Raw genomic sequence first — 86,797 nt, forward strand, 5'->3', positions numbered from 1 at the left:
AAGCCGCCGCAGGCGGAAGGTCGCCGGGCACCGGGCGGCGGCCCGGGGACGCCCCCGGCGCGCAGCAACCGCGCGCGGCGGGGCAAGAGCGGAAGACGGCTGAACAGCGCGTCTTCATCAAGATCACGGCGGCGGCGGAGAACGCCGGCCTGCTCGTGCAGCTGAAGCAGCTGCTTCAGCTGCATCCTGGCCCACTGGCCACGGTGCTGTTCTACGAAAGCACCGGGAAGCTGCTCGCGCTTTCAAATCGCTACAGCATCAAACCAACGCCTGACTTGCTCCATGAGATGGAGCAAATGCGGGGGCAGGATACGGTGAGGATCAGATAAACTCGATTATAAATAAAGAGAAAACGCTTGGTTTTGAATAAAAGGCTTGCTAAAATGCAGGCTTTTTTTCTTTAACACGCCCAATCCCTCATTTTTACTGAAATGCATTAATGCAGGAGCTCCATATTCTTATGCCGTTTTTATCTCGTATCGAACAGCAAAAACTCATAATCTCGTTATAGCGGGCCTATTTTGTTAATAAATAAATCCCAATGAGCCTTCTCCAATCCTTTGTCATTTTAACCTCCTTAATTAATAGAAATAAACGCCCCGATTCCATAGCGATATGGATGGGGCGTTTTTCGTAAGATGATCATCAGTTATCAGTATATTAGTAATTGGATTGTTTATCCAATCCCAGTGAGGCTGCTATAATAATTGGCTGTTTCAAAATCGCCATTTTGCCTGTCGGATTTCAGCTTTTTAGGGTTAGAGAATATATTGGTGCCTGGATGAGATGATAAAATTCCGTATTGCAAAAAAACCAACATTTAGGTTTTGATTATTCATTCTTGAATTGCCTTATTAGAGGTTTTTTTATGAACATTTTATGTGACACCTGCATACACTTAGGAACACGAGAGGACAGGGAGCGGGGGCAAGGGAGGTTATCGTTGAGACGTTTACAAAATACTGACTCGCTGCTGGGCGATAAACACGCGTGTACAGCCTTAAAATTGATATTAAGCGCAGGAAGGCTGGAGGATATAACCGGCCAGGCAGCTTTTAAGAACTTATAAATGTTGAACATGGTGCAAGACGCCAGTAAAATTTTCGGCATAAAAGAGAACGCGCTGCGAACATTTGAAATCCGTAATTTCGCGCAGAAATGCGGAGGATAAATGTGCATTTTACATTTTTTAAATAGGGTCAACACGAAGCTCTTGGGAGGGAAAACAATGTCATTTGAATTAGCGGAAGCGCAGTTGTTGAAACGGGGAGTAAAACTTGAGGAGATTGCCCAAATTGTTTATAAGCTTCAATTGCCGTATCATGATGATTTGACGGTAGAACAATGCTATGATAGCGTGAAGGCGGTATTGCAAAAACGCGAGGTTCAGTATACGCTTTTTACGGGAATTGCACTTGATGAACTGGCGGAGCGAAAGCTGCTCCCTGAGCCTTTGCAATCGATTATGGAAGCGGATGAGCCGCTCTATGGCGTGGATGAGACGATGGCGCTGGGCATCACTAGCGTGTTTGGAATGATTGGGCTGACGAGCTTTGGTTATCTGGACAAGGTTAAGCCGGATTTGATCGGCAGACTGAATAATCAGGGAGATCATATTCATGTTTATTTGGATGATCTGGTCGCGGGGCTTGCTGCCGCTGCTTCGGCACGGATCGCCCATAAAAGTCAAAAGGCAACAAACTACTCCAAGGGCTGATTTATTGGTCTATAATGCGTGTTCAACAACTCTGCCCGACTTGTTGAACTTCCTCTAATTAAGTCATAAAATGCCGGAGTTTATGCGGACTCCGGCTTGTTTTTAACTCCCTTGCTCTGTTGCGGGACTTTTGAACATTATGTTATCATTACTCTATTATACGGGCTTTAGTTGAGAGGTTAGGGGGCTTTGAGTAGGGCATGTGGACCGTAATGTATATTGCTCCTACCGCTAAGATTGCGGAAATGATCAAGTCAAAACTCACAGAGGAAGGCTTTCTAGTCCAAACACGTCCTGTTAATTTATCCAAACAGCAGTTTGAAATATTGGTTCCTTCAGGGGAACTGGAAGAAGTTCAAGAAGTGTTGAATTCAATATTGCATCCATAAATGACAAGGAGACAACATTACATGTTATGTCCTTGTTTTCAGGTGCAATAGAGGATGTTCAGAAAGTCGGCTTTGTATAAAGACACCGATTGAAGTCATTCAAGGAGGAGCGACCGCGACTCAAAGACAAGCTTTCCTGCGGTATAGATTTCATCAGCTTCCGCTGATAAGAAATAGATACTATACCGACACGAAGTAGCACTGAAAGGTGCATTTCGGCATCGAAGCCGAACCTAAGCTGATGCTTACAAAGTCATGATTTGAGAGGGACGTCCCGGATACTCACGTACCCCAGGCGTACGTTGTGCTTCTCATGCAAAGCCTTGTCCAATCTTCTCGGTGCTGAAAATTGGCCTTTTTGAACACATACTAAATAATAAATTAACGGCTGAAGAGGTGTAGCTGTGTTTAAAGACTTATTTCAGAAAAAAAGAAAATACGCGACCATTCCTTCAGAACGTTTGGGGAGCGACGCGAATGCTACGTCGGCGGAACGGCCGAAGCGTGAAATCCCGGAAGGTCTGATGAATAAGTGCAGCCGCTGCGGCAGCATACAATACAGTAAGGAGCTTGAAAAGAACCTTAAGGTATGTCCTTCTTGCGGCTATCATATGCGCCTCAACGCGATGGAACGGATCCGTATGACGATGGATGAAGATAGCTTCCTCGAATATGATCGGGATCTGGTATCCGAAGACCCGCTTGAGTTCCCGGGATATGCGACGAAGCTGGAGCAGCAGGCCCTGAAGTCGGGATTGCGTGAAGCGGTCGTGACCGGTGAAGGAACGATTGGAGGATTTCCGGTCGTGGTTGCTGTAATGAGTTTTGATTTCTTTACGGGGAGCATGGGCTCGGCTGTAGGCGAGAAAATTACGCGCGCCATTGAAGCGGCTACAGAAAAACGCCTCCCTATCATTATTTTCTCAACATCGGGTGGGGCCCGTATGCAGGAGAGTATCCTCAGTCTGATGCAAATGGCGAAGACAAGTGCGGCTCTAGCCCGTCATCATGAGCAGGGTGGATTCTATATCTCGGTCATTACCGATCCGACTACCGGTGGGGTATCGGCCAGCTTTGCTATGCTTGGTGATATTATCATCGCTGAGCCGGGAGCTGTGTTCGGATTTGCCGGCAGAATTGTGATTGAGCAGACGATTCGTCAGAAGCTGCCGGAGGATTTCCAGACCGCGGAATTTAACCTGCAGCACGGTCAGCTGGACCTTGTTGTTCATCGGAAAGAGCTTAAGGCAATGCTGACCAAATTGATCGACTTGCACAGCGTGAAGGGAGGAGCATAAATGGCTGGAGAATTGCCTTTTGAGACACCTCTTGTGAAACTGCGCGAGAAAATTAATGAACTGAAGCAGTTTGGTCAGGAGAAGGGAATCGATTTCAGCGAAGAAGTTGCACGGCTGGAGGAACGTTACAAGCAGCTGGAGGAAGAAATATACAGCTACATATCGCCATCGCAGAAGATGCATCTGGCCAGACATCATCAGCGTCCAACCTCGTTGGACCTGATTAATCTGATCTTTGAAGATTTTATTGAACTGCATGGGGACCGTCTATTTGGGGACGATTTAGCCATAGTGGGCGGTCTGGCTAAACTGGATGGAACCGCTGTTACGGTCGTCGGCCAGCAGCGCGGCAAGGATACGAAGGACAATATCGCCCGATTCTTCGGCAGCCCGCATCCGGAAGGGTTCCGCAAGGCGCTGAGACTGATGCATCAGGCGGAAAAGTTCGGCAGACCTGTGATCACCTTTATCGATACCAAAGGCGCTTATCCGGGCAGTACAGCGGAGGAGAGGGGACAATCCGAGGCGATCGCCCGCAACCTGCTGGAGATGGCCGGGCTTCGCGTACCTGTTATTTGCGTAGTGATTGGCGAAGGCGGCAGCGGAGGTGCTCTGGCACTGGGGGTCGGCAACCGGGTCCTGATGCTGGAGAATGCTATATATTCTGCAATCTCGCCAAACGGAGCGGCCTCGATCCTGTGGAAGGATGCCTCCAAGGCGGATATGGCTGCCGAAGCAATGAGGATTACTGCCCAGGACCTGCTGGAGATGGAAGTCATCGAAGGGATTATTCCTGAACCGCGCGGTGGTGCTCATCGTGATTATGAGACGACTGCAGCAGCGATCAAACAGGAATTGCTTGTTCAATTGCAGGAACTGTCCGTTATGAATTCGGACGAGCTGCTGGAGGATCGCTACAGAAAGTTTCGTAAAATCGGCAAATTTACGGAGCAGGCAAGAATGGAAGTCGAGCTTTCCGACTCCGATGAAGCGGCAACCGCAGAGCCTGTGCCGGAAGTCAAGCCAGAGCCGGATGAGAAACATGCCGAAGATAAGGATAAAGTTGTTATAGAATCTTCCGGTTCAGGAAATGAATAGGACAGTTATATTGTTAATATGACAAATTCCCTATACAAATCGGTTAAACTGTAGTAAATTTAGTTGTTGGAAAAGATGAATCAAAAAAGTATAGAGAGAACATTAAAACGGAGGAAACCCAAAATGCGCAAAACAAAAATCGTATGTACTATCGGTCCTTCCAGTGAATCGTTAGAAAACACCAAGAAATTAATCATGGCCGGAATGAACGTTGCTCGCCTGAACTTCTCGCATGGTGATTTCGAGGAGCATGGCAACAGAATCAAGACGATTCGCCAAGCGAGCCAAGAGTTGGGGAAAACGATCGCCATACTGCTGGACACCAAAGGTCCTGAAATTCGTACCGGTAAATTGAAAGAAGAACCAATTGAACTTGTACAAGACGAGTTCATCACTTTGACCACCGAAGAAATCCTCGGTGACAAGAACCGTATCTCCGTCACTTACAAAGAGCTTCCTGGAGATGTGAAAGTGGGTTCGACTATTCTGATCGACGATGGTCTGATCGGATTGGCCGTTGAAGAAGTTCAAGGTACGGAAATCAAATGCCGCATTGTTAATGGCGGTACGATCAAGAGCAAGAAGGGTGTTAACGTTCCAGGCGTGAACATCTCTTTGCCAGGTATTACAGAGAAAGACGCTAACGATATCAAGTTTGGGATTGAACAAGGCATCGATTTCATTGCGGCTTCCTTCGTTCGTAAAGCAAGCGACGTACTTGAAATTCGTAAACTGCTCGAAAGCTCGAACGCAGCACACATCCAGATTATCTCCAAAATTGAGAACCAGCAAGGTGTGGACAACCTGGATGAAATCCTTGAAGTGTCCGACGGCTTGATGGTAGCACGTGGTGACCTTGGCGTGGAAATTCCTGCTGAAGATGTGCCGCTCGTGCAAAAATTGATGATCGAGAAATGTAACCGCGTTGGCAAGCCAGTTATTACGGCAACGCAAATGCTGGACTCCATGCAACGCAACCCGAGACCTACTCGCGCTGAAGCAAGTGACGTAGCGAATGCAATCCTTGACGGTACAGATGCAATCATGCTTTCCGGTGAGACAGCTGCTGGTAAATATCCGGTTGAGTCTGTTCAGACGATGTCCCGCATCGCTGAGAAGGCTGAATCTGCGCTTGATTATCATGGTATTCTCGTGAAGCAAAGAATCGCTCAAGAGACTACTGTTACCGAAGCAATCAGCCAAGCTGTTACAACTTCTGCGCTTGAACTGAACGCTAAGGCAATCATTACTTCGACAGAAACGGGTTATACAGCTCGCATGGTATCGAAGTATCGTCCGCAAGCACCGATCATTGCTGTAACGACCCAAGAACAAACCTTGCGTCGCCTTGCTTTGAACTGGGGCGTTATTCCGGTTAAAGGCCATACAGCTACATCAACGGATGAAATGTTCGACAATGCTATGAAGGGCGGACTTGAATCCGGTGTCGTTGTTGATGGAGATCTCGTAGTCATTACTGCTGGAATTCCTCTGGGAAGCTCCGGTTCGACGAACCTGATCAAGGTTGGCCAAGTTCATAATTAATGGATAAGATGCACGGATATAGTGCATGGAGATAAGAAGCAATGGGACAACCGGCAACGGTGTGCCATTGCTTTTTTTTCAATAGATATCGATATATTTAAGCACAAGAGGAGGAATTATAGAGCATGTATGTAAGCGAGCTCGGCATCACGCCTAAATATTTTGAATATGATATGATGGGGATTATTTATCACTCGCATTATTTGGAGTGGTTTGAGGTCGGCCGGTTGAAATTAATCCAGGACCTGGGCTTGAGTTATTTCGAGATGGAGCAGTCCGGTTATATCTCCCCGGTTCAGGAGATGAAGGTCGAATATAAGCGGGGAGTCCGTTATGGTGAAGAGGTGCTGCTTCGCACCTGGATCAAGCAGAACGGGGGAGTTAAGACCGAATATGCTTATGAAGTGTTTAACGGTGAGGGGACATTATGCGTTGTAGGTACATCGGTCCATTATGTCGTTAGGTGCGAGGACTTTAAGCCTGTGCAATTCAAAAAAGTGTTTCCTGAATGGTATGCTGCATTTGAGAAAGCAAGCAAGTCCTGAACAATTTTGATTCTGGAGTCTCAAAACGGTAAAATATGATTCATAGGTATTTTTTGCTGAAGAAACTTGCTGGTGAAAAGGAGTTATTTATGCGCAAATGGATTGCCGTTTTGATTGTATTATTTCCAATTGTAGAGTTTTGGGGATATGCTGAGGTTGGTGGAAGGCTGGGCGTAGGCAAGACGATCTTCCTGACCGTTGCGACTTCGATCATCGGCGGCTTGATGATGCAGTTCGAAGGCAGCAAAGTGATGGCAGATGCGAAATCGCAAATGAATGGCGGACAGATTCCCGGACGCACGATGTTGGATGGAATGTGTGTATTCTTTGGGGGGATTCTGCTGCTGATTCCCGGCTTCGTTACGGACATTATCGGGTTTACGATGGTGTTCCCGCTCACCCGTATGATCTACCGGAAGCTGCTCTTGAAATGGATAGAGAAGAAGATGAAGGATGGTTCGATCACCTTTTATCGCCGTTGACTTATCTCGGTTTCATGTATACAATATTTTAAATTGAATGTTCAAAAGTCCGGTTTTCAGCACCAAAGCGGATGAGATTCTATATCGCCAGAAAAGCTGCTGCTGAATTATAGCCGCTTATCCATGAATTTGGATGGATTGGTTTTCTTATCGAAGGCGGACTTTTTAACTATCTATATAAAATTCTACGATCGGGAGAGTAGCTTATACTAACCTGCAATTAGCGAGCCGGGAGGGTGCAAGCCGGTGCAGAACAGGATGAGCGAAGCGCACCCGGGAGATGGTCTTCTGAAGCTAAGGTGAGTAGGGAGATCCGGCAGCTGGACGTTAACCAGCCTTAAGCAGGTTGGATCAGCAGGTCCGGCACGTAGAGTGGTACCGCGGGAATATAAGTCTCTCGTCTCTTCAATAGAGATGAGGGGCTTTTTTATTTGTTATTTTGGATATAGAAATAAGGAGCTGAAGATTATGGATATGGCAAAATCAAAAGTTGCACAATGGATCTCGGAGCTGCTGGCCGATACTCCTGCACAGGAGATACTGGCGTTGCTGGAGTATCCGAAGGAGGGGGCGCTGGGGGATCTGTCCCTGCCCTGCTTCAAACTTAGCAAGAAGCTGCGGAAATCTCCGCTGCAGATTGCTGCTGAGCTGAAAGAAGCGCTGGAGCCGAAGGCAGCGGAAGGTGATTTTATCGACCGGATCGAGTCGGTGTCCGGATACTTGAATTTCTTCCTGAAGCAGAGCTACCTCGCCGGGAGCGTCGTGCATACGATTCTTAACGCAGGAGAGCGTTACGGATCTAAAGATATCGGCGCCGGGAAGACGATCGTGATCGATTTCTCCTCGCCCAATATCGCCAAGCCATTTCACGTTGGCCATCTGCGTTCAACGGTTATCGGCAATGCGCTCTATCGGATTCATTCCTTCTTAGGCTATCAATCCATCGGGATTAACCATCTGGGCGATTGGGGCACTCAGTTCGGGAAATTGATTGTCGCCTATCGGCTATGGGGCGATGAAGCACGGCTGGAGCAAGGCGCGATTGATGAGCTGCTGGGTCTGTATGTAAAGTTCCATGAGGAAGCAGAGCGTGATCCTGGTCTGGAGGATGAAGCGAGAGCCTGCTTCCTGAAGATGGAGCAAGGTAACGAGGAAGTGCTGGCCCTTTGGCAGCGCTTTGTCGATATCAGTCTGGCGGAATTCCAGAAAATATATGACCTGCTCGGTGTGGAATTCGATTATTTTACAGGGGAGAGCTTCTATAACGATAAGATGGAGCCGGTGATCCAGGAGCTGAAGGATAAACAGCTTCTGGAGGAGGATGAAGGGGCCTGGCTTGTTCGTCTCGATCAATACAACATGGCTCCGGCTTTGATGCTAAAGAAGGATGGAAGCACCCTTTACCATACTCGGGATGTGACGGCGGCGCTCTACCGTAAGCAGACCTATTCATTCGACAAGGCGTTGTATGTCACGGACTACGCCCAGAATCTGCATTTTGCCCAGTTGTTCAAGGTTGTAGGGCTGATGGGCTATGACTGGGCAGAGGACGAGATGATCCATGTTCCCTTTGGCCGAGTGACTCTGGAGGGGATGAGCTTATCGACCCGTAAAGGCAATGTCGTGAAGCTGGAGGAAGTGCTGGAGCAGACGATTAAGAAGGTTAAGGAAATTATCGAAGTCAAAAATCCGCAGCTGCAAAATAAAGATGAGGTAGCCCGTCAGGTCGGAGTTGGCGCTGTCATCTTTAATGATTTGAGTGCGAACCGGATTAAGGATATCGTCTTCTCCTGGGATAATGCGCTTAGCTTCGAGGGCGAGACGGGGCCATATGTGCAGTATTGCTATGCGAGAACCTGCAGTGTATTGCGTAAAGCGGCTGCGGATCTCCCTCCCGGCAAGAAGATGGTCGAGGCCTCACTACTGGCCGAGCAATTCGATCCCGGCAAGCTGCAGTATTCTACGGAGATTGCTATATTAAAGGAATTGGCCTTGTTCCCGGAACGGATCGTACAAGCCGCAGTCAAGCTAGAGCCGTCGATCGTTACTCGCTATTTAATTGACCTTGCCCAGGCTTTCAACCGCTTTTATCATGATTGCCCGATTCTTGTGGAAGATGAGAAGCTAAGAGCGGCTCGTCTTGCTTTGGTCAAGTGCGTGCAAATTACACTTCAAAATGGATTCCGTCTGATCGGATTGCAAGCACCGGAGGAAATGTAGCTGTATAAGGGAGACGCGCGGCATTATTGCGTTCTTCCGTTCATGATATAGTCCCTCAGCTCATGGAAGACGCCGGCTTTAATAACGGCATTAATGACGACGAGGGCGACGGGCCCGATAATAAGCCCGAGTACGCCGAACAGCTGCAAGCCGACGAACAAAGAGATCATAGTAGGCAATGGATCGAGCCCGACGCTAGTCGCCAGCACCTTGGGCTCGATCAGTTGTCTGGATACAAGAACAACTCCGTATAAAATAGAAAGCCCGATGCCCAGCGCGATGTTGCCTGTCATGAAGGCATAGACGAGCCACGGGATGAGAATCGTGCCGACGCCTAAGTAAGGCAGCAAATCGACCAGTCCGATCAGAATAGCATAAGTTACCGGTGAATCGACTCGCAGGATGAGAAGTCCGATGCAGACGACGAAGGCGGTAATCGAGATCATAATGAACTGGGCCCGCAGGTACCCGAATAACGCCATTTGCAAATTGTTCCGTATAACCCCTCCCATTTTGAACCATCCCTTAGGCATAATTCCGAGGATCATCCGCTTGTTCTTATCCCAACCGTTGCTAATGAAGAAGGCAGACAGCAGGATAATTAATAAAATCAGGCCCAGGCTGGGCAATGAGGTAATCACGTTAATGACTCCATTAAGGAAGCTGGTAATGATTCGGGAAATGGCGTTGCTAATCGTTAGCGCAGCATTATCAATATTTTTAGTGAAGGTGTCGCCGTAGCCTGGATTCCGTACGATAAAAGAATTTATTTCATTAAACAGTCTTTGCAGCTCCTCGTTCTGGCCCCAAGAGATGAACTGATCGCGCCACTCCCCGATATGCTCATTAGCGGTGTCCGCAAGATGAATCATTTCCTTAACCATACGGGTGACGGCAGCTGTAATGACGATGGCTCCGGCTGAGAAGTAGACAAGTATGGCCAGTATGACGGAAGCCCAGCGCGGCAGCTTTAAGGTCTCTTGCATCCACTGGACAAATGGATTCATGGCATAGGCGATAATCCATGCGATCAGAAAAGGGTATATGAGCGGCAGTACCCAATAAAATGTAAGGCAAACTGCCAGCACCGCAAGACATACCCAGGCACCGCGCAGTACTCGTTTTACAACCATGTAATCCATTCGTATCCCCCCTTTTTTGGATTGGACAGGTTTTACTCTATTTCTATTTCTCTTTCAAAATTAGTATTACAGAAACAAAATTTATTGGATGATGTGACTTTTGTCGTTGCAATTCGGAAGAGATTACAAAAATTTCTTTATATGTGTGAAAAAATAATTTGATGTGTCTATAACGACTCAAGTTGTTCCCTTGCTCCTAGAAATCCAGTATGATTATTTAAAAGAGTTTTAGTGTCAGTTCCTCCCTAATATTTCATCCGCGATGCTATATTACGAAAATTTTAAACTTCAAAATTGAAAATGTTTTCAATGGTTTATTTTCCCAATTTCGTATTTGAAGGAGAGATGTACATGACAGCTACCAAAGGACTTGAGGGCATTGTCGCTGCGACTTCCTCAATCAGCTCCATACATGATGGCGTGCTGGCTTATCGAGGCATTAATATCGATGATCTGGCGGAACGGGCAAGTTTCGAAGAGACTGCTTATTTGCTCTGGTATGGGAAGCTGCCAACTCAGACCCAGCTTGCTTTTCTGCAGCAGCAGTTGAGTGATTTTGCGGCTATTCCGGAGCCATTGCTGGCTCAATTGAAGTTGTTCCCGTCCGATGCCAACACGATGGCTGTTTTGCGTACGGCCGTATCGGCACTAGCTCTATATGATGAAAATGCGAATGACATCTCCAGAGAAAGCAATCAGATTAAGGCAATTAAATTACAAGCGCAGATTCCTACAATTATTGCCGCTTTTGCCCGGATTCGCGAAGGCAAGGAGCCGCTCGCTCCATTGAAGAATGTATCAATCGCGCACAATTTTCTGTATATGATGACGGGTGAAGAACCGGATGTTGTAGCCGTCAAAGCTCTGGACCAGGCGCTTGTGCTGCACGCGGACCATGAGCTGAATGCATCAACCTTCTCGGCTCGCGTGACCATTGCGACACTCTCGGATATTTATTCGGGGATCACGGCTGCGATTGGAACCCTGAAGGGACCGCTGCACGGTGGAGCCAATGAAGCGGTGATGAAGATGCTGTCCGAAATCGGCAGCCTTGATAATGTAGAGCCTTATATTCTAAATAAGATTGCGAACAGAGAGAAGATTATGGGCTTTGGACATCGCGTATACAAGAATGGCGATCCGCGTGCCAAACATCTACAGAAGATGTCTCGACAGCTCGGCTTGCTTAAGGGAGATTCCACCTTATTCGAGATGTCAGCAAGAATTGAAGAATTGGTAACGGGCCAAAAGGGTCTTAGACCCAATGTCGATTTCTATTCTGCTTCGGTATATACCATGCTTGGAATTCCATCCGATTTATTTACTCCGATCTTCGCGATCAGCCGCTTGTCCGGTTGGTCTGCGCATATTCTCGAACAGCTTGACGATAACCGGATTATTCGTCCGCGCGCTGAATACACGGGTCTTATCAATCAGAAATATATTCCAATTGATCTCAGATAATGGTCTGGCGGGAAATCTTCCCGCCAGTAGTTAATACATGCCTAAATTTGGCTTCGGGAAGGTTGGATGAAGCAGGAGCAGGAGAAGTGCAGCGTATATAGTTAGTACGTGAGCACTTAAGATGTTTCCTCAGGAAACATCACTTCGTAAGCATTCGCTTAGGCCTGCGGGTTCAAGCTTCAATGCCGATATGCACCTTTTAGTGCTGCTTCCTGTTAGATATAAAATTTATTCCTTATCAACGGAAGCTGATGAAATTTTATATCGCAAGAAAACCCGCCTTTTTCATCTCGCGATCGCTTAAGCCTTGAATTGGCCAAGTTTTGTTTTTTATCAAAGAGGGACTTTTTAAACAACCTTTGTTAGAATGAGAATCAGGTGAATAGCCTGTTCATTAAATATATACGAGGAGGAACCTATAAACATGCTGCAACTTACTAAGTTTGACCTTCCAACAGAAGGAGAAAAAATCGTAATCGATAACGGCAAATTGCAAGTTCCTAACAACCCAGTTATCCCGTTCATTGAAGGGGATGGAACAGGCCGTGACATTTGGAGAGCGTCCAAGCGCGTATTGGATGCTGCGGTTGAGAAAGCATACAAAGGCGAGAAGAAGATCGCCTGGTATGAAGTTTTTGCAGGGGAAAAAGCTTTTAATACATACGGAGAATGGCTGCCGGCTGATACGCTGACTGCAATCCGTGAGTATATTGTAGCGATCAAAGGGCCGCTTACTACGCCGATCGGTGGGGGGATTCGCTCCTTGAACGTGGCGCTGCGCCAAGAGCTTGACCTGTATGTATGTCTGCGTCCTGTACGTTATTTTGACGGCGTACCTTCTCCGGTGAAGCGTCCGGAGCTGGTAGATATGGTTATTTTCCGCGAGAATACAGAGGATATTTATGCAGGCATCGAATACAAGGAAGGCTCTGAAGAAGTGAAGAAGGTGCTGAGCTTCCTGCAAAATGAGATGGGCGTTAATAAAATTCGCTTCCCTGAGACTTCGGGTATCGGTATTAAGCCGGTGTCAGAGGAAGGCTCGAAGCGATTGGTTCGCGCGGCAGTTGAATATGCGATCAAGCATAGCCGCAAGAGCGTAACGCTCGTTCACAAAGGGAACATTATGAAGTTCACAGAAGGCGCCTTTAAAAATTGGGGCTATGAAGTGGCTGAAGCCGAGTTCGGCGATAAAGTGTTCACATGGGCGGAGTATGACCGCATTAAGGAGCAATCCGGTGCAGATGCTGCCAACAAGGCGCAGGAGGATGCGCTTGCAGCTGGCAAGATCCTCATTAAGGATGCGATTGCTGATATTGCCTTGCAACAGGTATTGACGCGTCCGACTGATTTTGATGTGATCGCTACGCTGAACTTGAACGGCGACTACTTGTCCGACGCTCTGGCAGCGCAAGTAGGCGGGATTGGTATTGCTCCGGGAGCGAATATCAACTATGTAACAGGACACGCCATCTTTGAAGCTACGCACGGTACGGCTCCGAAATATGCGGATCTGGACGTGGTAAATCCGGGTTCGGTTATTTTGTCTGGCGTTATGCTGCTTGAGCATTTGGGCTGGCAGGAAGCGGCTGACCTGATCTATAACGGACTGGAGGCCTCGATCAACAACAAGACGGTAACTTATGACTTTGCCCGTCTGATGGAAGGCGCAACAGAAGTGAAATGCTCGGAATTTGCCGATCACGTCATTAAAAATATGTAATAGAATTAGGTCTGTTCAAAAAGGCCGATTTTCAACACCGTGAAGGTTGGGTAAATCCAGGGACTGGGGAAGCGGAGCGCAGGAAAAGGCTGCGTGAGCAACGGAAGGGCCCGGCTGAATTCAGGATTCGATGCCGAGCCTGCTCCCTGCTTCACTTTGGGTTAGATATAGAATTTATGAGTGAGTGATCAGCTCGGCTGATGAAAATTCTATATGGCAGAAAACCTACCTTTAAGTCGCTTGTTCGCTCAACTTTAAATTAGCCCTGCTGAGGTTTTCTTATCAAAAGCGGACTTTTTGAACAACCTCTAATAAGGAGCCTGGAAGAACGCTCGTTATTCTAGTTGGTAGTCTTCAAGAGGAAGGAGTCTCCTTTGGCAGGAGGCTCCTTTTAATTATTGGCAATGATAGGTATAATAGATTGTAATAAATCTAATTTATTTTGGAAGGATGATCAAGTTGTATAAGTTTATGCTATTTCTGCATATCGTAGGCACCTTGGCGTTAGGGTTCTATCTGGTGCTGCCTTTTGTAATGGCCAAAGTTAATAAATTGTCCTCTGCCGCGCAGGAAGGGACCATGAGCGCTGTGAAATCGCTGAACACCTTCGCACAGATTGGCCTTGTCATTCAATTATTAAGTGGCGGGTATATGATCAGCAAGGGAGAATATTCCGTACCTTGGATGATCATTATTGTTATCTTGTTCCTCGGCATCGGCGCTGTAGGCGGTATTATGGGCAAACCGCTGCGTCTGGCGATCGAAGGGATCCGTGCAAATCGCAGCATTTCCGCTGAGAGCAGCAAGCTGGCTACGTTAAGCTATGTGGTAGCGCTGCTTGTACTCCTGATCAGCTTCTTCATGGTATTTAGCTCTATCATTTAATCTATCGTATTAAAATAAATTCAGTAGCTCCTGATCATCATCTACTCGATGGTGGTCGGGAGTTTTTTGTATTGTCATGCGCATAACCGCATAACCTGCTTTCCTCAGGCCATCTTAATAAAGATGGACCATAACTGAACAGAAAGGAAGCGACATATCAATATGGCTAGTAGTGGGCAGAGTAAACCAACGATGCCGCCGCAGCATCAGAATCAACAGCCTGGGTTGGAGCATAAGATGAAACCCTTGCCGGACTATGAGGGACCCTATAAAGCGGCGGGGAAGCTGATGAATAAAGTCGCCCTGATCACTGGCGCTGATAGCGGCATAGGAAGGGCGGTTGCCGTTGCTTATGCAAAAGAAGGAGCAGATATCGCCGTTGTCTATTTAAGTGAGCATGAGGATGCTGCGAAGACGAAGCGAGAGGTTGAGCAGGAAGGCAGAAAATGTTTGCTGATCCCGGGAGATATCGGCAATGAGAGCTTTGCGAAGCAGGCTGTTCAGCAAACCGTAGAGCAGCTGGGAGGACTGGACATTCTCGTAAACAATGCCGGTGAGCAGCACCCGCAGCAGGATATAGCGGCTATTACCTCCCAGCAGCTTGAGAAGACCTTCCGCACGAATGTTTTTGGCATGTTTTATCTGACACAGGCGGCGTTACCGCATATGAAAAAAGGCAGTGCGATTATTAACACGGCTTCTATAACCGCTTACAGGGGCAACCCCACGTTAATTGACTATTCGGCATCCAAGGGGGCGATCGTCAGTTTCACCCGCGCCCTGTCGATGAACATCGTGGGCAAGACCGGGGTTCGTGTCAATGCTGTGGCCCCAGGCCCGATCTGGACGCCGCTGATCCCTTCGACCTTCGATGAACAGCAAGTATCCAAGTTCGGCGGGGACACGCCGATGCAGCGCCCTGGCCAGCCGGAGGAACTCGCCCCGGCGTACGTCTATCTGGCTTGCGACGACTCCTCCTACATGAGCGGGCAAGTGCTCCACATCAACGGCGGAGAGATCGTCAACGGCTAACCGAGTGTGAAGCGGAGTAGTGAGCGTGGAGAAGAGTAATGAGTGTGGATGAGAGTAATGAGTGTGGATGAGAGTAATGAGTTGTGGAGAAGAGTAATGAGTTGTGGAGAAGGCTAATGAGTGAGAGTAGAATAATGAGTAAGAGTAGAGTAATGAGCGTGAAGTAGAGTAATGAGTGTGAAGCAGAGTAATGTGTATGAAGCAAAGAAATGAGCATGAAGCAGAGTAATTGAGCGTGGAGCAAAGTAAGCGCTAGGAATTCAAAAGCCCTCTTGATAGGCTTCCGTTAAAAGAAGCTGGGTCAAGGGGGCTTAATCTTACTCGGAACAAACTCTAACGAAACAGGGTATCGCTATTTGAGCAAAAACAGGCGATTTGAAATTCTAACGAAACAGAGTATCGTTATTAAGCCAAATATACAAAATAAACCCTCGATTTGGCCTAAATAACGATATGGTGTTTCGTTAGATTAAAATCGTCACGGATTTCGAGGTAATAACGTGTTGTAGTTTCGTTAGAGATACACCTGTCCGAGGCTGAGCTAGCGATAGAGCTTGAGCCAATTTGGGCAGAAGTGGGCCGGAAGCTGGATAGCAGCCGTGGCATCACGGAGTTGCGGCGCCGCCCCCGAGCCCGACTGCGACCCGATGCTAATTATTGTTCCGGTTGCTCGGATAGCTCATCCAGCGTCATTTCGAATCCGGGGGCAAAATGCTCCAGGAAATAGCCGATTTCCGGCAGGTTCAGCACATCCAGCTTGTCATAGAGCTGTTCCTTCGCGACGGCGAACTCCCGGTTGCCGCAGGTGAGCTCCCAGGTGCATTTTAAATAGGCATCAAGGCTGTCGGCCGCTTTGACATATTTTAATAGCTCAGCATCCGCCGGGTTCGTGTCTGTTCCATTGGGGAACAGCATGATCTGGTAGCTGCTGCGAAGCTCCGGCGGCACCATGGACAGCAAGCGCTCGCCGGCAATGCTCTCCATCTCGCGGAAGCTGCCGAGCAGCTTTGGATTATGATGCTTTACCGGGGTTGGAATATCGCCGGTGAATACCTCGGTGGCATCATGGAATAAGGCCAGTGTGGCAGCACGTTCCGCATTCAGCTGACGCTGGAACAGCTTATTGCCGATCTCACAGAGCAGGTGGGCAAGCAGGGCGACATGGAAGGAATGCTCAGCTACATTTTCTTCCGTGGTGCTTCGCATTAGGCTCCATCGTTTGATCGAGCGCAGGCGATACATATAAGCGGAAAAATGATAATTCATCAGTGATAAACCTCTCTTTTTTTAGGGAAAAGTCTGTATAATTTTGTAACCTGAAGCATGGTACTATGTTATTATAAAGCTATTGAAGAGGATAAAGCTATCGGCAGTATGCAATGATTGTAATGCTTTTGTGTCATTTTGGACAATCGAGAGGAGAGCATGGTCTATGCAACAAATTCAAGAGAGTATTTATGAATTGATTGTTGAAACTTCGACGAATTTACCCGGCGATGTACGACGGGCGATTAATCGCGGAAAAGCGCGGGAGAATCAGGCGACACGGGCCGGGCTGGCTCTGTCGACGATCTCGAAGAACATTACGATGGCCGAAGAACAAGTGTCTCCGATCTGTCAGGATACAGGGATGCCTACCTTTATTATTCATACACCGATAGGCGTCAATCAGCTTGAAATTAAAAGAGCGATCCAGGCAGCGCTGCAAAAGGCGACCAAGGAGGGCAAGCTGCGTCCGAATTCTGTGGATTCGCTGACAGGGGAGAATAGCGGCGATAATCTCGGTCCGGGCACGCCGGTGGTTCATTTTGAACAGTGGGAGAATGATTATATAGATATGCGTCTGATCCTCAAAGGCGGCGGCTGTGAGAATAAGAACATCCAATACTCGCTGCCGACAGAGCTTGAAGGACTTGGACGTGCTGGTCGAGACCTGGACGGTATCCGTAAGTGTATTTTGCACGCCGTATATCAGGCACAAGGACAAGGATGCAGCGCCGGATTCATTGGCGTTGGCATCGGTGGGGACAGAACGACGGGCTATGAACTGGCCAAACAGCAATTGTTCCGTCAAGTAGAAGATGTGAATCCGAACTCCGAACTGCAACGGTTGGAGGACTATATTTTGGATAAAGCGAATGAGCTGGGGATTGGGACAATGGGCTTTGGCGGGGAGGTTACCTTATTAGGCTGCAAGATCGGCGCGGCTAATCGCTTGCCGGCGAGCTTCTTCGTCTCGGTAGCCTACAATTGCTGGGCTTTCCGCCGTCAAGGCGTGGAGATCGATCCGGCTACAGGCGGCATCGATAAATGGATCTATGAACGGGGGAATGAGGAACCGTCTGCACCACAGACCACCGCTCAAGCAGCTGATCACGCCACAGAACAGACCGCGGCATCTCAGTCTCGTGAGATCGTGCTGCAGACTCCGATTACTGAGGAGCAAATCCGCAGCTTGCGGGTCGGCGATGTTGTTATTATTCAAGGCGAGATGCATACCGGTCGGGATGCGCTGCATAAATACTTGCTTGATCATGATGCACCGGTGGATCTTAACGGAGCGGTTATATATCACTGCGGACCGGTAATGCTTAAGGATGAAGAAGGCTGGCATGTGAAGGCGGCAGGACCGACGACAAGTATCCGGGAGGAGCCTTACCAAGCGGAGATTATCAAGAAATTTGGCATTCGCGCAGTGATCGGCAAAGGCGGAATGGGGCCGAGAACGCTCGCAGCATTGAAGGAGCATGGGGGCGTTTATTTAAATGCGATCGGCGGAGCGGCGCAATATTATGCGGAATGCTTCAAGAAGGTGAACGGTGTCGACTTCCTTGAATTTGGTATTCCGGAAGCGATGTGGCATTTGGGAGTCGAAGGATTTGCCGCGATCGTGACGATGGACTCGCATGGTGACAGCCTGCATGCAGGTGTAGAACAAGCATCGAAGGAGAAGCTGGCTACTTTTCAAGAAGCCGTATTTAAATAGATGAAGACTTTTCGAACACGATTAACCATCATATTAATGAGTCTGATCGGCATATCGATGCTTGCGGCAGGATTGACGATGGCCCAACTTTTTAGAGACTCACATATCCGGGCGCTAGAGGAGAATATGTCCCGGGAAATTGACCTGCTGCAGAGCACATTCCAATTCAAACCCGTTGACTCGAATGAAACAGAGGAATATTACTCGGAGCAATCGAGAAAGATCGAGAAGCTGATTGATTCCAGGGTAACCTTTATCGCTTTGGATGGAACAGTGATTGGAGATTCGGAAATGCTTCCTTTCGGGATGGACAATCATTTACAGCGTAAGGAAATCATTTCGGCGACCCAGGGAGACATTGGCAGCTCGATCCGTTACAGCGAATCAATCCGTGAGAATATGCTCTATGTTGCCAAGCATGTCACGTCCGAGGACAAAAGCTTTGATGGCTATATTCGCCTGTCGATGAGTTTGCGAACGGTGGAGCGGGATCTGAATAAAGGCTGGCTCATGATGGTGGGCGGTTTGCTGTTGTTATTCTTGGCCGCAGCTCTGGTAAGTTACCGGATATCCAAAGGATTAACGAAGCCGCTGGAGCATATTACTGTAGTGGCGAACCGGATCTCACGGCTTGATTATGATGCGAGGGTCCAATTATCGCGGCGGGATGAGATTGGGCAGCTGGGGCTGGCTATCAATCGAATGGCTGGAAGCCTGCAAGAGCAGATGAAAGTGATCCGCGATAACGAGGACTTGCTGCAGAGCGTTCTCACGAATATGGTCGGCGGTATTCTGATGGTCGAAGCGGATGGACGTGTCGCTCTTATGAACCGGGAAGCAGAGGACTTCCTGCATGTGAAGCAGGAGAAGTTCATTGGCAAGTCGTGTTTGGAGCTGAAGCGGAATCATGATTTTCAGCAGTTTATGGCTGAGGGCATAGACACGAAGGAGTACCTCAAGGAAGAACGAAACGTATATGATCCCGAACAGCGCACGCTCCAGTTCGAGCGGGTGCCGATGTTCGAGGATGATGGCAAATACCGGGGGATGCTCTTCCTGCTGCAGGATGTAACGGAAATTCGCCGACTGGAGACGATGCGAAGCCAATTTGTCGCGAACGTCTCGCATGAATTGAAGACTCCTATCGCCGCGGTGAAGGGCTTTGCTGAGACACTGCTTGCCGGTGGTGTGGAGGATAAGGAGACAGAACGATCCTTCCTGCAGATTATTTATGACGAAGGAGATCGGTTGAATCGGCTGATCGGTGATATTCTTGATCTGTCGAAGATTGAGTCCAAGCTGATTCCGCTTGAATATTCACCGATTCAGCTGAAGGAATTGATTAACCGCATATACGAGGTTTTGCTTCCAACCGCTTCGCGCAAGTCGATTACGATGAGCAACCATGTTCCCGAGCATCTGTTCCTTGAAGGGGACGAGGATCGGCTCCGGCAAATATTTATGAATCTGTTATCAAATGCGATCAGCTACACATTGGAAGGCGGCAGGATTAAGGTTGAAGCCGAAATCGTTAACGCAGCGGATGACCATGAGGAGGAGCGGGTGAGGATCTCCGTGAGCGATACGGGCATCGGGATTCCGAAGAAGGACTTGCCACGTATTTTCGAGCGCTTCTATCGCGTGGATAAGGCGAGATCGCGCAGCTCAGGCGGTACCGGACTCGGGTTATCCATCGTCAAGCATCTGGTTGATCTCCATCATGGGACGATTATGGTGGAGAGCCGGGTTGGCGAGGGAACGACCTTTATCGTCGAGCTGCCGATTACACAAAATTTAGCATAAATCTGGTACGTCGTTAATTTTTATCATTATTTTACACTGCGTTAACATTGCGGTGCTATGCTGGGCTTGTCAGGAGGAATGGAGCGGGTATGGAGCCGTTTCTCCTGGCTTTATCAGTCCGTGTGTGGGCATGTTAAGTTGTATAGTCATTTTACGAATCGATAGTAGACAGGCATTCTTGAAATATGGGGGTTAATATGACTCAACGACTGCTAGTAATTGAAGATGAACCGACGTTATCAAGGCTTCTTTCCTATAATCTGACCAATGAGGGTTATCAGGTGACAGTTGCAGAAAATGGACAACTTGGCTTTGATATTGCGGCACAAGGAGAATTTGATCTGATTCTGCTTGATCTGATGCTGCCGGGGATGAATGGGTTCGAGGTACTGGCCAAGCTGCGGCAGATGGGTGTGAAGACACCGATTATTATCCTGACCGCGAAGAACGCGGAGGAAGAGGTAGTACAAGGCTTGAAGTCCGGCGCTGACGATTATATTACCAAACCCTTTGGCGTGGCTGAGCTGCTAGCCAGGGTAGCGGCGGTGCTGAGAAGATCGACGGGAATTGAGGAGAGGGAACCGCAGCAAGATCAGGACGAAGCGAAGATCTCGCTCGGACCGTTAGCGATCTTCCCGGATAAATACGAAGTCGTATTAAATGGCGAAGCGATTACGCTAAGGCCGAAGGAATTCGAGGTTTTGCTCTACTTGGCTCGTAAGCCGGGGGTTGTGCTTACGCGGGACGATCTGATGAACTCGGTATGGGGCTTTGATTATATCGGTGGACAGCGCACGGTGGACGTTCATGTCAGCTCGTTGCGGAAGAAGCTGGAGCTTGATCCGGAATCGGTGCATATCGACTCGATTCGCGGCGTTGGATATAAGCTGGTTGTCAATAAGAAGAAGGGTGCTCTGCATGGGTAATCATTCCATGGGGCACCTCTTTTTTTGAGTCTTGAATCCTGGTTCGAGTAATTTTACATAGTTCTTAAGGATCAGTAACACTCTGCGAATTAAAGTTTATTAAAATGTAAAAAAACATGTATATACATACCATTGAGGAGTGGTTGAGCATGGGATACGATACGTTGGTAATGGAACCGCAAGTACAGGAGAGCAAGCCTGCCGAATTGCAGGGTACAAAAAATGACCAGCCAGAGGCAGCTGCGGCTGAGAAAAGTCAGATCGAGATCGCTTCGTACACGAGGAATGTTCCAGCTATATCCGATAGTACATCATGCCAGCAAGTTCTGCATATATTTCAAAATAATCCTGCTGTTCCGTGTGTAGTCCCTTGTGACGATAGTAACGTACCCACCGGATTGATCATGCGCGACAAATTCTACAAGCATCTTGCCAGCCGGTTTGCAGCAGATTTGTTCTATGATCGCCCTGCCGTTATGTTCGCGGAGAAGGAGCCGCTTATTCGAGAGAGATCCACACCTGCACGTACGCTGCTGGATGCAGCCCTGGAACGTCAGGATGCCGAATTCTACGATTGTCTGATTGTGACGAAGCAGAGGAAACTGTTCGGGGTGTTGACGACCCAGGATCTGATGCTAATCTCACGAGAATTGGAACGTATGACGGATCAGCTTCGCAGCAGTGTAATTCAGGAAAGCCAAAGTCATGTGTTGGAAATTGCCAGCTCGGTGCAGCAAGTATCTACGATCTCTCACTTAAGCCTGAGCGAATCGCAGAAGATGAGCCATCTGGCCAAGACGGGGCGTTCCGAGCTAGAGGAGTTGAAGTCTTCATTCTCTCATGTGCTGGAGATGATGAAGCAGCAGCAAGGTCTTGTAACCGAGCTGCTTGAGCAGACGGATAAAATCTCATCTTTTACAGCTTCAATCCGGGAACTGTCGGAACGCAGCAAAATACTTGCTATCAATGCATCGATCGAATCTTCACGGGCAGGTGCATATGGCCAAGGTTTTTCCGTCGTGGCAAATGAGATGCGGCAGCTAGCCCAATCGACCAAGCAATTCTCGGAGGATATCGGACATGGTCTGGATATTATTCATACCCTGATCGAGCAGACAGCATCTGCCGTGTCGTCAACTTCCTACGAGATGAGCGTAAGTAACGAGCGTGTGGGCAAGGCGGATGAGACCTTCCGTGAGCTGGCGGACTCAGCCGATGTTGCTAAGGACCGCGGCAGGGAGATGTCCGATTCCTCCACGGAAGCGACAAAAATTACTGGGGATGTACTTCATAATCTGACCTCTCTGATGTAGAGAAAAGCCTAATTTTGATTACGAAGGATGAACAGGAATTTTTTGCGCCCATATGGATCACACTCTTTAATAATCCTGCAAAGCAGTTTTTACATTGCGTTTACATTTCCGATCATTCTCCTTTACATAAGTGAGATACAATGAAGCAATGTGAAGGTTTAACTAAAGAAGGTGGATGAGATGGCAACGATAACAGCACCAAAAGCAGTATCGACAACAACAGCTATTCAAATCGAACAATTAAATTTATTTTATAATCAGTTTCAAGCTCTCAAGAATATGTCACTTGATATTCCGGAGAAGGCGATTACGGCTTTTATCGGACCGTCGGGCTGTGGGAAGTCCACGCTGCTCCGGACGTTGAACCGAATGAATGATATGATTCCCGGAACCCGGGTTGAAGGAATCGTGCGCATTGGTGGCAAAGATATATACGGTGAGGACGTAGAAGTCGAGACGCTCAGGAAGCAGGTTGGGATGGTATTTCAGCAACCGAATCCTTTTCCAAAATCGATATATGATAATGTAGCCTACGGTCCGCGTCTGCACGGAATTACGAATAAAGCCGAGCTGGATGAAATTGTGGAACAGAGCCTGCGCCAGTCCGTTTTGTGGGAAGAGGTTAAGGATTTCTTAAAGAAATCGGCCATGAGCCTGTCCGGCGGACAGCAGCAGCGTTTGTGCATCGCCAGAGCGATTGCCGTGCATCCTGACATTCTTTTGATGGATGAAGCGACTGCTGCGCTCGATCCGATCTCTACACTCAAAATTGAGGAACTGGTGCAACAGTTGAAAGATAAATACACGATAGTGATGGTCACACACAATATGCATCAGGCGGCCAGGGTATCGGATAAGACGGTATTTTTCCTGAATGGTGAGATTATTGAAGCTGATGAGACGAGCAAACTGTTCTCAACGCCGCAGGATTCTCGTACTGAGGATTACATTTCCGGCCGCTTCGGTTGACATAAGGAGGATTATGAATGATACAAAGACGAGAGTTTGATCAGAATTTGAATGAGCTCCGTGAATTGCTGCAGAAGATGGGGGAGCATGTGGAGCATGCGCTGGTTGAAGCCGTTGCTGCCTTAAAAAGTCTGGATTCCAAGCGGGCCAAGGAAATCATTGATCGCGACCGCGAGCTGAACCAGATGGAGGAGCAGGTAATGGAGATCGGCTCGCGTCTTATCGTTACGCAGCAGCCGGTAGCTAAGGATTTGCGCAGAATTTTAGTTGCTTTCCGGATCTCCAGCGATTTGGAGCGGATGGGGGATCTGGCGATTGATATCGCCAAGGTGACGATTCGTCTTGAAGGTCAGACCTTGATCAAGCCGCTTGTGGACATTCCGAAGCTTGCTGAGCTCGTTGTAGCCATGATCCAAGAGTCGCTGCAATCCTATCTGGACGAGAATACAGACCTGGCTTATAAAATGGCCAAAGACGATGATGAAGTCGATCATTTGTACAGCCAGACCATGACAGACCTATACAAGATTATTATCGATCACCCTGACTCATTGCATCAGGCTATGTCCTTGACCCTGGTTGGTCGTTATATCGAACGGATTGCCGACCATGCTACGAATATCGGAGAGAGTGCCGTATTCTTGGTGACAGGGCATCGTCCAGACCTTAATCACTAATTGTATACCATTTTTGTCGAAAAGTGCCGGATATTTCTCCGGTGCTTTCTTTTTTATTATAGGGATGCCATGTGTTAGAATATAAGGAAGGAGTATTTTGAAGGGATTGTTTATGAACACGGACTATAATGACGAGGTGTCAAATGGAAAAATTGATTCTTATTGATGGGAATAGTATTATATATCGTGCTTTCTTTGCGATGCCGCCTCTGACCAGCTCCAGTGGCGTGCATACGAATGCGGTTTATGGCTTCACGAATATGTTATTGCGCCTGCTCCAGGAGGAGCAGCCCAGCCATATTCTGGTCGCTTTTGATGCGGGCAAGGAGACGTTCCGCCACGAAGGCTATCAGGACTATAAGGGCGGTCGCGAGAAAACTCCGCCGGAGTTGTCTGAGCAATTTCCAATTATGCGCGAACTGCTGGAGAGCTTCGGAATTGCTTGGTTCGAGCTGCCGGGTTATGAGGCCGACGATATTATAGGCACGATGAGTAAGCAAGCCGAAGAAGCCGGGCACAATGTGCTGGTTGTTACCGGCGATAAGGACATGCTTCAGCTTGTCTCGGATAAAGTGAAGGTGGCGTTGACTCGTAAAGGTATCACCGAGGTTGAGCCTTACGGTGTTCAGGAGATCGAGGAGAGATATGGTCTGCGTCCGGAGCAGATTATTGATTTGAAAGGCCTCATGGGCGACGCATCGGATAACATCCCCGGGGTACCGGGCATCGGTGAGAAGACTGCTCTGAAGCTGCTTCATCAATTCGGATCCGTAGAGGAAGTCTTGGCCCGTACGGATGAATTGAAGGGGAAGATGAAGGAAAATCTGGTGAGCCATGCGGAAGATGCCCGGATGAGCAAGCAGCTGGCCACGATATTCCGCGAAGTGCCCGTCGAGCTTTCCTGGGAGGATATGGCCTTCAGCAGTGTATTAGGAGAACCGGCAGCGCAAATGCTGCGCAAGCTGGAATTCAAATCACTGCTTGAACGTCTATCTTTTGCGCACAGCAATGAAGAAGAGGCTAAAAACGAAGGCCAGAGCCTGAAGGAAGTGCAGGTTACGATCATCAATGCTGAGACGATACAGCAGCTTGTTGGAGCGTTGCCGCAGGTACAGAATATGATGGTAGAGTCCTATGGGGAGAACCCGCATCATGCGGTATTGATGGGTGTTATTTTATCGACCGAGGATCACCATTTTTACCTGAGCCCGGAAATACTGCAGGCTGACTATGCGTCGCCAGTCATTAAATGGCTTGGAGATGAGAGCATCAAGAAGCATGGCTATGATTTGCATCGGGCAGATCTCACCTTGCATTGGCAGGGGGTTGCCTTCGGTGGAGCCGAGCATGATATTCAGCTCGCTGCCTACCTGCTGGACCCGACAAATAATGACCAGACCGTAAGCGGCCTGGCTGCGAAGTACGGTATTGGTACTGTTGCAGCAGATGAAGAGGTATACGGAAAAGGCGCCAAGTTTAAGGTTCCCGATCAAGACCGGCTTAGTCAGCATTTAGCGCGCAAGAGTGCGGCTCTATTGCAGATTTTGCCGCTGCAGAAGCAAGAACTCGAACAGGTTGAAATGAATCGCTTGTTCTATGAGCTGGAGATGCCGCTATCACGGATCCTGGCCGACATGGAGAAGCAGGGAGTAGCTGTGAACCGCGATACCCTGCTCGACTTAGGGGCCGAGTTCGAGGCACAGATTAGTACACTTATTGCCGAGATTTATGCAAGTGCGGGGTTGGAATTTAATTTGAATTCGCCGAAGCAATTAGGTGAGGTTCTGTTCGATAAGCTTCAGCTTCCAGTGATCAAGAAGACGAAGACCGGATACTCTACAGATGCCGAGGTGTTGGAGAAGCTGGCGCCTTATCATGATATCGTGCAGTATATCCTGGAATATCGTCAGCTTGCCAAGTTGCAGTCTACTTACATCGAAGGATTGCTTAAGGAAATTCATCCGAAGACGGGAAAGGTGCATACTTATTTCCGTCAGACGATCGCGGCAACCGGCCGGTTGAGCAGTCAGTTCCCGAATTTGCAGAACATTCCGATTCGTCTGGAGGAAGGGCGCAAGATCCGCAAAGCATTTGTTCCTTCAGAGGAAGGCTGGTTCATGTTATCTGCTGACTATTCTCAGATCGAGCTGCGCGTTCTTGCCCATATTTCAGGGGATAAGGGCTTGCAGGAGGATTTCCTGCATGATATGGACATCCACACGAAAACTGCGATGGATGTATTCGGGGTATCTGCCGATCAGGTAGATGCGAATATGCGCCGTTCTGCCAAAGCGGTGAATTTCGGGATTGTGTATGGGATTAGCGATTATGGCCTCTCTCAGAATTTGAATATAACACGTAAGGAAGCGGCAAGGTTTATCGATCAATATTTTGACGCTTTCGAGGGTGTTCGTGCTTATATGGATGACATTGTGAAGGAAGCGAAGCATAATGGCTATGTAAAAACCTTGCTGGAACGCCGACGTTATTTGCCGGAGATTAATGCTTCCAACTTCAATCTGCGTTCGTTCGCAGAGCGTACAGCGATGAATACGCCAATCCAGGGAACGGCCGCGGATATTATCAAGCTGGCTATGATTCTGATGGATAATGCGCTGCGGGAACATAACTTAAAGAGCCGCATGCTGCTTCAGGTACACGATGAATTGGTATTTGAGGTTCCGCCAGACGAGGTGGAGCTAATGACAACGCTTGTCCCGGAGACGATGGAACGGGCGCTTGTCTTGTCCGTGCCGCTTAAGGCTGAGGTTAGCAGCGGTGTGAATTGGTATGAAGCAAAATGACCAGGAACCTGTTGAAATAGATGAGGTGAAATAGATTATGCCGGAATTGCCGGAGGTAGAGACGGTTAGAAGAACATTGTCGGATCTTGTTGTGGGCAAGACCATTCAGTCGGTGACGGTATCGTTGCCGCGAATTATTCAAAAGCCCGATGATATTAGACAGTTTGAGCTTGATCTTGAAGGGCATTGTATTTTGGAAATGGGTCGCCGCGGGAAGTTTTTGCGCTTTATTATGGACGGAGTGGTTCTCGTCTCTCATTTGAGAATGGAAGGACGTTACGGCTTGTATCATAGCAGCGATCCGGTTGAGAAGCACACGCATGTTATTTTCCAATTTACAGATGGAACGGAGCTTAGATATAAGGATGTGCGCCAGTTCGGAACGATGCATTTATTCGCGGCCGGAGATGAGTTTAATCACAAGCCTTTGTCTAAGCTGGGACTTGAACCGCTCGATGAGTCGTTTACGTATGAGGCTTTTCACAAGGTGATGGCTAAACGGTCGACCAAAATTAAGGTGGCGCTATTGAATCAGGAATATGTGGTCGGGCTTGGCAATATTTATGTAGATGAGGCGTTGTTCCGCGCCGGAATTCACCCTGAGACTCCCGCTTGCGAACTAAGTGATGATCTGCTTTGCAAGCTTCATACTATGATCTTGGAAACATTAAATGAAGCGGTTGAAGCTGGCGGGTCCTCCATAAAGTCCTATGTGAACGGACAGGGAGAGATGGGAATGTTCCAGCAATCGCTGCGTATTTATGGACGGAAGGATGAGTCATGCGTAGTTTGTGGTCACCCTGTCGAAAAGATGGTCGTTGGAGGCCGCGGAACGCATTATTGCCCGAAGTGTCAGCCTTTGAAGCGGACAAGCGTTAAAAAGACTAAACTCAAACATTCCACAGCTTCTTCGAATTTTAAAGTCGACGGCGAGGTGAGAGGATGAATATTGGACTAACCGGTGGGATAGCAACCGGAAAGAGCACGGTCTCTCGCATGCTTGTGTCGTTAGGAGCAGCGCTGATTGATGCCGATGTCATCGCCAGAGAAATCATGGAGCCGGGGCATCCGGTTCTGGCTAAAGTCGCAGAGCATTTTGGAGAGGATATTTTGAATCTGGACGGAACTTTGAACCGCAAGCGGCTTGGGGCAGTTGTATTCTCGAACCCGGAGCAGCGTAAAGTGCTGAATGAATTAACTCATCCGGCCATCCGCAACGAGATGGCGGCGAGAATGAAAGCGCTGGAAGCGGCTGATCCTCATCGTCTGGTCGTTTGTGATATTCCTCTCCTATATGAGTCCGGACAGGAAGGGCTTTACGAGCAGATTATGGTCGTATATGTTCCAAAGGAAGTCCAGCTGGAACGATTGATGGAACGCGATAATCTGACTATGGAACAGGCGAGTTCAAGGCTGGCAGCACAGATGGATATAGAATGGAAGAAGAGCAAAGCCGATGTCCTGATCAACAATAGTTACGGATTGGATGAGACGAAGCGTCAAATCGAGACATTTTGGCGGGAAAAGGTTTCTATATGAGGCTGCTGCGGAAGAAGAGAGTGCTGCTTTTGCTGTTTCTTGGTTTTGTTGTCATTCTGTTTTTTAATTCTGCATGGTTGTCTATGTTCTATCCGATCTATTATAAAGAAGAAATTAAGCAGCATGCGCGGGAGAATGGTCTGGATCCCTTGATTGTGGCTGCGATTATTCGAGTGGAGACGAATTTTAAAGCGGGTGCTGAATCAAAGAAGGGTGCCCTCGGAATTATGCAAATTATGCCGGATACGGCGGAGTGGGTTATTTTAAAAGCGAAGTATGACAAGGTGCCTCTTGATAAAGTCAAGAACGAGATTGATGCGAATATTCAGATCGGAACGTGGTATTTGAAGTCGTTGTCGGAGCAATTTGATGGAAATCCAATCGCTATGATTGCGGCCTATAACGCGGGACCGACCAATGTAAAAAATTGGATCAAGAGTGGAAGATGGGACGGTCAATTAGAGTCGGTGAAGGATATCCCGTTTGGAGAGACCAGGCATTATGTACAGCGGGTGACTCATTACTACAAACAATATTCCGAGATATATGATGATTTTTAAGGAAAGCCTCGGTTACAATAGATATAAGGAAAGCACTAAAAGGCTTTAGAGCCTTTCAATGCTTTCCTGAGAGCTTACTTATTTGAATTGGCCTGCCAATTGTTGTTCGGCGATAGTTACCAGACGTTTAGTAATGTAACCACCGATCGAACCGTTTTCGTAAGAAGTCAGGTTACCAGCGTATCCATCTTGTGGAAAATTAATGCCAAGCTCTTGAGCAACTTCATATTTCATTTGCTCGAGTGCGCCAGTAGCTTGTTTTACTACCAGGTTGTTAGAAGAATTTTGCGCCATTGTTGTTCACCTCCTTGCGGTTGGTAACAGTATTATGCTCCGGTATTTGAAACTTCATTACAGATTTTTTTAGTTATTTATTGGCAGTCTTTTTTGTCAGTCTTACTTGCAGGAATAACAGTTAACAGAAGCAGAAGGGAGACATTTTTGCGTGAGATGTCCGTATTGTGACTATATGGGGACGAAGGTGCTTGATTCGAGGCCAGCTAACGAGAATCGCTCGATCCGCCGCCGTCGTGAATGTGAGAAATGCAGCCGACGTTTTACTACATTTGAGATGGTGGAGGAGATGCCGCTCATCGTCATTAAGAAAGATGGCAGCCGCGAGGAATTCAATCGCGAGAAGCTGCTAAGAGGACTGATGCGTGCTTGTGAGAAAAGGCCGGTATCTGTCGAGCAATTGGAGTCAGTCGTATCCGCGGTAGAGCGTCAGATGCGCCACTCTGCGAACGCGGAAGTGGAGAGCCGTGAAATCGGCGAACTGGTCATGGAACAGCTATATCCGGTTGATGAGGTGGCTTATGTCCGATTCGCCTCGGTATATCGTCAATTCAAGGACATTAACATGTTCATGAAAGAATTGAACAGCTTGCTCTCCAAGCCTGCGAGCGAGGAGTAAGCGCAACGGGGTGCCCTCTGGCGGGAGTGGCATCGCAGGCTGGTTCGTTTCAGCTCATATTGCCGGTTCGTACATTGCTCGTACATCGGTTCGTGCTGGCGGCCGGCTACATTTTAGATGTAAAAGAGTGCAGCCTTTAAGTTCAGGCAGCACTCTTTCTTTGTGGATTTGAGTCAAGAGGCTAACGGAAATCAGTGCCGCTATTTGGTCTGAAAGGGCCGTTTTTGAATTCTAACGGAAATGGAGTCCCTTATTTGAAGTTTTTCAGCAGAATAAGGGTAGACTATACCCAAATAGGGGATCAGATTTCCGTTACAATTACAGAATCGTTGAATTCGCCAAAATAGCGGAACTAATTTCCGTTAGAGCTGGTGCATCAATGAGATACACACCACCGACGATACCAAGCGACCACACCAAGATATGACGACTCTAATCGCACCAACAATACTAATAACACAACGCTACGCCACAACGATACCAACAGCACTAACGCACTAACGGCCCTAGAGCCCCAAGGGCACAAAAAAACTAACAACCAATAAGCCCCAAGTCACTAACACCAAACAATGCCACTAACGCTACACAATGCCACTAATAGCATAGAAGCACTAAGAACACAGAAGCAGTAAGAACACAGAAGCACTAAGAGCATAGAAGCACTAAGAACACAGATGCACTAAGAACACAGAAGCACTAAGAACACAGAAGCAGTAAGAACACAGATGCACTAAGAACACAGATGCACTAAGAACACAGAAGCACTAAGAACACAGAGGCACTAAGAACACAGAAGCACTAAGAGCATAGAAGCACTAGGAGCACAGAAGCACCAAGAGCATAGAAGCACTAAGGAGCACAGAAGCACTAAGAGCACAGAAGCAGTAAGAACACAGATGCACTAAGAACACAGAAGCACTAAGAACACAGAAGCACTAAGAACACAGAAGCACTAAGAACACAGAAGCACTAAGAACACAGATGCACTAAGAACACAGAAGCACTAAGAACACAGATGCACTAAGAGCACAGAAGCACCAAGGAGCACAGAAGCACTAAGAGCATAGAAGCACTAAGAACACAGATGCACTAAGAACACAGATGCACTAAGAGCATAGAAGCCCTAGGAGCACAGAAGCACCTGGAGCACACAAGCCCCAAGAGCATAACAACATCAACAGCACCAACAGCCAATGGCTCCCAAGTCACTAACGCCACACAATGCCACTAATAGCTCCAAGAAGAACACAGAAGCACTAAATCACAGAAGCACCAATAGCACTAGCAACATGACTAACGACACCGCCAGCAACCAACAAGCGACCGACAAGCAACCAACAGCCCCAATAGCCCCAATAGCCCCAATAGCCCCAATAGCCCCAATAGCCCCAACAATCCGCCGCTACTAACTACACCAGCTAGACTAACCCGTATGTTCGATAACGCTGAGCCGCTGGTGAAGGCGAGCGGGTTTTGGTCCACTAATCGATGCAGAAAGATCTAACGGAAACCAGTGCCGCTATTTGGTCTAAAAGAGCCGTTTTTGAATTCTAACGGAAATGGAGTCCCTTAATTGAAGTTTTTCAGCAGAATAAGGGTAGACGTTCCCCAAATAGAGGATCAGATTTCCGTTACAATTGCAGAATCGTCGAATTTGCCAAAATAGCGGATTCAATTTCCGTTAGAGTCTGGCGCATCAATGACTTCAACGGTCAACTACCCCAACTACCCCAACTACCCCAACTACCCCAACTACCCCAGCTCAACTAACCCGTATGTTTGATACGCTGAGTCGCTGGTGATAACGGGACCGACAGCGCTAATAACACGACACTACCAACGAACCCTAACTAACACACCAACCCCATCTAACCCAACCTGTATGTTCGATAACGCTGAGCTCCGCTGGCGATCGCGAGCCGGTTTTCGTCAACCAATCGATGCAAAATCGATCTCGTATGCCGCTCGGATAGCCGTAAATGAGCTGCAAGTTCTCTAGGAGTGAACGGTCGCGGTGTTCGACGAGCGAATCGTATTATTTCTGCTTCCACCCAGTCAAGCTGTGGTGAGACCTCCAATGAAAGAAATTTGCCTACGAAAGAAAGCACCAGTTGCTTGCAGACGCCGGGATCGTCACGGATAGACAGATAAGCAACCGGAAGGAAGTACCAATCATCAAGGACAAGCAATGCCTGTTTCATGCAGAGATCCTTAAACCGGGCAACCTCCACATCTCTGGCATGGGATCGATAACCATGAATCTCGATGCATCCCTTAACTCCTCCACCGGGCATGTACGCAAGATCCAAATAGCGATACCCGTTATTGAAGTCGCGTAGTTCATATTCAGGGTATAGGTGATCCAGATTGCCGATAGCAGGAAACCAGATCGAGCGTAAAAATTCAACAGTTCCATGTCCTAGCCCATTTTGCAATAGTTCTCTTCTTCTCGCCCCCTTCTCCTCGTGAATCTGCTGTTGTAGCCACGCATCATAAACTGGTTCAAATAAACTCATCTTCTTTCCCCTCACCTCAAAAGTAATAAAAAAACCGCCTTAACACATGGGCTCCTAAGAGCTTTGTGTCAAAGCGGCATGTGCTTCATGTCCGACACGTATAAATTACCCTATTTTTACAGATGAATCAAGAACCTTAAGAAGCGGAAAAAAGCAGTTAGCAGGACCGCTCACGAGACCTGTCAAATCCAGCGCGGTCTCTCCTTAGTCCACAATAGGTCGTGAATTGATACCAAATTATCGGCAGATTATTACGAGGCGATATCTCACTGTGCAATAACATGAATCTATCCTACAGAGAAATGGGAGGGGCTGAGCTAAGAATGCAGGACCGAATTCCGGAAGTATACCGATTAGTGGAGTTCGAGTGGCTATAATCCACCATATTTATTAATGATAAGCGAATAAAGATATCAGTTATGCAAATAATGCAGCCAGAGGGCTGTATTATTTTTTTGCGGCAGGATGACCGCGTCTAAAGATCTAGTATAGATCCATAATTTTTACACTCCGTTTACAAAACGAAAACATGGCTTTGATAATAGGCTTCTATAATCAGAGTATACAAACAAATGAGGGGGAAACCTGAATCATGAAAAAGAGTATGTTACTGGTTTTAACGATGATATTGACTTTAACGCTGGCTGCTTGTGGTCAAGGAAGCAGTTCTAATAATAAGACAGCGAATTCTTCGGACAACTCGTCTACAGGAAATACCACGAACAGCGGCAACAAGACGGAGCTCTCCGGTTCTATCCTGGCAGTAGGCTCATCGGCATTGCAGCCACTTGTTGAACAAGCTAGCCAAAGCTTCATGGATCTGAATCCGAAGGTATCGATTCAAGTGCAAGGCGGGGGTAGTGGAACAGGGTTGACGCAAGTATCCGGAGGACAAGCGGATATCGGGAACTCCGACGTATTTGCTGCTGAGAAGTTGGAAGCAGGTCCTGCAGCAGAACTGGTTGACCATCAAGTCGCTGTAGTGGGCATGGCAACCGTAGTTAATCCGGATATTACAGTAGATAATCTGACTAAAGATCAGTTGGTTAAAATCTTCAAAGGCGAAATTACAAACTGGAAGGACCTTGGCGGCGCAGACCAAAAAATCCAAATCATCAACCGTCCATCCAGCTCCGGTACACGGGCAACCTTCGAGAAATATGCATTAGGCACGAAGACAGAAGATTTGGCTGGCGCGATTCAAGAGGATTCCTCGGGTACAGTTAAGAAGCTGGTTAAAGAAACACCAGGAGCGATCGGCTACCTTGCGCTTTCCTATCTTGACGATTCCATCAAAGCTGTGAAATACGAAGGTGTAGATCCGACTGAAGATAATGTTGCAAATGGGACTTATCCGGTATGGGCTTACGAGCACATGTACACAAAGGGTGAGCCAAATGAAATCGTGAAGGCTTTCCTGGACTACATGACTTCCGATGAAATACAAAATAAAGATGTTGTCGAGCTTGGATATATCCCGGCCAGCAAAATGCAAGTAACACGCGATATCGATGGCAACATCACTAAGTAATAATTGACAACATAATTAAAGTACTTAAGGAGGCGGATATCCTGCCTCTTTAAGTGCTGTGTAAAGGGAGAGGTCTATGAGTCAGTCCGGTGGAAAACAAAAAGTCAAACAGCATGTTATCGAAGAATGGACCGGAAAAATATTAACCTCCTTTTGTATCGTCCTGCTCGTTGTAATTATTTTCTCCATGGTATACTTTGTGGCGACAAAAGGATTAAGTGCATTTTTTCAAAATGGAATTAAAATCAGCGAAATATTCGGAACGACCTGGAAACCGGATGGAGAGCCACCTCTTTTCGGTGCTTTGCCGTTTATCATAGGCTCATTCAGCACTTCCCTGCTGGCTGCTGTCATCGCTGCTCCGCTTGGCGTCAGCGCGGCATTATTTATGGTCGAAATTATGCCTAATATCGGGAGAAAATATTTGCAGCCCGTAATCGAGCTGTTGGCTGGAATTCCTTCGGTAGTATACGGCTTCGTCGGCCTTAGCGTTATCGTTCCGTTCTACCGTACTATTTTCCCGGGTCAGGGCCTTGGCATTGCTGCGGGTGCAACGGTTTTGTCAATTATGATACTGCCTACCATTACGTCGATCGCGACCGATGCGCTCGCTTCTCTTCCGGCCGGACTGAAGGAGGGCTCTTATGCGCTTGGAGCAACCAGATGGCAGACGCTGTCGCGTACGGTCATTCCAACGACGATGCCTGCGCTTATGACAGGGATCGTGCTTGGAATGGCGCGTGCCTTCGGTGAGGCTTTGGCCGTCCAGATGGTTATCGGCAACGCACCGCATATCCCTAAATCCCTATTTGAATCGACCTCGACATTAACGAGTGTTATCACGCTCAGTATGGGCAATACAGTAATGGGCTCAATGCAAAATAATGTACTGTGGACGCTGGCGTTGATTCTGATGCTGATGACCTTCGTCTTCGTCTTTATTGTCCGTCGGCTTGAAAGGAGAGCACAGCGATGAGTGCAAGAACAAAAGATAAAGTAGCTACCGCCGTAATCGTCACTCTGGCTGGGGTTATCGTCCTTGTCATGGCCGGTTTGCTCGGCTTCATTCTGGTCCGGGGACTCGGACATGTCAGCTTCCACTTCTTGACCTCTGCACCGCAGACGATCAAGGAGGGCGGGGGGATCGGGCCGCAATTGTTCAATTCCTTATTCCTGCTTGTATTAACTATGATCATTACAGTTCCTTTAGGTCTTGGCGCAGGTATCTATATGAGTGAATACGCCAAGCCGGGGAAAATTACAGATACGATTCGTCTGATTGTTGAGGTGCTGTCTTCTTTCCCTTCGATCGTAGTTGGTTTGTTCGGTTTGCTCGTCATTGTAAATACATTTGGACTCGGCTTCTCGCTGTTCTCCGGCGCGCTGGCTCTAACCGTCTTCAATTTGCCGCTGATGGTTCGGATTACGGAACAGGGCATGTCCGGTGTCCCTGCTGCACAGAAGGAAGCAAGCCTTGCGCTTGGGGTTTCCAAATGGAAGACGATTAAATCCATTATGATGCCGATTTCGATGCCCGTGATACTGACCGGAACGATCCTTGCAGCTGGCCGGGTATTTGGCGAAGCCGCAGCTTTGTTATTTACGGCGGGAATGAGTAGTCCAAGACTGGATTTCACCAATTGGAATCCGCTGAGCCCCACTTCGCCGCTGAATCCATTCCGTCCGGCGGAGACGCTGGCTGTACACATCTGGAAGATCAATTCCGAGGGACTGGCTCCGGATGCTCCACAGATTGCTGCCGGCGCTTCCGCGGTGCTGATATTAACCGTGCTGATCTTCAACTTGCTGGCACGCTGGGTTGGTCGTCTCATGCTGAAGAAATTTACGGCTGCGAAATAGGAGGGCTTCCATGCAAAATATTGAATTGTCCACAAAAGATCTGAATGTATTCTATGGTGAGAAACATGCGGTTAAGCAAATCTCGCTCGACTTTGCCTCCAAGCAGGTTACGGCTCTGATCGGCCCTTCCGGTTGCGGTAAATCGACTTTTCTGCGCAGTCTGAACCGAATGAACGATCTGATCGAAGGATCGCGCATCACCGGCGAAATCTGGATCGGCGATGAGAATATCAATGATCCGAAGACCGACGTGGTACTGCTGCGGCAGAGGATCGGGATGGTCTGGCAGCGCCCGAATCCGTTCCACAAATCGATCTATGAGAATATCGCTTTTGGCCCGCGCTATCATGGAATTCGCGACCGCAAGAAGCTGGATCAGATTGTGGAGGAATCATTGGTTAAGGCAGCGCTGTGGGAGGAGACCAAGGATCGTCTGCATCAGTCGGCCTTGTCCTTGTCAGGCGGCCAGCAGCAGCGTCTGTGCATCGCCAGATCGATAGCGGTGAGTCCCAGCATCATCCTGATGGATGAGCCTTCCTCTGCCCTGGACCCGGTATCTTCGGCCAAGATCGAAGAATTGATCGCGGAGCTGAAGGAGGAATACTGCATTATCATCGTTACCCATAATATGCAGCAGGCCGCTCGTGTATCGGATAAGACCGCATTTTTTCTGATGGGAGAGCTCGTGGAGTATGATGAGACAAGTATGATCTTTACGAATCCATCGGACCAGCGGACGGATGATTATATATCTGGTAGATTCGGCTAATTTCGAGAACGGATCAAAGAACCCTTATTCCCGCTTAATAGCGTGGATAAGGGTTCTTTTACGGATGTGGCCTCTTTTTTGTTTTAAATGGTTAGAGTACAATAGTGATTAGGCTCTGAATGCTAGAGCAGAGAAATAACCAACAATTCATATAAGACTAACGGGAGAATAACATTGTTGTAATAGGGGCCTCCGTAAAGTCCACGCGGCTGCGGATACCCATAGTTAGCCCCGTGTCCATCCCAGTTCCAAGGATGCCCATCATGATGCCCTTGGCCTTGGCCAAGCTCATGTCCCGACCATGGATTATTGCCTTGCCATTGTCCGTCACCTGGAGAGCCGGGAAGGCTGAGGAACAATAATCCGCCATCAAGGTGGATTAGTTGGCCTTCATATGTTACGCCGTCGATCGTTTGTACCCGTACGTTGTGATTGACATATTTTTGGCCGACGCGATGCATCTGGTCTCTGAAATCTTTGACGGATTTGACAGTGTTGGGATGAGCCTCATAAATCACTTGATTTTGCCCTAATGCCATAACTAATAACCTCCACTTGGTCGTATTTCCTTCTGGCTCATCATATGTGGGAAGGACTAGGGAGGTGCCTATACATTTTAGACTATGGTCCAGTATATATTTACGACCTGAGACTGTTTAGAATAGCCGCATTTAAGTTCATACTAAGGTCTAACTCTATTGAACGAGCAGGAGATTGGATTCACATGAATGTATTGAATTGGATAGAACGAATGTTTGAACAATATGGATATTTTGTGTTATTGCTTGGGTTGCCGGTTGATTTCATCGCCTTACCGTTGCCGCCCGGTCAGACGACGTTGACGTATACAGGATACCTGGTCTACAAAGGGGTACTGGACCTGCTGCCTGCCATATTTATGGCCTATGCGGGCTCTGTCATTGGGATTACAGTGACCTATGTGCTTGGGCATCAGATTGGGGCTCCGATTATAGAACGATTCGGGAAGTGGGTGCTGGTTAAGCCAGCTCATTTGGAGAGAACGAGAAGAATCTACGAGAAATACGGCAATAAAATGCTGTTCATTAGCTTTTTTGTCCCTGGGGTCAGACAATTTTTTGGCTATTTTGTAGGCATCATTCGTATTCCGTTCCGAACCTTTGCTCTGTTTGCCTACCCTGGAGCGGCGATATGGGTGCTTGCGTTTATTGGCATCGGCAACCTGTTTGGCGAGCAGTGGCAGCGGATTTTTATGCTGGTTCAGCGCTATCTGGGCTTTTTCTTCGCCGCTCTTGGCATTATTGTGCTGACGATCCTGATCGTCCGCTGGCGTAAATGGTGGCTGAAGAAGCCTGATAATAAACCGATGCAATGATTAGCTCCGCACTAAAAATTGAAGCGTCAGACATTGTCTGGCGCTTTTTTGCGTGAGCTTGCTGTTCCCTTGGTTGGACCTGATCCCTCTTCCTTGGCTTTCACGAGTGCCAGAAATGCGAAAAGACTTGCCAAGGTTTCAAATCCTGCTCCAATAATTTCTAAATCATCAGACGTGAGCTCTTCTTCATTCATTATATTTTGCAGTCCAATCTGATTAAGAAGTTGTGTCTGCCTCCTTCTTGGCAAGCCTATCACCTGCTTTAATGGTTTTACTGTATGTTATGCAGCAGAAGCCAGGTTTGAATAGGCGGGTCAGCAAGCCATCGATCGTCTAAAGTCAAAAATATACATAAACATTTAAGTAGCCCGTTCGTTTAAGCTCATCGCTTCATAAGATGTTCTATACTCGAAAAGGGAGGTATAGACATGTCAGGTTGTGGAGAGGTTGGCGGTATCGGCGGTGTAGGCCTGTGGGGATCTACAGGCGCTATTCTGGTTTTGTTTATTCTGCTCGTCATTATTACTAGAACTTTCTTATACTAAACCTTAGCCTGGAAAACTGGTAAAGCAGGTCCTGTCGAGACAGGGCCTGCTTTTTTTAGAAATTGGACTATGGGAGTGCAGATTAGCCGTGTGAAGGGAAAATGGCTTCTAAAGCCGGACAAGGTTGTCTTTCCAAGAAGTCGGCAAGTTGATCCGGCATGTTCTTATAAATATCTTTTAGTACGGTGCCCTTATAAATATTACCGATGATCACCGGGTAGCATAGCTCTGAGATCAGTACATCGCCGTTGCCGTGCAAATGCAGTTGCTTCTTTCCTTCAATGCAGTTGGAGAAGTATACTCCGGGTTGTTCCTCAAAGCCGAGCTTCTGAGCGAAGCGGTCCATGCAAGTAAAATAAATGGTGCTGTCCTCTCTCCGATGGGCAATAAGCTCCTGAACCGCCTTCTTCAAATCTTCGCGGGCTGCAATCGCTGACCAGCCGCTATGACCCATGCTAATGCTGTTCTGGATTTCATGCGTACGAACACCAAGTGCGTATACATGGTCCGCTATCTCCGTCAGATGGTGAGTCGTCTCTTCAAACAGTAGTGTCTCCAGTACTGTATCGAAGGAAGCTTGAGCGCACAGAGCGATATTTTCTCTTATTTTCGTATATACGCTTGGATGCAGCTTGTAATAGCGAGAGAACTCTTCGGCAGTTGTGAAGTTGAAGGAGATATGGATCGTGGTTACTCCAGCCTCCTCTAATTGCTGCACACGCGTGGCGTTAAGCAGGCTGGCATTGGTGTTAAGCTGGGTCTCGATGCCATGTGCCGAGCAATAGGTGACGATGTCCAGACAGTCCTGATATTTCAAAGTTACTTCACCGCCGGACAGTCGCACTCTACGAATCGTAGGGATATCCCGGAGAATGGAGATAACCTCCTTGGCGCCAATGCATTGATTGTCATCCCGGCTATATGCGCAGCAGTAGCTGCACTTAAAATTGCAGTTGGATGTGACGCCAACCTCAAGGGCTTCCAGATCATAATGGTGCGGATTTTCTAATTCAAGGAATTTATATTTCACTCTTACCGGCTCCTAAATAGATAGATTTGGTGTCGTTAGTATAACTAACCAACCTAAGTGATTATATAGCTTATGGAGCGGATATATGTATGAGGTTTTTAATAGGGGGGACCGGGTGAAAACCCCATCTTTCAACCTATTGCGACAGGGCTAGATAAGTATAACGGATGGAGAAATATAGTTCAAATATATTATTTTTCAAAAAAATAACACATTTTCCCTGAAATCAGCTATAATAAACATGTCATCAAAATTAAAAACATTATAACCTAATACTCGTTACTGTCTTCTTTTTCCCTCTTTTTTTTCATTTAATGTCTTTTCTTCGGTTTTTTTGCGTGTTTTATTCCTATCATCTCTCTATTTATGGTTTTAGTAGGTTTAAGGGGTATATAAATCCGTATTTCGGGTTTATATAGAATTTTTGTGTCTGTGAAGAGCCGAGTTGCAAGCATCAGGAATGCAGGCATTTATTAACTATGCGCAAAAGGAGGGATCGAGCTCTTTTTAGCAAGCGAGGCAGTATGTCGGTTCGAGTCATGATTTATCCAATTTAAAAGGAGGTATTAGAATGATCAGTTCAATTCGTTTATCTCGCTCTATGACAATGAAGGCGCTTACAACACTAGGGGTTATGCTGCTCACACTAATCGTTGTATTTCTGATTGCAGACAAGGCTTCTGCCCACGGTTATATCGATGGTCCGGCGAGCCGGGGATATCTGTGTAAGACAGGACAAAATACGAATTGCGGAGCGATTCAGTATGAGCCGCAAAGTCTTGAAGCTCCAAAAGGCTTTCCGGCAGCCGGCCCAGCCGACGGGAAAATCGCCAGTGCGAATGGCGCCTTCCCTGAACTGGACCAGCAATCCGCTACACGTTGGACAAAAGTAAATATGTCTGCCGGAACAAACACTTTCCATTGGACACTGACTGCAGCCCATGCTACAACCAGTTGGAAGTATTATATCACAAAGGAGAACTGGAATCCGAATGCGGCGCTCACACGTGATTCATTCGATCTGACTCCATTCTGCTCCGTGAGTTATAATGGCACACAGCCACCGAATAGTTATTCCGACACTTGTAATGTTCCGCAACGTTCGGGATATCATGTCATCCTCGCTGTTTGGGAGATCGCCGATACGCCTAATGCATTCTATAACGTGATCGATGTTAATTTCAGCGGAACAAACCCTGGCGACAGCCAGCCGCCAACCGCTCCGGCATCTCTCACAGCTGGTAACGTTACAGCCAACACAGTAACGCTCTCCTGGGGAGCCTCCTCCGATAATGTCGGTGTAACTGGCTATAATGTATATAACGGAAACACGCTGGTAGGCTCGGTGCCTGCTTCGACGCTGAGTTATACGGTAACTGGATTGACCGCGAACACGTCCTATACGTTTAATGTGAAGGCGGTTGATGCCGCAGGCAACCAGTCGAGCGCCAGCTCCGTTACTGTGAAGACGGGTCAGGCTGCAGCCGATAAAGAAGCGCCTACTGCGCCGGGCAATTTGCACGTAATGGGGACGCCCACTGCATCCAGCGTAGATCTGATGTGGAGTGCGTCCACGGACAATGTGGGTGTTACAGGCTATCGTGTATACCAAGGGTCGAACCTGGTTGCTACCGTCTCTGGTTCGACAACTGATTATAAAGTGACCGGTCTGAATGCTAATACGTCTTATACATTCACCGTATATGCTGTAGATGCCGCAGGCAATGTATCCGCGGCCAGCAATTCGGTTCAGGCAACTACAGCAGCAGCACCTGCCGCTCAGCCGTGGGCTGCAGGTGTCTCTTATGCAACAGGAGATCTGGTAAGCTATAACGGTTCGGTCTATGAATGCCGCCAACCGCATACTTCATTGGTTGGTTGGGAGCCTACCAACGTTCCTGCTCTCTGGCTGCTGAAGGCTTAATTTCATAGATTCATATCGCATTTTGGGTTTTGGGCTGTCTTCCTTTGAGGAATCTCATAAGGAAGGCAGCTTTTTTTAGGTTGCCGAAAAATGAATGATTCAAAATTGAATATTTCAATTGTTCATAATCCGTTGTATGATGTAAAAGTTGAATTTAGGAATGGTTCAATAAAGAGCCATTTTATCATCAAAGGGGTGAGCATCATGTCGTCATTATCGCGCTCTCGTACGATTTCATATCTGATCTTTCTCGTAATTATGTGGGGGGTTAACTGGCCGTTATCCAAATTTGCCCTGGAGTACACGCCACCGCTGCTATTCGCCGGTCTTCGGACCTTAATCGGGGGTGTTCTGCTTATACTGGTAGCTATTCCTAACTACAAGAAGCTGAATCTGCGCAGGAATTGGCCGCTGTATCTGCTCTCCTCGGTGCTGAACATCGTGCTGTACTATGGATTGCAGACGATCGGGCTGCAATATTTACCGGCTGGATTATTTTCCGCCATCGTATTTCTGCAGCCTGTATTGCTTGGTGTCTTCTCGTGGTTCTGGCTGGGAGAGTCTATGTATGGGATGAAAATGGCTGGGCTGTTCCTTGGCTTCCTCGGTGTGTTCGAGATCAGCGCCGGCGGATTGGCCGGACATCTGTCGATCACCGGTGTACTGCTTGCACTGGGCAGTGCATTAAGCTGGGCTTTTGGCACCGTGTATATGAAGAAAACGACAGAACGGGTGGATATGGTCTGGATGGTGGCCTCGCAACTAACGCTGGGAGGACTGCTGCTGCTCGGAACGGGCAGTTATTTGGAGAAATGGAGCGATATTACGTGGAACATTCCTTTTATCAGCGTAATGCTCTTTATCGCTGTCTTCGTCATAGCTCTGGGCTGGCTCGTTTACTTTAAACTAATTGGTTCTGGGGAAGCGGGGAAGGTTGGTGCATTTACGTTCCTGATTCCGGTCATAGCCATTATTTGCAGTGTTATTTTCCTAGGAGAGAATGTAACTTGGAACCTGGTCGCGGGATTAGGCATGATTGTCGTCAGCATCCTGCTGGTTAATATCAGGCCCGGTGCGCTTCGGCGGACAAGCGAATAATCTCTATCCTTTGGACATTACTGGGGTTGTGGCCGATTCCAGTAGTGCCCTCCCGGTCATTCGGGGCTATATGGGGGAAGAACCTGACACAAAAGTCGGGATTGCTTTGAGGCTTGAAATTGTGCTAGAATATGCACATTAAGATGCAGGCAAGGGCAGGAGGAAGCAATGGCACAGTTAAAACGGTTTGGCTTCGGGTTGCAAGCGCTGATTGTACTTGCTGCAAACAATTCGGAACAATGCTCCAGCGCAGAGATCGCCGAACAGATTCAATGCGAACCAACTGTACTACGCAAAATTTTGGCTCAATTGGCTGAGCAGGGTATTGTAGAGGCCAGGCAGGGGCGTTCCGGAGGTTATCAATTAACGCGCAGTCCGGAACAAATTACGCTGGCTGAAGTCTATAAATCGCTCCATGAGAAGGAGCCGCAATGGGACCGGATGCTGGATACGACCGGGAACCATCTGTTTGGACAGAAGATGCATGAATCGTTCTCGAAAATTATGACCGATATCAATACACAAGTGAACCAGGTGCTGGGAACGTATACGGTAGGGGATTTCTTAGACTAAATTTTTTTGGACTAAATTGTGCTATAAATAGCACATATAGTATTCTCCTCCGGTTCTGGATGCTTTTGATATAGAGAGACTAGAAGAATTGAGATGGAGGTGAGTGCATGATGAAACTTGTCGGCCGGAGCCGTTATGCCCGTATTATAGCATCGCTGGTCACAGCGCTAATCGGAGGGATTTTGTTCAAGCTGCTGCATCTGCCTGTGCCTTGGCTGCTGGGTCCGATGCTGGCGGTGTTAGTCGGTTCTAATCTCATGGAGGACCGCTATGAATGGCCACAGCAGTTCAGAAGTATAGGCATGGTCATCGTCGGCTACACGATCGGTCTGTCTATGACGCTGACCGCGCTAAGACAGATGTCCCACCAGCTTCCCTATATGCTGCTCATGACAGTCCTGTTGCTGCTGTTATGCTCAGGTATTGCTTATATAAATTCCAGATTATCAGGCATCGACTACAATTCTGCGCTGCTTGGAAGCATTCCCGGGGGGCTTACTCAAGTGATCTCTCTCGCCGAGGAGACGGAGGGAATTAATCTTCTTGCGGTTATGATAACGCAGGTGATTCGTCTAATTATGATTATCGTCATTATTCCGCTGCTCGTGTTCAGTCCCTTCTTCGCTCACGGACATGGGGATACGACCGCTGCAATTCCTTCAACAATAGCGACAGCGACCCATAGCAGCAATCCGCTTATTATGCTCTTGTTTGCTGTTGTCTGTATTGCGGGAGCATTTTTGGGCAAGAGGATTCATTTGCCGACTCCGCTATTACTGGGGCCCGTTATTGCAACAGCCACCTTGCAGCTGCTCGGTATAACCGGTATGGCTCTGCCGGGCTGGATCATTAACACCGCACAGCTGCTAATTGGCGTAAATGTCGGTTTGATGCTGAAACCGGGCCGCATGGAGCATAAGTTCAGAACCATATCCATCGCCATAGGCTGCGGGCTCTTGCTGGTAGTTGGAGCCTGGGGCCTCAGCTTGCTGCTTGTCTATGTTCAATCCGTCTCCGGAGCGACGGCTCTCTTAAGCCTGGCTCCAGGGGGAATGGACCAGATGGGGATTATAGCTCATGAGATTGGTGCAGATTTGGCTATAGTTGCCGGATATCAATTATTTAGAACATTCTTTATTATGTTTGCCATACCGCCTTTAGTTCGTCTATTGTTCCGGATTCAGAAGAAGAAAAAAACGATTAAACAAGGAGAAATTGTATGAGCGCGTTAAACGTTGATTTCAGTAAAACGGCATTGGTTCTGATCGACTTGCAGAAGGGGATCACGAAGATGTTTGACGGTACCCAAGAGGTCGTGGATCAGGCGGCGAGACTGGTCGAGCTGTTCCGCCAAAAGGGCGGCTTTATCGCATGTGTAAAGGTGGCGTTCCATGACGGCCGCGACGCCTTGAAGCCGACGACCGATATGCCGCCGGCTCCTGCCAGGCCTATTCCGGCGGATTGGGCAGAACTTGCTCCTGAATTGGGCGTAAGCGGACAGGACTATGTCGTCACCAAACGCCAATGGGGAGCCTTTTTTGGTACAGACCTGGATCTGCAGCTTCGTCGCCGGGGTGTCGACACAATTGTCCTGTGCGGAGTATCCACAAACATCGGTGTCGAAGGAACAGCAAGAGAAGCATACCAGCATGGGTATAACCAAATCTTGATTACTGATGCGATGGCCGCTGCTTCCGAGGAAGAACATCAATTGAGCTGTAAATATATTTTCCCAAGAATCGGCAAATTGAGAACGACAGAGGAATTTATTGCGGAAGCCGGGCGTGGGGATTAATTAGTGGGTAAAGAAAATCACCGCGGATATGGAAAATGCATATCCGCGGTAAGTGATTTTAATGTAAGATTTCCGGGGAAATTATTGCGCTCCAAGTAGAGCGGATTTCACAGAGCTGCCATCTGAAGTTAAGCGATACATGCCTATTACAACGGGATTAACCTGAACCAACCCTTTGCTTGCCAAATCTTTAAGGGGCTGATTTACCGAAGAAGTATCCTCACTTGCATTTGATAGTTGGGCAGCAAGCTGTATCGGAGTCTGCCACTCCGTGGTTAAGACGAGCAACACTTCCTGTTGCAGGGGAGTTAAATTCACACTGATAACCTCCTCGATCAAAGTTTTTATCTTAAATGGATAATAAATAAGTTTTATTGTATCAAAAAATAGTTTGAATTTCGAAGATTAACCGTAATCGGGCAGGATAAATCGGGTCAAAGGACTAAAACCGAAAACCGGGCAAATGACTTTATCTAGATTGAAACAAAGTATGTAGTTTATGGAAGTAGAAGCAAGAGGGACAGAGGAACAATTTTTCGAAAGAAAATATTGACAGAGGAAACCCTGTTTGTTATTCTATAATAGTCTTTTACAATTATTGCGGGGAATTAGCTCAGCTGGGAGAGCGCTTCGCTGGCAGCGAAGAGGTCAGGGGTTCGAGCCCCCTATTCTCCACCAAACATCTAACACAAGCGGCGGGTAGTGCCGCCTTTTTTTATCCAATAAATATGATTCCAGAAGAAGATGTCGATCATTCGGCATCTTCTTTTTTTGTCTCTCTTAGAAAGTTGGCAGACCGGGCGACCTTTTTATCCCGAAATTGCTTAGGCGTCATGCCGGTTCTCGCATCTTCGAGCTGGAAAGTACTAGATCCGAGTAAGCAAAGGTTGTATAGCTTAGGCCATATCCGAATGGAAACAGCGGGGCAATCTCTTTTGTATCATAATAACGGTCTGATTCGTTGGCTGATGGATCAAGCGGTATCCGCAGCGCGAAATCCTTCCCATCCCAACTTTGTTCGGGATACGGAGAGTTCCGTGATACGTCCGGAGAAAGAGTTGAAAGGGTTCGATAAGGTAGCACTGCAGCCTGGCGAGAGTCAAACGGTACATTTTGAGCTCGATAAACGAGCCTTTGCATATTACAATGTTGAATTGCAGGACTGGTATGTGGAGACGGGCCGATTTGAGATTCTGGTCGGCAAATCGTCACGCGAAGTGATGCTCCAGGAATCGGTCCATATCACTTCAACCTCGGTCTGGAAACGGACTTACACTCGGGACACAACGATAGGGGATTTGCTCGAGGCCCCCAAAGGGAAGGAATTACTCGCAAAGCTTCTGCATAGTAACCCGTTAGCAGAGGGCAGAGATGCTGAATATGCGTTAAGTCTTCTCAAAGCCGCGCCGGTTCGTGGATTGATCTGGTTCAGCAATGGCGCATTCTCTGAGCGGGATCTGGAAGATTTGCTGAGGAAGCTGAATGGGAATTGATACCTGAGCATTGAACCCGAATTTACTAATATTATATAAATTGTACTAAGGTTGCTCCTGTAACTAAACTGGTTATAGGGGCAGCTTTTTTGCCGTGGTGCATATGATCAATGTTGTTGGCAAGTTGACATGTTTTTGAGAAGAGTGTAAGAAACTTTATATCGTAAAATCCCGGGTTGTAAGAAATTAATGATTAAATATACAATAGAACATAATTTGATACTCGAAAGGATAGAAGACGATGAGAGCTGTTATTACGGTTACTGGAAAAGATACGGTAGGAATTCTAGCGCGCGTAAGCACGATGTGCGCCAAGTACAATGCGAATGTCATTGAAGTGAGCCAGACCGTGCTTCAAGATATGTTCGCCATGATAATGATGGTGGATATTGATCAAATTAATTGCGAATTGCATGAGCTGGTGGATATTATGCGCACTGAAGGCGAGCGACACGGTCTCGTCATCCAGTTGATGCATGAGGACCTGTTCAACTCCATGCACCGCATTTAGAGGGAATTCGAAAAGTCCGCCGGACTTTTTGAACATGAGCTAATCCGAACTTGGAACTTAGCAGTTAGCGATATTCTAATCAAGGCTGAAGGGAATGTACCTGATGATAAACTCGAAAGAAGTATTAGAGACGATTCATATGATCCAGGATCAGCATCTGGATATCCGCACGATTACGATGGGAATTTCCCTGCTGGATTGCGCGGACCCGGATATTGAGAAGAGCTGTGACAAAGTGTATGCCAAAATAACACGACTGGCCCGCGATCTGGTCAAGACGGGGGAGGATATTGAGAAGGAATACGGGATTCCGATTATTAACAAACGCATCTCGGTAACGCCGATTTCCGTTCTGGTTGCAGCAAGCGGCGGTGATCCGGTGCTGTACGCGAAGACGCTGGACCGTGCGGCGAAGACCGTTGGCGTCAACTTTATCGGCGGATATTCGGCCCTGGTACAGAAGGGCTTTGCAGCGGGTGACCGCGCTCTGATCGAATCTATTCCACGGGCCCTGAAAGAGACGGAGCATGTATGCTCCTCTGTGAATGTCGGTTCGACCAAAGCGGGGATTAATATGGATGCGGTGGCTCTCATGGGCGATATTGTCCGGCAGTGTGCCGAACTGACCGCAGACCAGGACTGCTTCGGAGCCGCGAAGCTGGTTGTGTTCTGCAACGCGGTTGATGATAATCCGTTCATGGCGGGGGCATTCCACGGCGTCGGCGAGGGTGATGTCGTGCTTAACGTCGGCGTATCCGGCCCGGGTGTTGTACGAGCTGCGGTAGCTAATGCACCCGACGATTTCGATTTGACCCAAATCGCCGAGATTATTAAGAAGACGGCGTTCAAGATTACGCGGATGGGTCAGCTTGTAGGTACCGTGGCAAGTGAACGGCTGGGCGTTCCGTTTGGCATCGTGGATCTCTCCTTGGCTCCGACGCCGGCGATCGGTGATTCGGTGGCCCATATTCTTGAAGAGATCGGCCTGGAGTCCTGCGGCGCTTACGGAACGACAGCAGCGTTGGCGCTGCTGAACGATGCCGTGAAGAAAGGCGGCGTTATGGCTTCCTCTCGGGTCGGCGGCTTGTCGGGCGCATTTATCCCGGTGTCCGAGGATGCAGGGATGATCTCGGCGGTGCGCGAGGGGGCGCTTGGTCTGGAGAAGCTGGAGGCGATGACTGCGGTATGTTCGGTCGGACTGGATATGATCGTAATTCCTGGCGATACGCCAAGTGAAGTCATTGCTGCGCTGATTGCCGACGAAGCGGCGATTGGCATGGTCAACTCGAAGACGACGGCAGTGCGGGTAATCCCGGCGATCGGCAAAAAAGAGGGAGAAGATCTGGAATTCGGCGGACTGTTCGGAACCGGTCCGGTGATGAAGGTGAATACCTTCTCACCCTTCAAGTTCATCAAGCGCGGAGGTCAAATTCCGGCACCGCTGCAAAGCTTGAAGAATTAAACGGGTTCAGCAGACGATTTACGGATATAAAGAAGCAGGACAGGAGCAAATTTCGCTCTTGTCCTGCTATTTTTTTACTCTGATGAATCATGATCCTCCACTCTCGTACGAGACGCTAATAATTTTGGAGGTTGGAATAAGAATGCGCCGCTGCTGGTCATCTTCAATCTCTAGCAAGTCGTCAGCGACAGCAATCAAAGTGCCGCGCACAAGGGTATCATGAAGACGGATCGTCATATACTGCCCGATGACATCGTTCAACCGGTTTCTAGTATCCTGATTCGGGAAGGTAGCGAAAGCCAGGGCTTGCTCCAGGTGATCGATTCTAACGCTCAGAAGGGATAGTGAAGCTTCCAATATCTGAATGCGTTTTCGGTCCGGTAAATTGAACAATAAGCGTAGAATCCCCATCGTATATTCACCCCCTTGTCCAGAAGTATCTCTTTAATAGGAGACAAAATATCATATGTTCATAGTTTGATAGAGTTCGAACAAGCGTATATGAAAAATAAATAATTGCTGATTATACTCAGGGATTATTGTGCTTGACAGATAGATATGATTCAATCAAGTAAAGAGTTCTACTTGACCGGATGAGTGTATAAGAAATCTATTAAGCTTTCAAAAGGAGGGATATTCAATGAAACCGACATCCTCGCTCTCTATTAAACCGGATGAGATCGTCTTGCCTGCGCGTCTGCCGCTTTCCGTCTCGACCTCGCTTGGGGTTTCTCCATCATTTCAACGGCTGCATTGGCACCGGGCTTTGGAGATCAACTGGATTACAAAGGGCAGCGGCACCTATATCATAAATGGGCAGGATTATCCTTTTATTGAAGGGGATCTATTCCTGATTGATTCTCATGACCTGCACCGGGCGTATGAAGGGACCGATCTGGAGATGGTGATCATCATGTTTGAGCCTGTATTTCTCGGTTCGGAATACAAATACGATCATGATATCCTCCTTCCTTTCCGCCAAATGGGCAACCCGCTCTCCAATCATATCTCCCAGGAACACCCGGCTGCGCAGCAGCTTGGACAATATGTGATGAGAATGTATCAGGAGTACGAGGGGAAGAAGCGTTCCTATGCCTCGGCGATCCGCGGCTGGCTGCTGCTCTTCCTGACAGAGATGAATCGTTCCATCCATACCGGACAAGGCGAACAGAGCCGGGCGGTCGTGAAGCATCTGGAACAGATCAGACATGTTGTTCAGGTGATGGAAGCGAAATTGGCTCACCCATGGACCTTGAAGGAATTGGCGGATGAGGCGCATTTAAGCCCCTCGCGGTTCAGTGCCCTATTTTGCCAAATCGTAGGTACGTCGCCGATGAAATACCTGGTGCAACTGCGGATTGATCACGCCGTGGGTTTGCTGGAGCAGGATGATCTTAGCATTCTCGAAATTGCTGAAGCTAGCGGGTTCCGCAACCTTTCCAACTTCAATCGCCTGTTCCTGGGACAGACAGGAACGACGCCTTCGGTGCTGAAGCGACGGCTGCATGGCGAGGAAGGGGAATAAGCTTTTATCGCATGAGTTTATGTTTTAGTAAGATAGTATTAAAAATGAGGACTATTGCAGAAGAATGCGACAGTCCTTTTTAGTATGCTTAAGAGGAAGGAGAGATGCCAGATGAACTACTACTTGGGCGTTGACGCCGGGGGCAGCAAGACGCATGGCCTGCTCGTCAATGCGAAGGGGGAGACCCTTGGCAGAGGAGCAAGCGGGAATGGCAACCATCAGACCAATCCCCGGAATGCGGGCCGTAACATCGCATCTGCCTGCAACCAGGCGCTGCGTGAAGCAGGATTATCTGTTCACGACATTACTCATGCTTTTTTTGGATTGGCGGGAGCGGATCGGGAGGCGGATTATCGCATTCTTCGTCCCATGATCGCCGAATTGAATTTTCCCGATTACTCTATCGCGTGCGATACGATGATTGCCATGCGTGCGGGGAGTGAGCATCCCTACGGGGCGGTTATTATTAGCGGTACAGGCTTTAATGCAGCGGCCAGGAACCGCGCCGGTGAAGAATTGCAGTACGGAGGGTTTGGCTTCCTGTTCGGAGACGGACAAGGCTCCGGGCGGGATCTGGCTAACTTCGCGTTCCGTTCAGCCATCCGCGCCTGGGATCGCCGCGGCAAATCAACGCTGTTAACGGAGCTGGTATTACAGGCGAGCGGGTTTGCCAGCGTGCCGCAAATGCTGGATGCGGTTCTGGATGGGGAGTATACTCCTCCATTAGAGCTTGCCAAGCTGATGTTCGAGGCGGCGGAGCAGGGAGATGATATAGCGGCTTCTATTCTCGTGGAACAGGGTGTTGAGCTCGGCAATGCTGCGGCCGCTCTGATTGTCAGACTGGGAATGGAGCAAGAGGAATTTAATGTTGTGCTGGGAGGGAGCATCCTCTCTAAAGTGCGCACGGATATTATGCGTGATGCGATCAAGCGGCGAATCACCCTTACCGCGCCGCGGGCGACGATCACACGGATTACGATGGATCCGGTCGCCGGCGCTGTGCTTAGTGCCATGGATCGGGATGGGCAAGAGATCAGCCCGCAGGTGAAGCATAATTTAAGCCTGGTTTCTTTTTCTGATATGAAAGGAGAGGTACAGTGATGAAGACACAACATGGAATTAAGGTGGCAGTCATTGGCGGAGGTTCGTCCTATACACCTGAATTGGTGGAGGGACTGCTGAAGAGCTACGAGGAAATGCCGATTGCTGAGCTATGGCTCGTTGATATTGAGGAAGGCAAGCATAAATTAGAGATTGTTGGTAATTTGGCCAAACGGATGGTTAAGAAATCGGGCCTGCCGATTGAGGTGCATTTGACGCTGGATCGGCGTGCGGCAATTAAAGATGCTGATTTCGTCTCAACTCAGATCCGCGTAGGGTTGCTGGAAGCTAGAAAGCTTGATGAGCATATTCCGATTTCACACGGGGTGATCGGCCAGGAGACGACCGGCCCGGGAGGCATGTTCAAAGCGCTGCGTACGGTACCGGTTATTCTCGATATTTGCCGTGATATTGAAGAGCTCGCACCGAATGCCTGGATGCTCAATTTTACGAATCCGGCGGGCATGATTACGGAGGCCGTTACTAAATATTCGCGAGTGCGCTCCGTAGGTTTATGTAATTCTCCGATCAATTTCAAGAAATTTCTGGCGGAAGCCTATCAAGTGGATGAGAATCAGGTGCTGCCTGAATTCGTTGGCATTAATCATCTGCACTGGGTAACCTCGGCATTGGTTAACGGCAAGGAACGGATGCCGGAATTGTTGGCAGGCAAGGGCGAGTACTCGGCCAAGAACGTGCCAACGCTGGGCTGGGATCCGGAGTTCCTGCAATCGTTGGGTGCGGTCCCAACCTACTACCTCAAGTATTATTACATGATGAATGAAATGTTCGATGAGATGAAGGAATCACTGGAGAAGAACGGAACCCGGGCCGATGTGGTCAGCCGTGTAGAGAAAGAATTGTTCGAGCTGTATGCTAACGAAGAATTGGAAGAGAAGCCGAAGCAACTGGAGCAAAGAGGCGGGGCATTCTACTCGGAAGCCGCTGTACATCTCATGAGATCACTCTATACAGGCCGCAATGATATTCAGACTTTGAACGTGGCGAACCATGGAATATTTGACTTCTTGCCGGATAACGCCAGCATTGAAGTGAACTGCGTCGTAACCTCTGAGGGACCGATTCCGCTTGTGCCGCAGAATATTCCAGAACATGTCAAAGGGCTACTGCATGCGGTGAAGACCTACGAAAGCCTGGCGATCGACGCGGCGGTCAGCGGGGATCGCGGTCTGGCTTTGCAGGCGCTGGTTCATCATCCGTTGGTACCGTCCGTCTCCGTAGCCAAGGTGCTGCTTGATGAAATGCTGGAGGCGCATCGCCGATATCTACCGAATTTCTTCTGATCCGAAAAATAAGAGAAACTGGTTTGGTTCATGGGAAGAGCCTTTTGCAGAAATTCCGCTTCAGGTATGAAGCGGTAATTAAATAAATATAGGTCGGCATCAAAAACCTGGTTGCATGATAAAGACCAGGTTTTTTCCTATTCGAAAGATACATCGACGTGAAACTTTCCCAGGAGCGAATTGACAAAAGAAGGAGGAAAAGATTATTATGAGTTAAAAGTCAATGAGTGGTGAGTCAATGAAATGACTAAGACGCGTCGCCAGCTCCAAAAGGAGCAAACGAGAAAACATTTAATAGAGACTGCCTTCAGGCAATTTGCACAGCGCGGCTTCATGACGGTCAGAACTGCCGATATTGCCCAAGCTGCGCGAGTATCCCATGGCACCGTTTTTGCCCATTTTGCAACACAGGAAGCGTTGTTTAATGCTGTCATTGAAGAATTTGGTCTGCGGATTTCAAGAAGACTTCATGAACTGGCAGTAGGCAACCATGGATTGCGGGAGGTGCTGGAAGCCCATCTCAAGGGCTTAAGGGAATTTGAAGCCCTTTATACCCGATGGGTGGTTGAGAGCCGGGTGCTTCCCGATAGCACAAGGGACACCTTTACCATGGTTCAATCGACTATCTCCTTCCACATCAGCCAGGCGGCTGAGCGGGAAATGGATACGGGCGAGCAGATCCGGTTCCCTGTACACCTGCTGTTTAATACCTGGATCGGATTGCTTCACTACTATCTGGCAAACGACGATCTTTTTGCTCCCGGAGGATCTGTATTGGATCGGTACGGCCAGGAACTGCTGGAACATTTTATGCGTTTAATCAAAGCCTGTTAGCTGGAGAAAAAGCAAGAAACCATTCAAAAGAATTCAACCCGTTTGCTTCCTTGCAGAGCAAGGCAATATTCATGGTCGTTAACAATAAGGTCTAATCCCATCTCTGACGGATGGGTGAGAGGGTGGACAGAATGAAAATCTGTGTTGCGTGCGGTATGCCAATGACAGAAGTTGCTGATTTTGCATTGAGGGATGTCGAAAAAGATTATTGCGTGCATTGTATGAGGCCCGATGGAACTATGCAGTCTTATGAAGAAAAGCTGGATTCCTTGTCCGCTTTCATCGTTAAAACTCAGGGGCTGGATCAAGGGGTCGCCCGCAATACGGCCAGAAATATGATGGCCCGGCTGCCCGCATGGAAGGTGGACGAAGCTGATGAAGGAACGGACTGATATCCTTGAAGAAATAATCCCTATGCTGGACATTGAGACGAAATTTAGAGAAATTGAGGAGTTGCTGTGTGCGAATTCCAATTTGCCGGGTCCGCGGGGAAATCTGACGCTGGCCTATAAATTTGCCGCCTGTTTTCAAAGGGAAAATCTCTCAGATGATTTACTGGACTTGCTCATGCGCTGGGTGAATATCCCGGCAGCGGAAGCTCCGGCTAATCATCCGCGGGAATATCTGCCTTTCTGCGGTATTCTGTCGCTGGGTGCCCATTACTGTTATGCCGATAAGGAGACCCAACGGCTGATCCTGCACCAGTTCAAGACCGCTATGAATGACGGGCGGTGGAGGACCAGGGAGGGGGCGGCAATGGGGCTTCAGCTTATTGCGGAGAATAATTTTCCTGCCGTAAAAGAGTACTTTATACGGTGTTATCCCGATGCAAGCGACCTTGAGAAAAGGGCGTTTGTTGCCGCTTTGGCGCATCCTCCCATTCTTCATCATCAAGAAATCGCCCGCTTCAGCTTAAAGATGAGCAGCGATATTCTGGCCGATTTTGCTGCTTCAGATCGGTTAGATCGTCGCTCAGAGCAGTTCGCTGTGTTGTCCAAAGGACTTCAGTATGCACTCAGCGTATTTGTCGCGGCGTTGCCGGAGGAAGGTTTTGCTTTATTGAAAGAGTATGCCGTCGTAAAGCATCCGGAAGTGGATAAAATTCTCCGAACCAATTTGAGCAAATCCCGGTTAACCAAAAAATACGCCCCACAGGTGGCGGAGGTTCTGGCGATCATGGAATCGCGGGGGCGTTGTTGATTTCCGTGCGATGAGCTTCCTTCATATTTCTTGATATGACGAGTAGCCTTTCATGTAGCTGGGGGTTATGTTATATTTTGTGAAGAAGTGTTTCTATCACGAACAAGGGAATTCACTAGATTTTACATTTATAAATGGGCTAGTAGGATTCGTTTGTTCAACTTATAGCACGGGTTCAGGAAGGGCGGTTGTTTCATCAAAGCGAACTTTTTGAATGACCTCTGATAGAGCAGGCAAAGGAGGGTTTACATGATCAAGCATATTGTTCTGTTCAAATTGAAAGACTCTTCACCGGAGAGCATTCGGGTGACGGAAGGAGTGCTGCGTGGATTGGAAGGAAAGGTAGAGCAATTAAGGTCGCTGGAAGTGGGAGTGGACGTTGTGAAGTCGCCTCGTTCTTACGATATTGCGTTGATTGCAACCTTTGATTCACTGGAGGATTTGCAGGGCTATCAGGTGCATCCGGAGCATAAAAAGGTGATCGAGCATATGAACGAAGTCCGCGAGAGCCAGGTAGCTGTAGATTTTGAATTCTAACAAATCGATAAGGCATGGAGGTTAGCGCATGTATTATGTGAACCGGGAGCAAATCGAACGGAGATTGGATGTTATCCCTGAGATTTTACAGGTCTGCACACTAGCGAATACGAATTCGGGAGAGCACTTGCTGGCCCGTTATGCGGAGGAGAGGGCCATTCATTTGGCCATTGAGGTTGTGACGGATGTCGGCAGTTATTTGATCGACGGCTTTATCATGAGGGATGCAAGCAGCTATGAAGATATCGTTGATATTATGATGGACGAGCAGGTTGTTGACAAGGAACTGGGCAGCATCCTGACGAAGCTGGTACGCTTGCGCCGTCCTCTCGTACAGAGTTATTTCGATTGGGACAGATCTGGCGGTCATGAGCTGGTTCAATACCTTGATGAAGCATTAACTTCATTTGCGGATAAGGTTCGCAGTTATCTGGATCGGGAAGCGATTCCTTCTTGACAGGTCGGCAAAAAAATAGGCAGTAAATTGTGACAGGCCAAGCTGCATCTGCTTATAATGACATTAATTATATAGGTATTCGCCCTTATAGCTGAAAGGAGGCTGCCTTCTGCGGGAGGAAAACGCCATATCGGTTGTTAGTGCGGGTGTACGATAAGGAGAGATGGACTATGAGTAAAGGGAACAAAGGCTGGATTTGGGGCGCTGCTATCGGTACGGTCGTAGGTTCAGTTGCAGCACTGCTGTTTGCTCCGAAGGCAGGACGGGAAATGCGCAAGGATATCGCGGACGGCGCGCGTCAAGTTGGCGAGAAGACGCAAGAGGTGGCCAGCAAGGTGTCCGAGCAAGGGGCTCAATTAGTTGATAAGGTGAAGAAAACAACGGGCGATCTCATCGAAGATTTCCAGGAATGGCGTGGGAGCAAATCTGACGGGACCGTTGAAGTGCGTGTGTCATCTGTAGCGGATGACGAAGATCCTCTGCTGCTGGAGACCGCTGTAATCGGCGTGGCCGAGGATGCAGAGCAAGCGTCAGCCGCTGTAGAAGAGATTGCCGAATCCGTTGCTGAAGAAGCAGGAGATGCGGTTGAGGAAGTTGTTCAAGCAGTCAAAGATGAAGTTGAGGAAGCCTAATTTATAGCAAGCTTAAATCGAAAGTGCTTAGCGAGGATGATTGATACTTAGAAGAAGGCCTTATCACCCGACTTTGGGCAAGAGGCCTTCTTCTTTATTTTATGAAAAGGCTGTGTTGTTGATAATTCATTTACTTAATCACTACATATTCCAAATCAACCAGTCTCGCATAAGTAACAACTTGATCTGTTGTTAAGTGAAGTGATACAACGGTATGATGACCGCCACCGTTCTCGATCCAGGCCTTAACCCCATCCTGGAAGTTAGGCTTAACGTTCCAAAGAACACGGGCTACGGGAAGTTTCGGTGCCGGAATCGTCGGTTCAAATGCAGAAACCTCATTGATCAACAGTTTAAAGTGAGTGCCAAAATCAGCCATGGATACGACTACTCCGTCTCCGCTTCTACCGTCAAACACCAAACGTGCCGGAGCTTCGCGATCGCCAATGGATAATGGAGACACGATAATTTTGGGTCTGTTGCTGGCCAGAGTCGGATCTACTTCAAGCATATGTGATTGGAGGATGGATTCTTGACCTGCCATTAATTCATAAGTGTAATCTTCCATAAAGCCGGTAGCCTTATTGTGACTCATCACTTTGAGCAGGCGATCGAGCGCTGCCGTCTTCCAATCTCCTTCACCAGCAAAGCCGTATCCGCTCGCCATCAAGCGTTGAACCGCCAGTCCGGGAAGCTGCATCATGCCATGCAGATCTTCGAAGTTTGTTGTGAAAGCATTGTAGCCGCCATGATCCAGAAATCGCTTGATAGCTATTTCATAGCTCGCCTGTACTTTGACACTTGCTTCCCAAGCATCCTTGCTGTAAGGACCGTAATCAAATTCATATAGCGCTGCATATTCCGCAAACAAAGCATCGACTTCTTCATCCGTAACTTCATTTATGTATTGCACAAGGTCGCCAATCCCATAGTAGTCGACGGTCCAACCCAATTGGATTTGCGCCTCAATCTTATCCCCTTCGGTAACGCCAACATTGCGCATGTTGTCACCAAAGCGAGCGACTTTTATGTTGAAGCTTTCGTTGAAAGCCACAGCGACGTCCATCCAATCGGCAATTTGCCGTTGTACTTCCGGGCGTTCCCAGTAACCCACTACTATTTTGTTCTGTTTCTTTAAGCGAGCATTTATAAAACCGTATTCACGATCCCCATGAGCTGCTTGGTTTAGATTCATGAAGTCCATATCCATCGTTGCCCAAGGGATGCTTTCATTATATTGCGTGGCTAAATGAAGCAGAGGCTTTTGCAAGAGCTTTGTTCCACGGATCCACATTTTAGCAGGCGAAAAGGTATGCATCCAAGTGATGACTCCGGCCACCTCGTCCCGATAATTGACTTCTTTCATGAGGCTTGTAATTTTATCCGCGCTGACAGCCAAATCCTGCAATATAAGCGGATAGGGCAGCATTCCGCTTTTATTCAAAATATCCGTCATAGTTTGAGCGTGAGTTTTAACCTCGGATAATGCTGCTTCTCCATATAAATGCTGTGATCCGACAACAAACCAGAACTGTTTTTTTGCTGCAACTGTTGACATACTCATCCTCTTTTCTAATAAATAGATGGATTCATTACTTCTGTCCGTAGTAAGCGTTTTGGCCATGTTTGCGTAAATAATGCTTATCCAGAATAGGCTGCGGCAATTCCTCCGCATATTGGTTTAGCTCTCTGGCAAATAAGTTCATTTTCGAAACCTCTTCCAACACAACACTGTTCATCACCGCTGATTTTGCATCTTTTCCCCAGGTGAACGGGCCATGTCCCTTGAGTAAAATGCCGGGAACCGCTAAAATATCCAAGCCCCGCTGCTCGAAGGTTTCGATGATAACGCGACCTGTCTCCGCCTCGTAATCGCGTTGTATTTCCTCTTGTGTGAGGTAACGGGCACAGGGGATGGTGCCATAAAAGGTATCGGCATGTGTCGTTCCCATTACAGGAATATCAAGTCCTGCCTGAGCCCAAACCGTTGCCCAAGTGGAATGCGTGTGCACGATCGCTCCGATCTCCGGGTAATTTTTATATAATACGGCGTGAGTGGGGGTATCGGATGAAGGTCTTAAATCTCCCTCAATCACACGGCCATCCAAATCGACAACGACCATATCGCTGGCTTTCATCGTGTCATAGCTTATACCGCTGGGTTTAATCACGAACAAACCGCGCGCCCGATCGATAGCGCTTACATTTCCCCATGTATATTTAATAAGTCCATGCTTCGGCAATTCCAGATTGGCTTGAAAAACTTCCTCTTTAAGTTGCTCTAACACGTCGCTCCCTCCATTTCCTAAAATAAACTGTCGACCGCGGCCCGCTCAATGACCAGACCTTTTTTGTATCTATCCATAAAGGTTTCGAACCCTTTTACATCGACTGGATCAGGAGGAATCTCTTGTCCATGAATCTCTTTGAACACCTTGTGATCGAGAAAATCCTCCAATCTTTCTCCATGCGCCTTGTTCACCATGTAAGAGGCCAGAATAGCCATCCCCCAAGCCCCGCCTTCACCCGCTGTCGATAAGACGGAGACAGGGACATTCATGGCGGCAGCCATTATTTTTTGGCCGACTACCGGGGTCTTAAACAAGCCGCCATGACCATAAATCCGCTCAATGACCACATTTTCTTCCTTCGTCATCAGATCCATTCCGATTTTTAGGGCTCCAAAGGAAGTGAACAGTTGAATTCGCATAAAATTAGCCAAATTAAATTTGCTCTCCGGTGTGCGGACAAATAGCGGGCGGCCCTGCTCCAATCCTGTAATATGTTCTCCCGAGAAATAACCGTAGCTGAGCAAGCCGCCGCCATCCGGATCTGCTTCCAGCGCTTGATTCAGCATCAGGCTGTACAATTGGTTGGTCTCTACCTTTTGCCCGATGAGATCGGAGAACTCGCGGAATAATCCGAGCCAGGCGTTAATATCACTGGAACAGTTATTAGCATGAACCATGCCAACGGGATATCCGTTCGGAGTGGTGACTATATCGATTTCCGGGTATACCTTTGTCAGCTGGTTCTCCAGTACGATCATTGCAAAAACAGATGTTCCTACAGATACATTCCCTGTGCGCTTCTTCACGCTATTCGTAGCAACCATTCCTGTTCCGGCATCCCCTTCCGGGGGACATAGCGGAATGCCTGCTTGCAGCTGGTTTGATGGGTCGATCATTTTCGCTCCCGCTGCGGATAAGACCCCAGCCTTTTCACCAGCCGTATAAACCTGGGGCAGCAGGTTTCTGAGCTTCCAAGCGTATCCCTGGCCAGCTACCAGTTCATCAAATGGTTTGATCATGGATTCCTGATAGTCGCCTATAGACTTGTCAATCGGAAACATACCCGAAGCGTCTCCGACACCCAGAGCTTTGTTTCCGGTCAACAGCCAGTGAATATATCCTGCTAACGTCGTAACAAACCGGATTTGTGCCACATGCTCTTCCTGGTTTAATATCGCCTGATAAAGATGGGCAATACTCCAGCGTTCAGGGATATTGAATTGGAACAGTTCGGTCAATTGTCTGGCTGCCCTGCCTGTTGTTGTATTACGCCAAGTCCGGAACGGAACGAGCAATTCGTGCTTGTCGTTCATAGCCATATATCCGTGCATCATGGCAGAAAAACCGATTGAACCGATGGTTCGGAGCGGGATGCCGTAGATGTGTTCGACTTGGTGCTTCATTTCGGCGTACGCCTGTTGCAGACCTGTGATAATATCCTCCAAGCTATACGTCCAATAGCCGTCCTGCAGCCGATTTTCCCATTCATAGCTTCCTGAAGCGATCGTCTGAAAGCGATGATCAATCAGTACTGCTTTGATACGTGTGGATCCGAATTCAATACCAAGCGAGGTGTCTCCTTTATCGATCGCTTGGGTAATACTGCTCCATCGATTTGAAATCAATTGGTTCACCTCTCTGACAGCGTTTTATTAAATGAATAAACGGTCCTTGTTAATTTACAGTTATAGTATGTTTTTGTACGTACATTTGTCAATATAATAATTGATATGTACATACAAGTTAAAAGATCAGATGGTCTTTATACTGCAAGTCATAGGTTTGTTGAAGGCTGGAAATACGTTTGGCTTTTTATATATTTCATAGATCATGCTATAATTTGTACATACAAATAGACCCTAGTTTTAGGAACGAAATAGCGAGCTAATGAGGAAAAAGGAGTTCATATGAAACCGAAATATCAAGCGATCATTGATGATATAAAGAGTAGAATCCTCTCAGGGGATTTCAACGTAGGTGAGCAAATTCCGACAGAGTCTGCCCTGCAGTCGATGTATTCTGTTAGCAGGCAGACGGTCCGGAAAGCTATTCTGGAGCTGACAAACGAAGGATTTTTACGCAGTGAGAAGGGATCTGGCACATATGTCAGCAGCCAATATAGATCAAAAACAGGCGGAAGCAGCAAGAAAACCATCGGTGTCATTACGACTTATATTTCCGATTACATATTTCCCTCCATCATTAGGGGGATAGAAAGCAGGATTAATGAGGATGATTATTCATTGCTCCTGGCGAGTACCAATAACAACCTTGATCGGGAGAAAAAGGCCCTGGAAATGATGCTGTCCTACGGTGTGGACGGCTTAATTGTCGAGCCCACGAAGAGTAATCTGTACAACCCCAATATTGCCTACTATTTATCGTTCAAGGAATTAGATATCCCCTACCTGATGATCAATGCTTATTATGAAGAATTGGAGGCGCCTTTTCTTTGTCTCGATGACGTGCAGTCCAGCTATCTGGCAACTAAAGAGTTAATTGCCAAGGGACATACTCAAATTGGGATTATCGCCAAGATGGATGATTTGCAAGGGAAGCATCGGATGAAGGGATATATAAAAGCGCTTGGCGAGGCTAAATTGCGTTTTGAGCCGGAGCGGGTTTTGTCGTTTGACACGGAAACGAAGCAGGGGCTCTCCATGAATCTGAAACAATATTTAATGAATAATAGAGGTGTACTTACAGCCCTTGTTTGCTATAACGACGAGGTGGGCCTGGAGGTACTCCATGTTTGCCGAGAGTTGGGGATTTCGATCCCGGAGGAGTATTCGATTATTGGTCAAGATAATTCCTATATCGCCAAAAATGCAAATATCAAGCTAACTACGTTGACCCATCCCCAAGAACAAATGGGACGTGATGCAGCTGATTGGATTATAAGCAAGCTGCAAGGGAAGAAAGAATTGCCAGACCATATTTACTATCAACCTGTGTTAATCGAAGGTGAAACCGTCTTAGAGAGATAGTACTCCATAATCCTGCTTCATCGGCTCTTTTTCTTGTGCAGAGGTGCTTTAATGCGGTCATTTGCATCCTTGTACCATCCTTGAAATTACGCTAATATTTAGGTACGCTTTATGCAAGGCAGTCATAAAGTAACGAGTAGAGAAATAATACTAATAAACAAAGGAAGCGGTATGTTCGTGCAGCAAGCCATCGCAATATTAGACTCGGGCGTCGGAGGACTCACCGTCGTCAAGGAAGTCATGAGACAGCTTCCTAGAGAAAAAATTATCTATTTTGGGGACACCGAGCGTGCTCCCTATGGTCCGCGTACACCTGAAGAAGTAAGCTCCTTCACGGAGCAGATTGTTGATTTTCTAATTCAATTTGATCCTAAAATGATTGTTATCGCCTGTAATACCGCTACTGCGGCGGCTCTGGAATATATCAAGGGAAAGGTGAATATTCCTGTAATCGGTGTAATTCATCCTGGAGCCCGCGCCGCTATCAGCGCCACCAAGACAGGGCAGATTGGAGTCATTGGTACAATAGGTACGATTCGAAGCGGAGCCTATATAACGGCTCTTAAGGAATTAAATCCAGGTGTAGAAATCGTAAGCAAGGCGTGTCCAACGCTGGCGCCTCTGGTTGAGCAGGGACGGTATAATACGCCAGAAGCCCTCGAGCTAGTGCAGGACTCTCTTACGGAGATCAGACATTATTCACTGGATTGTCTCATCCTCGGCTGTACCCATTACCCGTTCCTCAAGAAGGAGATCAGACAGGTGATGGGGCCGAGCGTCAAGCTGATCAGTTCCGCCGATGAGACGGCGCGGGAGATCAGCACTATTCTGTATCAAAAAGACAGCCTGGCGAAAGGGAATGAAATCCCGATTCATCAGTTCTTTTGCAGCGGAGACCCGGGAATTTTCCGTAAAATAGCTTTACAATGGTTGGGAGAACAAATTGAGTTAACGCCGATTGTATGGCAAGTATCGAATCCTTCTTAAACTAACAAAAAAACCTTTGGGTGGTTATAGCCATCCAAAGGTTTTTTGCTCAAAGCACCTTCAAAATCCTTAAAAAGCTATTTTGGGAGTGGGCACATTACCATCAGGGCTCCGGGATCAGCCGAGACGGAGAGGGGAGTAGAAGCAATCTGCTCTCCATCTCCAAGCGCCAGCCGGGAAAGCGAGCTGTGGACCGAAATATGCCTGCCGCGCATCATCGTCACGAAGGGAAGCCGTGTATGCTTGCCGAACAGCAGCGTTGGAAACAGCATCAGAAGCTTCAGCTTAGAGCAGTCATGAACGATGCAAATGTCCAGCATGCCGTCATCGGGTTTCGCTTCCGGGCAGATCGTCAGCCCTCCGCCATAGCTGATTACATTATTGACCGCGGTCAGCCAGGCCGAAGAATAGTGATGAATAACCCCGTCACATTCCACAGTCAGGTCGGCTGGGCGGAAGGTGAGCAGGGTATGAAATACACCAATGACATAGGCCAATCTTCCAAAGCCTATAGCGTTGCATATCTTTTTATAACGGCTCTTATTGACATTGTCGGCCACCTCGGCATCAAAGCCGACGGCCAGTGCAGTTAATGTGCTGCGGCCCGTCGTTGAGATAAGGTCGGCAATTCTTGGCAAGCCCTGCAGCATGGTATCAACAGCAGCCGGTATCTTCTTGGGAATGCCGAATCCTCGGGCGGTATCATTGCCGGAACCAGCCGGGAAGACAGCGAGCGGAATTCCGGTTGCGCGCAGCGCAGGCAAGAGACTGTGAATGGTACCGTCTCCACCCACAACGCCAACTGCTTTCCATTCTACCGGAGCAGCCAGCTGCTCCTTAAGATAAGCTTGGGCTCCTTCAGCACTCTCGGTAAATTGATATTCGTAAGCTATTCCTTTATGATCAAGAATCTGACTGATTTCTCGCCAGACCCGTCTTCCTCCCCCATTGCCTGAGCGTTGATTCACGATAAATAAGTACATGATAGTTCCTCCATACGCAGGTCGTTCGATTCAGGTAGTTTCGGTTTCCCACTAGAATAGATGCGTTCCCAAAGTTCTTATGCATTCTATGAATAATTGGCACTCGGACTTTTGAATGCGGATACATTTCATAAGTTTAAGTAGTTTAAGTGTAACAAATTAAGATTAAAAAGGAACCATTAAATTTTGAGGAGAGAGCCTATGCAATGGATCGCGATCATCACGATGCTGCTCGATCATATCGGAGCGGCGTTCTTTTCCGGAGAATTAATATGGCGTATAATTGGCCGCATCGCTTTCCCGATCTATGCCTATGCATTGGTGCAAGGCTTCCGGTATACGAAGAGCTACGGAAAGTATATGCTGCGGCTCACGATCATTGCGGCCCTGTCCCAGCTCCCTTATCAGATCGCCCTAAGCCGAAGTGGAATAAATGTCGTAGCGACGCTCCTAGTGGCTGCTTTGCTGCTGCGCTTGCTAGATCGTACGCGCCCGGGGATACGATCGATCCTGCTAATTGCAGGCTGCAGCTTGCTGGTAGAGGTTCTCCCGTTTGATTATGGGGCATATGGACTGCTTCTGGTGCTTATATTCAGATATGCGGAGAAATATCAACTGCTGTTCATGCATGTATTGCTGAACGTGATTTATTTGCTGGCATATGGCTGGGTCGTGCAAATGACGAGTATTATACCAACGCTATTCATCGTGCTTGGTCCTGCTTTATGGCACAGGCTGGAGTCGATTCGAATGCCGCGCTGGCTGTGGCGCTCTTATTATCCGCTCCATCTTCTAGTGCTGGCGGCAATTAGCTACTGGCATGTTTAACATCGGAATAGAAACGGAAAGGGGAGGAGAAAACATGGATTTATGGTCATTCGCGGATCGGATTGAACCCGCGATTGTAGAGGTGTGTGGCGGTTATCGCTATGCCGATTTCCAAGCTCAAAGCATGGAATTGATGCGGAAATATCCGCAGCTATGCCGACGAAGCATTGGCAGAAGTGTTCTTGGGCGATCGATCGACTGTTTTATCATCGGCAATGGTTCGGAACACCTGCATATGAACGGGGCGGTGCACGCGAATGAATGGATTACTACTCCGCTCCTGCTGCGATTTATGGAGGAGCTGCTGGAACACGCTGGTTCGCAGCGCTCAGAGGCGATTGCCCGTTTACTGGAGCGGGCGACGTTGTGGATCGTACCGATGGTTAATCCGGACGGGGTTGATCTGGCCCAGGACGGTGCTGCCATGGCCGACGATAGCTGGAGAAGCTGTTTGCTTGCATGGAATGAGGGCAGCGATGATTTTACAGCATGGAAGGCAAATATTCGTGGGGTCGACCTGAATGATCAGTTCCCGGCTTGCTGGGAGACAGAGCGTGAGCGCCGTCAGGTTTGCGGGCCAGCTTCCCAGGATTACAGCGGTCCTTGCCCGCTAAGTGAGCCAGAAGCCCAGGCTTTGGCGGAGCTGACGGAGACTGTGGAGTTCAGCCGTGTTCTCTCGCTCCATACTCAAGGCCGAGAGATATACTGGAACTACCGGAATCAGGAGCCGCCGGAGGCGGAGGTCTTGGCAGAGAAATTGGCAGCGGCGAGCGGTTACCGTGCTGTGAAGCTAAGTGGAAGTGATGCGGGGTATAAGGACTGGTTCATTATGCAATTCTGTCGCCCGGGCTACACAGTGGAGGCGGGAGAGGGTAAAAATCCATTGCCGCCGGAACAATTCGATTCCATCTATAAAGACCTGGCGCCACTGCTGTTTGAGTTTATCCGGGGATAGAATTCTCCCCGGATGGCCGTCAGGCCTGATTTGCATTTGTTCCTGCCAAGGCAATAAACTGGTGTAGAAGAGAGCAAACAGGGTATTCTACATAGAGGTGGTAGTCCCTGAATCCGCAGGCTAAGGAGGGCTCGCAATGAAATGGTCGAAATTGTGGTCGCTGCGGCATTGGTCACATATTTTTCGGCGGGTGCCCAGGCTGCTTCAATCCCCGCAGATTCCATTGCTGGACAAGCTTCTGCTTACTGTTCCGGCACTGCTGTATTGGGTGCTGCCGGATTTTCTCCCATTTATTCCGATTGATGATCTGGCGGTCACAATGTTGTTGATGAACTGGTTCGTAGCCCGGGCAGAACGTAAATACCCATCTGTTTAAGATAAGCTCGTATCTGGCCAGAGGGTGCCCAATTACAGAAGATATATGCAGGACCCTTGCATCCAGGCCAAGGTTTCTTTACAATAGGAATATTGGCAGTATAGATAGAACATATTTGCTGAACAGGAGATGTCCCATATGAAAGTGAAAATTACCCGCAACGCGGCCAAAGTGATAAAGAAAGAAATGGACAAGGAAGAGAATAAGGATTTGGTCTTGAAGGTATTCATTACCCATGCTCATGGAGACCATGCTCATTATGGCCTCGATTTGGTCAAGCCTGACGATAAACTGACATTAGTATCGACCGATAAAGAAATTGATGTTCTTGTCGATGCGAACGAGCCGATGCTTGATGGCGTAAAGATCGACTACTTGTACCTGCCTGAAGAAGGATTCGTGATTACGAACCCGTCCATGGGCAACCACGGGGATCATTAAACCGGGTTGCTTCATGAGTTCACTCCGTGATCCAAAGTGAGCTTTTTGAACTTTCTTAAGCCATAGTTATTGAAGAAAAGAAGGGAATACATGATGGCGAATGACATTCGCATTTGCGATAAATGCAATCATATCCGCATGAAGACATTTCTGCCGAAGCTGAATAAGATGGCGCCTGATGCCGACATCAAGGTCGGCTGCAAGTCTTACTGCGGGCCATGCGGCAAAAGAGCCTTCATTTACATTAACGGCCGTTATGTCAGCGGTTCGACGGAGGATGAAGTGCTGGAGAAGGCGGCACCTTTTGTGAAGAAGCCGAAAAATTAAAAGATGCTATTATTAATCTAATATGAATTTTGAAGGAGCGTCCATGGTATGATGGGCGCTCTTTTTTGCGTATCGGTAGGGGGTATCTTGCTTGTAATCAACAGAATTATCAAGTAATTTGACAGCAGTGGAGGTTGGTAGTATATTATCTTTAAATAAAGATTCTTTATTATGAGACAAATTAAATCGTACGATTTGAGTTTGTATAACAAGAATAGAAGGATTACACAACAGGAGGTTATCGCATGAACCATTTAAAAGGAATCCACCACGTTACAGCGATTACGAGCAGTGCGGAGAAGAATTATGAATTTTTCACTTATATTTTAGGGATGCGTCTCGTGAAGAAGACGGTGAACCAGGATGATATTCAGACCTACCACTTGTTCTTTGCCGATGATAAAGGAAGCGCGGGCACCGATATGACGTTCTTTGACTTCCCGGGGATCGGGCAAGGGGTGCATGGTACCGATGAGATCTGGAAGACATCCTTCCGCGTACCGGATGACGCTGCGTTGAATTATTGGGAGCAACGGTTCAACCGCTTGCAGGTTGAGCATAGCGGCATTGAGGAGTTATTTGGCAAGAAGACTTTGTCATTCGTGGATTTTGACGATCAGAAGTATATGCTTATCTCGGATGAACATAACGTTGGGATCGGGTCCGGAACTCCTTGGCAGAAAGGGCCAATTCCGCTTGAGCATGCGATTACCGGCCTTGGGCCGATCTTCGTGCGCGTCAGTGACTTCAAATTTTTCAAAGAAGTGATGGAGAAGGTGTTATTGTTCAAAGAGATTGCAGAGGAAAATAAACTTCACTTGTTCGAAGTGGGGGAGGGCGGCAATGGCGCCCAAGTTATCGTAGAGCCTAATGATACGCTCCCTCGTTCCATCCAAGGCTATGGCACGGTTCACCACGCTGCGTTCCGCGTGGAAGACCGTGCGGTGCTGGAAGAATGGATTGAGCGTATGGCCAGCTTCAACTTCCCGACATCCGGTTACGTTAACCGCCATTTCTTTGAATCGTTGTACGCGCGAGTCGCGCCGCAAATCTTGTTCGAATTCGCTACGGACGGTCCTGGATTCATGGGTGACGAGCCATATGAGACATTAGGGGAAATTCTGTCGCTTCCGCCGTTTTTGGAGGGACGCCGCGCACAAATTGAACAACGGGTTCGACCGATTGATACGATGCGCAGCGATAAGGAATTTGTAAAGGAATAATCGCATGACGCCCTGAAAATTAAAACAAGCGGCAGCTTTGAGTAAATCAGAGCCGCCGCTTGTTGTTATAATTCAATCCTTTGTTCGCAGCCATTTGATTAAATCCTCCGTAATCACCCGGTCAGATATAGATAGGCGCTTATTTGCTTCTTCATATGGAATCCTGCACTTCTCTACGTCGGCAAGCTTGCGCGTTGCAAGATCATAGCAGGAGCCGTTATCGAAGCGGCTATCCGGGGACGGAATGTAATATAGCTTGCCATCTGTGAAAGCGCCGGAGCGAAGCACGACAAAGCGTTCCTGACCGGACAATAGGTTGTTGCCCATCATATAGTAATTTTCGGTCGTGATACCGAGTAAATGCAATAATGAAGGCGCCATATCGAGCTGACCCGCAGGCTCGTCGTAAACCGCGGCATGTTGTCCATCAGGCAGATGAATCAATAGCGGAACCTGGTTCATGATTTGACTCATATCAAGACCGGTTAAGGATTTGCCGAGAAATTGCTCATAAGGTTCCTTGTCCTGGAGCGAGTTGTCATGATCTCCATAGAAAACAAGGATCGTATCGTCCCAAATTCCTTGCTGCTTCATTCCTTCTACCAGCTCGCCCAGCGCTGCATCCACGTAATGGACAGACTGCAGATAGTCGCCAAATATTGTGCCCTTGAAATCACCGGTATCCAGCTCTTGTATGTTGGCGGGAAGCGTGTAGGGATGATGACTTGATAAAGTAATCAGGAACGAATAGAAGGGCTGCGTTTCCTTGGACATCAGCTCCAGGGATTGGCGGAAGAAGGACTTGTCGCCAAGCGACCAGCCAATGGCCTCATCCATTTTGTAATCCGCTTGGCTGTAGAAATGATCATAATTCATCGCTTTATACATATTCAGACGGTTCCAAAAACTGCTTTCATAGGCGTGAAAGGCTCCGGTTTCATAGCCGTAATCCTTCAGAATACTGGGCAGTACATCATATTCATGGTCTGGAAAGCGAACAAATACCGATCCAGTAGGCAGCGGGTGCAGAGAGCTTTGTGATGAGAAATCGGCATCCGAGGTTCTGCCCTGTCCGGTTTGATGATAGAAATTGGAGTAGTACATGCTCTCCTGCATCAGACGATTGAAATTCGGCGTAATCTCCTGATCGCCAATCTTCTTGCCGATCATGAAATTCATGAAGGCCTCGGCCTGAACGACAATGATATTGCTGTCCTGGTAGGCACCGAAGGTCTCATTTGAAACAACGCGTCCTAATTTTGCCTGCTCGAACCACTGCTGTAATTCCTGCTGATCTTCAGCGCTAAGCTCCGGCTTGCCGCCAAGATGCTCCTTGGCATAGCGATAGACATCATAGTAATGGAATCCTAGCAGACCGGTAACATTATAGAGGGAAATATTCCACCAGCCGCCCTCAAATAAACCTGCGGCCCATGTCTTGGTATAATGGCGGATGGGGCCGAGCGTCATAGCGAAACCCAGGATGAATATAATGAGCCCGCTGGCCAATCGGCGGACTAACACGCGTCCCCAAGACGGCTTCTCCGGATATGAATAGGTCCGAGGCTGAGTATAGAGGGAACCCGATCGCAACGGATTGCGCAGTGTATGTCGCAGTCGCCATCGGCGTATCCCGAAGAATATCCCGGCAATCAACCCCAGCAGCAGATCAGCGCACAACCAAAGATCGGATGGATGGATAAGCGAGCGGATGCTGTCCCCAAGCTCGCCGACTTGACCCGCCTGCAGCAGAACCGGGATCGTAATGAAATCACCGAAGTAACGGTAATAGATCAGATCGGCAAAGATGAGGAAGCTAAGGATAAGGTCGAGGATCCAAAGGGCGGCCAAGCGTCCGCGCCGCGGCAGCCAGAATACCCAGAACGAGATCAGCATGACCGAGCCGATAGCAATCACGTCATCCAGCCGGCTCATATCGATATATCTGGCGTGCATGTTATTATGAAGCAGAACTAGTTTATAGAAGATTAGAAATAAAAAGACGATATAGGCAAAAAAACGGGCACGATACAAGCGTGTTAACAGGGCGCGTGGCCCCCTGTCCCGTGAATGACCCGGCATGAAATGCCAGCCTCCTTTCTAAATCGAACAAGCGGCCGCAGCAGCGTTGTCCGATCCATATTTAACAAGGAAAACCCTTCCCCCAGATTAATGTCTGGGTGGAAGGGGGCCGAGGTATTGCAGGTATTGGCACTCGATCCGACCGTTGAACAGCTTGCGGCGCTTGTCCGCCTTGCGGCCAAACTCATGCTCGAATTGCTTGGTCGGGGTAATCGCGAAGAAGGACCATGTCGGATGTTCCGCGCAAATTCGGCCGAGCTGGGAAATCAAGCGGCGGATTTCTTTCTCCTCCCCAATCCGTTCGCCGTAAGGAGGGTTCGTGATCATACATCCATAGTCGCCTTGAAGCTCGATCCTCGCCGCGGGAAGCCCCTGGAAAGTGACCTCTTTGGCAAGTCCAGCACTTTTGGCCGCCGCTTGGGCTACTTCAATCGCTTTCGGATCGATATCACTGCCGCTGATATTCAGCGGAATGTCATCGCGTACCAAGTCGATCGCTTCGTCCCGGGCGTCCTGCCACAGCTCCTGCGGAATGGCCGGCCAATTCTCTGAATTGAACGAGCGACGTAGTCCGGGAGCGATATTCCAGGCGATCATTGCCGCTTCAATCGGCAGCGTTCCTGATCCGCAGCAAGGATCATAGAAGGGGCGAGCCGGATTCTGATTCCAACGGCTGAGCAGAATAAGAGCTGCCGCCATCGTCTCCTTGAGGGGAGCTTCTGTAATCAGCTTGCGGTAACCGCGTTTATGCAGCGCAGGTCCCGTCGTGTCCAATGTCAACAGTGCAATATCATTTAGCAGGTTAACCTCAATCACATAACGGGGTCCATTCTCCTGGAACCATTCCGTGTGGTAGGATTGCTTCAGCTTCTCGACGATCGCTTTCTTGACGATGCCTTGGCTGGCAGGGACGCTGCTCAGCTGCGATTTATGGGATCTGCCCTCTACCGGGAATTCTCCATGCGCGGGAATCCAGTCCTGCCAAGGCAATGCCTTCGTGCCTTCGAACAATTCGTCAAAGGTGCGGGCCGGAAATTCTCCCATCTTGATGAGTACGCGGTCCGAGGTGCGCAGCCAGAGGTTGCAGCGGCAGATATCGATCAGGTCGCCTTTAAAAGTGACGCGCCCGTTCTCTACCTTCGTATCGGTGTAGCCCAAGTCTTTTAACTCGCGTGCCACGACGGCTTCCAGTCCCATCGGTGCAGTTGCGATCAATTCTAATTGTCTCGACATTCTCGTTAATCAACTCCGTATAAAGCTTGTAATTCCTGAACTATTTCTTGTAGGAAATGTGCAAAAACCATACAATTCAGTATAGGACAATGTCTCTCAAGTTACAAACTATTGTTGTCTGATAACAGCAATTTAACCTAGTTCGTTCAGAAGGGAGTGTGGATATATGATTACGCCTGAGCAGTACGGCGATGAATTGTATGCGGAAGACGAGGTATTAAGCAGAGTCACGCGTTCGCTTGAGGAACACGGAATTCAGGATGTCTCGATTGCGCCTGGCTATGGCAGGTTGCTGACTTTGCTGGCGAAGCTGGGCGGTGCGAAGCATGCGTTGGAGATCGGTGCCCTTGGCGGTTATAGCGGAATATGTCTGGCGAGAGGGCTTGGAGCAGATGGGCGTCTGGTGTCGCTGGAGATTAGCGAGGAGAATGCCAAGCTGGCTGGAAGCAATATGGAGATAGCCGGATATCGTCAAATAGCGGAATATATGGTTGGGCCCGCACTGGACAGTTTGGAGGTTCTGAAGCAGCGTGGAGAGAAGTTCGATTTTTTCCTGATCGATGCGGACAAAGGGAATTACCCGGCTTATCTCGAGTATGCAATTTCGCTGGCGTCACCGGGAGCGCTCATTGCCGGAGACAATACCCTGCTTAGAGGGAGAACGCTAAATACCGACAAGAACGGACCTTCGGTGATGGCCATGCGGAAATTTAATGAGCTGATCGCAACGGATGAACGCTTGATCAGCACGATGCTGCCGGCCTATGACGGCCTGGCGCTGGCGCTGGTGAAATAATCTCTATGCATGAGCCTTCGGCTTGGAATACAGCTTGGTTCTCACCCAGAGGGTATTCAACAGCAATAAAATACCGGAAATAATAAATAGCCCTTCAATGCCAATGAAGCCGGACAAAGTACCTCCGATCAGAGCGCCGAACATGTTGCCCAGAGCCAACGTACTGCTGTTGAAGCCAAAGGCCCGGCTCTCCATTCCGTCGGGGGTATAGAACCGGATCAGAGCGTTTACGCTCGGCAGAAGTCCTCCCATGAAGATACCCATCAGGAAGCGTACGATGACCAACTGCCAGACGCTCTGCACAAAGGCTTGAGGAATCAGCATCGCCGCGGCGCCAATCAGACAGAACGTCAATATGCGGTGTGCCCCGATCTTATCGCTGACCCGACCGAGTATCGGCGAGGTGATCATATTGGACATCCCGGTTACCGCGCTGACGAAGCCCGCCCAGAACGAGGCGTTCACCACGGTTCCATGTAGTTTCTCTACATATAGCGGCAGTAAAGTCATCGGGCTGATCATGGCGAACTGCAGCAGAAATGTTACAGCAAATAGAGCGGTTAGCTGCTGTGTCTTCGTTAATTCGCGCAGGCCTGCAAGCACGGAAATTTGCGGTGCTTGGGCCGCAGCTTCTTTATTGAAATTTTCGCGCACGAACAGCAGGCAAGCCAGAGAGGCAAGGAATAACAAGCTGCCGGTAATATAGAAAATCGGGCGGAATCCCACCCAATCGGCCAAAAGTCCGCCAATCAGCGGGCCAAGAATCGTACCTGCTACATTGCCGGACTGGATCGTTCCCATTGCGAAGCCCATTCTCTCCTTTGGCGCCGTTCCGGATATGAGCGATACCGCAGCCGGATTGAAGCCGGAGATCGTGCCGTTGAGCAGCCGGAGCAGGAGCAGATGCCAGGGCTGAGTAGCCAAGCCCATAAGGGCAATAACGATGGACATGCCGAATCCGGAGCGAAGGAGCATGACTTTTCTTCCATATTTATCAGCCAGCTTGCCCCACACCGGCTGAAAGATGAAGGAGGTCGCAAAGTTGGCTGCAAAGATGCTTCCGGCCCATAAGCCGATCGCATGCTCTCCGTGAACATTCAGATCTCTGGATAGGTAGAGAGACAGAAACGGAGTGATCATGGTCATTCCGGCATTAACGAGGAATGATCCAACCCAAAGCACAATGAGGTTTAATTTCCAGGTTTTCAGTTGTGCTTCACTTCCTTTCTGACTGTATTCTGGGTGTAATAAGATCATGAGCCCCAAAAGATTGTTTATCTAGTATACCACAATTGTCCAAAATCATCGGAGCAGTTGTCATATGATTGTCATGAGTTTTCCGAGTGTGATAGTTGTTACATCTAGGGAAAGAAGTCATAATGTATAATATAGAATTTTGATAATAGGAGGAGAAGTTGGTTGGCATATAACGATCGGTTTATTCGCGCATGCCGCAGGCAGGAGATCGATACGCTTCCCGTCTGGTACATGCGACAAGCAGGCAGGTATGACCCGGAATATCGCAAGATCAAAGAGAAGTACAGCTTGCTGGAGATTTGCCGTCAACCGGAGCTTGCCGCGGAGGTAACGATGATGCCAGTGCGCAAGCTTGGCGTGGATGCGGCTATTTTGTATTCGGATATTATGAACCCGGTTGCATCGTTGGGTATCGATTTTGATATCGTCAAGAATATTGGGCCGGTCATTGACAATCCGATTCGTTCAGAAGCGGATATCGACCGTCTGACTCCGATTGATGTCGAGCGTGATCTATCCCATATTTTAGAGACAATACGGATCCTTGACCGGGAGCTGGAGGTCCCGCTTATTACTTTTGCCGGGGCTCCATTTACGATTGCCAGCTACTTGATTGAAGGGCGTCCGTCCAAGAGCTACATACGTACCAAAAGTATGATGTATGGCGAGCCTGAGCTATGGGACAAGCTGATGTATAAGCTTGGAGATATGGTCATCGCCTATTTGAGAGCACATATTAATAATGGCGGCAAAGCGTTCCAGTTGTTTGATAGCTGGGTTGGCGCGCTGGCCAGACGGGATTTTGAACGATATGTATTGCCTACTATCACTCGTATTTTTGCCGAACTGTCCGATCTGGAGGTTCCAAAGATTTATTTTCCGGGCGTAAGTTCGGGGGAATTGCTGCCGGCTCTGACCGAGCTTCAGGCGGATGTAATTGGTCTTGACTGGCGCATATCAATTGAAGAGGGAAGACGCAGAACCGGAAGGAATTTTGCTGTACAAGGCAATTTGGATCCGTATGTTCTTACTGCGCCTATGCCTGTGATCAAGCAGTATGCCAAGGATATTATCGACCAGGGCATTCAGCAGCCGGGGTTTGTATTCAATCTCGGACACGGACTATTTCCTGAGGCATCGTTGGATAAGCTGCGGGAATTGACGGAATATGTACATGAATACTCACACCAGGCTATTGCCCAGCAAGAATAGATATTGGCTGTCTCAATTTAATGGATGAGGTGAACAAAAGCGTGAGTACAAAAATCGGCGTATTGGTGATGTCTTATGGCACACCGGAAAGTATGGATCAAGTAGAGACTTATTACACACATATACGGCGCGGGCATCCCCCGACTCCGGAGCAGCTTCAGGAACTGACAGAACGTTATGAGGCAATTGTTGGCGGCGTGTTCCCCCTGCGTGCGAATACAGATAAGCAGGTAGCCGCCTTGCAGGAGACGCTGGCTCAGCTGAACCAAGGTTCGGATCAGCAATTTGTCTGTTATCAGGGATTGAAGCATGCCCGTCCTTTTATCGAGGATGGCGTAGAGCAAATGGCTCGCGATGGTATTAAGCTGGCGGTCGGCATTGTACTCGCTCCGCATTATTCGGTGATGAGCATTGGCGGGTATATTAAGCGGGCTGAGGAGAAGGCGGCTGAGCTGGGCGTAAAGATGAGTTTCGTACATAGTTATCATCTGCATCCGAAGCTGATTAAGGCGTTCGCAGACCGGGTGTGTGCCAAGCTGGATCAGTTCAAAGAAGGCGGCGCTGACCGGGATCAGGTTAAAGTATTGTTCAGCGCGCATAGTCTGCCTGAACGCATCCTGAAGATGGGAGATCCGTATCAGGATCAACTGTTGGAGACAGCGGGGGCCGTAGCAGCGGAAGCCGGCGTGAATAACTGGCAATTCACATGGCAGAGTGCGGGTCGTACAGCCGATCCATGGCTGGGGCCTGACATTCTCGATACGCTTCGCAGCTTAAGCCAAGAACAGGTAGAGGATATTCTTGTGGCTCCGGTAGGATTCGTATCGGATCACCTGGAAGTGTTATATGATCTTGATATTGAAGCGAAGACGATTGCCAAGGAGTTGGATATGCGCCTCGAGCGTATCGAATCTTTGGGAACCGATCCGCTTTATATGGAGACGTTGGCTGAGTGCGTGATGAAACAAGCAACAGATTTGAAATAGATTCCTAAATCTATTGCCAAAGTAGTTTCATTAATGTAACAAACGTGAAATTATGAACCCTTCCCTGTAAAATAGGCGAAGGGTTCTATTTATTTGTAGTGCCCTGATATAATAAAATCAATGATGTCTTGAACAAATCATGTTTTCAAAGGAGTCTCATGGATGTATCCACCAAGATCTGAAAAAAATAAAAAACGAAAACAAGAGCAGGAACGCCGCTTAAGCCGTTTTTGGCTGGCGGTGAACGGCCTTCTGATCTTTATTATTATTGTGCTAGGGACTTATTACTATCTTGATTATCGTACGGTCCAGGGAAATAGCAGGAATGTAGAGCAGCAGGAGCAGACCGATCCGGGTCTGTATGAGATGCCGGATGTTTCCCAGCATGAGAATGAGCCGTCAAATGAAGGCGAGGATAGTTCCGCTCAGGCTGATTCCGCTTTGAATGCGGATGGGCAGAATGACTCATCCACGGACGGATTGCTGGACGATACGGAGCAGGGATCCGGCAACACAGTCGATGCTGATCTGAACGGCGATCTGGAGCCGACACCAGAGGAGACGGTCTCTGGCGATCAGGTATTGATCCATTTTGCCGGAGACACGATCTTCTCCGGAAATGTGGCCAAAGTCCTAGAGAAGCAGGGGTATGATTATCCTTATCAGTATGTTAAGGAGCTGTTCCAGAGTGACGACCTCACCGTGCTCAACCTGGAGACGCCAGTGACGTATGGAGGAACCGCTGCTGAAGACAAGACATTCGTATTCAAGTCCTCGCCGAAGGCGCTTGAAGAGATGGTCAAGGCCGGTGTTGATGCAGTTAATCTGGCCAACAACCATACCCTTGATCAAGGGGTGGAAGGGCTGCTGGATACGATTCAGCATTTGAAGGACAATAAGATCCGATATGTCGGTGCGGGCAGAAATAGCGATGAGGCATATGCGCCGATCTACTTCGAACGCAAAGGGATGAAGATTGCGCTTTGCGGATTTAGCCGTGTGATCCCGCAGGCAGACTGGGCTGCTACTAAGAAGAACGCCGGAGTTGCAGCCGTATATGATTCCACTCTCGCGGTGAAAGCCATTAAGGAGGCTCGCAAGAAGGCGGATCTGGTGCTAGTCGTCACTCATTGGGGCAAGGAGAGGGTGACCAAGCTGGAGGAACATCAGACGAATCTGTCCCACACCTTCATCGATGCCGGCGCTGATCTGGTCATCGGCGGTCATCCCCATGTAATGCAAGGAATTGAGAATTATAAGGGCAAATGGGTAGTGTACAGCACGGGGAATTTTATTTTTACGAAATCGAATGATCCGAAGACCTGGGAAACAGCGGTATTCTCGGCGAAATGCAGCAAGAATGGAGACTGCAAATTAAAGCTGACCCCTTATCTCACGGAGATTGGCCAGCCGGTTCCGATGAATGAGCAGGATGGGGCCAAAATGCTGAAGGACATAGAGGTTTTATCGCCGGGAATTAAGATCGATGCTTCCGGGGAAGTAAGAAAGAAATCTTGATGAGTGAACGAACATAGTGCTTATTGAATTATCCGCCGATCTGTTTATGGGTCGGCATTTTTAATTGGAGATTTCTAGGGCTTGTAAACGGAGCGTTGACATAAGTCACAGATACTTGCAAAAAGGTAGGTTTCTATGTCACAATCGACATAGGTACGCTGAATTCCGCTCTGGATATTCGTGCGAAAGATGACAACGGGTACGAAAAGGGGCTGACAACCATTTCCTCAGGGTACAGGCCGCCTGGCGCTCGTTGTTTTTTGCTTATTTTCTGCAAATATATTTGTACATAGATTTAACCATATCAACAAATGAAAGTTCAACGGAAACGGTTTTCAGCACCGAAGCTTACGGTTCCAAGGTGCGTTTTTGCAAAACACTTTTGTGAGATGAAGCTGGAGCGAAGAGCTGAGCTGCTAAAATTCCATATTGCAAGAAAATCTTCCTTTTGATTCACGGACTCGGGGCTGCTCTTTAATTGAACGGCTGCGATCGGTTTTCTTATCAAAAGTGGATTTCCTGAACTACCTCTTAATCTAAAGGAGAAATCTATAGTGAATAAAACAATCGCTAATGTATATTGCGTAGGACGCAACTATCAACTGCATGCTGAGGAATTAGGCAATGCTGTGCCCAAGGAACCGATGATATTTATGAAGCCGTCCCATGCGGTCGTGCCAATGACGGGTGCTCGGCTTGATCTGCCACCAGATCAGGGGGAGGTTCATTATGAGACAGAACTCGTATTGCGCATCGCACGGGAATATAAGCCGGGGATGTCCGTCGATGAACTCGTTGATGTGATGGCGCTCGGCATTGATTTCACATTGCGTGATGTCCAGACTGAGCTGAAGGCCAAAGGACATCCCTGGACGGCGGCTAAGGCATTCCGCGGCTCCGCCCCGATGACCCCTTACATCGCCTTTCCGGGTACGGAAGAGACGGCGAAGGAGAACTTTATTCTGCGCAAGAATGGTGAGATTGTTCAGCGCGGCAATATCGCTAATATGATCTTTCCGCTGCAGCGAATTATCGATTTCGTGGCTGAACGTTATGGTCTGGGCGAAGGTGACCATATCTTTACGGGGACTCCGGAGGGAGTTGGCCCGGTATATCAGGGTGACCAACTGGAAATCTCCTATGGCTCCCAAGTACTTGGCAGCTGTGTGATCGGGAGCGGGCCGACAGCTTCGGGACGGTCGTAATGATAGATTGGATTATTGGGGCATTATGCGCCCTATTGATTGCCGGAGCTGCTTATTGGAAGAAGTCCTTATCTCTATCAGGGGCTGTGGCTGCTGTCATGATGGGCACGGTATATTATGCAGCCGGTAATTTATTTTGGTTCGGGATATTGATCCTCTTCTTCGTGACCTCCTCCATATTCTCCAAGCTTCGCGGCGATCGCAAGGCTGAGCTGGAGAAATCCTATGCCAAGAGCGGACGGCGTGACGCTGGCCAAGTCTTGGCAAATGGCGGGCTTGGGATGGCTGCTTGCATATTAAATGCGCTGTGGCCGAATCCAGTCTGGGGATACTTTTTTATCGGTACGATGGCTGCTGTAACAGCGGATACATGGGCTACAGAGTGGGGTGGACTAAGCAAAAGACCTCCTCGTTCCGTAGTGAACTGGAGGGTTGTTCCACCGGGAACATCCGGCGGGGTCTCTTCATTAGGCAGTATGGCAGCGCTGATTGGCGCCGGGGTTATTGGGGGGGCCGCTTGGGTGCTGCTGAGATGGACCGGAGGTATGCAGGGCGCGATGCAAGGCTTAATATCGATCGGGTTATGGAAATGGATTGTTATCGGCGGAGCGTCGGGATTTGCCGGCGCGATGGCGGATTCATTGCTGGGGGCAACGGTACAGAAGATGTTCCGCTGTGAAGTATGCGGCAAGATCGTCGAGGTTGGCGAGCATTGCGGGCGACCGACCGCAGCGGCGCGTGGATGGAGCTGGATGAACAATGATGCGGTAAATCTGATCAGCTCAGTGGCAGCTGGATTCATTGCCTGGGGATTGGGAGCTTTTTTGGCCTAGCTAGGCGTTTACCTATCAGTAATCTCGTATTAATCGAACAGAAAAGTAGGGAAATCACTTATGAATATCATGACAGTAGAGCATTTGACGAAAACCTATGGCGAGAAGGTCCTGTTCCAGGACGCTTCCTTCGGAATGGATGAGCACGATAAAATCGGTGTAATCGGGGTAAATGGGACGGGGAAATCAACATTCCTGCGCATCATTGCCGGACTTGATCAGGCCGATGAGGGCAAGATTGCTATCAATCGGGATGTCCGGGTTGCCTATCTGGCCCAGAACCCGGAATTTGACCCTGAGCTTACGGTGCTTAGAGCGGTATTTCAGGGGGAGGATGCGCAGCTGCAGGTCATATCAGAATATATGGAGGCCATGGAGCTGCTGGAAATGCTGCCAGGTGACCAGGGGCTTGCGGAGCGTGTAACCCGATTAACGCAGGAGATGGATCGGACCTCGGCTTGGAATCTGGAGAATGAGGCCAAGACAGTTCTATCCAAGCTTGGGATTACCGATTTCAGCCAGAAGATCGGTAGTATGTCCGGCGGCCAGCGGAAGCGGGTAGCCTTAGCGTCCGCGTTAATCATTCCTTCGGAGCTGCTGATTATGGATGAGCCTACGAACCATCTCGATAATGATACGGTCGGCTGGCTAGAATCCTTCTTGCAGAAGCGCCGCGGTGCTCTTTTGCTGATTACGCATGATCGGTATTTCCTTGATCGGGTCTGCAATGTCATGCTGGAGCTGGATCATGGGCGTCTGTTCCGTTATGAAGCGAACTACAGCCGTTTTCTGGAGCTGAAGAGCGAACGGGAGGAGCGGGAGGCAGCATCGGAGCAGAAGCGGCAAAATCTGCTGCGCACCGAGCTGGCCTGGATTCGCCGCGGTGCGAAGGCACGCTCCACGAAGCAGCGGGCGAGAATTGAGCGCTTTGAGAAGCTGCAGTCGCAGGTGACGGAATATAAGAGTGACTCTGTAGATATTTCCGTCGCTTCCACCCGGCTGGGGCGCAAAATTCTCGAGATCAGCGATTTGAGCAAATCCTTCGGGGAGCGCCAGTTAATCTACGGCTTGAATTATACGGCAGTGCCCGGAGACAGTGTCGGGATTATCGGTCTGAACGGAAGCGGCAAATCGACGCTGCTCAACATGATTGCCGGGCGTATTCAGCCTGATGCGGGTGAGATTGAGCTTGGTACGACGGTCAAGCTGGGCTACTATACACAGGAGCATCAGGAAATGGACGGTAAGATGCGTGTCCTTGATTATATTAAGGAAGAAGCAGAGCTTGTAACTACGGCGGATGGTTCGCGCATTAGCGCCAGCCAAATGCTGGAGCGCTTCCTATTCACGGGCGCGATGCAATGGACGCCGATCGAGAAGCTGTCCGGCGGAGAGAGAAGACGGCTCTATCTGCTACGCGTACTGATGAGCGCGCCAAACGTTCTGCTGCTGGACGAACCCACCAATGATTTGGATATTCAGACCTTGACTGTATTGGAAGCCTATCTGGATGAATTTCCGGGTGCTGTATTCACAGTATCTCATGACCGTTATTTCCTTGACCGTACCGTAGATAAGATTATGGCCTTTGAAGGCGATGGAAAAGTAGCTGTTCACGTTGGGGATTATAGTGACTATCAGGAGCGTGTACAGCGTGGTGACCTTGGCGGCGGCCACGATGCGGAGCCGGAGCGTGGCGGATCAGGCAAAGGCAGCGGCAGCGGTGGGAATGCGAGCCGGAATGGCAGCGGCAGCCTAAACGGAGCGGCTGCTCAGGATGAGGCTGCTGGAACCGATGGCCGTGCTGCGCGCACGGAGCGGCTCAAGTTCAGCTACAACGAACAGCGCGAGTATGAAGCGATCGATGGGAAGATCGAGGCGACAGAAGCGCGGCTGACTGAGATTAGCGTGGAAATGGAGCAAGCCGCTAGTGATGCAGCAAGGCTTCAGGAACTGATGCAGGAGCAACAGACGGCAGAAGCAGAGCTGGAGCATTTGATCGAGCGTTGGACCTATCTGAACGAGCTTGCTGAGAAGATCGAGAGCCAGCGTAATCAATAGATTAAGCCTGGCGTTGCTTGGCTTGTAACCTAGGCCCTGTAAACCGCGCAATTCGTAGTAAAAAATATAACTTCGCGATTGTGATGGTGGGTTGCTGTCCAGCGAGGGCATTGCCTTTACCAGCTCAAAACTTGCATTTTTGCAGGTTTTGAGCTGTTTTGCTATGGATGAATACGCACCGGGTAAAAAGACGCCCCTGTCCCATTTATACTGGGGTTAGAGGCGTCTTATTTATATCTATCGCTATAGATCGCGGCGCAATCACGCTTACTCTGTAACGTAGGCAGCGAGCAGTTTGGCTGTATTAATAACCGCTTGTTTATGCGTCCGTTCCATGGCATGGGAGGCATGAACGCCCGGCCCGATCAGAGCGGCGCGGATGTTATTGCCGGCGCGCAGGGCAGCGGAAGCGTCCGAGCCGTAATGCGGATAAATATCAACCGCGTACGGGATTTCAAGCTGCTTGGCCAGCTCGATCAATCGGCCAGTCATATCGTAATCATAAGGGCCGCTGGAATCCTTGGGGCAGATCGACACATCGGTCTCCTTGCAGCTGAGATCATCGCCCATTGCCCCCATATCAACGGCAACCATCTCATTGATGCCCTCCGGCAGCCAAGCTGCACCATGACCGACTTCTTCATAATTGGAGAGGAGGAATACGAGGTCGTGCTTTGGCATCCAGCCTTCGCGCCTGCTCGATTCGATCAGTCCAAACAGAGCGGCAACGCTGGCTTTGTCATCCAGATGACGGGATTTTACATATCCGCTTGGCGTGATGACGGCCCGGGAATCGAAGGAGATGAAGTCTCCCACGGAAATCCCAAGCTTCAAAACATCCTCTTTATTCTCCACCCGTTCATCGATGCGAACCTCCATATTGGCTTCTTCCCGCTTGTAGGTACGGGCATCATCGTATACATGTACGGAAGGGTGCTGGGATAGAATCGTTCCGGTATATTTCTTGCCATCACGAGTATGAATGATACAGTATTCGTTCTCGATGCTGTTCATCAAGAAGCCGCCAACCGAGGTTAGCTTCAGCGTTCCGGTCGAGGTAATCGAGCGGACCATTGCTCCAAGCGTGTCAATATGCGCGCTCAGCGCGATGCGGCGGGACGAATCGCTGCCCTTCAAGGTGAGCAAAGCGCCGCCTTTCTCATTCAGGGAGAAAGGGACACCTAACGATTCGGCTTCAGCGCGGACAAGCCCGATGGCTTCATGTGTATACCCGGTCGGGCTTGGCGTATCTAGCAATCTTTTTAAGAGATCCAAAATATAAGCTTCATTGGGCTTTATATTCATATTTACAATCCTCCATCGTTCAATCAAGTGCTGTCAGCTTGAGACTGTGCGATTCAGTTCGCAAGTCTACTTGTGGTTCATTTCCCAGATGAGAGAAATGGCCGATTAGCTGTTGGTTGTAGGCTGTTCTTCAGCAGGCAATTCTTCCGGCTTTGCTTCCGGAAAAACATAGCCTGTAGCTTCCTGAATATGTACAAGCTTGGCATTCAGTGTTTTGACTTGCTTCTGCAGGCGGTAGCCGCGGAAAATGCCGAAGGAACCAACGATTATGCCGCCGAGCAGCGTACAACCAAGGATAAGCAGAATTTTCGGCAGGCTTACCGTTCCAAACAGTAGGTTCACATCGACCATGTCCACATTAATTACAGCAAAGACAGCAGTAATCAACGCAAATATCAAAGCGAGAATAAGAGACCATTGGATTTTCATGAGGGAACACCTCCTTCTTATTGACAGTATAAAATCCCTCTCCCACAAGGGGCAAGGGATTTTTTGGCGATGTTATGTGAGGAGGGGCCAAACGGCTATTATTTCGTCAGCTCTTCCATTTGTTTGATAACATCTTCGAACACGCTCATCGCTTCGCGGATTGGCTGAGGAGACGACATGTCGACTCCGGCTTTGCTCAGAATGTTAATGGAGTAATCGCTGCCCCCGCTCTTCAGGAAGCCGAGATACTTATCGACCGCAGGCTTGCCTTCATCAAGAATTTTCTTGGAAAAGCTGGTAGCTGCGGAGAAGCCGGTCGCATATTTGTACACATAGAAGCTGGTGTAGAAATGCGGAATCCGTGCCCATTCCATCTCGATATCTTGATCGACCTTCATTTCATTGCCATGATATTTCACATTGAGATCGTAGTAGATGGACGACAATTCTTGCGGTGTCAATGACTCACCAGCCTCAGCACGCTCATGCACAATCTTCTCGAACTCGGCGAACATGGTCTGACGGAAGATCGTCGTACGGAACTGATCCGCATAATAGGTCAGCAGATAGAGCTTTTGCTTCGGATCGGTGGACTTCTTCAGCAAGTAATCCATCAGTAATGCTTCATTCGTCGTCGAAGCCACTTCGGCCAGGAAGATGGTGTACTGCGCATCCCGGTATTTCAGAGCTTCGTCTGAGAAATAGGAGTGTAGGGCATGACCCATCTCATGCGCCAGGGTGAACATGCTGTTCAGGTTGTCCTTGTGGTTAAGCAGAACATATGGATGTGTGCCGTAGGCGCCCCAACTATACGCGCCGGTCCGTTTGCCTTCGTTCTCATATACATCGATCCAGCGGTGCTCAAAGCCTTGGCGCAGCACTTGAAGGTATTCCTCGCCAAGCGGCTTCAACCCATCAAGAACGGTCTGCTTGGCCTCATCATAAGTGATATCCCATTTATATTCTTCGACTAGTGGAGCGAACAAATCGTACATATGCAGTTCATCCACGCCCAGCAGCTTCTTGCGCAGCTTCATGTAACGGTGCAGAAGCGGAAGGCTCTCATGGATGGTGTCGATAAGATTGGTGTAAACCTCTTTGGGAATATTGTCACCATGCAGATACATTTCCAGCACGGAAGGGTATTTGCGAACGCGGGAATAGAACATATTCTTGTTCACATTCGCACTAAGGGTAGCGGCAATCGTATTCTTTTGCTTGGCATAAGTCTCATAGACGGCCTTAAAGGCACGGCGGCGGACATCCCGGTTCGGGTTCTCCAAATATTGAATATAGCTGCCATGGGTAAGCGGAACTTCCTTGCCGTTCTCATCCTCGATGTTCGGGAATTTCATATCGGCGTTGTTGATCATGCCAAAAATGCTTTGCGGCGCCTGAGACAGATTGCCAACCTGAGCAAGCAGCGCTTCTTCAGTCTTGCTAAGAACATGGGCTTTCTCGCGTTTGATCTCTTGGAGCGTGAACTTATAGTCGGCCAGCTCAGGGCTATCGATTAGCGCATCTAGCTCCTTCTCAGGAAGGGACAGAATTTCAGGAGTGATGAAGGATAATGCCTCGCTCACCTCAACGCTTAATTTCTTGGCTTTTTGCAGCAGTGCCTGATATGTAGGATTGGTAGTGTCTTCATCGTGATGAAGATGAGCATACACGTATAGACGCTCAAGCTTGAGAGAAATGTCATCCTCGAGTACGAACACTTCCTTGATGACTTGCGGAGTGTTTAATTTGCCTTCGTATTCCGACGTCTTCTTCTTTAATTCCTTTAATTCATTGTAGGATGCGTCCCAGGACTGCTGGCCTGTGAACAGGTCATTAAGCTCCCAAGTATTGTTTGCCTCAACTGCGGATCGTTTTGGTAATGTGCTCATTGGTATCCTCCTCTGTTTTGGATGAGATGAAGTTGCAGATGCTGGTTGTTGAAAAGCGGTGTCAGCGAAAATTCCGGAGAACAGCAGGCAGCCGGATAGCAAGAGAGGAAGTATGGAATGTTGGTTCAAGTTGGGAGTACCCTCCTATTCAGAGGTAGTTCAAAAGAGTGCTGAAAATCGGGCTTTTTGAACATACACTGTTAATTTATAGGAGTTAGTATATCCTCACTTGGTGAGTTCTATTTGCCGGCAGCTATCCTTCGGAACTTTGAATCAACCCAGATTCCAAAAACTGTAAACGATTAAAATAAAGGCTGCCACGATCATGAATATAGAGGTGATGGCAAGTCCGCGTTTCAGTTTGGGCGGGATGGAATTTTTATTTAAAATCACTACAAGCCCAAGACAGAATGCGCAAATAATGAAGATTAGATAAGTGCTCTCCATGAAAATACTCGCTTTCTACATATTTTAGAATCGCAGCCGCCAGTTGGGGGCCGCGATTGCACACCAGTTAAAAGTGTCTTCGGACAGGCCTTCTAGACGAGCTTGAAAGCGTCCATAATCTCTTTCCATTCCTCTTCCCGGTCTACGAAGTCCTCCTTCGGGAACCGGTCAGCAGCCCATTTCATGAGGGCGGGGCGGCTTAGAAATGTATGTGTTTCCTCGCCCCATTGGTCCGAAATCTCACGCAGAATAATGTACTTGCCTTGCACCTCTACAGTCATCATATTCCATTTGTCGCGTTTGTATATTTGATGTTTTTTTATCATTATGACTCTCCGATCTGTACATCATTTGTGACGATAAATTGCTTATGATTTTTATCATCTTGAAGTGGAACATTTTTATGAAAATGATAACGTACTATATGAAGGAAAGCAAATAAAAAAGGGGCTTGTCCGGATAGAATTAAAAGATTTTTTAGCAAAATGACACGTTGCATTGTTTATGGGCATAGAGTATAATATGGTTATTCGTCAATGATGGCGATTATTTTTAGGAGGTTGTTCATTTGAAAGGTACAGTTAAATGGTTTAACGCAGAGAAAGGCTATGGCTTTATTCAAGTAGAAGGCGGCGAAGACGTATTCGTACATTTCTCCGCAATCCAAGGCGACGGATTCAAAACTTTGGACGAAGGCCAAGCCGTTGAGTTCGAAATCACTGAGGGCAACCGTGGTCCTCAAGCTGCTAACGTAATCAAATTATAAGATCTATTCCGTTTAACGGATCACTTATAAAGTTTGGTTCCAAGCGCGATAATGAAAGACACAGCTCTAATTAGGGCTGTGTTTTTTTGCGTTTGAAGCCTGGTGAAGATGCTGGCAATTTGCCTGCTTCCTTACAGCAGCAAGCGGCGCCTCGATATCGACACTTGTAACATGCCTCCGATGGCGAGGCGCCGGGTTTTGTGTATAATGCGCAGTTGCGCAGATAATCTCAAGTGGACTATGTTTCTAACCGAAACTACAGGGCGCTGTTGAGATGAAATCACGGGCACTTCAAGTTTAACGAAACTGTGGGCGTGATTGACTCAGACCCGGGCACTTCAGGTTTAACGAAACTGTGGGCGTGATTGACCCAGACCCATGCACTTCAAGTTTAACGAAACTATGGGCGTGATTGACCCAGACCCATGCACTTCAAGTTTAACGAAACTATGGGCGTTATTGACTCAGACCCGGGCACTTCAAGTTTAACGAAACTATGGGCGTTATTGACTCAGACCCGGGCACTTCAAGTTTAACGAAACTACAGAGCGTTATTGGCCTAAAATCAAGGGCATTTTAAATCTAGCGAAACTACAGAACGTTATTTACTCAAAAAACAGGCTTTTGGTCGGTTTTTAGCCCAAATAGCGATACACAGTTTCGTTACAATTTTCAGGAGCTCTTTTTAGCTCGAATAGCGATACTACGTTTCGTTAGAGAACGGCGGGGTACGAAGGGGAGCAGGAAAATAGCTGAACGAGTTGAATTCCCGGAAATTACTGGGGAAAGCCCAATGTCAGAAATACCAGCAGGAACAGAAGGACCAGGGATATCAGCAAGGTCGGCAGTAACGGCAGCAACGGCACATCAGGAGAACAGTAATACCAGCAAATCGGCAGTATCGGAAAAATCAGCAAAGACCAGCAATATCGGTAATAACAGTAACCGGAACTTCGGCAACATCAGTAATATCAGTTAGACCCGGAATATCAGCAATAACAGCAGTAACGGCAACATTAGCAGTACCAGTAACATCAGCAATACCGGCAAAGTCAGCAATATCGGCAAGACCAGTATTATCAACAATATCAGCAACATGGGTAAGACCAGCAATACCGGGCACTTCAAGTTTAACGAAACTACAGAACGCTATTTACTCAAAAAACAGGCTTTTGGTCGGTTTTTAGCCCAAATAGCGATACACAATTTCGTTACAATTTTCAGGAGCTCTTTTTAGCTCGAATAGCGATACTACGTTTCGTTAGAGAACGGCGGGGTACGAAGGGGAGCAGGAAAATAGCT

At 48.4% G+C, this 86,797-nt stretch carries 84 protein-coding genes, 1 tRNA gene, 1 pseudogene and 1 other annotated feature; of the genes and pseudogenes, 65 read left to right on the forward strand and 21 right to left on the reverse strand.

Annotated features, from left to right (window positions below):
• The 9 genes from DMN77_RS19660 to argS form a co-directional block, all read left to right on the forward strand.
• Nucleotides 1-329 (forward strand): hypothetical protein (locus tag DMN77_RS19660; protein ID WP_179016095.1); only part of this gene is annotated, 329 nt, incomplete at its 5' end.
• Nucleotides 330-1,228: 899 nt separating this feature from the next.
• Complete coding sequence (locus tag DMN77_RS19665; RefSeq protein WP_068780312.1) at nucleotides 1,229-1,717, forward strand: phosphatidylglycerophosphatase A family protein; 489 nt, start codon at nucleotides 1,229-1,231, stop codon at nucleotides 1,715-1,717.
• Nucleotides 1,718-1,917: 200 nt separating this feature from the next.
• Complete coding sequence (locus tag DMN77_RS19670) at nucleotides 1,918-2,106, forward strand: glutamate decarboxylase (RefSeq protein WP_068780313.1); 189 nt, start codon at nucleotides 1,918-1,920, stop codon at nucleotides 2,104-2,106.
• Nucleotides 2,107-2,510: 404 nt separating this feature from the next.
• On the forward strand, nucleotides 2,511-3,404 hold the full coding sequence (gene accD, locus DMN77_RS19675; RefSeq protein WP_179016096.1) for an acetyl-CoA carboxylase, carboxyltransferase subunit beta: 894 nt from the start codon (nucleotides 2,511-2,513) through the stop codon (nucleotides 3,402-3,404).
• A complete protein-coding gene (locus DMN77_RS19680) occupies nucleotides 3,405-4,502 on the forward strand; it encodes an acetyl-CoA carboxylase carboxyltransferase subunit alpha (RefSeq protein ID WP_179016097.1) in 1,098 nt (365 codons plus the stop codon).
• 123 nt (nucleotides 4,503-4,625) lie between these two features.
• A complete protein-coding gene (gene pyk / locus DMN77_RS19685) occupies nucleotides 4,626-6,047 on the forward strand; it encodes a pyruvate kinase (RefSeq protein WP_068780315.1) in 1,422 nt (473 codons plus the stop codon).
• A 125-nt stretch (nucleotides 6,048-6,172) separates the two neighbouring features.
• On the forward strand, nucleotides 6,173-6,592 hold the full coding sequence (locus DMN77_RS19690) for an acyl-CoA thioesterase (protein WP_179016098.1): 420 nt from the start codon (nucleotides 6,173-6,175) through the stop codon (nucleotides 6,590-6,592).
• Nucleotides 6,593-6,681: 89 nt separating this feature from the next.
• Nucleotides 6,682-7,074, forward strand: a complete 393-nt coding sequence (locus tag DMN77_RS19695) for an FxsA family protein (protein ID WP_068780501.1) — start codon at nucleotides 6,682-6,684, stop codon at nucleotides 7,072-7,074.
• Between the two features lie 178 nt (nucleotides 7,075-7,252).
• Nucleotides 7,253-7,482 (forward strand) — a binding site (T-box leader).
• Nucleotides 7,483-7,542: 60 nt separating this feature from the next.
• Nucleotides 7,543-9,294, forward strand: coding sequence for an arginine--tRNA ligase (gene argS, locus DMN77_RS19700; RefSeq protein WP_179016099.1), 1,752 nt, complete (start codon nucleotides 7,543-7,545; stop codon nucleotides 9,292-9,294).
• Nucleotides 9,295-9,317: 23 nt separating this feature from the next.
• Here argS and ytvI read toward each other — a convergent pair whose 3' ends face one another.
• The gene (gene ytvI, locus DMN77_RS19705) at nucleotides 9,318-10,436 is read right to left on the reverse strand and encodes a sporulation integral membrane protein YtvI (RefSeq protein ID WP_179016100.1); all 1,119 of its coding nucleotides are present in this window, start codon (nucleotides 10,434-10,436) and stop codon (nucleotides 9,318-9,320) included.
• Nucleotides 10,437-10,787: 351 nt separating this feature from the next.
• On the opposite strand from ytvI, the gene DMN77_RS19710 reads away from it, so the two are divergent.
• The 4 genes from DMN77_RS19710 to DMN77_RS19725 all read left to right on the forward strand — a co-directional run bounded on the left by DMN77_RS19710 (nucleotide 10,788) and on the right by DMN77_RS19725 (nucleotide 15,537).
• Nucleotides 10,788-11,900, forward strand: a complete 1,113-nt coding sequence (locus DMN77_RS19710; protein ID WP_068780319.1) for a citrate/2-methylcitrate synthase — start codon at nucleotides 10,788-10,790, stop codon at nucleotides 11,898-11,900.
• A 424-nt stretch (nucleotides 11,901-12,324) separates the two neighbouring features.
• A complete protein-coding gene (icd, locus tag DMN77_RS19715) occupies nucleotides 12,325-13,620 on the forward strand; it encodes an NADP-dependent isocitrate dehydrogenase (protein ID WP_179016101.1) in 1,296 nt (431 codons plus the stop codon).
• Between the two features lie 459 nt (nucleotides 13,621-14,079).
• Nucleotides 14,080-14,505 (forward strand): hypothetical protein, encoded by a 426-nt coding sequence (locus DMN77_RS19720; protein WP_068780321.1) that lies wholly within the window; start codon nucleotides 14,080-14,082, stop codon nucleotides 14,503-14,505.
• A 162-nt stretch (nucleotides 14,506-14,667) separates the two neighbouring features.
• A complete protein-coding gene (locus tag DMN77_RS19725; protein WP_179016102.1) occupies nucleotides 14,668-15,537 on the forward strand; it encodes an SDR family oxidoreductase in 870 nt (289 codons plus the stop codon).
• A gap of 654 nt (nucleotides 15,538-16,191) precedes the next feature.
• On the opposite strand, the gene yfbR is transcribed toward DMN77_RS19725, so the two are convergent.
• Entirely contained in the window at nucleotides 16,192-16,803 is a 612-nt protein-coding gene (gene yfbR, locus DMN77_RS19730; RefSeq protein ID WP_068780323.1) for a 5'-deoxynucleotidase, read from the reverse strand.
• Nucleotides 16,804-16,969: 166 nt separating this feature from the next.
• Between yfbR and DMN77_RS19735 the strand changes: the two genes are divergently transcribed.
• From DMN77_RS19735 to DMN77_RS19780, 10 genes are all read left to right on the forward strand, one after another.
• The gene (locus DMN77_RS19735) at nucleotides 16,970-18,523 is read left to right on the forward strand and encodes a fumarate hydratase (protein ID WP_179016103.1); all 1,554 of its coding nucleotides are present in this window, start codon (nucleotides 16,970-16,972) and stop codon (nucleotides 18,521-18,523) included.
• Entirely contained in the window at nucleotides 18,524-20,326 is a 1,803-nt protein-coding gene (pnpS, locus tag DMN77_RS19740; RefSeq protein ID WP_179016104.1) for a two-component system histidine kinase PnpS, read from the forward strand.
• A 197-nt stretch (nucleotides 20,327-20,523) separates the two neighbouring features.
• Entirely contained in the window at nucleotides 20,524-21,252 is a 729-nt protein-coding gene (locus tag DMN77_RS19745) for a response regulator transcription factor (RefSeq protein ID WP_068780326.1), read from the forward strand.
• Between the two features lie 149 nt (nucleotides 21,253-21,401).
• Complete coding sequence (locus DMN77_RS19750; RefSeq protein ID WP_179016105.1) at nucleotides 21,402-22,565, forward strand: methyl-accepting chemotaxis protein; 1,164 nt, start codon at nucleotides 21,402-21,404, stop codon at nucleotides 22,563-22,565.
• Nucleotides 22,566-22,745: 180 nt separating this feature from the next.
• Nucleotides 22,746-23,534 carry a phosphate ABC transporter ATP-binding protein PstB gene (pstB, locus tag DMN77_RS19755; protein WP_068780328.1) on the forward strand — a complete coding sequence of 263 codons (789 nt, stop codon included), beginning with the start codon at nucleotides 22,746-22,748 and terminating at the stop codon, nucleotides 23,532-23,534.
• Between the two features lie 17 nt (nucleotides 23,535-23,551).
• Nucleotides 23,552-24,211, forward strand: a complete 660-nt coding sequence (gene phoU / locus DMN77_RS19760; protein ID WP_068780329.1) for a phosphate signaling complex protein PhoU — start codon at nucleotides 23,552-23,554, stop codon at nucleotides 24,209-24,211.
• A 143-nt stretch (nucleotides 24,212-24,354) separates the two neighbouring features.
• Nucleotides 24,355-27,015 carry a DNA polymerase I gene (gene polA, locus DMN77_RS19765; RefSeq protein ID WP_179016106.1) on the forward strand — a complete coding sequence of 887 codons (2,661 nt, stop codon included), beginning with the start codon at nucleotides 24,355-24,357 and terminating at the stop codon, nucleotides 27,013-27,015.
• Between the two features lie 37 nt (nucleotides 27,016-27,052).
• Entirely contained in the window at nucleotides 27,053-27,961 is a 909-nt protein-coding gene (gene mutM, locus DMN77_RS19770; protein ID WP_082790060.1) for a DNA-formamidopyrimidine glycosylase, read from the forward strand.
• The gene (gene coaE / locus DMN77_RS19775) at nucleotides 27,958-28,554 is read left to right on the forward strand and encodes a dephospho-CoA kinase (RefSeq protein WP_179016107.1); all 597 of its coding nucleotides are present in this window, start codon (nucleotides 27,958-27,960) and stop codon (nucleotides 28,552-28,554) included. Before mutM ends, coaE begins: the two co-directional genes overlap by 4 nt.
• Nucleotides 28,551-29,114 (forward strand): lytic transglycosylase domain-containing protein, encoded by a 564-nt coding sequence (locus DMN77_RS19780; protein ID WP_068780332.1) that lies wholly within the window; start codon nucleotides 28,551-28,553, stop codon nucleotides 29,112-29,114. The genes coaE and DMN77_RS19780 overlap by 4 nt, the downstream gene beginning before the upstream one ends.
• 78 nt (nucleotides 29,115-29,192) lie before the next feature.
• On the opposite strand, the gene DMN77_RS19785 is transcribed toward DMN77_RS19780, so the two are convergent.
• Nucleotides 29,193-29,408: an alpha/beta-type small acid-soluble spore protein gene (locus DMN77_RS19785; protein WP_068780333.1), complete on the reverse strand. Its 216-nt coding sequence runs from the start codon at nucleotides 29,406-29,408 to the stop codon at nucleotides 29,193-29,195.
• A 151-nt stretch (nucleotides 29,409-29,559) separates the two neighbouring features.
• Between DMN77_RS19785 and nrdR the strand changes: the two genes are divergently transcribed.
• Nucleotides 29,560-30,027, forward strand: coding sequence for a transcriptional regulator NrdR (gene nrdR, locus DMN77_RS19790; RefSeq protein ID WP_068780334.1), 468 nt, complete (start codon nucleotides 29,560-29,562; stop codon nucleotides 30,025-30,027).
• A gap of 1,868 nt (nucleotides 30,028-31,895) precedes the next feature.
• On the opposite strand, the gene DMN77_RS19795 is transcribed toward nrdR, so the two are convergent.
• A complete protein-coding gene (locus DMN77_RS19795) occupies nucleotides 31,896-32,543 on the reverse strand; it encodes a transcriptional regulator (protein ID WP_179016108.1) in 648 nt (215 codons plus the stop codon).
• Between the two features lie 592 nt (nucleotides 32,544-33,135).
• Between DMN77_RS19795 and DMN77_RS19800 the strand changes: the two genes are divergently transcribed.
• The 4 genes from DMN77_RS19800 (at nucleotide 33,136) to pstB (DMN77_RS19815) (ending at nucleotide 36,703) form a co-directional block, all read left to right on the forward strand.
• On the forward strand, nucleotides 33,136-34,074 hold the full coding sequence (locus tag DMN77_RS19800; protein ID WP_179016109.1) for a phosphate ABC transporter substrate-binding protein: 939 nt from the start codon (nucleotides 33,136-33,138) through the stop codon (nucleotides 34,072-34,074).
• Nucleotides 34,075-34,150: 76 nt separating this feature from the next.
• Nucleotides 34,151-35,050 carry a phosphate ABC transporter permease subunit PstC gene (gene pstC / locus DMN77_RS19805; RefSeq protein WP_068780337.1) on the forward strand — a complete coding sequence of 300 codons (900 nt, stop codon included), beginning with the start codon at nucleotides 34,151-34,153 and terminating at the stop codon, nucleotides 35,048-35,050.
• Nucleotides 35,047-35,934 (forward strand): phosphate ABC transporter permease PstA, encoded by an 888-nt coding sequence (gene pstA / locus DMN77_RS19810; RefSeq protein ID WP_068780338.1) that lies wholly within the window; start codon nucleotides 35,047-35,049, stop codon nucleotides 35,932-35,934. The genes pstC and pstA overlap by 4 nt, the downstream gene beginning before the upstream one ends.
• Nucleotides 35,935-35,944: 10 nt before the next feature.
• The gene (gene pstB, locus DMN77_RS19815) at nucleotides 35,945-36,703 is read left to right on the forward strand and encodes a phosphate ABC transporter ATP-binding protein PstB (RefSeq protein ID WP_068780339.1); all 759 of its coding nucleotides are present in this window, start codon (nucleotides 35,945-35,947) and stop codon (nucleotides 36,701-36,703) included.
• Between the two features lie 122 nt (nucleotides 36,704-36,825).
• Here the strand turns inward: pstB (DMN77_RS19815) and DMN77_RS24035 are convergent, their stop codons facing one another.
• Entirely contained in the window at nucleotides 36,826-37,242 is a 417-nt protein-coding gene (locus DMN77_RS24035; protein WP_068780340.1) for a hypothetical protein, read from the reverse strand.
• Between the two features lie 185 nt (nucleotides 37,243-37,427).
• Between DMN77_RS24035 and DMN77_RS19825 the strand changes: the two genes are divergently transcribed.
• The gene (locus tag DMN77_RS19825) at nucleotides 37,428-38,057 is read left to right on the forward strand and encodes a DedA family protein (protein WP_068780341.1); all 630 of its coding nucleotides are present in this window, start codon (nucleotides 37,428-37,430) and stop codon (nucleotides 38,055-38,057) included.
• A 26-nt stretch (nucleotides 38,058-38,083) separates the two neighbouring features.
• Here DMN77_RS19825 and DMN77_RS19830 read toward each other — a convergent pair whose 3' ends face one another.
• Nucleotides 38,084-38,251, reverse strand: coding sequence for a hypothetical protein (locus tag DMN77_RS19830; protein ID WP_179016110.1), 168 nt, complete (start codon nucleotides 38,249-38,251; stop codon nucleotides 38,084-38,086).
• A 234-nt stretch (nucleotides 38,252-38,485) separates the two neighbouring features.
• Here DMN77_RS19830 and DMN77_RS23670 point away from each other — a divergent pair, with 234 nt between their 5' ends.
• Nucleotides 38,486-38,602 carry a YjcZ family sporulation protein gene (locus DMN77_RS23670; RefSeq protein ID WP_218653054.1) on the forward strand — a complete coding sequence of 39 codons (117 nt, stop codon included), beginning with the start codon at nucleotides 38,486-38,488 and terminating at the stop codon, nucleotides 38,600-38,602.
• 82 nt (nucleotides 38,603-38,684) lie between these two features.
• Here the strand turns inward: DMN77_RS23670 and DMN77_RS19835 are convergent, their stop codons facing one another.
• Nucleotides 38,685-39,632 carry a radical SAM protein gene (locus DMN77_RS19835; RefSeq protein WP_179016111.1) on the reverse strand — a complete coding sequence of 316 codons (948 nt, stop codon included), beginning with the start codon at nucleotides 39,630-39,632 and terminating at the stop codon, nucleotides 38,685-38,687.
• Nucleotides 39,633-40,203: 571 nt separating this feature from the next.
• Here DMN77_RS19835 and DMN77_RS19840 point away from each other — a divergent pair.
• The 6 genes and pseudogenes from DMN77_RS19840 to DMN77_RS19860 all read left to right on the forward strand — a co-directional run bounded on the left by DMN77_RS19840 (nucleotide 40,204) and on the right by DMN77_RS19860 (nucleotide 45,022).
• On the forward strand, nucleotides 40,204-41,556 hold the full coding sequence (locus tag DMN77_RS19840; RefSeq protein WP_082790061.1) for a lytic polysaccharide monooxygenase: 1,353 nt from the start codon (nucleotides 40,204-40,206) through the stop codon (nucleotides 41,554-41,556).
• 204 nt (nucleotides 41,557-41,760) lie between these two features.
• A complete protein-coding gene (locus tag DMN77_RS19845; protein ID WP_179016112.1) occupies nucleotides 41,761-42,654 on the forward strand; it encodes a DMT family transporter in 894 nt (297 codons plus the stop codon).
• A 168-nt stretch (nucleotides 42,655-42,822) separates the two neighbouring features.
• A complete protein-coding gene (locus DMN77_RS19850) occupies nucleotides 42,823-43,227 on the forward strand; it encodes an RrF2 family transcriptional regulator (RefSeq protein WP_068780344.1) in 405 nt (134 codons plus the stop codon).
• A gap of 103 nt (nucleotides 43,228-43,330) precedes the next feature.
• Nucleotides 43,331-43,429: pseudogene (locus tag DMN77_RS24315) on the forward strand (hypothetical protein); the annotation flags it as partial.
• The gene (locus DMN77_RS19855; RefSeq protein WP_372776276.1) at nucleotides 43,383-44,450 is read left to right on the forward strand and encodes an AbrB family transcriptional regulator; all 1,068 of its coding nucleotides are present in this window, start codon (nucleotides 43,383-43,385) and stop codon (nucleotides 44,448-44,450) included. The pseudogene DMN77_RS24315 and the gene DMN77_RS19855, both read left to right, overlap by 47 nt.
• Nucleotides 44,447-45,022, forward strand: coding sequence for a hydrolase (locus DMN77_RS19860; protein WP_179016113.1), 576 nt, complete (start codon nucleotides 44,447-44,449; stop codon nucleotides 45,020-45,022). Before DMN77_RS19855 ends, DMN77_RS19860 begins: the two co-directional genes overlap by 4 nt.
• An 81-nt stretch (nucleotides 45,023-45,103) precedes the next feature.
• On the opposite strand, the gene DMN77_RS19865 is transcribed toward DMN77_RS19860, so the two are convergent.
• Complete coding sequence (locus DMN77_RS19865) at nucleotides 45,104-45,340, reverse strand: hypothetical protein (protein ID WP_068780347.1); 237 nt, start codon at nucleotides 45,338-45,340, stop codon at nucleotides 45,104-45,106.
• Nucleotides 45,341-45,624: 284 nt separating this feature from the next.
• Here DMN77_RS19865 and DMN77_RS19870 point away from each other — a divergent pair.
• The 4 genes from DMN77_RS19870 to DMN77_RS19885 all read left to right on the forward strand — a co-directional run bounded on the left by DMN77_RS19870 (nucleotide 45,625) and on the right by DMN77_RS19885 (nucleotide 48,488).
• Nucleotides 45,625-45,700: transfer RNA gene (locus tag DMN77_RS19870), tRNA-Ala, on the forward strand.
• Nucleotides 45,701-45,990: 290 nt separating this feature from the next.
• Nucleotides 45,991-46,515: a fibronectin type III-like domain-contianing protein gene (locus tag DMN77_RS19875; RefSeq protein WP_372776265.1), complete on the forward strand. Its 525-nt coding sequence runs from the start codon at nucleotides 45,991-45,993 to the stop codon at nucleotides 46,513-46,515.
• A 241-nt stretch (nucleotides 46,516-46,756) separates the two neighbouring features.
• Complete coding sequence (locus tag DMN77_RS19880) at nucleotides 46,757-47,026, forward strand: ACT domain-containing protein (RefSeq protein WP_068780349.1); 270 nt, start codon at nucleotides 46,757-46,759, stop codon at nucleotides 47,024-47,026.
• A gap of 106 nt (nucleotides 47,027-47,132) precedes the next feature.
• Complete coding sequence (locus DMN77_RS19885; protein WP_229521124.1) at nucleotides 47,133-48,488, forward strand: PFL family protein; 1,356 nt, start codon at nucleotides 47,133-47,135, stop codon at nucleotides 48,486-48,488.
• A gap of 87 nt (nucleotides 48,489-48,575) precedes the next feature.
• On the opposite strand, the gene DMN77_RS19890 is transcribed toward DMN77_RS19885, so the two are convergent.
• Nucleotides 48,576-48,899 carry a hypothetical protein gene (locus DMN77_RS19890; protein ID WP_068780351.1) on the reverse strand — a complete coding sequence of 108 codons (324 nt, stop codon included), beginning with the start codon at nucleotides 48,897-48,899 and terminating at the stop codon, nucleotides 48,576-48,578.
• Nucleotides 48,900-49,128: 229 nt separating this feature from the next.
• On the opposite strand from DMN77_RS19890, the gene DMN77_RS19895 reads away from it, so the two are divergent.
• The 9 genes from DMN77_RS19895 (at nucleotide 49,129) to DMN77_RS19935 (ending at nucleotide 56,078) form a co-directional block, all read left to right on the forward strand.
• Complete coding sequence (locus tag DMN77_RS19895) at nucleotides 49,129-50,013, forward strand: AraC family transcriptional regulator (protein WP_068780352.1); 885 nt, start codon at nucleotides 49,129-49,131, stop codon at nucleotides 50,011-50,013.
• Nucleotides 50,014-50,124: 111 nt separating this feature from the next.
• The gene (locus tag DMN77_RS19900; RefSeq protein WP_068780353.1) at nucleotides 50,125-51,114 is read left to right on the forward strand and encodes an N-acetylglucosamine kinase; all 990 of its coding nucleotides are present in this window, start codon (nucleotides 50,125-50,127) and stop codon (nucleotides 51,112-51,114) included.
• A complete protein-coding gene (locus tag DMN77_RS19905) occupies nucleotides 51,114-52,418 on the forward strand; it encodes a 6-phospho-beta-glucosidase (protein WP_179016114.1) in 1,305 nt (434 codons plus the stop codon). Before DMN77_RS19900 ends, DMN77_RS19905 begins: the two co-directional genes overlap by 1 nt.
• Nucleotides 52,419-52,661: 243 nt before the next feature.
• Entirely contained in the window at nucleotides 52,662-53,252 is a 591-nt protein-coding gene (locus DMN77_RS19910) for a TetR/AcrR family transcriptional regulator (protein ID WP_068780355.1), read from the forward strand.
• Between the two features lie 131 nt (nucleotides 53,253-53,383).
• Nucleotides 53,384-53,644, forward strand: a complete 261-nt coding sequence (locus DMN77_RS19915) for a zinc ribbon domain-containing protein (RefSeq protein WP_068780356.1) — start codon at nucleotides 53,384-53,386, stop codon at nucleotides 53,642-53,644.
• Complete coding sequence (locus DMN77_RS19920; RefSeq protein WP_068780357.1) at nucleotides 53,628-54,452, forward strand: hypothetical protein; 825 nt, start codon at nucleotides 53,628-53,630, stop codon at nucleotides 54,450-54,452. The genes DMN77_RS19915 and DMN77_RS19920 overlap by 17 nt, the downstream gene beginning before the upstream one ends.
• A gap of 249 nt (nucleotides 54,453-54,701) precedes the next feature.
• Entirely contained in the window at nucleotides 54,702-54,989 is a 288-nt protein-coding gene (locus DMN77_RS19925; protein ID WP_068780358.1) for a Dabb family protein, read from the forward strand.
• 28 nt (nucleotides 54,990-55,017) lie between these two features.
• Nucleotides 55,018-55,446 (forward strand): DUF86 domain-containing protein, encoded by a 429-nt coding sequence (locus tag DMN77_RS19930; RefSeq protein ID WP_068780359.1) that lies wholly within the window; start codon nucleotides 55,018-55,020, stop codon nucleotides 55,444-55,446.
• A 170-nt stretch (nucleotides 55,447-55,616) separates the two neighbouring features.
• On the forward strand, nucleotides 55,617-56,078 hold the full coding sequence (locus DMN77_RS19935; protein WP_179016115.1) for a YtxH domain-containing protein: 462 nt from the start codon (nucleotides 55,617-55,619) through the stop codon (nucleotides 56,076-56,078).
• Between the two features lie 130 nt (nucleotides 56,079-56,208).
• Here DMN77_RS19935 and araA read toward each other — a convergent pair whose 3' ends face one another.
• The 3 genes from araA to DMN77_RS19950 are packed head-to-tail and all read right to left on the reverse strand — an operon-like array spanning nucleotide 56,209 to nucleotide 59,991.
• The gene (gene araA / locus DMN77_RS19940; protein WP_179016116.1) at nucleotides 56,209-57,636 is read right to left on the reverse strand and encodes an L-arabinose isomerase; all 1,428 of its coding nucleotides are present in this window, start codon (nucleotides 57,634-57,636) and stop codon (nucleotides 56,209-56,211) included.
• A gap of 34 nt (nucleotides 57,637-57,670) precedes the next feature.
• Entirely contained in the window at nucleotides 57,671-58,366 is a 696-nt protein-coding gene (locus tag DMN77_RS19945) for an L-ribulose-5-phosphate 4-epimerase (RefSeq protein WP_179016117.1), read from the reverse strand.
• A 17-nt stretch (nucleotides 58,367-58,383) separates the two neighbouring features.
• Nucleotides 58,384-59,991 (reverse strand): xylulokinase, encoded by a 1,608-nt coding sequence (locus DMN77_RS19950; RefSeq protein ID WP_372776278.1) that lies wholly within the window; start codon nucleotides 59,989-59,991, stop codon nucleotides 58,384-58,386.
• 285 nt (nucleotides 59,992-60,276) lie between these two features.
• On the opposite strand from DMN77_RS19950, the gene DMN77_RS19955 reads away from it, so the two are divergent.
• Both DMN77_RS19955 and racE read left to right on the forward strand, forming a co-directional pair.
• Nucleotides 60,277-61,356 (forward strand): GntR family transcriptional regulator, encoded by a 1,080-nt coding sequence (locus tag DMN77_RS19955; protein WP_179016119.1) that lies wholly within the window; start codon nucleotides 60,277-60,279, stop codon nucleotides 61,354-61,356.
• A 171-nt stretch (nucleotides 61,357-61,527) separates the two neighbouring features.
• On the forward strand, nucleotides 61,528-62,343 hold the full coding sequence (racE, locus tag DMN77_RS19960) for a glutamate racemase (RefSeq protein ID WP_179016120.1): 816 nt from the start codon (nucleotides 61,528-61,530) through the stop codon (nucleotides 62,341-62,343).
• Nucleotides 62,344-62,420: 77 nt separating this feature from the next.
• Here the strand turns inward: racE and DMN77_RS19965 are convergent, their stop codons facing one another.
• Nucleotides 62,421-63,326: a diacylglycerol/lipid kinase family protein gene (locus DMN77_RS19965; protein WP_068780365.1), complete on the reverse strand. Its 906-nt coding sequence runs from the start codon at nucleotides 63,324-63,326 to the stop codon at nucleotides 62,421-62,423.
• A gap of 201 nt (nucleotides 63,327-63,527) precedes the next feature.
• On the opposite strand from DMN77_RS19965, the gene DMN77_RS19970 reads away from it, so the two are divergent.
• The 6 genes from DMN77_RS19970 (at nucleotide 63,528) to DMN77_RS19995 (ending at nucleotide 67,476) form a co-directional block, all read left to right on the forward strand.
• Complete coding sequence (locus tag DMN77_RS19970) at nucleotides 63,528-64,154, forward strand: TraX family protein (protein ID WP_179016121.1); 627 nt, start codon at nucleotides 63,528-63,530, stop codon at nucleotides 64,152-64,154.
• A 34-nt stretch (nucleotides 64,155-64,188) separates the two neighbouring features.
• The gene (locus DMN77_RS19975; RefSeq protein ID WP_179016122.1) at nucleotides 64,189-65,109 is read left to right on the forward strand and encodes a M14 family metallopeptidase; all 921 of its coding nucleotides are present in this window, start codon (nucleotides 64,189-64,191) and stop codon (nucleotides 65,107-65,109) included.
• Nucleotides 65,110-65,245: 136 nt separating this feature from the next.
• Nucleotides 65,246-65,485, forward strand: coding sequence for a YkvA family protein (locus DMN77_RS19980; RefSeq protein ID WP_179016123.1), 240 nt, complete (start codon nucleotides 65,246-65,248; stop codon nucleotides 65,483-65,485).
• A gap of 138 nt (nucleotides 65,486-65,623) precedes the next feature.
• On the forward strand, nucleotides 65,624-65,926 hold the full coding sequence (locus tag DMN77_RS19985) for a heme biosynthesis protein HemY (protein ID WP_068780369.1): 303 nt from the start codon (nucleotides 65,624-65,626) through the stop codon (nucleotides 65,924-65,926).
• A gap of 93 nt (nucleotides 65,927-66,019) precedes the next feature.
• Complete coding sequence (locus DMN77_RS19990) at nucleotides 66,020-66,253, forward strand: DUF1450 domain-containing protein (RefSeq protein ID WP_068780505.1); 234 nt, start codon at nucleotides 66,020-66,022, stop codon at nucleotides 66,251-66,253.
• 245 nt (nucleotides 66,254-66,498) lie between these two features.
• Entirely contained in the window at nucleotides 66,499-67,476 is a 978-nt protein-coding gene (locus DMN77_RS19995; RefSeq protein WP_179016124.1) for a ring-cleaving dioxygenase, read from the forward strand.
• Between the two features lie 72 nt (nucleotides 67,477-67,548).
• Here the strand turns inward: DMN77_RS19995 and DMN77_RS20000 are convergent, their stop codons facing one another.
• Together DMN77_RS20000 and DMN77_RS20005 are read right to left on the reverse strand one after the other, a co-directional pair.
• The gene (locus DMN77_RS20000) at nucleotides 67,549-69,558 is read right to left on the reverse strand and encodes an LTA synthase family protein (RefSeq protein WP_179016125.1); all 2,010 of its coding nucleotides are present in this window, start codon (nucleotides 69,556-69,558) and stop codon (nucleotides 67,549-67,551) included.
• Between the two features lie 87 nt (nucleotides 69,559-69,645).
• Entirely contained in the window at nucleotides 69,646-70,791 is a 1,146-nt protein-coding gene (locus DMN77_RS20005) for a THUMP domain-containing class I SAM-dependent RNA methyltransferase (protein ID WP_068780372.1), read from the reverse strand.
• 166 nt (nucleotides 70,792-70,957) lie between these two features.
• Between DMN77_RS20005 and DMN77_RS20010 the strand changes: the two genes are divergently transcribed.
• The gene (locus tag DMN77_RS20010) at nucleotides 70,958-71,587 is read left to right on the forward strand and encodes a class I SAM-dependent methyltransferase (RefSeq protein WP_068780373.1); all 630 of its coding nucleotides are present in this window, start codon (nucleotides 70,958-70,960) and stop codon (nucleotides 71,585-71,587) included.
• A 3-nt stretch (nucleotides 71,588-71,590) separates the two neighbouring features.
• Here DMN77_RS20010 and DMN77_RS20015 read toward each other — a convergent pair whose 3' ends face one another.
• A complete protein-coding gene (locus tag DMN77_RS20015; RefSeq protein ID WP_068780374.1) occupies nucleotides 71,591-72,844 on the reverse strand; it encodes an MFS transporter in 1,254 nt (417 codons plus the stop codon).
• A 162-nt stretch (nucleotides 72,845-73,006) separates the two neighbouring features.
• Between DMN77_RS20015 and hemE the strand changes: the two genes are divergently transcribed.
• The 6 genes from hemE (at nucleotide 73,007) to DMN77_RS20045 (ending at nucleotide 80,659) form a co-directional block, all read left to right on the forward strand.
• Nucleotides 73,007-74,056, forward strand: coding sequence for a uroporphyrinogen decarboxylase (gene hemE, locus DMN77_RS20020; protein WP_068780375.1), 1,050 nt, complete (start codon nucleotides 73,007-73,009; stop codon nucleotides 74,054-74,056).
• A 41-nt stretch (nucleotides 74,057-74,097) separates the two neighbouring features.
• A complete protein-coding gene (hemH, locus tag DMN77_RS20025) occupies nucleotides 74,098-75,042 on the forward strand; it encodes a ferrochelatase (protein ID WP_179016126.1) in 945 nt (314 codons plus the stop codon).
• 162 nt (nucleotides 75,043-75,204) lie between these two features.
• The gene (locus tag DMN77_RS20030) at nucleotides 75,205-76,560 is read left to right on the forward strand and encodes a CapA family protein (RefSeq protein ID WP_068780377.1); all 1,356 of its coding nucleotides are present in this window, start codon (nucleotides 75,205-75,207) and stop codon (nucleotides 76,558-76,560) included.
• Between the two features lie 554 nt (nucleotides 76,561-77,114).
• Nucleotides 77,115-77,765 carry a fumarylacetoacetate hydrolase family protein gene (locus DMN77_RS20035; RefSeq protein ID WP_179016127.1) on the forward strand — a complete coding sequence of 217 codons (651 nt, stop codon included), beginning with the start codon at nucleotides 77,115-77,117 and terminating at the stop codon, nucleotides 77,763-77,765.
• A 2-nt stretch (nucleotides 77,766-77,767) separates the two neighbouring features.
• On the forward strand, nucleotides 77,768-78,598 hold the full coding sequence (locus DMN77_RS20040) for a DUF92 domain-containing protein (RefSeq protein WP_068780506.1): 831 nt from the start codon (nucleotides 77,768-77,770) through the stop codon (nucleotides 78,596-78,598).
• A gap of 60 nt (nucleotides 78,599-78,658) precedes the next feature.
• Nucleotides 78,659-80,659: an ABC-F family ATP-binding cassette domain-containing protein gene (locus DMN77_RS20045; protein WP_179016128.1), complete on the forward strand. Its 2,001-nt coding sequence runs from the start codon at nucleotides 78,659-78,661 to the stop codon at nucleotides 80,657-80,659.
• 267 nt (nucleotides 80,660-80,926) lie between these two features.
• Here DMN77_RS20045 and DMN77_RS20050 read toward each other — a convergent pair whose 3' ends face one another.
• From DMN77_RS20050 to DMN77_RS20065, 4 genes are all read right to left on the reverse strand, one after another.
• Nucleotides 80,927-81,964, reverse strand: a complete 1,038-nt coding sequence (locus tag DMN77_RS20050) for a M42 family metallopeptidase (RefSeq protein WP_179016129.1) — start codon at nucleotides 81,962-81,964, stop codon at nucleotides 80,927-80,929.
• Nucleotides 81,965-82,069: 105 nt separating this feature from the next.
• A complete protein-coding gene (locus tag DMN77_RS20055; RefSeq protein ID WP_068780382.1) occupies nucleotides 82,070-82,393 on the reverse strand; it encodes a LapA family protein in 324 nt (107 codons plus the stop codon).
• Between the two features lie 98 nt (nucleotides 82,394-82,491).
• Nucleotides 82,492-84,282, reverse strand: a complete 1,791-nt coding sequence (gene pepF, locus DMN77_RS20060; protein ID WP_068780383.1) for an oligoendopeptidase F — start codon at nucleotides 84,280-84,282, stop codon at nucleotides 82,492-82,494.
• A gap of 539 nt (nucleotides 84,283-84,821) precedes the next feature.
• A complete protein-coding gene (locus DMN77_RS20065) occupies nucleotides 84,822-85,055 on the reverse strand; it encodes a hypothetical protein (RefSeq protein ID WP_068780384.1) in 234 nt (77 codons plus the stop codon).
• 242 nt (nucleotides 85,056-85,297) lie between these two features.
• Between DMN77_RS20065 and DMN77_RS20070 the strand changes: the two genes are divergently transcribed.
• Complete coding sequence (locus DMN77_RS20070; protein WP_068780385.1) at nucleotides 85,298-85,495, forward strand: cold shock domain-containing protein; 198 nt, start codon at nucleotides 85,298-85,300, stop codon at nucleotides 85,493-85,495.
• 910 nt (nucleotides 85,496-86,405) lie between these two features.
• On the opposite strand, the gene DMN77_RS20075 is transcribed toward DMN77_RS20070, so the two are convergent.
• Nucleotides 86,406-86,618: a hypothetical protein gene (locus DMN77_RS20075; RefSeq protein ID WP_179016130.1), complete on the reverse strand. Its 213-nt coding sequence runs from the start codon at nucleotides 86,616-86,618 to the stop codon at nucleotides 86,406-86,408.
• Nucleotides 86,619-86,797 lie beyond the last annotated feature (179 nt).

The sequence above is a fragment of the Paenibacillus sp. 79R4 genome (assembly GCF_013393165.1).
In the GTDB taxonomy this organism is placed as follows: Bacteria; Bacillota; Bacilli; order Paenibacillales; family Paenibacillaceae; genus Fontibacillus.

Coding starts and splice junctions, on each gene's coding strand:
- DMN77_RS19665 (WP_068780312.1), top strand. CDS start 1,229: ATGTCATTTGAATTAGCGGAAGCGCAGTTGTTGAAACGGGGAGTAAAA.
- DMN77_RS19670 (WP_068780313.1), top strand. CDS start 1,918: ATGTGGACCGTAATGTATATTGCTCCTACCGCTAAGATTGCGGAAATG.
- DMN77_RS19680 (WP_179016097.1), top strand. CDS start 3,405: ATGGCTGGAGAATTGCCTTTTGAGACACCTCTTGTGAAACTGCGCGAG.
- pyk (WP_068780315.1), top strand. CDS start 4,626: ATGCGCAAAACAAAAATCGTATGTACTATCGGTCCTTCCAGTGAATCG.
- DMN77_RS19690 (WP_179016098.1), top strand. CDS start 6,173: ATGTATGTAAGCGAGCTCGGCATCACGCCTAAATATTTTGAATATGAT.
- DMN77_RS19695 (WP_068780501.1), top strand. CDS start 6,682: ATGCGCAAATGGATTGCCGTTTTGATTGTATTATTTCCAATTGTAGAG.
- argS (WP_179016099.1), top strand. CDS start 7,543: ATGGATATGGCAAAATCAAAAGTTGCACAATGGATCTCGGAGCTGCTG.
- ytvI (WP_179016100.1), bottom strand. CDS start 10,436: ATGGATTACATGGTTGTAAAACGAGTACTGCGCGGTGCCTGGGTATGT.
- DMN77_RS19710 (WP_068780319.1), top strand. CDS start 10,788: ATGACAGCTACCAAAGGACTTGAGGGCATTGTCGCTGCGACTTCCTCA.
- icd (WP_179016101.1), top strand. CDS start 12,325: ATGCTGCAACTTACTAAGTTTGACCTTCCAACAGAAGGAGAAAAAATC.
- DMN77_RS19725 (WP_179016102.1), top strand. CDS start 14,668: ATGGCTAGTAGTGGGCAGAGTAAACCAACGATGCCGCCGCAGCATCAG.
- yfbR (WP_068780323.1), bottom strand. CDS start 16,803: ATGAATTATCATTTTTCCGCTTATATGTATCGCCTGCGCTCGATCAAA.
- DMN77_RS19735 (WP_179016103.1), top strand. CDS start 16,970: ATGCAACAAATTCAAGAGAGTATTTATGAATTGATTGTTGAAACTTCG.
- pnpS (WP_179016104.1), top strand. CDS start 18,524: ATGAAGACTTTTCGAACACGATTAACCATCATATTAATGAGTCTGATC.
- DMN77_RS19745 (WP_068780326.1), top strand. CDS start 20,524: ATGACTCAACGACTGCTAGTAATTGAAGATGAACCGACGTTATCAAGG.
- DMN77_RS19750 (WP_179016105.1), top strand. CDS start 21,402: ATGGGATACGATACGTTGGTAATGGAACCGCAAGTACAGGAGAGCAAG.
- pstB (WP_068780328.1), top strand. CDS start 22,746: ATGGCAACGATAACAGCACCAAAAGCAGTATCGACAACAACAGCTATT.
- phoU (WP_068780329.1), top strand. CDS start 23,552: ATGATACAAAGACGAGAGTTTGATCAGAATTTGAATGAGCTCCGTGAA.
- polA (WP_179016106.1), top strand. CDS start 24,355: ATGGAAAAATTGATTCTTATTGATGGGAATAGTATTATATATCGTGCT.
- mutM (WP_082790060.1), top strand. CDS start 27,053: ATGCCGGAATTGCCGGAGGTAGAGACGGTTAGAAGAACATTGTCGGAT.
- coaE (WP_179016107.1), top strand. CDS start 27,958: ATGAATATTGGACTAACCGGTGGGATAGCAACCGGAAAGAGCACGGTC.
- DMN77_RS19780 (WP_068780332.1), top strand. CDS start 28,551: ATGAGGCTGCTGCGGAAGAAGAGAGTGCTGCTTTTGCTGTTTCTTGGT.
- DMN77_RS19785 (WP_068780333.1), bottom strand. CDS start 29,408: ATGGCGCAAAATTCTTCTAACAACCTGGTAGTAAAACAAGCTACTGGC.
- DMN77_RS19795 (WP_179016108.1), bottom strand. CDS start 32,543: ATGAGTTTATTTGAACCAGTTTATGATGCGTGGCTACAACAGCAGATT.
- DMN77_RS19800 (WP_179016109.1), top strand. CDS start 33,136: ATGAAAAAGAGTATGTTACTGGTTTTAACGATGATATTGACTTTAACG.
- pstC (WP_068780337.1), top strand. CDS start 34,151: ATGAGTCAGTCCGGTGGAAAACAAAAAGTCAAACAGCATGTTATCGAA.
- pstA (WP_068780338.1), top strand. CDS start 35,047: ATGAGTGCAAGAACAAAAGATAAAGTAGCTACCGCCGTAATCGTCACT.
- pstB (WP_068780339.1), top strand. CDS start 35,945: ATGCAAAATATTGAATTGTCCACAAAAGATCTGAATGTATTCTATGGT.
- DMN77_RS24035 (WP_068780340.1), bottom strand. CDS start 37,242: ATGGCATTAGGGCAAAATCAAGTGATTTATGAGGCTCATCCCAACACT.
- DMN77_RS19825 (WP_068780341.1), top strand. CDS start 37,428: ATGAATGTATTGAATTGGATAGAACGAATGTTTGAACAATATGGATAT.
- DMN77_RS19830 (WP_179016110.1), bottom strand. CDS start 38,251: ATGAATGAAGAAGAGCTCACGTCTGATGATTTAGAAATTATTGGAGCA.
- DMN77_RS23670 (WP_218653054.1), top strand. CDS start 38,486: ATGTCAGGTTGTGGAGAGGTTGGCGGTATCGGCGGTGTAGGCCTGTGG.
- DMN77_RS19840 (WP_082790061.1), top strand. CDS start 40,204: ATGATCAGTTCAATTCGTTTATCTCGCTCTATGACAATGAAGGCGCTT.
- DMN77_RS19845 (WP_179016112.1), top strand. CDS start 41,761: ATGTCGTCATTATCGCGCTCTCGTACGATTTCATATCTGATCTTTCTC.
- DMN77_RS19850 (WP_068780344.1), top strand. CDS start 42,823: ATGGCACAGTTAAAACGGTTTGGCTTCGGGTTGCAAGCGCTGATTGTA.
- DMN77_RS19860 (WP_179016113.1), top strand. CDS start 44,447: ATGAGCGCGTTAAACGTTGATTTCAGTAAAACGGCATTGGTTCTGATC.
- DMN77_RS19875 (WP_372776265.1), top strand. CDS start 45,991: ATGGATCAAGCGGTATCCGCAGCGCGAAATCCTTCCCATCCCAACTTT.
- DMN77_RS19880 (WP_068780349.1), top strand. CDS start 46,757: ATGAGAGCTGTTATTACGGTTACTGGAAAAGATACGGTAGGAATTCTA.
- DMN77_RS19890 (WP_068780351.1), bottom strand. CDS start 48,899: ATGGGGATTCTACGCTTATTGTTCAATTTACCGGACCGAAAACGCATT.
- DMN77_RS19895 (WP_068780352.1), top strand. CDS start 49,129: ATGAAACCGACATCCTCGCTCTCTATTAAACCGGATGAGATCGTCTTG.
- DMN77_RS19900 (WP_068780353.1), top strand. CDS start 50,125: ATGAACTACTACTTGGGCGTTGACGCCGGGGGCAGCAAGACGCATGGC.
- DMN77_RS19905 (WP_179016114.1), top strand. CDS start 51,114: ATGAAGACACAACATGGAATTAAGGTGGCAGTCATTGGCGGAGGTTCG.
- DMN77_RS19910 (WP_068780355.1), top strand. CDS start 52,662: ATGACTAAGACGCGTCGCCAGCTCCAAAAGGAGCAAACGAGAAAACAT.
- DMN77_RS19915 (WP_068780356.1), top strand. CDS start 53,384: ATGAAAATCTGTGTTGCGTGCGGTATGCCAATGACAGAAGTTGCTGAT.
- DMN77_RS19920 (WP_068780357.1), top strand. CDS start 53,628: ATGAAGGAACGGACTGATATCCTTGAAGAAATAATCCCTATGCTGGAC.
- DMN77_RS19925 (WP_068780358.1), top strand. CDS start 54,702: ATGATCAAGCATATTGTTCTGTTCAAATTGAAAGACTCTTCACCGGAG.
- DMN77_RS19930 (WP_068780359.1), top strand. CDS start 55,018: ATGTATTATGTGAACCGGGAGCAAATCGAACGGAGATTGGATGTTATC.
- DMN77_RS19935 (WP_179016115.1), top strand. CDS start 55,617: ATGAGTAAAGGGAACAAAGGCTGGATTTGGGGCGCTGCTATCGGTACG.
- araA (WP_179016116.1), bottom strand. CDS start 57,636: ATGTCAACAGTTGCAGCAAAAAAACAGTTCTGGTTTGTTGTCGGATCA.
- DMN77_RS19955 (WP_179016119.1), top strand. CDS start 60,277: ATGAAACCGAAATATCAAGCGATCATTGATGATATAAAGAGTAGAATC.
- racE (WP_179016120.1), top strand. CDS start 61,528: ATGTTCGTGCAGCAAGCCATCGCAATATTAGACTCGGGCGTCGGAGGA.
- DMN77_RS19965 (WP_068780365.1), bottom strand. CDS start 63,326: ATGTACTTATTTATCGTGAATCAACGCTCAGGCAATGGGGGAGGAAGA.
- DMN77_RS19970 (WP_179016121.1), top strand. CDS start 63,528: ATGCAATGGATCGCGATCATCACGATGCTGCTCGATCATATCGGAGCG.
- DMN77_RS19975 (WP_179016122.1), top strand. CDS start 64,189: ATGGATTTATGGTCATTCGCGGATCGGATTGAACCCGCGATTGTAGAG.
- DMN77_RS19980 (WP_179016123.1), top strand. CDS start 65,246: ATGAAATGGTCGAAATTGTGGTCGCTGCGGCATTGGTCACATATTTTT.
- DMN77_RS19985 (WP_068780369.1), top strand. CDS start 65,624: ATGAAAGTGAAAATTACCCGCAACGCGGCCAAAGTGATAAAGAAAGAA.
- DMN77_RS19990 (WP_068780505.1), top strand. CDS start 66,020: ATGGCGAATGACATTCGCATTTGCGATAAATGCAATCATATCCGCATG.
- DMN77_RS19995 (WP_179016124.1), top strand. CDS start 66,499: ATGAACCATTTAAAAGGAATCCACCACGTTACAGCGATTACGAGCAGT.
- DMN77_RS20000 (WP_179016125.1), bottom strand. CDS start 69,558: ATGCCGGGTCATTCACGGGACAGGGGGCCACGCGCCCTGTTAACACGC.
- DMN77_RS20005 (WP_068780372.1), bottom strand. CDS start 70,791: ATGTCGAGACAATTAGAATTGATCGCAACTGCACCGATGGGACTGGAA.
- DMN77_RS20010 (WP_068780373.1), top strand. CDS start 70,958: ATGATTACGCCTGAGCAGTACGGCGATGAATTGTATGCGGAAGACGAG.
- DMN77_RS20015 (WP_068780374.1), bottom strand. CDS start 72,844: ATGATCTTATTACACCCAGAATACAGTCAGAAAGGAAGTGAAGCACAA.
- DMN77_RS20030 (WP_068780377.1), top strand. CDS start 75,205: ATGTATCCACCAAGATCTGAAAAAAATAAAAAACGAAAACAAGAGCAG.
- DMN77_RS20045 (WP_179016128.1), top strand. CDS start 78,659: ATGAATATCATGACAGTAGAGCATTTGACGAAAACCTATGGCGAGAAG.
- DMN77_RS20050 (WP_179016129.1), bottom strand. CDS start 81,964: ATGAATATAAAGCCCAATGAAGCTTATATTTTGGATCTCTTAAAAAGA.
- DMN77_RS20055 (WP_068780382.1), bottom strand. CDS start 82,393: ATGAAAATCCAATGGTCTCTTATTCTCGCTTTGATATTTGCGTTGATT.
- pepF (WP_068780383.1), bottom strand. CDS start 84,282: ATGAGCACATTACCAAAACGATCCGCAGTTGAGGCAAACAATACTTGG.
- DMN77_RS20065 (WP_068780384.1), bottom strand. CDS start 85,055: ATGATAAAAAAACATCAAATATACAAACGCGACAAATGGAATATGATG.